The organism is Algoriphagus confluentis (genome assembly GCF_036245625.1).
Classification (GTDB): domain Bacteria; phylum Bacteroidota; class Bacteroidia; order Cytophagales; family Cyclobacteriaceae; genus Algoriphagus; species Algoriphagus confluentis.
This window is the reverse complement of record NZ_BTPD01000011.1, coordinates 1-115,343: the sequence shown is the minus strand read 5'-3', so window position 1 is coordinate 115,343 and position 115,343 is coordinate 1. Positions and strand designations below refer to the sequence as shown.

The 115,343-nt window shown below is 40.0% G+C and carries 105 protein-coding genes and 5 pseudogenes (1 of these 110 running past the window's edge); 94 read left to right on the top strand and 16 right to left on the bottom strand.

Features of this window, described 5'->3' with window-relative positions; translation table 11 throughout:
* Positions 1-67: pseudogene (locus AAA943_RS16740) on the bottom strand (ABC transporter ATP-binding protein) (it extends 604 nt beyond the left edge of the window).
* A 263-nt stretch (positions 68-330) separates the two neighbouring features.
* Between AAA943_RS16740 and AAA943_RS16735 the strand changes: the two are divergent.
* The 4 genes from AAA943_RS16735 (at position 331) to mobC (ending at position 4,532) form a co-directional block, all read left to right on the top strand.
* A complete protein-coding gene (locus tag AAA943_RS16735; protein ID WP_338225425.1) occupies positions 331-546 on the top strand; it encodes a hypothetical protein in 216 nt (71 codons plus the stop codon).
* Positions 547-931: 385 nt separating this feature from the next.
* Positions 932-1,339, top strand: a complete 408-nt coding sequence (locus AAA943_RS16730) for a plasmid mobilization protein (RefSeq protein WP_338225424.1) — start codon at positions 932-934, stop codon at positions 1,337-1,339.
* Positions 1,324-2,565, top strand: coding sequence for a relaxase/mobilization nuclease domain-containing protein (locus AAA943_RS16725; RefSeq protein WP_338225423.1), 1,242 nt, complete (start codon positions 1,324-1,326; stop codon positions 2,563-2,565). Before AAA943_RS16730 ends, AAA943_RS16725 begins: the two co-directional genes overlap by 16 nt.
* Positions 2,562-4,532 carry a conjugal transfer protein MobC gene (gene mobC / locus AAA943_RS16720; protein ID WP_479374283.1) on the top strand — a complete coding sequence of 657 codons (1,971 nt, stop codon included), beginning with the start codon at positions 2,562-2,564 and terminating at the stop codon, positions 4,530-4,532. The genes AAA943_RS16725 and mobC overlap by 4 nt, the downstream gene beginning before the upstream one ends.
* Before the next feature lie 212 nt (positions 4,533-4,744).
* Here mobC and AAA943_RS16715 read toward each other — a convergent pair whose 3' ends face one another.
* On the bottom strand, positions 4,745-5,959 hold the full coding sequence (locus AAA943_RS16715) for a hypothetical protein (RefSeq protein WP_338225422.1): 1,215 nt from the start codon (positions 5,957-5,959) through the stop codon (positions 4,745-4,747).
* 464 nt (positions 5,960-6,423) lie between these two features.
* Between AAA943_RS16715 and AAA943_RS16710 the strand changes: the two genes are divergently transcribed.
* From AAA943_RS16710 to AAA943_RS16700, 3 genes are all read left to right on the top strand, one after another.
* Positions 6,424-7,395, top strand: a complete 972-nt coding sequence (locus AAA943_RS16710; protein ID WP_338225421.1) for an ArdC family protein — start codon at positions 6,424-6,426, stop codon at positions 7,393-7,395.
* A gap of 510 nt (positions 7,396-7,905) precedes the next feature.
* Positions 7,906-8,865: an ABC transporter permease gene (locus AAA943_RS16705; protein WP_338225420.1), complete on the top strand. Its 960-nt coding sequence runs from the start codon at positions 7,906-7,908 to the stop codon at positions 8,863-8,865.
* Complete coding sequence (locus AAA943_RS16700; protein WP_338225453.1) at positions 8,760-10,301, top strand: FtsX-like permease family protein; 1,542 nt, start codon at positions 8,760-8,762, stop codon at positions 10,299-10,301. Before AAA943_RS16705 ends, AAA943_RS16700 begins: the two co-directional genes overlap by 106 nt.
* A gap of 78 nt (positions 10,302-10,379) precedes the next feature.
* Here AAA943_RS16700 and AAA943_RS16695 read toward each other — a convergent pair whose 3' ends face one another.
* On the bottom strand, positions 10,380-10,664 hold the full coding sequence (locus AAA943_RS16695; RefSeq protein ID WP_338225419.1) for a hypothetical protein: 285 nt from the start codon (positions 10,662-10,664) through the stop codon (positions 10,380-10,382).
* Between the two features lie 253 nt (positions 10,665-10,917).
* On the opposite strand from AAA943_RS16695, the gene AAA943_RS16690 reads away from it, so the two are divergent.
* The 19 genes from AAA943_RS16690 (at position 10,918) to AAA943_RS16600 (ending at position 30,171) form a co-directional block, all read left to right on the top strand.
* Positions 10,918-11,199 (top strand): hypothetical protein, encoded by a 282-nt coding sequence (locus tag AAA943_RS16690; RefSeq protein WP_338225418.1) that lies wholly within the window; start codon positions 10,918-10,920, stop codon positions 11,197-11,199.
* A gap of 446 nt (positions 11,200-11,645) precedes the next feature.
* Positions 11,646-12,161, top strand: a complete 516-nt coding sequence (locus AAA943_RS16685) for a hypothetical protein (RefSeq protein WP_338225417.1) — start codon at positions 11,646-11,648, stop codon at positions 12,159-12,161.
* Positions 12,162-12,163: 2 nt separating this feature from the next.
* Positions 12,164-12,367 (top strand): helix-turn-helix domain-containing protein, encoded by a 204-nt coding sequence (locus tag AAA943_RS16680; RefSeq protein ID WP_338225416.1) that lies wholly within the window; start codon positions 12,164-12,166, stop codon positions 12,365-12,367.
* A gap of 72 nt (positions 12,368-12,439) precedes the next feature.
* The gene (locus tag AAA943_RS16675) at positions 12,440-13,312 is read left to right on the top strand and encodes an ATP-binding cassette domain-containing protein (protein WP_338225415.1); all 873 of its coding nucleotides are present in this window, start codon (positions 12,440-12,442) and stop codon (positions 13,310-13,312) included.
* 2 nt (positions 13,313-13,314) lie between these two features.
* A complete protein-coding gene (locus AAA943_RS16670) occupies positions 13,315-14,946 on the top strand; it encodes a hypothetical protein (protein ID WP_338225414.1) in 1,632 nt (543 codons plus the stop codon).
* A 27-nt stretch (positions 14,947-14,973) separates the two neighbouring features.
* On the top strand, positions 14,974-16,482 hold the full coding sequence (locus AAA943_RS16665; RefSeq protein ID WP_338225413.1) for a M1 family aminopeptidase: 1,509 nt from the start codon (positions 14,974-14,976) through the stop codon (positions 16,480-16,482).
* A gap of 227 nt (positions 16,483-16,709) precedes the next feature.
* Positions 16,710-17,150: a hypothetical protein gene (locus AAA943_RS16660; RefSeq protein WP_338225412.1), complete on the top strand. Its 441-nt coding sequence runs from the start codon at positions 16,710-16,712 to the stop codon at positions 17,148-17,150.
* A gap of 167 nt (positions 17,151-17,317) precedes the next feature.
* A complete protein-coding gene (locus AAA943_RS16655) occupies positions 17,318-17,596 on the top strand; it encodes an NAD(P)-binding protein (RefSeq protein WP_338225411.1) in 279 nt (92 codons plus the stop codon).
* Between the two features lie 502 nt (positions 17,597-18,098).
* Positions 18,099-18,737 (top strand): phytoene desaturase family protein, encoded by a 639-nt coding sequence (locus AAA943_RS16650; RefSeq protein ID WP_338225410.1) that lies wholly within the window; start codon positions 18,099-18,101, stop codon positions 18,735-18,737.
* A 705-nt stretch (positions 18,738-19,442) separates the two neighbouring features.
* Positions 19,443-20,063, top strand: coding sequence for a CPBP family intramembrane glutamic endopeptidase (locus AAA943_RS16645; RefSeq protein WP_338225409.1), 621 nt, complete (start codon positions 19,443-19,445; stop codon positions 20,061-20,063).
* A gap of 292 nt (positions 20,064-20,355) precedes the next feature.
* Positions 20,356-20,874, top strand: a complete 519-nt coding sequence (locus AAA943_RS16640; protein ID WP_338225408.1) for a hypothetical protein — start codon at positions 20,356-20,358, stop codon at positions 20,872-20,874.
* 978 nt (positions 20,875-21,852) lie between these two features.
* Positions 21,853-22,428: a Crp/Fnr family transcriptional regulator gene (locus AAA943_RS16635; protein WP_338225407.1), complete on the top strand. Its 576-nt coding sequence runs from the start codon at positions 21,853-21,855 to the stop codon at positions 22,426-22,428.
* Positions 22,429-22,519: 91 nt separating this feature from the next.
* The gene (locus AAA943_RS16630) at positions 22,520-23,182 is read left to right on the top strand and encodes a hypothetical protein (RefSeq protein WP_338225406.1); all 663 of its coding nucleotides are present in this window, start codon (positions 22,520-22,522) and stop codon (positions 23,180-23,182) included.
* A gap of 6 nt (positions 23,183-23,188) precedes the next feature.
* A complete protein-coding gene (locus tag AAA943_RS16625; protein WP_338225405.1) occupies positions 23,189-24,103 on the top strand; it encodes an NAD(P)-dependent alcohol dehydrogenase in 915 nt (304 codons plus the stop codon).
* A 228-nt stretch (positions 24,104-24,331) separates the two neighbouring features.
* Complete coding sequence (locus tag AAA943_RS16620; protein WP_338225404.1) at positions 24,332-24,955, top strand: hypothetical protein; 624 nt, start codon at positions 24,332-24,334, stop codon at positions 24,953-24,955.
* 33 nt (positions 24,956-24,988) lie between these two features.
* Positions 24,989-25,387, top strand: a complete 399-nt coding sequence (locus AAA943_RS16615; RefSeq protein WP_338225403.1) for a DUF6326 family protein — start codon at positions 24,989-24,991, stop codon at positions 25,385-25,387.
* A 419-nt stretch (positions 25,388-25,806) separates the two neighbouring features.
* The gene (locus AAA943_RS16610) at positions 25,807-28,200 is read left to right on the top strand and encodes a TonB-dependent receptor (RefSeq protein WP_338225402.1); all 2,394 of its coding nucleotides are present in this window, start codon (positions 25,807-25,809) and stop codon (positions 28,198-28,200) included.
* 5 nt (positions 28,201-28,205) lie between these two features.
* Positions 28,206-29,207 carry a DUF4249 domain-containing protein gene (locus AAA943_RS16605; RefSeq protein ID WP_338225401.1) on the top strand — a complete coding sequence of 334 codons (1,002 nt, stop codon included), beginning with the start codon at positions 28,206-28,208 and terminating at the stop codon, positions 29,205-29,207.
* A 394-nt stretch (positions 29,208-29,601) separates the two neighbouring features.
* Positions 29,602-30,171 (top strand): DUF1572 family protein, encoded by a 570-nt coding sequence (locus AAA943_RS16600; protein WP_338225400.1) that lies wholly within the window; start codon positions 29,602-29,604, stop codon positions 30,169-30,171.
* Between the two features lie 121 nt (positions 30,172-30,292).
* On the opposite strand, the gene AAA943_RS16595 is transcribed toward AAA943_RS16600, so the two are convergent.
* Positions 30,293-31,171, bottom strand: coding sequence for an extracellular catalytic domain type 1 short-chain-length polyhydroxyalkanoate depolymerase (locus AAA943_RS16595; RefSeq protein ID WP_338225399.1), 879 nt, complete (start codon positions 31,169-31,171; stop codon positions 30,293-30,295).
* Positions 31,172-31,979: 808 nt separating this feature from the next.
* Here AAA943_RS16595 and AAA943_RS16590 point away from each other — a divergent pair.
* The 13 genes from AAA943_RS16590 (at position 31,980) to AAA943_RS16530 (ending at position 44,733) form a co-directional block, all read left to right on the top strand.
* Entirely contained in the window at positions 31,980-32,753 is a 774-nt protein-coding gene (locus tag AAA943_RS16590; protein ID WP_338225398.1) for a hypothetical protein, read from the top strand.
* A gap of 328 nt (positions 32,754-33,081) precedes the next feature.
* Positions 33,082-33,573, top strand: a complete 492-nt coding sequence (locus tag AAA943_RS16585; protein ID WP_338225397.1) for a GNAT family N-acetyltransferase — start codon at positions 33,082-33,084, stop codon at positions 33,571-33,573.
* A gap of 164 nt (positions 33,574-33,737) precedes the next feature.
* Entirely contained in the window at positions 33,738-34,133 is a 396-nt protein-coding gene (locus AAA943_RS16580) for a hypothetical protein (protein WP_338225396.1), read from the top strand.
* 147 nt (positions 34,134-34,280) lie between these two features.
* Positions 34,281-34,910, top strand: coding sequence for a hypothetical protein (locus tag AAA943_RS16575; RefSeq protein WP_338225395.1), 630 nt, complete (start codon positions 34,281-34,283; stop codon positions 34,908-34,910).
* Between the two features lie 344 nt (positions 34,911-35,254).
* Positions 35,255-35,626 carry a nuclear transport factor 2 family protein gene (locus tag AAA943_RS16570; protein WP_338225394.1) on the top strand — a complete coding sequence of 124 codons (372 nt, stop codon included), beginning with the start codon at positions 35,255-35,257 and terminating at the stop codon, positions 35,624-35,626.
* Positions 35,627-35,875: 249 nt separating this feature from the next.
* Positions 35,876-36,349: a TlpA family protein disulfide reductase gene (locus AAA943_RS16565; RefSeq protein WP_338225393.1), complete on the top strand. Its 474-nt coding sequence runs from the start codon at positions 35,876-35,878 to the stop codon at positions 36,347-36,349.
* Between the two features lie 336 nt (positions 36,350-36,685).
* Positions 36,686-37,819: a BamA/TamA family outer membrane protein gene (locus tag AAA943_RS16560; protein WP_338225392.1), complete on the top strand. Its 1,134-nt coding sequence runs from the start codon at positions 36,686-36,688 to the stop codon at positions 37,817-37,819.
* Between the two features lie 567 nt (positions 37,820-38,386).
* Positions 38,387-39,271 carry an alpha/beta hydrolase gene (locus AAA943_RS16555; RefSeq protein WP_338225391.1) on the top strand — a complete coding sequence of 295 codons (885 nt, stop codon included), beginning with the start codon at positions 38,387-38,389 and terminating at the stop codon, positions 39,269-39,271.
* Between the two features lie 204 nt (positions 39,272-39,475).
* Entirely contained in the window at positions 39,476-39,676 is a 201-nt protein-coding gene (locus AAA943_RS16550; protein ID WP_338225390.1) for a hypothetical protein, read from the top strand.
* A 1,776-nt stretch (positions 39,677-41,452) separates the two neighbouring features.
* Positions 41,453-42,064 carry a hypothetical protein gene (locus AAA943_RS16545; protein WP_338225389.1) on the top strand — a complete coding sequence of 204 codons (612 nt, stop codon included), beginning with the start codon at positions 41,453-41,455 and terminating at the stop codon, positions 42,062-42,064.
* Positions 42,065-42,673: 609 nt separating this feature from the next.
* A complete protein-coding gene (locus tag AAA943_RS16540) occupies positions 42,674-42,877 on the top strand; it encodes a hypothetical protein (RefSeq protein ID WP_338225388.1) in 204 nt (67 codons plus the stop codon).
* A 576-nt stretch (positions 42,878-43,453) separates the two neighbouring features.
* Positions 43,454-44,407 carry a hypothetical protein gene (locus AAA943_RS16535; RefSeq protein ID WP_338225387.1) on the top strand — a complete coding sequence of 318 codons (954 nt, stop codon included), beginning with the start codon at positions 43,454-43,456 and terminating at the stop codon, positions 44,405-44,407.
* 26 nt (positions 44,408-44,433) lie between these two features.
* A complete protein-coding gene (locus AAA943_RS16530) occupies positions 44,434-44,733 on the top strand; it encodes an STAS-like domain-containing protein (RefSeq protein WP_338225386.1) in 300 nt (99 codons plus the stop codon).
* 607 nt (positions 44,734-45,340) lie between these two features.
* Here AAA943_RS16530 and AAA943_RS16525 read toward each other — a convergent pair.
* Positions 45,341-45,616 carry a hypothetical protein gene (locus tag AAA943_RS16525; RefSeq protein WP_338225385.1) on the bottom strand — a complete coding sequence of 92 codons (276 nt, stop codon included), beginning with the start codon at positions 45,614-45,616 and terminating at the stop codon, positions 45,341-45,343.
* Here AAA943_RS16525 and AAA943_RS16520 point away from each other — a divergent pair, their 5' ends adjacent.
* From AAA943_RS16520 to AAA943_RS16500, 5 genes are all read left to right on the top strand, one after another.
* Entirely contained in the window at positions 45,617-45,973 is a 357-nt protein-coding gene (locus AAA943_RS16520) for an SRPBCC family protein (protein WP_338225452.1), read from the top strand.
* Between the two features lie 182 nt (positions 45,974-46,155).
* Positions 46,156-46,818 (top strand): DUF6266 family protein, encoded by a 663-nt coding sequence (locus AAA943_RS16515; RefSeq protein ID WP_338225384.1) that lies wholly within the window; start codon positions 46,156-46,158, stop codon positions 46,816-46,818.
* Between the two features lie 351 nt (positions 46,819-47,169).
* Positions 47,170-47,511: a helix-turn-helix domain-containing protein gene (locus AAA943_RS16510; protein WP_338225382.1), complete on the top strand. Its 342-nt coding sequence runs from the start codon at positions 47,170-47,172 to the stop codon at positions 47,509-47,511.
* Positions 47,508-50,540, top strand: coding sequence for an Eco57I restriction-modification methylase domain-containing protein (locus AAA943_RS16505; RefSeq protein ID WP_338225381.1), 3,033 nt, complete (start codon positions 47,508-47,510; stop codon positions 50,538-50,540). Before AAA943_RS16510 ends, AAA943_RS16505 begins: the two co-directional genes overlap by 4 nt.
* Entirely contained in the window at positions 50,540-52,186 is a 1,647-nt protein-coding gene (locus AAA943_RS16500; RefSeq protein WP_338225380.1) for an Eco57I restriction-modification methylase domain-containing protein, read from the top strand. Before AAA943_RS16505 ends, AAA943_RS16500 begins: the two co-directional genes overlap by 1 nt.
* 172 nt (positions 52,187-52,358) lie before the next feature.
* Here the strand turns inward: AAA943_RS16500 and AAA943_RS16495 are convergent, their stop codons facing one another.
* On the bottom strand, positions 52,359-52,541 hold the full coding sequence (locus AAA943_RS16495) for a hypothetical protein (protein ID WP_338225379.1): 183 nt from the start codon (positions 52,539-52,541) through the stop codon (positions 52,359-52,361).
* Between the two features lie 372 nt (positions 52,542-52,913).
* Positions 52,914-57,056, bottom strand: coding sequence for an NACHT domain-containing protein (locus AAA943_RS16490; protein WP_338225378.1), 4,143 nt, complete (start codon positions 57,054-57,056; stop codon positions 52,914-52,916).
* A gap of 1,394 nt (positions 57,057-58,450) precedes the next feature.
* On the opposite strand from AAA943_RS16490, the gene AAA943_RS16485 reads away from it, so the two are divergent.
* The 3 genes from AAA943_RS16485 to AAA943_RS16475 all read left to right on the top strand — a co-directional run bounded on the left by AAA943_RS16485 (position 58,451) and on the right by AAA943_RS16475 (position 62,076).
* Positions 58,451-59,581 (top strand): GmrSD restriction endonuclease domain-containing protein, encoded by a 1,131-nt coding sequence (locus AAA943_RS16485; RefSeq protein WP_338225377.1) that lies wholly within the window; start codon positions 58,451-58,453, stop codon positions 59,579-59,581.
* On the top strand, positions 59,574-60,065 hold the full coding sequence (locus AAA943_RS16480) for a HEPN domain-containing protein (protein ID WP_338225376.1): 492 nt from the start codon (positions 59,574-59,576) through the stop codon (positions 60,063-60,065). The genes AAA943_RS16485 and AAA943_RS16480 overlap by 8 nt, the downstream gene beginning before the upstream one ends.
* A gap of 154 nt (positions 60,066-60,219) precedes the next feature.
* Complete coding sequence (locus tag AAA943_RS16475; protein WP_338225375.1) at positions 60,220-62,076, top strand: hypothetical protein; 1,857 nt, start codon at positions 60,220-60,222, stop codon at positions 62,074-62,076.
* A gap of 623 nt (positions 62,077-62,699) precedes the next feature.
* On the opposite strand, the gene AAA943_RS16470 is transcribed toward AAA943_RS16475, so the two are convergent.
* A complete protein-coding gene (locus tag AAA943_RS16470; protein ID WP_338225374.1) occupies positions 62,700-62,927 on the bottom strand; it encodes a helix-turn-helix domain-containing protein in 228 nt (75 codons plus the stop codon).
* Between the two features lie 690 nt (positions 62,928-63,617).
* A complete protein-coding gene (locus AAA943_RS16465; protein WP_338225373.1) occupies positions 63,618-63,752 on the bottom strand; it encodes a hypothetical protein in 135 nt (44 codons plus the stop codon).
* Positions 63,753-64,173: 421 nt separating this feature from the next.
* On the opposite strand from AAA943_RS16465, the gene AAA943_RS16460 reads away from it, so the two are divergent.
* From AAA943_RS16460 to AAA943_RS16450, 3 genes are all read left to right on the top strand, one after another.
* Positions 64,174-66,684 (top strand): TlpA family protein disulfide reductase, encoded by a 2,511-nt coding sequence (locus tag AAA943_RS16460; RefSeq protein WP_338225372.1) that lies wholly within the window; start codon positions 64,174-64,176, stop codon positions 66,682-66,684.
* Positions 66,681-69,902, top strand: a complete 3,222-nt coding sequence (locus AAA943_RS16455; RefSeq protein ID WP_338225371.1) for a SusC/RagA family TonB-linked outer membrane protein — start codon at positions 66,681-66,683, stop codon at positions 69,900-69,902. The genes AAA943_RS16460 and AAA943_RS16455 overlap by 4 nt, the downstream gene beginning before the upstream one ends.
* Positions 69,903-69,975: 73 nt before the next feature.
* The gene (locus tag AAA943_RS16450) at positions 69,976-71,304 is read left to right on the top strand and encodes a RagB/SusD family nutrient uptake outer membrane protein (RefSeq protein ID WP_338225370.1); all 1,329 of its coding nucleotides are present in this window, start codon (positions 69,976-69,978) and stop codon (positions 71,302-71,304) included.
* A gap of 117 nt (positions 71,305-71,421) precedes the next feature.
* Here the strand turns inward: AAA943_RS16450 and AAA943_RS16445 are convergent, their stop codons facing one another.
* The 3 genes from AAA943_RS16445 to AAA943_RS16435 all read right to left on the bottom strand — a co-directional run bounded on the left by AAA943_RS16445 (position 71,422) and on the right by AAA943_RS16435 (position 72,428).
* Positions 71,422-71,673, bottom strand: a complete 252-nt coding sequence (locus AAA943_RS16445; RefSeq protein WP_338225369.1) for a hypothetical protein — start codon at positions 71,671-71,673, stop codon at positions 71,422-71,424.
* Between the two features lie 16 nt (positions 71,674-71,689).
* The gene (locus tag AAA943_RS16440) at positions 71,690-71,911 is read right to left on the bottom strand and encodes a hypothetical protein (protein ID WP_338225368.1); all 222 of its coding nucleotides are present in this window, start codon (positions 71,909-71,911) and stop codon (positions 71,690-71,692) included.
* Positions 71,912-71,999: 88 nt separating this feature from the next.
* On the bottom strand, positions 72,000-72,428 hold the full coding sequence (locus AAA943_RS16435) for a MauE/DoxX family redox-associated membrane protein (protein WP_338225367.1): 429 nt from the start codon (positions 72,426-72,428) through the stop codon (positions 72,000-72,002).
* Positions 72,429-72,704: 276 nt separating this feature from the next.
* On the opposite strand from AAA943_RS16435, the gene AAA943_RS16430 reads away from it, so the two are divergent.
* The 30 genes and pseudogenes from AAA943_RS16430 to AAA943_RS16290 all read left to right on the top strand — a co-directional run bounded on the left by AAA943_RS16430 (position 72,705) and on the right by AAA943_RS16290 (position 104,117).
* A complete protein-coding gene (locus AAA943_RS16430) occupies positions 72,705-74,261 on the top strand; it encodes a terpene synthase family protein (RefSeq protein ID WP_338225366.1) in 1,557 nt (518 codons plus the stop codon).
* 29 nt (positions 74,262-74,290) lie between these two features.
* Positions 74,291-75,133 carry an RteC domain-containing protein gene (locus AAA943_RS16425; RefSeq protein ID WP_338225365.1) on the top strand — a complete coding sequence of 281 codons (843 nt, stop codon included), beginning with the start codon at positions 74,291-74,293 and terminating at the stop codon, positions 75,131-75,133.
* Between the two features lie 31 nt (positions 75,134-75,164).
* Complete coding sequence (locus tag AAA943_RS16420) at positions 75,165-76,409, top strand: WG repeat-containing protein (protein WP_338225364.1); 1,245 nt, start codon at positions 75,165-75,167, stop codon at positions 76,407-76,409.
* A gap of 106 nt (positions 76,410-76,515) precedes the next feature.
* Positions 76,516-76,818, top strand: coding sequence for a hypothetical protein (locus AAA943_RS16415; RefSeq protein ID WP_338225363.1), 303 nt, complete (start codon positions 76,516-76,518; stop codon positions 76,816-76,818).
* A 74-nt stretch (positions 76,819-76,892) separates the two neighbouring features.
* A complete protein-coding gene (locus AAA943_RS16410; RefSeq protein WP_338225451.1) occupies positions 76,893-77,183 on the top strand; it encodes a DUF4134 domain-containing protein in 291 nt (96 codons plus the stop codon).
* A gap of 12 nt (positions 77,184-77,195) precedes the next feature.
* A complete protein-coding gene (locus tag AAA943_RS16405; protein WP_338225362.1) occupies positions 77,196-77,528 on the top strand; it encodes a DUF4133 domain-containing protein in 333 nt (110 codons plus the stop codon).
* Between the two features lie 104 nt (positions 77,529-77,632).
* Positions 77,633-80,176: a TraG family conjugative transposon ATPase gene (locus AAA943_RS16400; RefSeq protein ID WP_338225361.1), complete on the top strand. Its 2,544-nt coding sequence runs from the start codon at positions 77,633-77,635 to the stop codon at positions 80,174-80,176.
* Between the two features lie 70 nt (positions 80,177-80,246).
* Complete coding sequence (locus AAA943_RS16395; protein WP_338225360.1) at positions 80,247-80,927, top strand: conjugal transfer protein TraI; 681 nt, start codon at positions 80,247-80,249, stop codon at positions 80,925-80,927.
* Positions 80,924-81,568 carry a hypothetical protein gene (locus AAA943_RS16390; protein WP_338225359.1) on the top strand — a complete coding sequence of 215 codons (645 nt, stop codon included), beginning with the start codon at positions 80,924-80,926 and terminating at the stop codon, positions 81,566-81,568. The genes AAA943_RS16395 and AAA943_RS16390 overlap by 4 nt, the downstream gene beginning before the upstream one ends.
* Before the next feature lies 1 nt (position 81,569).
* The gene (locus AAA943_RS16385; protein ID WP_338225358.1) at positions 81,570-82,208 is read left to right on the top strand and encodes a TerB family tellurite resistance protein; all 639 of its coding nucleotides are present in this window, start codon (positions 81,570-81,572) and stop codon (positions 82,206-82,208) included.
* Positions 82,198-83,286 carry a TraJ family protein gene (locus AAA943_RS16380; RefSeq protein WP_338225357.1) on the top strand — a complete coding sequence of 363 codons (1,089 nt, stop codon included), beginning with the start codon at positions 82,198-82,200 and terminating at the stop codon, positions 83,284-83,286. The genes AAA943_RS16385 and AAA943_RS16380 overlap by 11 nt, the downstream gene beginning before the upstream one ends.
* A gap of 14 nt (positions 83,287-83,300) precedes the next feature.
* On the top strand, positions 83,301-83,918 hold the full coding sequence (gene traK, locus AAA943_RS16375) for a conjugative transposon protein TraK (protein WP_338225356.1): 618 nt from the start codon (positions 83,301-83,303) through the stop codon (positions 83,916-83,918).
* A 3-nt stretch (positions 83,919-83,921) separates the two neighbouring features.
* The gene (locus tag AAA943_RS16370) at positions 83,922-84,296 is read left to right on the top strand and encodes a hypothetical protein (RefSeq protein ID WP_338225355.1); all 375 of its coding nucleotides are present in this window, start codon (positions 83,922-83,924) and stop codon (positions 84,294-84,296) included.
* Positions 84,286-85,623: a conjugative transposon protein TraM gene (traM, locus tag AAA943_RS16365; RefSeq protein WP_338225354.1), complete on the top strand. Its 1,338-nt coding sequence runs from the start codon at positions 84,286-84,288 to the stop codon at positions 85,621-85,623. The genes AAA943_RS16370 and traM overlap by 11 nt, the downstream gene beginning before the upstream one ends.
* Positions 85,620-86,456: a DUF4138 domain-containing protein gene (locus AAA943_RS16360; protein WP_338225353.1), complete on the top strand. Its 837-nt coding sequence runs from the start codon at positions 85,620-85,622 to the stop codon at positions 86,454-86,456. Before traM ends, AAA943_RS16360 begins: the two co-directional genes overlap by 4 nt.
* A complete protein-coding gene (locus AAA943_RS16355; protein ID WP_338225352.1) occupies positions 86,437-87,246 on the top strand; it encodes a hypothetical protein in 810 nt (269 codons plus the stop codon). The genes AAA943_RS16360 and AAA943_RS16355 overlap by 20 nt, the downstream gene beginning before the upstream one ends.
* Positions 87,247-87,768: 522 nt before the next feature.
* Positions 87,769-90,987, top strand: a complete 3,219-nt coding sequence (locus tag AAA943_RS16350; RefSeq protein ID WP_338225351.1) for a hypothetical protein — start codon at positions 87,769-87,771, stop codon at positions 90,985-90,987.
* Between the two features lie 5 nt (positions 90,988-90,992).
* Positions 90,993-91,472: a hypothetical protein gene (locus AAA943_RS16345; protein WP_338225350.1), complete on the top strand. Its 480-nt coding sequence runs from the start codon at positions 90,993-90,995 to the stop codon at positions 91,470-91,472.
* The gene (locus AAA943_RS16340) at positions 91,472-95,812 is read left to right on the top strand and encodes a DUF6443 domain-containing protein (protein WP_338225349.1); all 4,341 of its coding nucleotides are present in this window, start codon (positions 91,472-91,474) and stop codon (positions 95,810-95,812) included. Before AAA943_RS16345 ends, AAA943_RS16340 begins: the two co-directional genes overlap by 1 nt.
* A gap of 1 nt (position 95,813) precedes the next feature.
* Complete coding sequence (locus AAA943_RS16335) at positions 95,814-96,503, top strand: hypothetical protein (RefSeq protein ID WP_338225348.1); 690 nt, start codon at positions 95,814-95,816, stop codon at positions 96,501-96,503.
* Between the two features lie 55 nt (positions 96,504-96,558).
* Positions 96,559-98,064: an RHS repeat domain-containing protein gene (locus tag AAA943_RS16330; protein WP_338225347.1), complete on the top strand. Its 1,506-nt coding sequence runs from the start codon at positions 96,559-96,561 to the stop codon at positions 98,062-98,064.
* Between the two features lie 4 nt (positions 98,065-98,068).
* Positions 98,069-98,407 (top strand): hypothetical protein, encoded by a 339-nt coding sequence (locus AAA943_RS16325; protein WP_338225346.1) that lies wholly within the window; start codon positions 98,069-98,071, stop codon positions 98,405-98,407.
* Between the two features lie 85 nt (positions 98,408-98,492).
* Positions 98,493-100,385, top strand: a complete 1,893-nt coding sequence (locus AAA943_RS16320; RefSeq protein WP_338225345.1) for an RHS repeat domain-containing protein — start codon at positions 98,493-98,495, stop codon at positions 100,383-100,385.
* Between the two features lie 9 nt (positions 100,386-100,394).
* Positions 100,395-100,799 carry a hypothetical protein gene (locus tag AAA943_RS16315; protein ID WP_338225344.1) on the top strand — a complete coding sequence of 135 codons (405 nt, stop codon included), beginning with the start codon at positions 100,395-100,397 and terminating at the stop codon, positions 100,797-100,799.
* Positions 100,800-100,958: 159 nt separating this feature from the next.
* Positions 100,959-101,888: an RHS repeat-associated core domain-containing protein gene (locus tag AAA943_RS16310; RefSeq protein ID WP_338225343.1), complete on the top strand. Its 930-nt coding sequence runs from the start codon at positions 100,959-100,961 to the stop codon at positions 101,886-101,888.
* Positions 101,869-102,408, top strand: coding sequence for a PH domain-containing protein (locus tag AAA943_RS16305; protein ID WP_338225342.1), 540 nt, complete (start codon positions 101,869-101,871; stop codon positions 102,406-102,408). The genes AAA943_RS16310 and AAA943_RS16305 overlap by 20 nt, the downstream gene beginning before the upstream one ends.
* Positions 102,409-102,580: 172 nt before the next feature.
* Complete coding sequence (locus AAA943_RS16300; RefSeq protein ID WP_338225341.1) at positions 102,581-102,799, top strand: hypothetical protein; 219 nt, start codon at positions 102,581-102,583, stop codon at positions 102,797-102,799.
* Between the two features lie 49 nt (positions 102,800-102,848).
* Positions 102,849-103,013 (top strand): annotated as a pseudogene (locus AAA943_RS21920) (RHS repeat-associated core domain-containing protein); the annotation flags it as partial.
* A gap of 9 nt (positions 103,014-103,022) precedes the next feature.
* Positions 103,023-103,679, top strand: coding sequence for a hypothetical protein (locus tag AAA943_RS16295; protein ID WP_338225340.1), 657 nt, complete (start codon positions 103,023-103,025; stop codon positions 103,677-103,679).
* Positions 103,680-103,682: 3 nt separating this feature from the next.
* Positions 103,683-104,117 (top strand): hypothetical protein, encoded by a 435-nt coding sequence (locus AAA943_RS16290; RefSeq protein WP_338225339.1) that lies wholly within the window; start codon positions 103,683-103,685, stop codon positions 104,115-104,117.
* On the opposite strand, the gene AAA943_RS16285 is transcribed toward AAA943_RS16290, so the two are convergent.
* A complete protein-coding gene (locus tag AAA943_RS16285) occupies positions 104,118-104,285 on the bottom strand; it encodes a hypothetical protein (protein WP_338225338.1) in 168 nt (55 codons plus the stop codon). It abuts the gene before it with no gap.
* A 27-nt stretch (positions 104,286-104,312) separates the two neighbouring features.
* Here AAA943_RS16285 and AAA943_RS16280 point away from each other — a divergent pair, with 27 nt between their 5' ends.
* The 12 genes and pseudogenes from AAA943_RS16280 to AAA943_RS16230 all read left to right on the top strand — a co-directional run bounded on the left by AAA943_RS16280 (position 104,313) and on the right by AAA943_RS16230 (position 110,650).
* Complete coding sequence (locus AAA943_RS16280; RefSeq protein WP_338225337.1) at positions 104,313-104,462, top strand: hypothetical protein; 150 nt, start codon at positions 104,313-104,315, stop codon at positions 104,460-104,462.
* Between the two features lie 109 nt (positions 104,463-104,571).
* Positions 104,572-105,465: pseudogene (locus AAA943_RS16275) on the top strand (RHS repeat-associated core domain-containing protein); the annotation flags it as partial.
* An 11-nt stretch (positions 105,466-105,476) separates the two neighbouring features.
* Entirely contained in the window at positions 105,477-105,878 is a 402-nt protein-coding gene (gene bfi1 / locus AAA943_RS16270; RefSeq protein WP_338225336.1) for a Bfi1 family immunity protein, read from the top strand.
* A gap of 20 nt (positions 105,879-105,898) precedes the next feature.
* Positions 105,899-106,024: a hypothetical protein gene (locus AAA943_RS16265; RefSeq protein ID WP_338225335.1), complete on the top strand. Its 126-nt coding sequence runs from the start codon at positions 105,899-105,901 to the stop codon at positions 106,022-106,024.
* A 207-nt stretch (positions 106,025-106,231) separates the two neighbouring features.
* Positions 106,232-106,744 (top strand): hypothetical protein, encoded by a 513-nt coding sequence (locus tag AAA943_RS16260; protein ID WP_338225334.1) that lies wholly within the window; start codon positions 106,232-106,234, stop codon positions 106,742-106,744.
* 158 nt (positions 106,745-106,902) lie between these two features.
* On the top strand, positions 106,903-107,427 hold the full coding sequence (locus AAA943_RS16255; protein WP_338225333.1) for a hypothetical protein: 525 nt from the start codon (positions 106,903-106,905) through the stop codon (positions 107,425-107,427).
* Between the two features lie 49 nt (positions 107,428-107,476).
* Positions 107,477-108,343, top strand: a pseudogene (locus AAA943_RS16250) (RHS repeat domain-containing protein); the annotation flags it as partial.
* Positions 108,340-108,723: a hypothetical protein gene (locus AAA943_RS16245; protein WP_338225332.1), complete on the top strand. Its 384-nt coding sequence runs from the start codon at positions 108,340-108,342 to the stop codon at positions 108,721-108,723. The pseudogene AAA943_RS16250 and the gene AAA943_RS16245, both read left to right, overlap by 4 nt.
* Before the next feature lie 157 nt (positions 108,724-108,880).
* Positions 108,881-109,363, top strand: a complete 483-nt coding sequence (locus tag AAA943_RS16240) for a hypothetical protein (protein WP_338225331.1) — start codon at positions 108,881-108,883, stop codon at positions 109,361-109,363.
* Positions 109,364-109,409: 46 nt separating this feature from the next.
* A pseudogene (locus tag AAA943_RS21915) lies at positions 109,410-109,577 on the top strand (RHS repeat-associated core domain-containing protein); the annotation flags it as partial.
* 9 nt (positions 109,578-109,586) lie between these two features.
* A complete protein-coding gene (locus tag AAA943_RS16235; RefSeq protein ID WP_338225330.1) occupies positions 109,587-110,276 on the top strand; it encodes a hypothetical protein in 690 nt (229 codons plus the stop codon).
* The gene (locus AAA943_RS16230) at positions 110,276-110,650 is read left to right on the top strand and encodes a hypothetical protein (protein WP_338225329.1); all 375 of its coding nucleotides are present in this window, start codon (positions 110,276-110,278) and stop codon (positions 110,648-110,650) included. The genes AAA943_RS16235 and AAA943_RS16230 overlap by 1 nt, the downstream gene beginning before the upstream one ends.
* 406 nt (positions 110,651-111,056) lie before the next feature.
* Here AAA943_RS16230 and AAA943_RS16225 read toward each other — a convergent pair whose 3' ends face one another.
* The gene (locus AAA943_RS16225; RefSeq protein ID WP_338225328.1) at positions 111,057-111,269 is read right to left on the bottom strand and encodes a hypothetical protein; all 213 of its coding nucleotides are present in this window, start codon (positions 111,267-111,269) and stop codon (positions 111,057-111,059) included.
* Between the two features lie 351 nt (positions 111,270-111,620).
* On the opposite strand from AAA943_RS16225, the gene AAA943_RS16220 reads away from it, so the two are divergent.
* Entirely contained in the window at positions 111,621-112,205 is a 585-nt protein-coding gene (locus AAA943_RS16220; protein WP_338225327.1) for a Crp/Fnr family transcriptional regulator, read from the top strand.
* Positions 112,206-112,212: 7 nt separating this feature from the next.
* On the top strand, positions 112,213-112,974 hold the full coding sequence (locus AAA943_RS16215; RefSeq protein WP_338225326.1) for a CPBP family intramembrane glutamic endopeptidase: 762 nt from the start codon (positions 112,213-112,215) through the stop codon (positions 112,972-112,974).
* A gap of 357 nt (positions 112,975-113,331) precedes the next feature.
* Here AAA943_RS16215 and AAA943_RS16210 read toward each other — a convergent pair whose 3' ends face one another.
* Entirely contained in the window at positions 113,332-114,105 is a 774-nt protein-coding gene (locus AAA943_RS16210; RefSeq protein ID WP_338225325.1) for a LytR/AlgR family response regulator transcription factor, read from the bottom strand.
* Between the two features lies 1 nt (position 114,106).
* Positions 114,107-114,835, bottom strand: a complete 729-nt coding sequence (locus AAA943_RS16205) for a sensor histidine kinase (RefSeq protein ID WP_338225324.1) — start codon at positions 114,833-114,835, stop codon at positions 114,107-114,109.
* Positions 114,836-115,343 lie beyond the last annotated feature (508 nt).

Sequence of the window (115,343 nt, the reverse complement as noted above, 5' to 3'; positions counted from 1 at the left end):
TGAAGAGTGCGGGGTACTGGGAACCAATTCCCTGATAGGACTTGGAGACATTGCAAAGCTGAATCATGAATAAACAGAATTTTGTACAGGGCAAAACTCGGTTTTGAATCCAATATGGACTTTGCAAATCTTGCTATGTTTTTCAGAATTCTTGAGTTCCAAGATTGGTTTGATGGATTCTAGTAAATAGGCTGAATTGCTCTGATTATTAGAAAAATTCATAATTAAATAGGTTATTTTTTTCTCTTCTTTTCCCCCGATGGTGTTCTGCTACTGAATATTTAATTTTCCTTTTTTTCAGTTTCATGGTCCAACTAAACCACGATAATCATGATTCTTGAACAAGTCGAACATTTACGGCCTGCCTTGGGTGAGCCCAGTTTGGAGGAGGTGCAGAACTATTTTTCCGCACAGAATTTTCCCCGGGAAGAGGGAGAGGTTTTTTATTTCTACTACCAGGGATTGGGCTGGAGATCTGAAACAGGGAGTCCACTGAGGGATTGGAAATTGGCTGCTTCCCGATGGCTATGGAACCTGGAACACTGAGTTTGGAAGACTGACGCCGATCATTTCACTTTCAAATGGTTGATTGGACAGAGACTTCAAGAAAGGGGTTTGCTTTTCTTTTAAATGTCTTTTGTTGGCCATTTGTGATGCTTCCTGAAATGATTTTGAGGGCTTGCTCAAATAATTCTGAAGGCTTTTGACATTACTTCCTAAAGGTTTGGCCTCTTGTTGATGAAGTGTTAGCCCATCTTTCCAATAGCCTTTCGGTACTCCTTCCAACATACTTTCTTGGATCTTGGCAAAGCCCCTGAAAGGGGAAGTACTGCGCCGCGGTGCAGTAAGCAAGATGTAGGATTGTCTACACCAATCCGGCTTGGGCCTGCTCCGGAGTCGCATTCTTTAGATTTTCAAACTTTCTATTTAGATGAAAAACAAAGCAACTAGACCTATGTCGAAAGGATTTCCCAGAAGAGTAGAGGGAAGGATTTCCGAATCCCGATATCAGGAGTTAGTCGGGATTTTGGAAAAGGATTCTACCCTGACCATGAGTGAGCTGATCCGAAGGATTTTGCAGAATCAACCGGTCCGGATACAGGTGAGAGAACGAGGAGTCTGGGACCTGATGGAGGTGCTGATTTCCATTGACATTCAGCTGAAGAAAATCGGAACCAACCTGAATCAGGTGATCCAAGCTTTTCATGGAAATTCAAGTTCCCTTGAGAAATTCCTCTTGGGGAAAAAGCTTCTTGCTTTTCAAAAGGAACTGAGCAAGGGACAAGGAATCCTGGAAGAAGTATTGGCAAAAATACAGGATCGATGGTTGTCCGAATAAGTACCGGAAAATCGATTCAGGGAGTGGTTCGGTACAACGATACCAAGCGAAAGCAATCCGTGGCCCAATTAATCGGATCCCGGGGTTTCGCCAAAGGGGTGGAAAATTTGACAGCTAACCAACTGGTCAGGAGATTCGAATTGCTAACCTCCCTAAATCGTAGGACTCACACCAATGCGATACATGTCTCCCTCAACTTTGCTCCCGGTGAAAGGCTCTCCGATGAAAAGCTGAATGCAATCAGTCATTCATACCTGGACAAAATAGGCTTTGGGAATCAACCATGCCTCATTTATCAGCATCAAGATGCAGGTCATCCACACGTACATTTGGTCACGGTCAATATTGACCGAGAAGGAAAACGAATTGAAACCCATAATCTGGGGAAGAATCAGTCCGAGCAGGCACGAAAGGAAATTGAGCGGGAATATGGACTGGTACCCGCTGAAAAGCAACAGCGAATAGGTCCCGGTCTTCAGGAATTGGGAAAGCTGATCTACGGTAAGGAAACTTCCAAATCAAGCATCAATACGGTACTGAATCAGGTCTGGGCTAATTATGTCTTCACCTCTTTGGGGGAATACAATGCGATCCTTTCGGGCTTTGGAGTGGCAGCCTATAGGGGGGAGAAAGATTCCCAGCGGTATAAAAGAAGGGGCTTGGTTTACCATGTTTTGGATGAAAAGGGGAGCAGAAAAGGAGTTCCGGTCAAAGCCAGTTGCTTTTACCTCCAACCCACCCTAAAGAAACTTGAGGGTAGGTTTTTAAGGGATCAGGTAAAGAAAAAGGAAGTTTTGGGTGCCGTTAAATCCAAGGTTTTGGAAATCCTCCAAAAGAGTAAATCCATGGATCAATTCCTGGCCGACTTGAAAAAGAATGGAGTTCAATTGGTACTAAACCATACCCAAGAGGGGAAGATTTTTGGAACTACTTACGTGGATCATTTTAACCGGATTGGGATTAAGGGTTCGGATTTGGGAAAGGAATTTGGTGCCCATGGATTAAGCGAACGCTTTGGGCTGATGGCTGCCAGTGCAAGGGCTCCAAGAACATTGCTTCCAAGTAATGAGGGAGAAAAGGGGAGATTGGTCCTTTTTGAAAATCCCGTTTCTGTGGAGACGGGTGGGACAGATCTTTCCCTTCGTTTTTCCGATTCCCCCTACCAAGGTCCCTCTCCCGGAAAGCGAAAGAAGAAAAGGAAGAAAAAGGACAACCCATCCGAATGATGAACACAGGAGAGAATCAGGAGGGTTTAAAAAAGATCTTGGATTTTACTCGGTTGGGATCCTTGGTAGGGTTGGGTATTCATACCTATCTGGTAGTCTATGCCCAGTTGAATGCTTGGGGATGGATCCACGAATGGATTGACTTTTTATTGGCTCAAATCGGAAAAACTGGCCTCTTTGAGGGAACCGAACGGATACGGATTCTGAGCCTTGGGCTGCTCTGGATTTCATTATTGGGTGCGAAAGGTAGAAAAGATCCCAACCTAAACTGGAAGAGGTTGATGCTTTGGTTTCTGTTTTGGAATATGGTTTTTGTGTTGGCTGAGTCAGGAGTTCGGATGATGGAGTGGGGAAAGAATGTTTACCTCTCAGGTATTTGGTTGGCATGGATAGGCGTACTGACAGTAGGGGTGAAGCTGAGCAGAGTGATCCTCGAAGGTTTTTCACCAGAGGTATTCAATCACTTGAATGAGACCTTTCCCCAAGAACAACGGCTTTTGGAAAATGAATATTCGGTCAATCTTCCCACCCGGTTTAGAGTGCAGAAGAAGGTGTTCTCAGGCTGGCTGAATATTATCAATCCCTTTCGGGCTACCCTGGTTGTGGGGACGCCAGGAGCCGGTAAATCCTATTTTGTCATCCGTCACATCATCACCCAGCACCTCAGCAAGGGCTTCTCGATGTTTGTCTATGACTTCAAATACGATGACTTGTCCAGAATCACCTATAATCACCTGATCAAGAATCGCGAGTCCTATTCCATTTTTCCCAAGTTCTACACGATCAATTTCGACAACTTGGAAACCAGCCATCGCTGCAATCCCTTGGAGCCAAGTACGATGACGGATATTACTGATGCTTCGGAATCCTCCCGAACGATTATGCTTGGACTGAACAGAGAGTGGATCAAAAAGCAGGGGGACTTCTTTGTGGAGTCTCCGATCAATTTTGTGACGGCGGTGATTTGGTTTTTGAAGAAATACCGGAATGGGAAATTTTGTACGTTGCCCCATGTGATCGAACTGATGCAGGTGGAGTATCCCAAACTGTTTTCGGTCTTACGAACTGAACCGGAAATCGAAGTTTTGATCAACCCCTTTGTGTCGGCTTTCCTTCACGGTGCTGCCGAACAGCTAGAGGGTCAGATTGCCAGTGCCAAGATCACCATGGCCCGATTGGCCTCCCCCCAACTTTACTATGTGCTCAGCCAAAGTGAGTTTACCTTAGACCTAAATAATCCTACCGAACCCAAAGTGATTTGCATGGGAAACAATCCCCAAAAACAGCAGGTCTATGGGGCAGTGCTTTCCTTGTATATTTCCAGAATCACCAAGCTGGTTAATCGGAAAAACTGCCTAAAGTCCAGTCTTATTTTTGATGAGTTTCCAACCATCTATTTCAATGGGATTGATTCTCTGATTGCCACTGCGCGATCCAATAAGGTGGCAACAACTCTGGGAGTTCAGGATTATAGCCAACTGAAAAAGGATTATGGGAGAGAGCAGGCGGAAGTGATTATGAACACGGTAGGAAATATTATTTCAGGCCAGGTATTGGGGGATACAGCCAAGCAGATTTCTGATCGAATCGGGAAAATCAACCAGGCGAGGAAAAGTCTGTCCATCAATTCAGGGGATACGTCCGTCAGCCATTCTACCCAACTGGAACTGGCAGTTCCTCCTTCGACCATTTCCCAGCTTTCCTCAGGTCAGTTTGTGGGAATTGTAGCGGATGACCCTACCCAAAAGATTGAACTCAAAGCCTTTCATTGTGAAATCCAGAATGACCACAAAGCTTTGTCATTGGAGGAGAAAGGATATAGTCCAATTCCTCAGGTGAGGAAATTAAGCGGGGAGGAGGTGATTGAAAATTACCGCAGAATCAAAGCTGAAATCCGTCAATTGATCGATGAGGAACTGGAACGGATGCTGGATACACCGGCTTTGACCGGGTTGATGATAGATTAATTGAAAGAGAAAATTGAATGATTTAAGTTCTTTCTAAATCCATTAAATAGCTTGAAAATCCTGATAAATCTGTTAATGGTTTAAAGGGTTATTTTTCTTTTGGTTTTTAAAGTTTCTATTGGAAAGGTGAATAATCAGTATAATGAGTAGCCTTCCAGATTGGCGGTGAGTTTTCGAATTGAGAATAGAATAATAAGATTCCTAAACTCTACCTAGTTCGAATTGAATTTTCTCAAAACTGCTTTTTTTAAATATTTCTGTTCCTTGTTTACCATCCCAGCATCCAAAATATACAAGGTGTCATTTTTTACTCCGGCAAGTTCCCCAAAATGAATAAATTCCTTTGGATCAATACTTTCAGACCAAGATTCTGATTTTGAATTGTATTTTACGATATGACTTTTCAAACTCCAATTTTCCAGATTTTGATTGTCCTTCATATAAGATTGAAGATAGTAATTGTCTCCATCGGTCTTTATGTCTCCAAAAAAGTGTAGTTGAGGATTTTTGGTTTCAGTATTAATTGAGAACTCTTTTTCTAAAAGGGGTAAATTGTAATCAAAATACTTACTTTTAGGAATAGGTACATAAAATGTCTCAGGAGAATCAGGCAATTGCGAGATAGTCATCAAGATCTTCTCACTCGGAAAAGAAAATATGGATGTATTTTTATTCTTGAATCCGGAACTGTACACTTGACTGGGTTCTAGGAAGCCCTCAAACTCGGTCAAGGACTGAGGATAAGAAATCATCCTTTTTTCAAATGATCCATCATTGTTGAACACCCCAATGAAATCACCAGACTTTGTATAAAATTCTTTGGAGGTTTTTGGGGTGTTTTCAGGGGATAGCTCTAAATAAAAGTACTGATCATCCACCCAAAATGATTTTGAGGTTGGTAATACGCGCGTACCTTCAGGCAAATCAAGAATAATTTTTTGTATCTGAAGTCCGTATTCACTTTGTAGGGTGCCAAGTTCCAATTTTAGGATATTTTGGGATAGCCCATCCAATATGAAAAGGGTGGGGTAATCATTCCAAAAAACTTTGGTTGGATAAAATGAAATGTCTTGATAGGTTCCATTTATAAAACTTAATTCTTCTAATCCGTTTACTTTATTAAAAATCCAAATCCCTTTACTGAATATGCTTGAAACACCTAGTAAAGTGTCATTTATTAATTGGGTTTCGTTTGGTCGGAGTAGGAACCCATTTGCTTCTATAACTTCAACAGAATCAATGTAAGTTAATATCATTGGCTCCATCCCTTCTTCTTGGATTTCTTTAAAGTCCGAGCACCCCGTTAGAATGAATAGCCCCAAAAAAGCTATTAGTATTATATTTTTTGCCTTCATGGAATTATTGGTCTTGAGCTCCACAGGATCGAGTACTATTACCCCCGGGGCAAGTTGTGTAAACACATCCATCTGAGCAAAGTGAGTTTAAGCAACCCCATTGGTCTCGCTCTGACCATGAACAAGCCAGTTGGGCTTTTGTGGGATTAGGCATTATCAGATTAATGATAAGTAAAGTTGCAGTTAATAATAATTTTGAGATCTTCATATAAATAAACATTAGGCTTAATTACTTAATTTTGATATACAAACTTATTTTTTTAAAAAACTCTAAACTCGATTGTTAATGGTTTTTTTAGTTTTTTAGACTAATGTCCATTTTTTACGTCGGGTTGTTAAATATTAACAAACCCGTTAGTCTTCTCTACTCCTGCTTCAGCCAATTTAGCGGAGCGTGTGCACACGGGACAAGAGACTACGGCATAAAGCCACCGCCGTTCCCTCGCCTTTTTATTCCGTTTCCTCTTGCCCTAAGTGCCCCCTTTCCGCAAGGGCACTGCTGTATCAGTTTACGTCAACTTAAACCAATAGAAACGATGAAAACAACAGCAAAAAACTCACGGAAGTCAGCAAATGGAAAAGCTGCTAGAGCGCGAAAAGGAGAGGTAGATACTCAATGGACACCAACGGATGTTTATGAGAGTTTCACCCAATTAATCCTGGATAAATTGGAACAAGGAGTGGTGCCTTGGTATCAGCCTTGGAATTGCAATGGCTTGCCTTCCAACTATCTAACCAAAAAGCCTTATCGTGGAATCAATCTATGGCTTTTACTATCCCTAAATCATGAGCTGCCGTTTTACCTCACTTTCAAGCAAGCAAAAGAACTTGGGGGGATGGTAAAAAAGGGATCCAAAGCGATTCCTGTTTGCTATTGGAACTTTGTCTACAAGCACAAGGAAACCGGGAGGACGATTCCCGATGGACTGCTTGGAGATTATCCCATTGATACCCTTACCAAAGTCTGCTTCCTGAAAGAATACAAAGTGTTTCCCATCGAACAGATTGATGGGATTGATTGGGAGCTTTCTGAAAAAGGAGAAAATCAAAGTTTGCCGGTATTGGAACGATGCGAGTCGGTTTTCGCTGAAATGCATGAGCCTCCAAAATTGACCCACGAAAGGGAGGAAGCTTATTATCACCCAAGCTTGGATTTGATCAATCTTCCTCCTAAACCCAGATTTAAAACAGCTGAGGATTATTATTCGGTATTGTTCCATGAATTGGTTCACTCGACTGGGCACAAGAATCGGTTGAACCGACCCGGAGTGGAGGAAATCGATTATTTTGGATCGGAAAACTACAGCACTGAGGAACTCATCGCTGAAATGGGTGCTGGGTTTCTATGCGGATTTACCGGAATCCAAGAGGCCAGACTGATCGATAATCAGGCAGCTTATATCAAAAATTGGATTTCCAGACTGAAAAATGACAAGAATCTGCTTATCGATGCGGCATCTAAAGCCCAAAAAGCAGTGGATTACCTACTCAATGTCTGTCCATTCTAAAGAAAGGGGGGAACCCCTTTTTTGGTCTTATTTAATTCAATAGCTGGTTATGGGAAATTTAAGTAACCCTTCAAATGTTCTTCTATTTCTGCATTTTCCATACAGGAGATATTGGATGATCTTTGATTGCTATCAGTAAGGCTCAAAATTTTTTTCATTGTTTATTGGTCTTTTTGAAAAGTAGGATAGCGTAGTATATAAGAAAAATCCACAATCAAAAAGAGTTTTTTGATTATTTTATTTGTTACCAGGATGTTTAATTAGACATATGTCTAATAAATAAAATAATTTGCTTCATTAATGTTTTTTTTACTCTTTTCTATATAAAAGCTCAAGATTGTTGTCTATCTTAAAAATGTTCGTTTATGGGCGTTTTTGATCGATTTTTTCGTTCAAATTAAACTCAATTTTCTTGTAAATAATTGATATTCATGTTTTTGATTTTGGCATTGATTTAGTATTACTAGATTTTATTGATTATTCATTTAATTTATTTTTAATGCCCAACTTATGATCAGAAATCATATTAAAGTTTCTTGGAGAAATCTTACAAAAAGGAAGTTGCAATTCACTATTAATCTTATCGGGTTAACGGTTTCTATTGTGAGTGCAGTGGTTATCGCCTTGTTTTTATCCCACGAGTATTCCTTTAATACCGGTTTTAGAAATCACGAAAGTATTTATAGAGTTGATCAGGATTATTCTGCAGGTGATCAGAACCTTTATTGGGCAACAACCCCTTCAGCCTTGCTGCCAGCCCTCCATTCTCAGCTCCCAGATTTGGAAAAGGGAACCATAGTGTTTGATATAAGTACATTCACCACATTTTTGGTGGATGGGGGAGATGGAAACCGAGAAGAAAAGTCCATTGCTTTTGCAGATACCAGTTTTTTTGAGGTTTTCGACATCGAATTCCTTGTCGGTTCACGCCAGAAAGTGCTTCATGAACCTTATAATGTCGTCCTTTCGGAATCTATGGCTAAACGCTATTTTAAAGATTCTCAACATGCAATTGGAAAGGTATTGAAAGTAAATAACAGGACGGAATTTACCGTTGCAGGTGTCATACCCGATTTTCCATCCAATTCAACCCTGAATTATGATTTTATAGGCTCTTTTCTTTCCCAGCCTCATGGAAAGGATCCATCCTGGTCCAACAACAATTACCACACGTATTTGAAATTGAATCCGGGTTCCAATCCGGATCAAACCTCATCCTTAATCAATGAATGGATTGAAAATGAATTTGGAGAGGACCTTAAGCAAAACAATGTAACTACCCATTTTTCCCTAGCTCCCCTAAGTACCATTCATTTTGATACCCAAAGAGAAATGTATGGATCTGTTGCAGCAATGGATGAAAGATATCTCAAATTATTGGGAGCAATAGGTCTTTTATTGATTTTGGAGTTGCAGCCAATTTTATCAATCTTTCCACTGCAGAATCTGTTGAACATGCCAAAGAAATAGGGATTAGAAAAATAATTGGAGCCAGCAGAACTTCCTTATTTTGGAAATTCTTTATGGAATCTTCCCTGCTAACAGGAATCAGTATATTATCCGGAGTATTAATTCTTCAGTTGATATTTTCTCCCCTTAGTCAGTATTTGAATTTTAAACTGGATATGGCTCCGGTTTTCTCCCTAAAAGGAGTGCTTTTCCTGGTGGGTTTGTTTTTGTCCATCAGTATTCTGGCAGGTGTATATCCTGCGCTTTTACTTTCCAAAATCAAGCCTCTCAAAACGATTTCCCATACCAATTCACGTTCTGGGGTTTTATTTCGAAGAGTTTTGGTGGTATTTCAGTTTTTTGTTTCTATTTCTTTGGTCCTATCCACTTTTATAATACAAAAGCAGTTTTCTTTTATGAAGCAGGCTGACCTCGGTTTCCAAAAAGAGGAACTTTTGGTGCTTCCCATTAATGCCAGGATCACCGAACAGGTGGATAGTTATGTTTCGGAGCTGTTTCGAAAAAATTTGATTCGGGAAGCATCCCGTGCCGGAGATTCCCCTGTATTGGTAAAAGCACAATACTCGATGAGCAAAAATGCAGATTCCGAGAATCAAATTGCCGTAACAGGGTATTCCGGAGATGCAGACCTTATTCCCACCTTGGGTTTGAGTCTTTTGAATGGCAATGACTTTTCTGATAGGGATCCTTTTATGAGTCAAGTTGAAGAAAACGGAGAGTTTCCCGTTTTGATCAATAAAAGTGGAGCTGAAGCACTTGGCTGGGAACCTGGTGAGGCTATCAATAAGAAGATTTCTTTTGATGGATTAAATGCCTACATCAAAGGAGTTATTGAAGATTTTCATTTTAACTCACTTCATAAAGAAATTGGACCCTTGGTGATTTTCTTGGAACCCAATTATTCTTCAAAACTGCTCCTGAGAATTACAGGTTCAAATGTCAGCCTGACTTTGCAGGAGCTAAAATCCAGCTGGAATCAGCTAATTCCTGATAGGCCATTTTCCTTTGAATTCGTAGATCAACAATACCAGCTGATGTATGATTCAGAACAGAGACTTGGGAGGATTTTCACTTTGTTTTCCACCGTTTCTATAGTCCTATCTGCCCTCGGATTATTAGGCCTGATTTCTTTCCTAGCCCATCAAAAAACCAAGGAAATTAGTATAAGAAGAGTGTTGGGAGCGGAGTTTGCCGAAATTCTAAAATTTCTTGCCTATGACTTCTTGGTTTTATTGGGCTTTTCTTCACTGGGGGCTGTTCTTTTTGGTATTTGGTTTTCTTCTTCCTGGCTTAAAGGGTTTGCGTATAAAACCAGTATTCCTCCGCTTATTTTTGCTCTGGCAATTCTGACGGTTTTTCTCGTCTCTTTATCGGTGGTTTCTTTAAGAATATGGAGGATATTCCACCAAAAACCCATTGAAACATTGAATAAATAAGTAATTCCCGCCTGACCTGGAAAATCAGGCGGTTTTTTTTAAACAGGCTTTGTCTGCTTTTGTCCCTAGTTAGACTGGTTATTTTCGTTCAGGGCAATCTGGAAGCTCCTGAAACAAATTCCTTCCTGCTGACTTGGTGGTAAGTCTTGGTGGATCATGGTCTTGATCCAGTTCAACCTCAAAGGATTTACCCTGAAAATTGATGAAAAAATCCCATTTCCCGGTTTTCATGCCTTCAATAGCTTGGGGAATAGGTAAGCTCCATAACTCGCCCTGATTGTTTTTTCCTCCTATCCAGCTGGGTATTTCCTGCTGGTCTGAATTATTCGAAGATTTGCAAAGAATCTGTAATCTTGATTTCATGGCTGCGAATCTATCCAATTTTTCTTCAACATATTGCCCCCCCTTTACGGGATTTTTAGCCAGACTCGCATGGTTTTTTCTTTTGAAAGATTTCAGCTTACAATTTTTTGTTTTGGGATTAGTTCTTTATTTCTCCTATCCGAAAAGAACTAGATCTAAGCATGTCAAATTTGTTTCAGTAAAGATTTTTTCCCGGTTTTTCTCATATTTGAGCGGCATGTCAACAATTATAAAGTTCATTTAAGATCTGAATATGGAAAATAAACCGAATTGGAATCAGGTAATAGATAAATCATTGGAAGTGCTTCGACAGTCCGATAAGGGGTATGTGTTGATGGATATGTACAATAATATACTTTCTCCGGAAGAAGCTGCATTCAGGAAGATTCAGGTTGTCCCATACAATGCTCTTTTGTTTATTAAAACACAGTTTGCTGCACTCGGACTGGATATTGCCGATTCGAATGTTCGAATTAAGCTGATTGCTTTATTGGAAGAATACGATCGGATCTCCAAAAAGAGAAGATCCGAGTAGTTCCGGTTCTCAAATCCCAATCTACTATCTTAAGTAATCAATTTTTTTCCTTTAAAACTTTCTTTCTGAATTTTAAAATGGCAATAGTCAATTGAATGGGATATCCATTTTTATGATGTTCTCTTTTCAAAACAAGAAGAGAATTAAAATGTCAGATTCCATTGATTCAAGTAAGAACCCTTAGAAAAAAAATAGTATTTTTTTAATTAATTATTGTTTTACGATAATTAATTTATAAATTTGATTAATTAATTATTGTATTTTCCTTTTCAAGATCCTCTTGTTTTTTCGTTTGGCTTCGTCTTTTGATTCCAAGTGGAACAACCGAGGAGGAGGAAAGAAGACGGGGCTTGACCAGTTGGTATTCTTTGAAACCAGTGGTTTAATTCAGTTTAAATTAATAAAGGTTTCAGGTCAGTCAATTTCAATCTAATGCCATAGTTTCCATGAAAGCTTCTAAAATTCTAGCCAAGTTTCTCTTTTGGGTCTTTAGAATCCTGTTTTTTGTCTATCTCCTGGTTTTGACCTATGCCTTGTTTGCTATGATTTCAGGGTACAAAACCCAGGTTTCAACAGATAGTGCCGATTTGGTAATCCTTTCCCCTTTCGGAACTTCTTCACTTCTAAATCTGGAAAACTCCTTTGCCTACGTCCTGTTTGCGTTCCTTTTGCCCATGGTGCTTTATGTCCTGTTCTTCTTCTTTACAGCAGATGTTTTCAGGATGTTTTCCCGGGAAAGACTATTTTTGGATAGGAATGTCAGGTATATGAAGACCTATTTCCGGCTCAATCTTTTTCTTCCCTTACCCACAGCGGTTTTGGCCGGCCTGTTTACCGAAGTGAATATGCTGGTTTGGAATTTGGTTTTTATACATTTCATCCTTGGAATTTTCACTTTTTTTATTGCTGAACTTTTTTACCGGGGAAGCCTTCTTCAAAATGACCAGGATTTATACATATAGCCATGCCCATTATTGTAAACTTAGATGTGATGCTTGCCAAAAGGAAAATGCAAAGCAAGGAGCTGGCTGAGAAACTGGGAATCACTCCTGTTAACCTTTCCATTCTTAAAACAGGAAAGGCAAAAGGGATACGGTTTGAGACCCTCGAATCCATCTGCGAAATTTTGGATTGCCAGCCGGGAGATATTCTCGAATACATGCCCTAATCTGAATTATACCCTGTGTTTTGACAGCCTTTTTCAAGGCTGACTGGAATTATCTAATCTAAATCAATGAAAATGAATCAAATGATTATTGATGGCTTAAGCCTGATTTACCCCAATGGGGTGAAAGCTATTGACAAGATGTCACTAAACATATCCCAGGGGATATTCGGTTTGCTCGGCCCCAATGGAGCAGGAAAAAGCTCCTTAATGAAAACTCTGGTAGGCTTGCAAAAGCCTAGTTCGGGTCAGGTACTTTTTAACAACGTGGATATTATACGGGATCCTGACCATATCAAAAGAACATTGGGGTATCTACCCCAGGAATTTGGGGTTTTGCCCAAAGCAAATGCGTTTCAGCTTTTGGAGCATCTGGCAATTCTAAAAGGAATAAAAGACAAGTCATTCAGGAAATTGCACATCAACTACCTCTTGAGGGAGGTAAACTTGGATCAGCATGCTTCTCGGGAGGTTTATACCTTTTCCGGAGGTATGAGGCAAAGATTTGGATTGGCTCAGGCTTTATTGGGAAATCCACAATTTATCGTAGTAGATGAACCCACAGCTGGATTGGATCCTGAGGAGAGAAACAGAATAAACGGGATTTTAAGCAAGATTGGACAGCAAAGGATAGTCCTCTTGTCCACCCATCTGGTGGAGGATGTTTATCAGCTTTGCGCTGAAATGGCAATACTCCATTCTGGAAAACTTAAAATAACAGGTTCGCCCAAAGAGTTGATCAAGGCCCTGGAAGGAAAAATCTGGGCTAGGCCTGCAGCGTCTGATGAGGCGGAAATTCCCGATTTCTCCTCAGTGATGATCCGAAAAAATTTTATAGGGGGAGAGTCCTGGATTACTGTTTTTTCCGAAAACAGACCGGATGGTTTCCAGCTACAGAAACCTACCTTGGAAGATTTTTATTTCTGTTCCATTAAAAATCTGATCTGAGTATGAAACAGATTATCAAATTTGACCTGAAGTTATATTTCGACTCTTGGTTCTCCTTGCTTGCGGGTGCACTCCTCTTTGGAGCAGGGTTATTTTCCGGATTGAACTTTAATTTTACAGTCAGTGAAGGAGTATTCCTGAATTCTCCCTATACAATAGGGGTAATGACAGGATTTCTTTCTCTATCCCTACTTTTCTTAGCACTTGTTTTGGGTGGGAAACTGTTGATTAGAGAATGGGATTTTAGTTTTGCTCCTTTGGTTTTTTCTACTCCCTTAAGTTTGAAGAAATTCCTGTGGGGTAGATTTTTATCATTTTTAATTCTAGTCCTATCCTCCTTTTTTGTTTTATATCTGGGTTTTGGGCTGGGACAGTACTTTAGAAAAGGAAATGAAATCCAAGAAGGAATTTTTTTGCTTAGATATGCCTATCCCTTCCTTGTTTTAGGTGCCTTCAATGGGGTTTTGGTATGTTCATTCCTGTTTTTATTAGCACTGTCAACCAAAAATAAACTGCACCTGGTTTTAGGAGGGCTTTTGCTATATATAGGCTACCTGATTGTTTTGATTTTTTCAAATTCTCCATTTATGAACAGTGCTTCACCACAGGCAGAATCCACACAACTCATTGCTGCTTTGATTGATCCTTTTGGCCTTTCCTCATACTTTTATCAATCAAGGGATTATACAGTCGGGGAGAGGAATGAGGTGTTGGTTGGGTTTCAGGGTGTTTTTTTAATCAATAGACTCTTGGTATTAGTGCTTTCTTTTGGGTTTATACAAACCTCTTTTTTACTATTTACTCCCGGAGGAAGACTAAAATTTAGCTCACGGGCTCAAAATAAGTTCAAGCTTTTGAAAGAGGATTATCATTCTTCCCTTCAAACCATACCCAGGCCCGATTTTTCTTTGCAAGGGGAATTCAGATCGGTTTATTCCTATATGAAACAAGATTTGGTATATGCGGGAAAAAGCATTTTTTTACCAGTTTCAGTCCTTTTGCTTCTATTTTATCACGGAATGGAGATATATGGGCAGATATCAGGTGGATTGCGGATTCCGGAAAGATATGCTTCCTCCGGTTTGGTGTCCCAGATTATCCTCGAGAATTTTTATCTGATTGGAATTTTCCTGTTCGGATTCTTGGCCAATGATATGTATTGGAGAAGTAGAACTTCAGGTTTTTGGGTTTTGGAGGATACCACAATTCTATCTTTTACCAAACATGCAGGCCATTTGTTGGCTGTAGTTATTTTGATTCTTTTCTATTCGGGATTGCTTATGCTGGAAGGGGTGTTTTTTCAACTGGCCTATGGATACCCTAATTTTGACTGGGGTGCTTATGGGGGCATTCTGCTATTCAATACCTTACCCCTTTTGCTTTTTTCGGTAATCCTGATCTTGATAAACCGTGTGTTTCCATCCAAATATTCCGCTTTGGGTGTCAGTTTGGTCACTGGTATTGTTCTGGGAACCCCATTGACTGATCGGTGGATGGACAATCCAACAATTAGGTTTCTGAAGAAATTTGGGGGATATTGGAGTGACTGGAATGGATTTGATGTTTTTGCTCCTTTCTTCTTTTTTCGGTTGATTTTTGGGGGATTGCTGGTTATGTCCTTTTGGATTGCATGAGATTTGATCAGGAATCCCAAGCAGAAAATGCTACTTGGAATTTCCTTGTGCTGTGTTGTCATTACCTTGGGGATAGTGGGAAACCAAATTTCCAAGGGGTATAAAGCTCCTAATAAATCTGCCCAAATCTCTTGGATGGCAGACTATGAGGCCAAATTCCGGCACTATGAGCATATTCCTCAGCCAACCATACTCGCAGTGGATATATCTTTAGCCCTCTTTCCTGAAGAAAACGCATACAGTCTAAAGGGAACCTATTCCCTACAGAATTTATCCTCTCAACCCCTTGATAGGCTCTTACTTAATTTTCATCCAGAGCTTAATCTTGAAGGGGCTGTTTTCAAGTTCAAAAACGAGATGATAGCTATTGACCAAATTACTTCTGAGATTTTTTTGAATGAACCTATGACTCCTGGGGGAGAAGCTTACTTAGAATTTGATCTTTCCTATCAGCTCCATCCCTATGGGGGATTTTCATCAGACAATGCCATGCTAAAAAATGGGAGCTTTCTTAGGCTAAGCAGGTATTTGCCTGAATTTGGCTACCTGAGATCTTTTGAACTGGAGGACCCTGAATTAAGAAAGTCATTTGGTTTGGGAGAAAAAACGCTTCCCAAAACTTTGGAAGATCCCAAAGAAAATCCTTTGGACATGATTTCTCTTTCCATAAGAATTTCTACCTCTGCCAATCAAATGGCCTTCGGAACTGGTGAATTAGTCCGAGCCGAAAAGGTAAATGACAGAAATTTTTACACTTACCGCGCAGATTCTGTTCCGTTTAGGTTTGCTGTTTCTTCTGGATCTTACCAACAAAGTTCAATTGAACATAAAGGAATACCCATAAAAGTTTATTTTCATCCCCAACATGATGAGAATGTGGATTTGTTGCTAGCGCATGCTGCTTATGCGCTGGATTATTGTATCAAGAATTTTGGAGATTTCCCTTTTGAGTCCCTTTCCTTTGTCGAAGTTTCTTCCATGGCTTCGGGATTTAATGCAACTGCATACCCTGCCGTGATTTTTATCAATGAAGGCCAGGCATTTCATTCTAGGCTAAAAGATCAAGCTGAAAACGATGTTATTCTTGAGTTGGCAGCCCATGAGATCGCCCACTTTTGGTGGGGAGGGAACAGGATTTTACCTGATCAGAGAGAAGGAGCAGCATTTTTAACCGAAACCCTTGCCATGTATACAGAAATGATGGTATATAAGCACAGGTACGGAGTTGAAAAAATGAAAGAAAAACTGGATTTACACAGGCAGATTTATCAAATGGAAAAGGGGTATTTTGTCCCTCAATCCTTATCCAGAGTTAATCCTTCATTTACTCATCTGTCCTATTCCAAAGGGGCTTTGGTCATGGTAGAACTTTCTGAACTGCTGGGTGAGGAAAGACTTAATGGAATGTTAAAGGAATTTTTAACCACCTATACTTACCCGAAAAGACCTATTTCTCTGGATTTGATTAATATCCTTTGCAAGGGGGCTACGGACTTGGAATGTACCAAAATCAGGGAGCTCCTAGAAGGAAATTAAGACCCAAAAGGAAAGAGCTTTCCAACGATGAAATACCCCAGAATAGGTGAGTGATCTTTATGATAGAAGAATTAATATTGTTTTGTAGTAAGAGGAATCATTAGAAAAAATGTGTTCAAATGGTTTATCTAACCCTTTAAGGAAAAAATCTGTCTAAGATATCGCAAGGTTTGATTGGGATCTAATTGAATCCTTCCATCAAAAACCCCATATTTTAATTCTACACGATGAACATCAAGCCCAAACAAAGTCTGCCAATAAACCTTGCTGTTTCTTTCAGTGTCATTTTATTTGCAGTGGTCGTTCCGATATTGGAACTTAATGAAACTCATGTATGGAATCCCGACTGGACACCTCATGCCAAAATTCATGAAGTCTGGCAATTGATAACCAATTGTGGGATTGGAGTATTGTGTTTATACCTGGCATGGTTAAAAGGAGAATCAAGATTAAGCTCCATCCTTTGTTTATTGGTGATGGGAGGATTTCTCCTGGCTTTTATACTTAAAGAGGGATACGGAGGATCCATGAGGTATCTGGATGGAAGCGAAAAAACTGTTTTTGGTATAAATATCGGGGTATTTGGATATGGATTGGCAACGCTGGGTATTCTCATTTCTATTGGATGGGATGAGCTAAGTAAAAGACAGAAAACAACTAGTCTTTAATACTTCTTTTTTAGCTTGGAAGAGTGCTTCCACCAGTAAAGATTAAATAAAGGTAGAGTGAATTAGCTGTAGAAATTGGGGTTCAAAAAATCTTTTTTTTAATTCATAGGTTGAATTTTAAACTCAGCTGGTCTTTGGATTAAATATTCTTCCATAAAGCTAGTTTTATGAAATCGGTATACGTTGTTATTGTAATCGGTTCCGGTCCAAATAGATTGGGAGCGGCTATTCAATTACAAGTCCTGGGCCTTCATGTGCTTGTTGTTGAGGCTCTGCCCAGGGTCGGTGTAGGTAGCCGAACAAAGGACCTAACCTTACCCGGATTTAGCCATGATCTTTGTTCAGCTTTTTATCCGATGGGAATTAGTTCTCCTTTTCCAAGCCAAATCCCCTTGGAAAAGTTTGGATTAGGTCTATCCGGAGGTGGCTGCCGTACATCCATTTGAGGATGACGCTGCTTTGGGTTTGTTCTCAAGCTTGGAATAAACCGCGCTTAATTTGGGTAAAGATCAATCCACTTACCTTAATGTCATCAGCCCATTGGTAGAGCATTGAGATCAACTTATTGTGGATATCCTTTCACCACCTGGAATTCCAGCCCATCCCGATACGTTTTTGATATGTGTTTTGAATGCGATCCTCCTGGCAAAATTTTTCGGCAATTATATTTTTAAGGAAAATAGAACCTGCGGGTTTTGGGAAGGGATGGCAACACATTCTGTCCAGCCTTTGTCAAATTTTGGAGCCTCAGCTATTGCACCTACGCTATAAGCAGCTGGACATACCAGAGGTTGGCCAATACCCAAAAGTGGTGCCCAGGCTTAGGCAAACGCTATGTTGGGCTATTTTCTCTCCATGGGAGGGGAGGTTCAAACTTCCTAGCAGGTAAAGGATATTCGGGAATTGCCTCAACATAAGGTTCTGGTTTTTGATACTTCAGTCCCTGCCTTGGCTAAGATTGCAGGGGCTAAACTGCCTAATTCCTATCTGAAAAAACTTAAGAAATTCCGCTATGGAATGGGGGTTTTTAAAGTAGATTGGGCTTTGAGTGGCCCTATTCCATTTAAATCCCCTATCGCAAGAAAGGCGGGTACGATCCACCTTGGTTCAGGCATGAAAGAAATTTGCCATTCGGAATTGCAGGCAGCAAACGGGCGAATTTCTCTAAGCCCATTTGTACTTCTGGGTCAACAGAGTCTTTTTGATTCAACCCGGGCTCCTAAGGAAATGCATACAGCCTGGGGGTATTGTCACGTCCCCAATGGATCAAATGTCGATAGAACAGAGCTCATTGAAAATCAAATTGAACGTTTTGCCCCTGGTTTTAAAGAGCCTATACTGGCCCGTCATTCCATTAATTCGGCCCAAATGGAAGCCTATAATCACAATTATTTAGGAGGAGATGTCAATGGGGGTTCAATGGATATTGCTCAGCTTTTTATGAAACCAACTTTTCAGCTTAAACCTTACAGAACTCCTGCAAAGGGGATCTACCTCTGCTCTTCCTCAACCCCTCCCGGTGGAAGGGTTCATGGGATGTGTGGGTATAATGCTGCAAAACAAAATTGTCAAAGATTTTTTTCCTGATTTGGAAGCTTGTTAAAGGAATAATTCCCTTTTCTGCATTGTTTTGGTAGAGTAGATTTTTCTAATTCCTCCGCAATAGGTATTGAAAAGGGTGATCTAGGTTAATCTCCTAATTAGACAACTAGGTAAAATCTGATGAAGTATTCAATCAGATTAATACATCCATTTATTTTCGATTCCTTTAGTGTAATGCAGAATTAAAGATATAGGAAGAGAAGTCTGTTAATTCAGTTAGGGGTTTGATCAACTATTGGGATTACAATTTTTCAGTTTAAACTTTAGACTCCTTAATATGGAAAAGGAGCAATTTGGTCCCTTTTTGCTGCCAAAATGATTTTTTTTCTCTCTCGGATAGAAAAAAATTATACTGAAATTTTGGGTAAAAATATTGTATTAAGATACCCTATTATGGGTGATGTTTATTAAGTATTTTTTTTTATGAAATGATTGTTTTTAGATAGGATTAGAGATAGTATAGATCAAAGTGTTTAAATACGGTTTGCAACTTTATTCAGGGTTAATGCATCCTCCTTGAAGTAAACTTAATTTAAACTGCATATGAAAAAAAATGATTACTCAAATGTGGAGCGAATACTGATTGCTTCTTTGATTCTTGGGATTTTTTTCCTTGTGGATCAATTTTCCAATGATGCCATGTCCTTTTTATTTCCTGGATTGGAAGGGTATTTCAGATGGGGGATTAGAATGTTTTTGGAAGTTACCGTAGTGCTCTTAGCCGTTTGTTTAATTTTCAGGGAAAATATGCTAGGGGGCCTTGAAAGGCTTAGTCTTAGTAAGTCCTTAGTAGGAGCGATCCTTTTTGGAATAATTGTTACCTTGCCTACAGCTTTAACCTATGCTATTGGAAGCGGATTCCAATTTAATTGGAAAACAGATGTCCTATTGTTTTATACTATCTTTTCACCCTTTGCAGAAGAAGTCCTATATCGAGGTTTTGCCTTTTGGTTGATATATAGGTATCTAAATGTAGGGTTTTGGTGGGCGGCCTTACTGCCTTCCCTGGTTTTCGGTTTTGCTCACTTTCTTCAAGATTGGGATTTATCCGAACAGGTTGGCGTGGTTGCCTTGACAACATTGGGGGGATTCTGGTTCAGTTGGATTTTTTCCAAATGGGAAAATATTTGGTTTCCTATAGTTTTACATGTCCTATTAAATTTTTGGTTTGAATTGTTTGAAGTAGGAGTCAATGCACTGGGCGATACTGCTTCAATCCTAGCCAGGCTTTTCACCCTTGGTTTTTCAATTTGGTTAACCGTGAAGAAAGATAAGTTTAAATTTCTGCAGTTTTTTGGAAACCAGGCCTGAGGATTAGCCGGGTATAATCTACTTTTAGTTCTCCCGGCAATCCAAAATCTGGGTTAATAGATATTTAAGATTATTAGGAGATGTCAGGCTGAATTTTGAATAAAAGGGAATGCTAATTTTCAAGAGACTTATGCTTCAAAACTATTTCCGGAAAACAGGGATTAATGTAGATCCCTGTTTTTTTGTTAGGATCAAAGTTTGGTCGTTACCAAAGATTTAAATCCCTCAATTTGGGGTATATCGAAACCAATAATAGTCACTTCCTTTGCTAGTGAATTAAACCAACTTAGACGTGAGTAAAAATATGTTGGCCATTTTTGGCCTATTCTTAATCTTGGGATTTTTTTCCTGCCAGTCAGAGGATAATGATCTTATTCCAATTGAAGATGAGTTGTTAACGGGTGAATACCACGTAAATGCAAAAATTGATGGAATCCAAAAAGATTTCCCGTTTACTTTCTGCGGTAAATTTGAGGATGAAGGTAATTTTAGTCTTTTGGTGGGAGGGACAAGTGGACAAGGGGATTCACCGGAACCTGCACTAACCATAGTTCTGGAAAAAGGAGGGGATATTTTGGTAGGTAATTATACGGTAAATTCCAATGAACTTTCCGCTGAATATGTCAGTGCTGTAGGCGAGGATAGTTTTTATGCCAGTAGTGTAGTTTTGCCCAAAGACTTTTCTCTTAAAATTACCGCGATCAATGAGAAAAAAATCAGAGGCACATTCCAAGGTACTTTCAAGAATGGTAATGGCCAAACCTTAACCCTTACAGAAGGATCGTTTTTTCTTCCGATCACTATTAGATAAATGGTGTTTAAAAAATGCTTTTAGGAAAGCCTAGGGAATAGTTTCAAATAAATAAGTTATCTTTTTATTGGGGGTAAAGTTTCATTTGGTCAGGAGCCTAAAACTTTGAGGATTGAATACAAAATTAGAATCAGAGAAACCATCCGAATAACTGAACCATTCGGATAAAAAATTTAGGAAGATTTTGAAAAAATTCAATTTGTGGTGCTAGAGGTAACCGTTAGTACTGAATTTTAATTCATCAATCCTATCCCTTTGATGATTCTAAGCTTTCTGAGAATGAACTGATTCTTGGTACTTGGATTCTATATAGGCCTAGGATGTATTTTGCAAACCTTTACTGATTCGATTTTTCCATTACTAGTGGAGGACAATAACAAATGAACCTTCTTGGTTTGAATTCATTCCGCTATCAGGAATTTTCAAAAGGATATAAAAAAATTGAGATTAAAATTATTTCTGATGGAGGTCAAGAAAGTTGGATTGATAACAAGCGATTCATGGAATTCCTTATTTATGACCTCAAGAAATGATTTTATGTCATAGATATTCATTATAAAATCTGATCTTATCTTGACCTAATATTTTTGATCAATCCATGTGAAGCAAACTAATCTTCAAATTTGACATTGGGACAATTGGAATTAAGGTAAATTTGGTCCAAGATATAGCCTAGAATTTTTTGATATTTTACCTTATGTGTAACAAATCCTTGCATCAACTTCAGCTGAAAACTGAACAAAAAAGAGGATCGAAAATTTCAAAAACCTTATTTTCAGGTCAATCATGAATTAAAAGCATTAACTTGTTCCATTATTTATCCAAGGAAAAAAGTAATTTCTGAATTTTGTATCAATTAAGATATTTACACGTATCCCTTTGAGAGAAATGAAAACTACAAGGCTTTAAATCCTCTTTGGAGCAATTTTCAAGCCTCTGAAAAAATTGATTTAACTACTGAAACGAAAGTTACTTAAAATGGAAAATACATTATTCGACTTCATGTCAAAATATATTTCTCTGACTGAGGAAGAGAAGAATGTTTTGCTTTCACTAGACCTTTTCCGATCTGTTAAGAAGGGTACTATCTTGCTCAAAGAGGGTCAAAGATCAAAAGACAGCTATTTTGTATTAAAAGGTTGTATTCGGACCTATTATATGATTGAGGGCGAGGAAAAAACGACTGCTTTTTTTACAGAATTGGAGCCATTAACCCCCCATTGTGTAATCACTAAAGCGCCCTCAGAATATTTTGTTAGTTGTTTAGAAGACAGTATTCTGGTAGTTGCTGACTCTGATACAGGAGCTGAAATGAATAGTAAATTTCCGAAATTTGATCTGATGTGTAGGATTTTGTCAGAAGAATTGCTGGCCAAACAACAATTGGATTTTGATGAGTTTAAGACCTCATCCCCTGAACAACGATACCTAAACCTCCTTCAGAAAAGACCGGATCTAATCCAGCGGGTTCCCCAACACCAATTAGCTAGTTTTTTAGGTATACAGCCCCAGTCACTTAGTAGGTTGAGAGCAAGGATTTCAGAAAAAAAATAAAGGCTTATTTCATTTCTTACCTTTAGTGAACGAGTTGGGTCACCTTGGTGAACCAGTTTTGCATTATCGTTTCACAATAAAAAGAAAAGAAATGCAAAGAAGAATTTTATTCATCAGTATTGTCATACTGATGATCAGTAATACACTGCAACTTAAGGCACAGGAGTCGGAGAGTCCAAAAGGAATCAACACATTTAATAAGAAAACAACTTACAATAAATGGTTTGTTGGGAGTTCATTTTTGATGTTGGGAAACTTTATTCCAGAGGATCCAAATCCACTTAAGTATTTTCAATTAAATTTTGGTTATCGGATAACCCTACGGGACGTAGTGCAATTCCGATTTAAAAAGTCTCAGTATGCCTGGCCCTTGGGAATTCCATTCGGTCCTGATTTTGACATGCCTGGATTAAACTACCTAGGATATGAACGAAAATTAGCTCCTCAAATCGGGTATAAGCGATTTTGGAGGAAAGGAGATTATTCCTCAGTCTACATCTTGAATGCTTTTGAAAAATACGTGGATGAGAATAAAAAGAAGATTGGAAATAGATTCAATTTATATACTGACTTTTATTTAGGTTTCCATTCTAAGCTTTTTAAAGATATGTTCTTTTTTGAACCAGCAATCGACATTAGTTATTGGCCAATAAGAACCGGTATTCCTAAATTTTTTAATGGCGTGGAAAGTCAGTGGTCTAACTACTCTATCCAGTCCACAAAAGACTTAGGATTTAAGTTTTTATGCTCATAAGATTAGATGAAAGTTGTTTATTGCACCCAATATGGTTCTCCCGAGGTTTTACAACTTCGGGAGATTCCAAAACCTTCACCCAAAGCCAATCAGATTCTGGTCAAACTCGTGGCTACCACAGTAAACTCCGGAGATGTCAGAATAAGGAAATTTGATGTCCAGGGATGGATGAAGTTAGTAATGCGCTTGGTATTGGGTGTTTCAAAACCAAGAAAACCCATACTCGGGACAGTATATTCGGGAGTGGTTGAGGCAGTTGGAAACAAAGTTTCTAAGTTCAAGGCAGGGGATAAGGTCTTCGGTATGACCGGATTTAATTTCGGTACCAATGCAGAATATATTGCTGTAAATCAAAATAGCATCGTGCTTGAATTGCCCATTAACGCTTCTTTTGAAGAAGCCGCCGCAATTGTGTTCGGAGGGCATACGGCAATTTACTTTTTGGAAAAAGCAAGAATAAGGGAAGCTTCTGGAAAGAAAGTTATGATTATCGGAGCCACAGGTGCTGTAGGAACAGCTGCAATTCAATTGGCCAACTATTATAAAGCCGATATAACCACGGTTTGCAGTTCAATGGGGAAACAATTGGTTGAAGACCTAGGGGTGAAAAAAACTATTTATTACGACAAAGAGGATTTTTCTAAAAGAGCAGATAAGTATGATATCATTTTTGATGCATTTGGCGCAACAACTAAAAAGCAGTGTGAAAATCTTCTTCAAAAAAATGGTATATACAAGAATGTGAATAGTTTTGCTTCAGAGTCTATTCATCAACTTCAACTTTTGAAAGAACTCTTTGAAAAAGGAGCAATTAAGGCCGTAATCGATAGAAGTTTCCAACTAGATCAAATTAAGGAAGCACATGCCTATGTGGAGTCGGGACGAAAAAAAGGAAATGTAATTCTAAAAATTTCAATGTGATTAGATTTAAACCTCTTGGTATTATGGTAAATCCTTTTTTGAAAGGTTTCATTTACTCTTTTAGTAAACCAATTGTTGGCAAATAGTTCGAGTAACTGTCAATGTTTTTTGAGAATATGAAAGTGAGATATTAAAAAAAACTTTACAATTCTATTTTTTTAACTTAAGTGAAGGAGTTGTCCTTTCGGCTCAATTTAATTTTGAATCATAAATTCAAACTTCAAAAAAATGAAAAAGAAAATTTCTTTATCCTTATTTTCCTTGATGTTAATCTTTACACTTAAGGTTAATGCTCAGTATTCCAAACAGGATACTACGTATAAAAAGAATTTTGTGGGTAGTACTCTGTTTTTATTGGGCAATTTTGCTTCTACCAATCCTCCTGGCTTTGTTCAACTTAATTTGGGACATCGGATTACAGGTAGAGATGTTATTTCGTTAGAGTTTATAACATGGAAATATTCCTGGCCTTTAGGAATTAACCCGTTTTTCAATGATAAATACGGTGAGCCTGATGAACAATTTCCAGGTACAATTCGAGAATATGGTCTTGGACTTGCCTATCAACGATACTTTTGGAAAGGACTCTACGCTGCGGTTCACCTTACTCCCATGGTTCAAAAATTTATGGATGAGGATGGAAAGAAGATAGACAATGGTTTTCACTTGTTTAACACCTACAGAATAGGATATCATGTTAAACTCTTTAAGGATAAATTTTTCCTTGAACCTTCTGTTGGGATAGCTGGTCGTCCTTATCATACGGAAATGCCTGATGGATTTAAACAAAAAGATGACAAGTGGTCAAAATGGACCCCTGAGCCTGGTTTACATTTCGGTTACAACTTTTAATTAAACAATCCATAGTATACACCTTGATAAAAAATGTTGTCTGATAAGAGTGTCAATGTCAAACTTAAACTAGCTAGCCTTTGGGCTAGCTTGATGTTTCTTATTATTTACCTGGATTATTTTCACTTATATATGCCGGGAAAAATAGAAGATATTCTGGCTGGAAAGGTCTTTGAATTTGAAATTTCCCAAGGTTTTTTGCTGATAGCGCTGGTTTTAGTGTCACTTCCTGCACTGATGATTTTCCTTTCAATTAGTCTTTCAGCAAAGTTGAATCGCTGGTTAAATATAATTGTTGGAGCGATAAATATACCTTTTATTTTGTTTAATCTGGCTGGTGAAGCTTGGATTCACATGGTTGTTGGGGCAATTATTCAAGTGGGTCTTCTTTGCCTTATTATCCATTATGCTTGGCGCTGGCCTCGAATTTAAACCTGAAAATTTTTAAATTAAGTCATTTATAGTGTTGAATTTTGGTTTTGTTCTCTGGCTTTTTTCATGAGAATTAAAAAAACGTTTGAGAGTAAAGATGGGGAAGATTTTCCCCATTTTTCATTATATAATCCTGATATTTAATTTAAACAGTAAAGTTTATTTAGATTGTTTCAATTTAATTATCATAATTGTTTTGTTGATTTTATATTCTTTAAAATTTAAAGATAGATCTGGATTTATACTTCTCAGATAAAATTTTTTTTTGGGTCTATTTTCTTTCTTAACTATAGTTAACTCTTTTTGGAATTCCCTTTTTGAGCTTTGCAACATTCTTTTGGGAAGGAGGTGCAATTGGAATTTTGCCGATAATCTCTTTTTCAGTAGAACCTATAAACCAACTATAAACTACATTTATTTTGAAAACATGGTTATTGGGAAGTTTTTGCTTCCTGTTGATATTGCAGACTTTTGCCCAGGAGAAATATACGCTCAGTGGCTATTTGACCCATTCTGAAAATGGGGAAGCGTTAATCGGAGCTACGGTGCTCATTTTGGATTTGGGTACTGGTTCAGTTACCAATTCTTACGGATTTTATTCCATTACACTTCCAAAGGGGGATTATCGTTTGGAATTCCGCTACGTAGGATTTAAGTCAGAGGAAAAAAACATCAATTTGACACAGGATCTTCGTATGGATGTTGCCTTAACCTCAACTGAGGAGTTGTTGGAGGAAGTTGTTGTAAAGGGAAATACTCCCCAACAGCAAATAATGACCTCCCAGATGAGTGTTTCCACCCTTGAAATTAAAACATTGGAAAGATTACCTGCATTTGCAGGAGAGGTGGATATCCTCAAGGGGATTCAGTTTCTGCCCGGAGTGAGTACTGTGGGAGAAGGTGCAGCCGGTTTCAATGTCAGAGGAGGAAGCGTTGGCCAAAACCTTGTTCTTTTGGATGAGGCCCCAGTTTACCAATCTTCACACCTATTTGGGTTCTTCTCTGTCTTCAATCCTGATGCGGTTAAGGATATCAAACTTTATAAAGGAGGCATTCCTTCGAGATATGGGGGAAGACTCTCCTCGGTTTTGGATATTTACATGAAAGAGGGTAACTCAAAAAAATACCAGGTAAAAGGGGGCTTGGGAACCATCTTTAGCAGATTGGCCATTGAGGGCCCAATCCAAAAGGATAAATCCTCTTTCCTGATAGCGGGGAGAAGATCCTATGCGGATATTCTTGCCAAGCCATTTACCGACCAGATTGATGAAAATACGAATCTGTACTTTTACGATTTAACGGCCAAGACCAACTTCATTTTGAACGAGAATAACCGGATCTTTTTTTCGGGATATTTCGGAAAGGATATTTTCAAATTTGATGAATTCCAGGGTTTTGACTGGGGGAATCAAACAGCGACGATACGATGGAATCACCTCTACGGGAAAAGACTTTTTTCCAATGTTTCGGCCATTTACAGTAACTATGGATACGGTTTCCAATTCGGTTCAAGCGAACTGGATAATTTTGATTGGTCCTCCCAGATTCAGACTGCAAACCTGAAGGCTGATTTTGCCTATTCTACAGGAGATGAGGGTGAGCTGAATTTTGGATTGGATTTGATTCTGTATGACTTTCTTCCTGCGAAAGCAAAAATTCTTACCAAAGGGATTCCAACCGATGTCAGCCTTGACCAAAGGAAGGGACTTGAAACTTCTCTTTATGCGGCTCATGATTTTCCGGTTTCAGAAAAATTCCTGATCCAGTATGGGGCAAGATTGAGTAGATTTCAATACATGGGAGGAACTGAGTATACCTATGCAGATACCGTTCCGGGGATTAGAAAACGCCTGGTCTCCACCCGGGAGCTGGATACCTGGGAATCTATTTCAGAATATACCAATCTTGAACCCAGGTTTTCTTTTAGATATCAACTGGATGCTTCCAGTTCCTTAAAAGGTAGCTATAACCGGATGAATCAATACATCCATCTGATCTCAAACACTACTGTTTCTACTCCAATTGATATTTGGCAGCCTTCTACCAATCTGATCAAGCCTCAGCAGGGAGATCAGGTGGCCTTGGGCTATTTTAAGAATTTAATGGAGAACAGGTACGAGTTGTCGGTGGAAGGGTATTACAAATGGTCCAGAAATCTGGTGGATTACATTGACGGAGCAGACCTTTTTATCAATGAATACCTTGAATCAGTACTCCTATTCGGGAAGGGGAGATCCTATGGAATGGAGATTTATGCCAAGAAAAATTCAGGCAAAATTACCGGTTGGGTCAGCTACACTTTAGGGAAATCCGAAATGATTGTCGATGGAATAAACTATGGCACTGATAAGGTGAACCGAAAAGGCCAGTGGTATCCTACCCGCTTTGATCAGAGGCATAACCTTAAGCTTGCCGCATTCTACGAGTTGAAGAAAAACCTCAGCTTGTCCGCCAACTTCAGTTTTCTTTCCGGCACTCCATCCACTTTTCCTACCGATAGGATTTATGTGGGAGGATATGTTATTCCTTATATAGCAAGAAACCAAAGGAACAATTTTAGGATTCCAGATTACCATAGGCTTGATCTTGCAGCAACATTTGAAAATGTGTGGAGAGGGAAAAAAGGAAGGAGCGGAACCGACAGTATGGTGGTGTCCATATACAATGTATACGGAAGACAAAATCCTTTCAGTGTTTATTTCTCCCAGGGTACGGAACGCCCAGCTCCGGACACCTTGCCTGAAACAACGGCAACCAAACTGTCCATAATCGGAACCTTCCTGCCTGCATTTTCCTACAACTTTAACTTTTAACAGCCATGAAAATACCTAATCTGATATTCGAAAGCTTTATGGCTTTACAGAATAGAATAACATCAACTGCCCTTTTATTAGCGTTTATTTTTGGTTTTTCAGGATGCGAAACTGATTTTCAACCCGACCTGGAGCAGGCCGAGAAAATTCTTGTCATCGATGCATGGGTAACCCAAGAAATGAAAAAACAGGAAATCCGGGTTTATTATTCCAAACCTTATTTTGATAATTCCCCAATCGAGCTCATTCAGGGTGCCCAGGTTAAAATTGAGGATATGCAATCCGGTCAGGTTTATTCCTTCCTTCCGGATCAAAATGCCTATTCCTGGACACCCCAGAATGAAGCTTTGGGAAAAGTTGGAAACTCCTATAAGCTTTCAGTGACTATTCAAGGAGAGACATTTGAGGCTATAGCTAAAATGGGAAGAGTTCCGGCCATAGATACCATCACCTTTGAATACAAGGAGAAGGATCTTCTTATCAAATCAGATTATTATTCTGCCGAGTTTTTAGCAACTGATCCCCAAGGAAAAGGGGATACCTATTGGATCAAGGCTTTTAAAAACGGCCAGTTTTTATCCAAGGGAGTAGAGTTGAATATGGCTTATGATGCAGGATTTTCCTCAGGGCAATCAGTTGACGGGAAGCCTTTTATTTCCACTATCAGAAAGGATTTTATCAATCCCCTGGATAACGTGGAGGGTAAAAACGGAGAGTTTAAACCTCCGTATCTTCCGGGAGATAAAATAAGAGTTGAAATCCATTCCATAGATCAGCCCGGCTACGAATTTTTGTACCAGCTTTACTATCAAATCAATAGACCGGGTGGTTTTGGAGAATTGTTTTCAATTCCTTTGGCCAATGTGCCAACGAACTTGGAGAGTACAAAAAATGGATCTCAAACATTGGTGGCCGGATTTTTTAATGTCAGTGCCGTCAGCTCGTTTGAGCAGGTCTTGACCGAAGAGATAGCTGCTAAAGCCAAAAACTTGGCTAATGGGTCCTGATCAAAACAGCCATGGTCCATTTTTTTTGGACCATGGCAGATTTTGATCCTAATTCAGGATTAGTTCATAGGACATGATTAGATCCACCTTTAAATTAGCTTGAAAAGGGGACTGGTATTTATATTAATTTGGGTCGACTAGTCCAAGGATATAGTTTCAGTTTTTGGTCCTGATGTCTGCTCTTCTTATAGCAAAATCCTTTTAGATTTTATTTTTGATAGAAATCTTTAAGCAAGTTGTCAATTGTTCTCATACCGAATGGAAATTACCTTTCGTGAGTTAATTTGAAATGTTGAAGATATAAGCCCCATATTTTAAATTATTGATCCTCCAAGGGAGCAAAAGATGTAAAGGCTAAACAAAAGATGTAAAGACTAAATTAAAAACAGCATGTATGGAAAATGATTATTTAAAAAGCGTCAAAGAACAGTTTGTGTATTATAAAATACTTGCCGAGAAAGCCATGGCTCAGGTGGAGGAGGATGATTTTTTTTGGCAATACAACGAAGACAGCAATAGCTTGGCGACTCTTGTGAAACATCTTTATGGAAACATGCTTTCTCGCTGGACAGACTTTTTGACTTCAGACGGGGAAAAGGAATTTCGAAATAGGGATGCTGAATTTGAAAACAACAAAGAGAGCAGAACCGATATAATGGAGAAATGGGAGGAAGGTTGGAATTGTCTGTTCAATGCCATTAACTCATTAAAACCTGAGGATCTCGATAAGATCATTTACATTCGAAACCAGGGATATACAGTCACCGAAGCCATCAACAGACAACTTGCCCATTACCCTTACCACATTGGACAAATTGTATTTTTGGGGAAAATGAGCTCAAAAAAGGGTTGGACATCCTTATCAATTCCTAAGGGGAGCTCTAAACAGTATAATCGAAAAAGGTTCTCTAAACCAAAACAAAGGGGGCATTTTACCCATGAACTTTTAAGGGATGAGGAATGAAAAATTGGGGAATCCTCAAGGATTTTGACACTCTCCATCAGTGCAAGGATTTTTTTAACGTGAGACATATGAGCTTTTTAAGTTCTCATAGGGCTTCTCTTACAAAGCCTCTATAAAATCATTACGGCTTTCTGTTTTTACGGAAAAAATCCCAGAGCACTTCATTCATATCCATTTCCTTGGTGGTTTTTCCTAGTGGAAAACCAATGTTAAAAGGGTCGGCACCGGGCCATGTATGTCCACCCCCTGTGATGGAAAGCAAATGTACCGATACGCCATTTTCTTGTACTTGAATCCACTCTAGAGATGTTGAATCTTCCTGATTTTTATCAAAAACCCGCGAAATTGCTTCTTTTGGATTTAAGCCATTATTCCTCAGCCAAAAATGAAATGTTTCATATGCTGAGGCATAGGCAATGGGCTTCCCTTCCCAGTTGACGATCTTATCTTCCGTTCCTTGAACCTGCATGACACTGATAGGATTTGCCTGTTGATGAAAAAATTGAACTGAATCCGGTAAAGGTCCTGAGATGGAAGCTATTGCTGAAAAGGTGTCAGGTAATTCGGAGGCTAGCCTATGAGTGAAAAAGCCTCCTCTCGACAAACCGCAGGCAAAAATAGCCTTCTCGTCTATGGAATATTCTTTCTTCAGGGATGTCAGCATCTCTTGTACAAATTCAACATCCCTATGCCCATGTTGATAGGACATATCAAAACCAACATTCCAATCTTTGTTGATTCCGGTAGGATATACGACGATAAACCCATATTTATCGGCGGTTTTATTCATCCCAGTATAGAACATCTGCTCGGCCGCAGTCATCCCCCCACCGTGGAAATTGAACACTAATGGGAAAGATTGTTCGGGGTTTTCATGATAAGACTTTGGAAGGTAAACCAGATACCTTCTTTGTTGGTCTTCAACTGTGATACCTTTTATCTGTGCTTTGACAGTTCCCATTGCGCATAGAGTCAAAAAGAAAAAGAATAGGGTTTTCATTTGCCTTTTTTTTCTGCAAATCACTGAGGTTTAATAACCAAAAGCTGTCAAAATGGTCATTCTGCCATACTGAATGATCATTCAATTGAAATAAAAAATAAAGCTCGAAATTTAATCTTGAAGTTTTCTGAATTCTGATGGAGTAATTCCAGTTTCTTTTTTAAATGCCTGATTAAAGACATTGATCCTGTTGAATCCAGCTTTCATATCGAAAGCTGCAACCCTACAGGTCAATGGTTTGAACTCTTTAAGAGTATTTTTGAATGTTTAACCCTGGATCTATTGATAAACGGATTGAATTTTTCCCTGATTGAGGATTAAATACCATTGAAACTTTTTGCCGACTTGCCTCATCCCCCAAAAAATCCCCCAAGGCTTTTCGGCTTCTCGACCTTCATGTTACGTCTTAAAAGTGCTCAGTTTGTGGATTTCATTTAAAGAAGGCAATAGTCAAGGTTTCCTGAAAAAAAAATTCAGGTATCAACCCTTTTCACCGACAAGGGATTCCAATTCTATATCTTGGAGATCGGATGTTAAAATGAAATGTTCTCTGGCAATTGAGTACCCCCCTCTGTGGTTATGGATAATTTAAAATTAGTTCCCTGATAACCTAGTATGTACAACCCCATGTTTATTCCCTTTCTCAATGCAGGTCTGTTTTTGCTGCCCAGTGACCAAAAAGACTATATGACTTCACATTCTTTGGTTTGTTGATGATTTACCTATGATAAAAATGAAATTAATATCTAAAAACACTTGTTTGACGGCTTTAGGGTTTTTATTGTTTTCCTGCTCTACAAGCAACAACATGACCCTTGATTTTCCTGACTACCCGATAAGCAAGGAAAATACAATTCAAGTAAGAAAGGCCAAAGGAAAGGGATTGGTGGGTACAAGCAGAAATCTGCAATTCGATAAATTTTACAGGGGAAAGCTTAAAGAGGGATGGACAATTTCTTCTGATATCATCGACAAAACCCCGGGTGGCTTTTTTTCCAAAGAAAGTATGGAGAGATCCTTGTATTATAACCTTGGAGTGAAAATTGATGACATTTCCTCAAAGACCTCCGATCGTTTTCAGTTTACTTTGGAGGATTCCTCTCAAGCGTGGATGGGTTTTTGTCATCAATTGTATCAGGGAAAGAGTACCAATTATGATATTTTTAATAAGTTGGATTTTTCAAAGGGGAAATTTCAAAGGTCTGATTTTAAGACTACCCTTATTTCCTTAAAGGACACGGTCTCCCTTCCCTGGAATCTAGAACTTACCTACGAAAGAGAAACTCCTAAGGGTATTATTCAGACCTTCCTCAGCGAAGGAATGGCCATTGAATCAGGTCAGCTTTCCAATGGAATTGAGACCATTTTGATTTCTCCCCTTTTTGTAAAAGGAAAACAAATAGATGAAAATCAATATGCTGACATCATTAAAATAGTTGGAGGGTACAAATTTGTCCTCAATGACAAAACGCTGGGCATTGTTGATCTTTACAATCAATCCATAAGTTTAAAAGATCCCTTGGATAAGAATAACACCCTTGTGGCCGCAGCTGCCACTGCACTTCTACTTAGAAACAGATAGACTTGACTTTATGGAGAATAGCTTAGGTGTCAAAGTAGTTATCGTGATTTTGTATTTCCTCACCCAAAAAATCACCCAAGCCTAAGTTATTATTTCATCAAACTTGGTGTTTCTTTCCACATGGAAATTTATAGGCTCTTCTGAACTAATTAGCCAAATGTTCCTAGGCAACAAAGGATAGCTTGCCTATTCCCATTTGGGGATAATTTCTCCATCCGGGATTTGAAATTGGTCATTCAATTAGTGAAAGACTCCAATAAGTAAGGTTAAAGCAAGACCAAATAACATCTCAATTGATTTTGGGTCTAGTCGTTTTTTGGAAGTATCCATGGAAACATCACTTAGAAAGTATACGAAGTTTGACTACTGTTCCTGTCTTTTTATTTTCAGAAGCAATGTCCCCAAATATTTTACAGTTGAGGAGTTTGCAGAATTTGAAGCATTTTTGAAAAGGTTAGAAAATGGGAGAGAGACAGTCGGATTCTATGTAATTGTTTACAACAAAAGAGTGGTAGCCTGTGGAGGATTCGGAGATAAAGACAATAATGGAGTGTATTCTTTTGCCTGGGGAATGGTCCACAGAAATTTTCATAAAATGGGTTTTGGGACTTTATTGTTTAAGCACAGGATCTCCGAACTTAGGAAAATTAATCCATCCCATGCCATTGTATTGGACACTACCCAGCATTCATACAAATTTTATGAGAAGATGGGATTTCGCTTAACGGGCATAACCGAAAATTATTATACCAAAGGAATGCATCGATATGATATGGTCTATGAGTTGGAAAAAGAGGAATTATCCGCCTTTGAGACATAGAAATAATTTTTTCCAAGTCAGGTAAAATATTCGAAATTCAACAGGTATTTCCACTATGCAGGTTTAGCATGAGTATTATTTCATTGGAAAATATTGTATAAAAGAAATATTTGGAAAAATAGATTTGCCAGAAATTAAGAGGATAGATTTAAACAAACCTTATCATGATTTTAGCCTATAGCCTTGAGCATATTTCAGCACTTATATTCTGTATTCTTACAGGAATTGTAATTTCCTTTCAGGCAGGGTTGGCTTTGGGATTCCCTTGGGGAGTTGCGGCCATGGGAGGGAAATTTCCGGGGAAATGGCCCCCAAAGATGAGGCTGGTAGCAGTTATTAATATGCTTTTGTTGGGCTGTTTTATACCCTTGGTCCTTTCCCGGGCCGGATTGTTATTTTCCGCGCTATATCCAATTGCCTCTCCGGGCATTTGGTTTTTGGTTGTTTTTTTTGCTTTGGGAACAGTTATGAACAGTATCACGCCCAGTAAAGCAGAAAGGATTTGGGCTCCTGTGGCTTTTTTTCAATTTCTGACCACCCTGGTGATTGCCCTGTCCTAAAGAGTCCTTGCAGTTTTTCTTTTTAAACATCAAGTACCCCTAAAAATCACGTAATCTTTCCGAGGGTTTTTAATTAATTCTCCAAAAATTGCATCTCATTTGAGATTGTGGATTTTCCTAACTTCAAGGGATTTTATAGATAATTTTATGGATACATTTAAGCGCTACCATTTTATTTCCGGCAGCTTGATCGCAATCTTTGTTTTTGCCCACATGATCAATCACTTGATAAGTCTTTGGGGACCAAGTCAACACTTGGAGATGATGGAGGTTCTTAGAAAAGGATATAGGGTACCTGTTCTGGAATCTCTATTGATTATTTTAATTCTGATTCAGGTGATAACCGGAATTAGATTTCTCAGGGTAAAAAGAAATTGGAATCTTAGAGAATTTCAGGGAATTCAATCTTGGTCAGGTTTGTATTTACTTTTCTTTCTGTCTATACACATCTGCGCTGTTTTTGCCGGAAGGTTTATCTTGGAGCTAGATACAAATTTCTATTTCGGAGTAGCTGGTCTGAACAGTTTTCCTGTCAATATTTTCTTTATTCCCTACTACGGATTGGCAATCATTGCCTTCTTTGCCCACCTGAGTTCAATTCACAACAAGAAAATGAAGGTTAAGATTTTGGCTATTTCCCCTCTTGGTCAGGCAAGGCTAATTCTAGCCATGGGCATACTTTTTTCACTGCTGATAATTTTTGGTTTGACCAATCACTTTAGAGGTTTTGAAATTCCCAAGGAATACAGGATTCTAACCGGTGAATTTGACTCCTAGGTTCTCAAAGCATTATAAGACCTGAATTCTAATCAAAGATTTAGCCATTATTTAGTCAAACTATGGAATTTTAGGGCCCATATGATCCCTTTTTTGGTTTAAGTCCCAATTTTTTATTTCTAAGCGATGGAAATCCCCCTAAAAATCCCCCAGTAACCAGGTGTGATTCCTAATTGGATTTCGTTGCTTTACTTGCTCAAACTTCATTCTCAGGTGAATTCTAAAATAAGGTTATGGTAAGCAAAAGAGACGGATTTTGTCCCTGTTTCTTAAGATGGAATTTAACCGAAATTGAGTGGATTCATTTTTTTATTTAACTGCAACCCAATAACTCCAATTTCAATATGACTGAAAAGGAACAAGTTCTAATCTGCGAAGCCAAGCTTACACTGGCAATGAAAAATGGAGATGTGGCTATGTTGGATTTTCTTTTGGACGAGCGTCTTATTTTTCATATTCCTTCAGGCCAGATAATCACAAAAGAAATGGATCTTGAAAATTATCGCTCAGGGCGGATGGTTGTGCATCAAATCTTTGCCGAGGACCCTATGGTCTCAATTTTCGGTGACGTTTCTATAGTTTCGGTAGTGATCCATCTTCAAGCGGAATATTCAGGCTTACCTGTTGGGGGAGAATTTCGCTACCTCAGGTTTTGGAAAAAATCAAAGGGTAATAGCTGGAAGGTGATTGGGGGTTCAGGAATTAAGATTCAGTAATTGGAACTTCCATGAACACCTTTCTTCAGGCTTCATTCTAAAGAGTAATGTATGATCTTATCTGCGAATTAAAACCTGGAATAGTCAATAGAAATTTGGAGACTGGCAAGTAATTCTATCATGAGAATAAATTCATTTATAAAGCCTGATTGCATTTTTCTGCTACTGGTAATTCTTATGTCATGTTCCCGGAAAATGGATTATGGAGGGGGAAACTCAGTTGGAAATGAGGCTTCTCAATTAATTTTTTTGGATGAGAACGGAATGTTGGAGTCAAACGAACCGGAAATTGGTGATAGATTCCGGGATATTGAGGGCATGGATAGGACTGATAAACCAATTGCACTTTCTTCACTGGAAGGCAAATTCATTTTACTGGATTTTTGGGCTTCTTGGTGTGGTCCCTGTAGAAAAGAGAATCCCAACCTGGTAAAGCTTTACAACCGTTACAACTCTCAAGGATTTGAGATTTTCAGCTACTCCATTGATCAAAATTCCTATGCCTGGAAAAATGCAGTTTTAACCGATTCTCTGGTTTGGACCAATGTGATTGAAAAACCTACAGGGAATTATTATCCGAGTGAAGCCATTTACAAGGTCAAGTTTTTGCCTACATCTTATTTGATTGGGCCTGAAGGGATTATTTTGGCTAAAAATCTTCGAGGAATTGAACTGGAAGAGAAGCTGAGAGAAGTTTTGGAAACAACTTCTTTGGATAATTAAGAGGGCATTTACAGCCTGTTTGGTAAAATAAATGGTATTACTCGACCCTCTCTATTCATTAAGATATGCTTCTTTTCCACCAATACCCCTGGAATATACCTCTATTTGGGGCATTAAATTCGGGAAAGTGTTTTGTTGTTTTGTTTTCCAATTCACTTTAAAAAGAGTGTTTTTCAAGTAGTGGTGACACTGTTTTGGGATTCATGTGGAATTAATGCTTCTCGCACTAAGGTGAATGTTTGGGTTATAGCCAGCAAATTCCTGTATAACTCACCTATTTAAACCTAACCTCCTGAATTTATTTCAGTCCTTTTGGGATTGTGGCAATTCATTTCCATGAAGCTTATTTTATCCTTTCTTGTTTTAATGGTATTATTTTCGGGCAATGCTAAGGCTCAGGGTAATTTTGTTAAGCGGTATTTTGACACTTTTATCCACGATACCGCAGATGTCGCCAAACCCCAATTCCTAGCTTACCCAATAATAGCCTATTCTCCGGAAACCAATTGGGAGTTTGGTGCAAGTGGACTTTATCTTTTTTATGCAAAACAAGATACAGGCAACAGACTCAGTGAAATTGTTGCTCAGGGATTTTACACAGTAGAAAATCAATACGGTGGTTTTTTGGAACATGCGCTCTATTCTGATAAAAACCAATGGTTTTTCTTAGGGAATCTCAAATACCAAAGTTTTCCGGTTTCTTTTTATGGGACAGGTATTGATTCCCGGCTCTCGGATGAGCAAAAAGTGGAGGCTATTCAATTGGTAGTCAAAGAGAGAGTGCTTAAAAGGGCATCTCAAAATTTATATGCCGGATTTGAACTGGAATTCAACCGATCGGTGGATGTCAGTTTCTCTGGACAAACCCCTGTGCTCCATGAAGACCAACTATTTGGAACAGCTGGTTCAACTAATCTGGGTCTGGGTACAGGGATCATACTGGATACAAGACACAATGTTTTAAATGTGAGGAATGGGTATTTTTCAGAAATAGCGGTTCTCAATTTTTCAAAATCACTGGGAAGTGATTTCAACTTCACTTACCTGGTTAGCGATTCCCGTTATTTCAGAACTGTCCGTAAGAATCAAATTGTGGCTCTGCAGCTCTTAGGTCAGTTCAGCTGGGGAAGTGTTCCCTTCAACCAACTACCTCAACTGGGAGGTCCAAACTTAATGAGGGGATATTACCAGGGTAGGTTCAGGGATAATAACTATATCGTGACTCAAATTGAATATAGATTTTTGCCACTTCCATTAGGATTTTCAAGACGAATTGGTGCTGCCTTGTTTGCCTCAACGGGAACCGTATTTTCTGCTTTTGCGGATCTTGAAAAAAAGGATTTTAGAGGTGCAATTGGCGCTGGACTTCGCTTTCTTCTGTTTCCAAAGAAGGATGTATATGTAAGGGCAGACTATGCTCTTACCCGTGAAGGTGGTGGATTCTACCTGTTTATTGGAGAGGCATTTTAAATTTGGATTCTGGGTTAGCCTGAATGTTTGATTTAAAATACCCCAAAAAATACCCGATTTGATGAGTGCCTATTCAACTTGACTATGACCTCTTTCTGGTTTGGATTGGCTTTTTTTGGTAGATGGAATATAAGGGGCAGATTTTAATATTAAACAGGTAAATCCTTAAGAAAAAGGTTTCATTACAAGGCAATTGATATAATGAAATTAAGTGGAATTTGACGATGAGGATTTGGAAAAGCAGGAAAGGGTAAAAATGATTTTGAAAATAGAAATGAATATTTATTGGGATCATTTTTCAGAACCTACCGAATTGGATGAGAATTTTTTCAAATGGCTAAATGAGAAGGTTTTTTTCTGTTAATAATAATTAAACCAATAGAATTAAAAGGGAGGAGATTTAAGGACTGGTTCGAGTACCACTATGTTTCTTGATTGAAGAATTAAACCCTTGTTTGGATTTCTAATATTTGAAATCCCAAGTAGCAAATATCATTTGTGTAGTAATGACACTAAGTTTATATGAGTTTTAGGTTGAGGAATAGGGGAGATTTTAAAAGGATGAAAATGAATAAGAGCTTTACTTACTATTTGGCTTTGCTGGTTATCCGGCTAAAAGGGATAAAAGGATTATTCAGTGAAGATCCTGTAGACTATTTGGCCTTGAGAAAGGATGATGTTCTTCATCCGACCAAAAAGCTAATTAAGTCTTGCAGGATCAGTCAGTTTACACTCTCCCAAACCCGAGTAACTGAATTGCAAGGAAAAGGTCCGTCCAATAAGTTGCTTTTATTTCTTCATGGGGGTGCATTCATTTCAGGGCCCGCTCGACATCATTGGGATTCCATAGAAAAAATCTCCAAGTATACTGATTACACGATCTGGTTATGTGATTATCCTAAAGCTCCTGAGCATACTATTTTATCAATCAATGAAAATATCGATTTGGTCTATAAGGCAGCCTTGGAAAATTTTAAGCAGGATAATATAGTAGTAATGGGAGATTCTGCAGGAGGGACTCTCGCCATAACCTTGGTTCAAAGATCGATTCTCTCCAATCAGCGTCTGCCTTCGAAAATCATTCTTATTTCTCCGGTTATGGATGCTTCTTTGGAGAATCCCGAGATCGAAAGAGTGGATAAAATAGATCCCATGCTTTCCAAAAAGGGTGTCCTGAGTGCCAAAAAGATGTGCAGTGGAGGATTGGATCTGAAATGTAAAGAGTTGTCTCCTCTATACGGAGGGTTTAACGGTTTCCCCTCTACTTATCTTTTCCTTGCTGAAAATGATATTACTTATCCGGACCAACTTCTTTTTTGCAGGAAATTAAGAAATCAGGGAGTTGAAAATCACCTTAACATAGGTAGGGGTATGCCCCATATTTGGCCTCTTTTACCTGTCATGAAAGAAGCAGGGGAGGCTTTTAAGGATATTTTGAGAATTTTAGATTAAGAATTTGATTGGGGGTTGAATAATTGTTGAAGATTTGGTGCTTTTTGGCCTAATCTTAAGAAAGATAAGTCCTAAAGGCTTTGGGATTCCTTCCTTCATCTGGTAAAGCCTTAAAGCCTTTAGTTTTTATAGAAATTTTTGAAATAAAATATTTATTTTTAATTGCATAAGTAGTAAACAGATTCACTCTTTAAACTCGAAAACATGAATAACCAAAAACATGGAATGCCAGCTTTGATTTCACTATTTATACCTGGATTAGGCCAAATGATCAAAGGGGATTTTTTTAAGGGGATTATGATCTGGGTATTTGGTGGACTAACAGCAGTCTTTTTGATGTGGACTATAATTGTTCCATTGATCATCTATGTCTGGAATGTCTATGATGCGTATAATTCAAATTGATTGAATCGGAAGTTCCTAATACGAGAAGTTGAACTGAACCGATTTGGGCTATTTCAAGGTGTTTTTTGTTCTTTCCTTTAAAATTTTGGAGTAAACTCTTAAAATCTACCTCTCTGATAGATATGAAATTTTTAATTATATCAAAATCTCCTGTCTCTATCCATCTTGAGTGTTCTATACAATGGGACAAATGGTTCAGATGGATGTAGGCTCAATAAATGACTTGAACAGGTTTGGATTTTCAAATCATTGTTCAATAAATCTGTTTGCTGGAGTTGTGGCACTTTTGCCTTGCTGCTGATCTTTACCTTGGTATTTGCTGAATTACAATAAAAAAATTATTCCATATTCTGCCTCAAATACCTTATTGACAAAATGAATACGTTTTCTCTTTTTCCCTGGTCATAATCTTTGCTTTTCCAAAAGTCCTGTAATTTCTCTTCTAAATACCCTATCGGAAGGGAAGAATGGTGAAGGTTCTTTAATTTACAATAAACCGATTTTGCTTTTTTGAAACTTAATTCTGCCTCATGACTTTGAATGGGGCTGCTATTTCGCTGGTTGGAAAATTCGAGATTGAAAGTCTTTTCTATCCTGAATTCAAATTCGCCTTTTGGACCTTTTCAACTTTGTTGAGTAAATTCTCTTGAGGTATGAAGCTGAAAATATTCAAAACCTTTCTGTGATTCCTATCATCCATTTCCAGGATATCTCCAATTTTGATTTGAGAAAGGGATTAGTTCAGAAAGGTATTCTGGCCCTTCAGGATTATGTAAGCTTTTTTTGGAGTTCATATTGAAATGATTTTAATAGGCTGATTTAAGGAGGAATAATAATTGATTATCCCGTAGATCATTTAAAGACCCCGGTCCTGGATGACATGCTGTTATTTCAGGGTTTAATTTTTCACTCTTAATTAATTGGCCGAATTCAAAAATATTCTTCCCTAGACTCGATAATTTTTTGGCCAGAATTTTAGGACTTTGGTAATAAAATTTTTCTTTAAGGCTAAGGCAATGAACTTAATTTAGGATGGCTTTTCGTTTTTTTGAACTAGAGTTTTATTATTTAAGTCATGTGGATTTGTGCTAGAGAAGATCCCAATGCCTTTATGTTCAACTGCTAATGTTCGCCCTTCAAATGAGGCAGATAATGGAATCTTTCAAATGAAAAAGATTGAACTACCAGCCCTATTTATATTCATCCAGTTGATAATTCATACTAGAAAATACCTAATAAGTTTAAAATATCCTCTTGTGGGTATTTTTTGACCTTAGGGTGTGGATTAAGTCGTGTGGCAAGCCGGGCTGCAAAAATTGCATCCGTTGCTTTTTGGATAGATTTTCCTTACTGAAATTGCGGCTGTGACACATTCCATATGTCAGTCTTAATCCTGGTGATTTCTGGGGAAATAAATATTTTTCTTTGTGGACCTCATGGCCACCATTTGCCTGAGGGATGTTGTTGACAACGTAGTAAGGTATGCTCAGTAGGGTTACGAATTCTGGTTTTGAATTAAATATTAAGCTAATCATTTTAAGACTTTTTGATTTTTGGAAAAGTATTTGGGGAAAAAATCCCCCAAAAAATCCCCCAATCATAAACCGCTTTCACAGTCCATAAAACGTCTTACAGAAAAGAAATTTTATAACCTTCGTTCGGAAGTAAATAGTAACATGATAAGGAGCATAGGGAAAGAAAATTTAATGAGGGGAAATAGAATATTGTTTCGGCTATTTCCTGAATTGTAAAAATCTAAATCTTAAAAATAATTCAATGATTAAATTCAAATTTTTACTGGTACTACTGGGATTGTCTTTTGCTTTGACTTCCTGCGATACTGAAGATCAGAAACCCAAAATTGATGAAAATGGATTAACTCCTGAAATCAATCGTCTTGTTTCTCAAGAGAATTTGGATGCGCTTATGGACTTGGGCTTAGATATAAATGGAGGAGGGAATCCTCCTCAATTGAATGGAGAATTTCTAATCAGTCCATGCTATATTGCTAAAAGTACAGCAGGTGATGTAGAAGGTGCCGCTACAAGAGATATCGAAATGTCTTTATTGAATCAAAAGGGTTTCTCAATTACCGTAGATTTAAAACAGCAAACCCAAGTAGCAAATTCTGTCGGCAGCTTCATAGTCGGAAATGAGGATAGGTTTACAATTTTCGTGGTGGTCGAAGAACTCAATACCAGTAGTGGTTCCAAAGCCAAACTGCTTTACACCATTTCCGGGCAAAAGGTAAGCGGAGGAATTGCAAATATTAAAATTGCCAATCTGATGTTGGATAATTATGGAAATCCCGGGAATATTTGGATCGGGAATGGAAAAGGGAGATTGTTTAGGGACCGGGATAATTTATCTGGTTTGGTCAATTTCTAGAAAGAAGATTCAGAGCCCAGGTTGAATTTCCTTTTGGATTCTTGCCTTTTTGTTGATGCTTTATTTTTTATGAAGTAGTGGTAAGAAAATGTAGTAGCTTAAAATTAGTTCTGTTGAATTTGATTTCATCGGTTAGCACCGGGAACGCTTAAGCCTTCTCGGTGCTTACCGAATGATATGGTATAAGGACATTATCCCGAACTAAGTTTCGGGATATGTACTTATTTGGGGAATAGTTCCCTGTAGGAGGCTTTGTTTTCAAATCGAGTATTAAAATGTCCAGTTTTTTAACTAAAAAACTGGACATTTTTGTATTCTTGAAAGTCTTTTGAAACCATGAGAATTACTCATTAAATGACATATAGTTTTAATAGACTTCCAAGAGGATATGTCTTTACCTATCCCGATTTTATGGGAGAGGTGGAAAAGAAGGAGGCGGTTATCAAATCTTTAAATAGAATGATGTCACCAGGAAAGATCAACAAGCTTTTCAATGGCAAATAATATTAGCCGAAAAAACAACTATTGGGGAATTGGAAGATATTCCTTTACATTTTTAGAATTTTGAATTTTGCACCAATAACCTTGAAGGTTTTTAACTAATTATAAATGAATCAAGATTTTAATTCCGCTAAGGATTACCTTGGAAAGATGGGTAGAGAAGATAGGATCAAACTAACCCACGATTCACCTACCTCAGAAGCAAAGCTTATTGAAATGAATGCTGAGCTTGAAAAAATGCGACAGGATTTCCTGATTAAGGAAAGTAGATCAATGAACGAAGCAAAGTCCGTTTTGATTAACGCCACATAAGAATTTTGATCAATGTGAAACGGAGTCTGTGGATCCATTTTTTTAACAGAAGTGATTTTAATAAGGAAGGATAAGCCTTTGGAGAGAGAAATACCAAACTCAAAAAAAGTCTCTTTCCTAAATTATCCCCCAAAAAATCCCCCAATTGATGATAAAAAATACCCACTACTGGGTATTTTTTATCCAAAAATTCCCTTTATTAGTCAAAATAGTCTATTGATAATCAGAAAGATAAAGATGAATAAATCCAATAGGTTACTAGTCTTGAGTTTTTACTGCATGATCGCCCTCTCTAAAAGAGCCTGTCTCGAATAGTGTAGCGTATCAGGAACAGGGAAAGTATGGTGAAAAAAGTAATCGAAAACTAGTTAAGAAAGGAGGGTAGAATTGCAAATCTCACCCAGAACTGAATTCAACCTAAGCGAAGCTGGGGAAAGAGTGGAGGTGGTCAAATCCTACCCTGTCCATCTGATATTTTGATTTCTCCTAGATGGTTGAATTAGATTCATCCAAACCTAAGTTTTAAAAATCTAATAGTAATTTAGCAAGTGCATTCAGTCCACCTAGTCCAAAAAAATGCTACGGGAAATTGCCACACTTATAGACTTTAACTGCATTTCATCGCATGATGATTTATTGGCATCCATGATTTCATTGATCGATTTAAAGGTAGGTGATCGTGTTAATCTGGATATTGATCTCAGCGGGTCAGGGTTAATTTACCCTGATTTACTTCTACTAATTGTTGCAAGAGTTGAATGTCTGAAAAAGAATGGCGTTAAGGTCAACTGTTCCTTGATTAATTTTGATGCCACTTCAAACAGAGTGAATTATGCGAGTCGGATTAATTTTTTTGAATTTTTGGGAATTAAACTTGAGGAAGGATTTAAAAGAAGGGATAGGCAGGGGAGGTTTATTGAGATTTCAGAGTTCAACGAAACTAACATCTATCAGGTGTTCCAAGAAATCATGCGTATTTTAATTGTGAATGGGGTGAATGAAGATATGCTAACCGTTCTTCACTTCTGCTTGAATGAAATTCTTGACAACACACTCAACCATGCGAGCCCGGATTTTAGGTATGGTGCTGGGACAGGATTTATTATCGCACAATTTTTCCCAACAGCAAGAGAAATCCGAATTATAATTGCTGATACTGGTCAGGGAATACACGCTGCACTAACCCGGCATCCTAAATCAAGATTTAAAGATCTTTCTGAACAAGAAGCCGTTTCCAGATGTATAGAAAGAGGGGTTACCAATAGCCTCGGATTAGGATTTGGCTTGTGGGCCACTTCCCAAATGATGGTCAAAAATCAAGGCGATTTCAAAATTTACTCAGGAAGTTCAAGTCTGCAAAATGGTAAATTAGTCAAAACTCCAAGTTGGAATGGAACTATAAATTACTTGAGAATTAATACGGATATACCGGTAAATCATATAGAGATATTTGGAGAAAAATCTAATCAACTCGATATGTTTCAAGAGTTTAAAGAATCTCAATTTGGCAATATTGAAAACCTTTGGTAGCTTCGCCCATGTTTTCAAAACAGAAAATGACCCAGATAATCGCATTCAATAGTTTTTCCAACAATCTAGGAACAAGAGTTCTTGGGCAGGAAATCCGTATGCAAATTGAATCAATTCTTGATTCAAAAGATTTTGTGATTTTTGACTTTGAAGGAGTGGAGTTTGTCTCGCACAGCTTTTCTGATGAGTGTTTTGGAAAATTACTTTTAAAACTTCCTTTCGAAGAATTGAAGTCTAAATCCACCTTCATCAATGCCAGTGACTTAGTTAAAAAGACTATTGCTTTGGCTATCAATGATCGATTGAAGGCAAGTTTAGCTTACTAAAGGCTGCATCTCAGTCGGGTTAAATTTCCTGCTAAATTAGGTTAATTGATATTCAGTCATCTTTGTACTTGAGGTAAATAGTTCAGAGATTGATAATTGAAAACTATCTGCTGACTTATACTTCTATCATTTTCCATACTGATTCTTTTTTTAGACGGGTATTGGACTGAATTTCAGTGATGAGAAACCAATTGCTGATTGTTGAGGATATCAGGGTAGGACATCCAATAGCTGTATCAAGTCAATATGAGCTCGAGTGAGGTTTTCAGAAATGTAGATGCTTCTAGCGATTATAATTCGGTTCGGCATAAACCCCAAAAATTGGGGTTTATCCGGTATTGGATTATCAGTTTAGAATAGCAGGGTTTTGATTGGCTTCAAATCTTTGGAGGGATGGATTTTTTCGTTACGAGCAATTTTTCAGAAAATTTGTATGAATTGAATATCATAAAACCCAAAAATCCTCCCTTCGCCCTCACATTTTTCATTTTTACCCCAAAAAATACCCACTACCCGGTATTTTTTCTTCCCCAAAATTCCCCTTCTTAGCAAAACGAAGATTTTGATAATCAGCCAAATCGATTGTGGGATAAGCCCCTTTGGATTACTAGTCTTGGATTCTCCACTGCATGATCGCCCTCTCCAGAAGAGCCTGGCCCGCAGGATCTCGGAAAGGTATGGGGTGAGGTAGAGAAGCGATCTTTCCCTGTTCCTGAAAAGCATCGGAAGTAGGTAGATATTGCAGGAGCTTGCGGGAAAGGATAAGAGGCCAATTGCTCCCGATCACTGTATGGGATGGTAAGGATACTAGGGTGGAATTGCTAATCCCACCCAGCACTGAATTGAACTTCAGGGATGCTGAGGAAAGAATAGAGGTGGTCAAATCCTACCCAATCCAAATGATATTTTTATTTCTCCAAGACGGGGTGGAAGCCGGCTGTATGCAATGGTTGGTCCGAATCAGGAAGAGCATTGGTGCGTTACGTCCAATCATTCGATCAAGGATCATCAGTCCTTTACCGGAGAGGATGCATTCTCAGACAAGGAGGGAAATGTGAATAAGGATTTTCCTGTGGCAAAATTTACAAATACGTTTGAATGGGATGGAACTGATACCAAGGTGGTGATCACCACAGCCTATGCGTCAGAGGAGGCCCTGAAGCAAATCCTCGAAATGGGAATGGAGCAAGGACTCAGTATGGCTTTCGAAAATCTGGATGAGGTGTTATCTGAAGCATAATTGGATGAGCTCCTGATCTGACTATCTGGCCTTGATGGATTGATAAAGAATTATAGGACCAATTTAAAACCACTTTAAAATCAGTTTAGGATCACTAGAAGACCAATCCAATATTGGTTATTGAGTTGTTTTAATGTATTTTTAGTTTTTGCTATATTTACTGATTACCAATTGATTGTGCTATGGGAAAAGCAAATGATCCTTCTCTGAAAGGCCTGAGTGGGAAAATAGGCAATTTGGTTTACTATCAGCGAAATGGAGAGACGTATGTCAGAGCTGCTCCTGGGAAACAGTCCAAAGCCACCAAAGCCAAAACCTCTGAACCCAAACGGATAAGTCAGGATGTAGTACGGCAGACGCATGCCTTTCTGAAGAATTATAAGCATTTGGTTCGGTTTGGGTATCAGGAACATGCAGTGGGAGCCAAGACAGCCTACCATAGGGCGGCCTCCTATACCATCAAAAACTCATTTGACTATCGACCAGAAAGTGCCTGGAAAGTGCTGGATATCTCAAAAGTGAGAATAAGTCTCGGGGATCTTACCGGACCGGAAGAGGCCACTGCATCCCGAGAGGGCACTGGAGTACGCTTTACTTGGAGGGATAACTCCTGGGAGGGATCTGCCAAGCCCAGCGATGAGGCTTTTGTGGTCTTGATTCATGAAAGCAGGGCAGGATCTCGATTTGTCTATCAGGGAAGCCGAAGATCTGAGCGGAGTCATTTCCTGAACCTAGACGGGGCAGATCCAAATGCAAAATGGCATGCTTTTCTGGCCTTCAGTCAGGAAAATGAGTATTCCAAAAAGCGATTCCTCTCCAATTCGGTGTATTTAGGGGAGGTGTAGGAAAGTGATTGAATGCCCCAAGGCTGTACCTAATTTTGGGTAATTCAAACTTTTACTCTTCAACGGAAAGGTGAAGGAAACCTGAAAGGCCAATTACAAACTTCAATGGATTCCAGAGTGCGATAGGTTGTCAAAAATCTTTTTGGTGATGATTTTAGCCTAGGGATGTAATAAAAAGCATGCACATCTCCACTAGCTTCGATTAGGACTTGATTTGACCAAAAAAGTGTCAATAATTGTTACGCTTACATTTTTTGACATAAACTGACAGATCAGGTGTCTCATTGGTTTTTTTAATTTGATAATTTGACAAAATTTGTCCAAATTAATTTTTCCAGAAATTTATTGAAAATGAGGTCAAAAGAATCCTTTGGGGAACATATCAGGAATTTAAGGGAATCCTTGGGACTTCCATTGAGAAAAGTAGCTGCAGCACTTGATCTTGACCCTTCGACCTTGAGCAAAATTGAACGAGGTGAAAGAACTGCCAATAAAGATATGATTCCGGTTTTCGCTGAGCTTTTTAATGAATCGGAAGATCAGCTCGTCTTGATTTTACTGAGTGACAAGGTTGCTTACGATTTGGTGAGGGAAGATAATCCCGAAGAAATCCTAATGGTCGCGGAGGAGAAAATCAAATATTTGAAAATCAAAAAACTGGAACAAGGCAAATTAGACTTTGATAAGCCATGAATATCCACGAGTTAGTCGACAGATATAGGGCAGAAAGATCAAGTTGCCTTCGTGCGGGATATAACGAAACTCAGGTCAGAAATGACTACATAAATCCCTTCTTAAAATGTCTCGGATGGGATGTTGACAATGAACAGGGTAAAAATCATTTTTTAAGGGATGTGCTTCAGGAAGAATATATTGATGTAGAGGATGAAAATTCAAAAAAGAACCCGGATTATACCCTCAGAGTCCATGGAAGTAGAAAGCTTTTTGTAGAAGTAAAAAAACCTTCTGTCAGGATTACCGCTTCGGCGAGAGCTGCTTTCCAAACAAGACGCTATGGCTGGAATGCAAATTTAGGTCTATCCATCCTCACCAATTTTGAGCACCTGATTCTTTACGATTGTAGATTTAAACCTGACGTGTCTGAAAATGAGCAAGTAGCCCGTTATCGTATTTTTAGTTTTGAAGAATACGTTGATTCATGGAATGAAATTCAAGAATTGATCTCTTTTCAGTCGGCTATCTCAGGTCGTTTGGATGAATTATTTTCCTTATTGGACCGACGTGGCCAAACCTTTGATGAATATTTCCTTCGACAAATAGTCAAATGGAGAGAAAAACTAGCCATCACCGCTTTAGAAAAAAATGAGGGATTGAATGAAGATGACCTCAATTTTCTGATTCAACGACTACTCAACCGAATTATCTTCCTTCGAATCTGTGAGGACCGGACCATTGAGAAATTTGAAACTTTAAAAAATATAGAGAACTATAACGAGCTGAAGTCACTGTTTCAGCAGTCGGATAAGAAATTCAACTCAGGATTATTTGATTTCATTGAGGACAACCTTTCATTAACCATTGATATTGATTCACAAGTTCTAATTGAGATATTCAATGAGCTGTATTATCCATTGAGTCCCTATGATTTTTCTGTAGTTGATCCAAGTATTTTGAGTCAAATCTATGAGCGCTTTCTTGGTAGCCGTATTGGAATGGATGAGGATAGGCAGTTGATGATGTTTGAAGAACCTGAAGTTTCAGCATCCAATGGGGTCGTTCCTACCCCGAAGATTATTGTTGAGCAAATAATTAAAGACACTTTAGGCCCTCTTTTAGAGGGGAAATCAGTTTCCGAATTGAGTGAAATGAAGGTTGCGGATATTTGTTGTGGCTCCGGTACTTTCTTGATTTCGACTTTTGATTTCATGCAGCGTACTTATCTCGAAAGATTAGTCAGTGAGAAAGCTGATTATCCGGAAAGTATCCATCAAATAAATGAATCTTCATGGTCCTTGACTCTTAAAGCAAAGCGAGAGATTCTTGAAAAAAATATTTACGGTGTTGATGTCAATCCCTATGCCGCTGAGGTATCTGAGTTTAGTCTGCTTCTTAAGCTTCTGGAAGGTGAAAGTAAAGCCACGGTTGACAGTTTTATTGATCAACATTCTCAGAAAGTGCTTCCCAATTTGAAAGGGAATGTAAAATGCGGGAATTCACTTGTAGATTCCAATTTTTTCAAGATATATCCAAAGGCACTATCAGATGACACTCTGCTTCATAAGGTAAACCCCTTTGATTGGGGTAGAGAGTTCGGTTTTTTAGCTAATTCTACCGGATTTGATGCCATTGTTGGTAACCCGCCTTATGTTCGAATCCAAAACATGGTAAAGTTTGCGAAAGAGGAGGTTGAGTTTTATCAATCTTCTGTTTCTGGCTATTCGGTCTCTAAAAGTGATACCATTGATAAATATTATGTCTTCATTGAAAGAGCTCTGTCTCTTCTCAATAAACAAGGTAGATTAGGTTATATTATCCCTCATAAGTTCTTTTTGATCAAGGGGGGGAAGTCACTTAGGAATTTGATTTCAACCCATGCCCAAATTGCTAAAATCACGCATTTTGGAGTTGCTCAGGTATTTCCGGGCCGGTCAACCTATACAGCAATACTGATACTCCAAAAAGATAAAAGTGAATCTTTTGAATTTAAGAAGGTTAGAAAAATTTCAGTTGAATCCTTAGAGAATATTAGAGATATCATTTTGTATGATTCTGCTGAATTTAAATCTGAACCCTGGATTTTTCTTTCTCCTGGAACAAAATCGATTTTCAACAAGCTGATATCTCATAGGACCCGTCCCTTAAAAATCTTTGCAGAAATCTGTGTCGGATTACAAACTAGTGCCGATAAGATTTACATCTTTGTGCCCGAGGGGGAAACTTCCAATACCTATAAGTTTTCAAAAGGAGGAGTTACTTGGGAAGTAGAAAAAGGAATTTGTCAACCGGCAATTTATGATTTGACTTTCGGGGTGTTCGATACCATTGATGGCAATGCTCAAATGATATTTCCTTATACTGTAGCAGGTGATTCGGCAAACTTATTTGAGGAAGATTTCTTTCAGGATAATTTTCCCCTAGCCTATGCATACCTCAATTCCCAAAAGGAGAAGCTAAAGAAAAGGAATTTGCAGGGTAAGGAACCTAAGTGGTATCAATTTGGTCGATCTCAAAGTTTGGTCAAATTCATAGGAAAACCCAAATTGATCTGGTCTGTGCTAGCAACTTCCGCACCTTACACTTTGGATTCGAATAGTCTCTTGTTCACAGGAGGAGGTAATGGACCGTATTATGGGTTGATTAACAACTCTATGTTTGAGCTGGAATATTTCCTCGGGATTTTGGCACATCCTCTTTTCGAAGCAATGGTTAAATCCGGGGCAAGTGAGTTTCGGGGATCTTATTATTCTCATGGAAAGCAATTCCTGGAAAACCTTCCAATTTGGGAGGTGGATATCAGCGATCCATCGGAACTCGAGAAGTACCAGGAAATCATCAGCCTTGTCAGAGAGCTAATTTTAACCCAAGCTAATCTGAAGGCTTCTGCTTATGGGTCAAAAAGAAATGTGTATGAAAGAAAAAAACAATTGTTAATCAACCAATTAATCCATTCCGTTAATCATCTATATGGGATTTCGGAGCAGGATTATGAAGCGGTATTAGATGATGAAATGTTTACGACTGATTTAGCACTCGAAGATTGATGGGACAGATTATTGGTAGTTTAAGTGCACAAAAGTTAAGGGGAGGATATTATACCCCAAAAGCGATTGCGGACTTTTTGTGTTCTTGGGGAATTCAACCGGATACTTCGAAAGTCTTGGAGCCAAGCTGTGGTGATGGCAATTTTATAGAATCGGCGATTCTACGATTTCAATCTTTAGGAATCACGGGTGATAGCTTAAAGGGCAGAATTAAGGGTGTGGAATTACTCGAAGAGGAATCCCTAAAAGCGAAAGCAAGAGCGGCTTACTTAGGATTAAATTCCAATACCATTGTGAATAGTGACTTCTTCGAATTTTTGAATGAGAATGGGCAAACCCGATTTGATTTGGTGATCGGTAATCCTCCATTTATCAGATATCAAAATTTTCCTGAGGAGCATCGGAAATTGGCTATCCAAAGAATGCAGGAACTTGGACTGAATCCCAATAAACTTACCAATATTTGGGTGCCTTTTTTGGTGATATCGGCATCTTTACTGAACGAGAAGGGTAAGTTGGGTATGGTGATTCCGGCAGAGCTGTTCCAAGTAAAGTATGCGGCTGAAACCAGGGTGTTTCTTTCCAATTTTTTTGAACGTATCACCATCGTAACTTTCAAAAAACTGGTTTTTGACAACATCCAACAAGAGGTTGTGCTGTTACTTTGTGAGAAGCATGTTCAAGGTGGCAAGGGTATCCGGGTAATTGAATGTGAAAACTTGGATGAGTTAGATCAGCTTGACTTTTATGCTATCCATGAATCCACCGTCAAACCCATAGACCATACCACGGAAAAATGGACCAAGTACTTTTTGAGTGAGGAAGAGATCAATCTTCTGAGGAGATTAAGGCAAGATCACCGGGTGATCACCTGTGGAGATATCATGGAAGTTGACGTGGGATTAGTGACCGGGCGAAATGAGTTTTTTATGCTCAAGGAAGAACAGGTGAAAAACTGGAATTTGGAGGATTATACTATTCCAGTAGTGAGTAAATCAAATCAATTGAAAGGCATTACCTTTTCTGAAACAGATTTTGCAGGTAATTCCACGGCGCAAAATTCAATTCACCTCTTTATTCCTCCCAATCAAGATTTCGATGGTCTTCCGGAGGTCTGTCAAAAATACATTAGGTACGGAGAAGAACAGGGTTTTAATCTTGGGTATAAAACCAAGATTCGAAAGCGCTGGTACATTACCCCTTCTCTTTGGGTGCCGGATGCGTTTGCTTTGAGGCAGGTTGGAGATTATCCCAAACTGGTTTTAAATGAAACAGGAGCCTCTTCCACGGACACTATTCATCGAGTTAGGTTTATAGGAGAGGTGAATAGGTCGATGGTTGCCTGCTCATTTATCAATTCGCTTTCCTTCGCTTTTTCTGAAATTACCGGTCGAAGTTACGGTGGGGGAGTAATGACATTTGAACCTACAGAAATCGAGGAAATTCAAATTCCGCTTTTGGCTGATTTAGATCTGGATTTCAATAGGATAGATGAACTGATCAGACAGCGTGAAATTGAAAAGGTCTTGGATATGGTAGATCAGGAATTACTGATCAAACATCATGGATTTACACAAGTGGAAGTGGATGCCTTAAGAGGGATTTGGAGGAAATTATCCCAAAGAAGGATAAATAGAAGGAAATAGGTTTTATTCCTTAAATAGTTCGGAAAAATCAAAAGTAAAATAGATGAACCTTGAACTCAATAAGATTGCGCCTTTAAATTGGGTTAGATTTTCGGAAATATAGGCCCCTTTGTCGATTATATTTTGGTTCGATATAAACCCCAAAAAATGGGGTTTATCCGGTATTGGAATATCAGTTTAGAATAGCAGGGTGTTGATTGGCATCAAATCCTTGGGGGATCTGTTTTTTCGTTTCGGCCAGTTTTCCAAAAAATTTAATGAATTGAATATCATCAAGCCAAAAAATACTCCCTTCCCCCTCACTTTTTTCCACTTTACCCCAAAAAATACCCAGTTGTGGGTATTTTTTCTTCACCCAAATTCCCTTTCTTAGCAAAACGAAGCTTTTGATAACCAGCTAAATCGATTGTGGGATAAGCCCCTTTGGATTACTAGTCGTGGATTCTACACTGGATGATCGCCCTCTCCTCGAGGAAGCCTGTCCCGTAGGATTTCGGAAAGGTATGGGGTGAGGTAGAGAAGCGAGCGTTCCCTGGTCCTGAAAAGCATCGTTAGTAGGTAGTTATGGCAGGAGCGTGTGGGGTAGGATAAGAGGCCAATTGAAAATTGGTTTGGATATTCGAGTGAAGTTACAAACTTCACTCAGCCCGAACGATGATTTGACTACACTCAGCCGGGACCCCATATGATGTTTTCTTTTGATCCTCCCATCTGTTAAATGGTTCGGTTAAAACAAATTGTTATATATTTTGATGCATTTTTTTATAGTTAAAGACTGAGGCTTAAGTTTTTCTTGGAGTACGTCATCTTTAATGTCCTCTATTATTTCATAGTTATGTCCAATATCTTCAATATTTACTGGATTTTCTTGTATTAACTTTTCCATATCCATTATGATATTTTCAGCAAAATTCGGTGATTTTTTGGCTAGCTCAATCAATGCAATTCTCACTTTACCCCAAATAGTATCTATTCTGACATTATTTGAAATTTCTTTGTCGTAAGAGAGAACAAGCAACTCTAGAAGGTAAGGAAGTGCTTCTAAAGTGGTGAAATTCACTAATTCAAAGTTTTTATAATTAAAGGGATTTATTTTATTTTTTTTAATCCAGTCAATTGAATTAACGAGCCCTTCTACCTTTCCTTGACGGAGTAGCAGACTGTTTATTGCCCTTTCTATTTCAATTGAATTATCATTTAAAGTCAGGTTTTCAAGAAATGAATCCAAATCAGCATTTAGATAATCATTTTGGATTTTTTCAAGAATAAAAAGCTGGTCATTTTCAGAGAATTTTTGAAAATATGGATATAAATACTTTGGGTCATTATTTGCAACAAAGAATTCATTTAAATCAGATAAACGGGTTTTATCTGTAATATTCTCATTTGTGATATTGTCAAATATTGAATTGAATAAGTGCTCCATTTTATTCTTAAAGGCGTAATTAAAATGACTTCTCAATGCCATAGAATTTTGAATTGCCTTGGTAAGAATATTTCTTTCAATCTGATCTTCAACTTCTTTTTTGCCGATTCTGCGTATTATTGTGGATATAGTTACAGTTTCATAACTTCCATGGGTATTGTTGCAGAAGGCTAGCATTTCTAAAGCTTTATCTTTTGAGCATGGAAAGAAGAGCTTTTCATATAAAAATGATATGTACTTTGCCCTGTGCAAATTATACATGTTCACTTCTTCACCGAATATTCGGACTAATCTAAAATCAATTGTTTCTATATTTTTTTGAAACCAATCCAACAGATAAGATAGTTGATTGTCATCTAAAAGCTCAAAAGGATCTTGTCTATGTATTAGGTCATGAATGCGGCCAATTAGGAAAGTTTCAAACTCCTCATCATTATTTACCCATTTCCAGATCTCCAGTTTTGAAGTGAGTCCACTTGATAGAACTTGCCGTATTACTTTTTTGGCAGTATGGTGGAGGTTAAGTTGTTGGCTATTCGCTAGATTTCCTTCAAAAATCGATTTACTTAAATTTTTAAGGGTTAGTTCTTCTTCTCTCCCTATAATTTCATTAATTTCATTTTTTAAGCCATCCTTATTAAACCATACTTCCAAATCCTTCTTTTTCCTATTAACATGAAGCTGTTTCGAATCAGTTGGCTTGGGGATTACGATTTTTCTGCCGGATTTGATCTCTAAATTCCTTTTAAACTCCTCATGAAACTTATTCCCTAGATTTCTTAACTTGAAAAAAATTACTTCTGAATCTTCAAATGATATTTTTCCTAAATCAAAATATTTATTGAAATCAATCATTGATGAATTGTCAATAAAATTTGATAATTCTTCTTTACTTTGATAATCAAGATTACTTCCACATTTTTTCATTACCTCATTAAATCCTTTTTGAAATGAGTTTGTTCTTCTGAAATATTCTTGAAAAACTTGATAATATTCATGTCTCCAAGTGGAAACAAGTTTTGAATTTAAAGTGATAACAAGTTTAAATAGTTTCGGAAATTCATTGTAAAAGTCAATGGCTTTAATAAGGGTGATTTCCAGGATTTTATCAAAACGGAAATTATGTTCGTATTTTTCGTTATTTGTAAATTCTTCTAATATCCTATTTAGAGTAGAAGGTAAACGAATGGATTTAAATGCAGATTCCAAGCTGATGCTTTCGGACCCGTTTCCAACGTCACTCCGGTCAGGATCACTATTCCTCTCAATTAAAAGACCCTCTAGCAAGTAATCAATCCAATCATCGGGAGATTCTAGAGAGGCGATAAATTCATACATTCCTCCTCTGATAAATTGATTGTTTCTGACTCTATATAATCTTTTTACGAACGTAATGCTTTCAAAGTCTATTATTTGTAGCCGTGCTAAAGATTCAATAAAATATTGCGACAGATGCTCGTCTTTTTGGTTCTTTTCCATTATTGGAAAGAATACTGACTTGATTCTCTCCTTTTCCCGTGAGTTTAGGTTTTTAAATTCTTTTAGGATGAAAAGGCAGCTTAATCTATGTCTTCTATGCCCGGAGCTGTTATTTATTTCAGAGACTAAATACTCAAAACTTTCATCAGATTGGGAAAAGTAGGCAATGCGGCTTTCGCTAACTCCATTTAATTTAATCCATATTGTTCTGATTTTATAATACTCAACTAGCTGTTTCAATACTTGAAATCTTAACTTTGGGGAAAATTTACCTCGTTCTATATTAAAAATGGCTATTGTATTATTTTCTAATATTAGCCTAGAAATAGGTTGAAAAATTGGGTTGGAGTTGGGTATAATATTTAGCAATAAAATTAATGTATCGAACCAGTTTGGTGCAATTAAATTGGTCCCAGGGACGCATACTAATTTTTTAATAGATGTATATTCTTGTTTTGACAAACTTTTAGCACTTAAGAAGTCTCTTATTTTATTATGTTCAAAAAGCCATTGACCGGATGATTCGTTACTACTTGGTTTAAAGATTAGTAATTGTTTTAAAAGTTCTAATTGATCATTAGGGACTATTTTCTTAATTTCCTTATGCGGTATATTGGAATAGCCTCCAATAGTCATAATGCAACTTATTTTTTCAAGTATATCCTGAATATCTTCTTTTGCAACTTTATCAGGTATACTAGAGCTGAAATGTTCGTTAAGGTCATATTCAATTCTTCTCTCGAATAAACTTTTTAGAATCTCGGATGAACTTCCATGCAATCCATTCTCAGCCAAATATTCTATAGCTAGAAGATTCAAATAATAAGGGTTTTCTGCCAATTCCAAAAGTGAATGACTATAGCAGCTGCTTATAAAATCTTCACGGTCAATTCCGTAAAAGGTGAAAACATAATTTCCAATGTCTTCCCAATCAAAACTGTTTAGTGAAGCTTCACAAAATCCAGGAAGTTTGCCTTCAAGGATACTTGAATAGAAATTTGCCCTTACAGAGATCAATATCATGATTTCTGGTTTTGATTTCAAAAAAGTGTTTAGATTTTGAATAATTGAATCCTTCTCTTTGATTGAAATCTCATCAAATCCATCAAGAATTAGTACTAACTTTTTTTCTGGAATGAATTGATGGTTTTCAGGTAGATAGTTTTCAAACTCTTTCTTAGAAACACAGTCTTTTAACTCTAAAAAAATCGGATAGGCTTTTTTATTTGTGGCTATTTTTTTTGCGACATCAATAAGTTCGTAAGTTTTTCCTAGTCCTGGTTCGCCAGTTAGAACAACTTTTCTTTCTTTGAGCAATAGATCATACAGATCTGTCTTTTCTAATTCGAGAGTGTCTTTTCTTGGCTCTTTTTTCGTGACTTTTCTTGGTAAGTATTTGTCACTTTGATTTAGGGTTTTTATGAAAGATTCAAATTCTATCAACTCTATATTTTCCAAGGTTAAATGTGCTTTCGCAAGATTTGGAAAAAAGACATTTGATATTTTTTGAATTTCGGCTTGTGAATCTCTTCCTTTTTCCCATATTTCTTTTTCAATCTCATTAAAAGACCACTCAAGAAATTCCCCTCCTTTTAAACCGTAGCTTTGTCTTCGCTTGGGTTTTTGATTTGTCGGATAGACCAAAATCAATTTCTGGATGTTAGGCCAATATTTTTTAATATCCTGAAGTGTTGATCTTATTTTTTCTACTGAAGTATCGACAGTCACTTGAATGCCAAAACTTTCATTTTCGCTTATAATATCTATTTTGGCAGCGTTCGGTCTATCGCTTTCCAAGAGTCTAAATTTTTGATCTGGGAATAAAACCTGAAATATTGAGGTTAAATATCTCTCGATGAAATGATTAATATTTGAATTTTCCTTACGGTTGGATTTATAAATATAGGAGCTTATGCCAGCAAAACTCTCCAATAATTTTGCTCTCAGTTTTTCAGAAGAGTCCATTTTTTCAGGTATTTACTTCAAGTCGATTTTTTTGCATTAGACCTCAATCTAATAAAAGTTTAATAACCAGAAACCCAGAAGAGAAATCAAGCTGTTTTTTTTGCTTTAGCTATTTTTGGATATTCTGAAGCCTGCTGACCCCCATAGAAGGATTTCAAGCTTGATTCTGGAGCATATTTCTTCGATTGTCTTTCTGATTCCTTATCATGTTGCCCTCTCTTTTCAATGCTTTTGATGTCTCATCTTTTTGCTGGTTTCTATTCGGAAATAAACGACCTTAAAATAAATACCCTTGTGTCACATCAAAATATTTCTATCTACAATTCGAATAATCCTCCCTTACCCCTCACTTTTCACCCTTTCGCCCCAATAATACCCAGTACCAAAACAAGCCGTTAAGAAACAACCTAAGTGGCTGCTTTAAGATTCGTCCAGCTTGGAGGATGGCCTATGAGAGCTGATATTGTGGATAACTTTCTCACTTTAACCCCAAAAAATACCCACAACCCGGTATTTTTTCTTCTCCAAAATTCCCTTTCTTAGCAAAACGAAGATTTTGATAATCAGCGATAGTAAGCAGGAGAAGTGCCAAGGGAATACTATTCTAGGATTCTCCACTGCATGATCACCCTCTCTTTAGGGAGAGGGGATGGCCGGAAAGCTAAAAGCCTTGGGAAGAATCTAAAAGCCCACCATTTCCACCCAAAAATCCTCCCTCCGTACTCACTTTTTTCAATTTTACCCCAAAAAATACCCACTACCCGGTATTTTATCTTCCCCAAAATTCCCTTTCTTAGTAAAACGAAGATTTTGATAATCAGCCAAATCGATTGTGGGATAAGCCCCTTTGGATTACTAGCCTTACGTTTTTGTTCTGCTCGGTCGCCCACTCTTCAAGTAAGATTGTCCCAAAGGATTTCGGAAAGGAATGGGGTGAGGTAGTGAAGCGAGCGTTCCCTAGTCCTGAAAAGCATTGGAAGTAGGTAGTTATTGCAGGAGTGTGCGGTGTAGGATAAGAGGCCAATTGAAAATTGGTTTGGATATTCGAGTGAGGTTATAAACTTCACTCAGACCGAACGATGATTTGACTACGCTCAGCCGGGTGAAGAAAGGAAGCCAATTGAAAATTGGATTTGATATAAAGGTAGAATTGCTTCCGACAGCTGTACGGAACCCACCCAGCTCCAAACCATAATTTGACTATACCCAGCGGGGGATCCTGTCGATCTGGAAATGGAAGAAGGAATCCTGATTGAAAAAATTGCGGATTAGGTATTTAAAGAACTAAACGAACTCAAAAGGTGAATATACACAAACAAATTTGACCGATTAAGTTAAGCGAAGGTGTAAAGGTAAACAAGTTAGGTACAACTTAAACCTGAAAACAAATAAATATGAAAGAAGATAATATAGTCGAGATTGAAGCTGAGGTCAATGACTCGTATTCGAATGATGATTTGTACAACATTAATTCCTGGGGAGCTGATTTATCTTTTCGGGAATTAATTACAATGTATGATGAGGAAGAACTACTCAAACCTGAGCTACAACGCTATTATGTGTGGGAAAAACCAGAAGCGAGTCGATTTATAGAATCGATTTTATTGGGATTACCAGTTCCTAGCATTTTTTTGGCGAATACAAAAAATGACAAAAAGCTGATAATTGATGGCTATCAAAGAATAATGACTGTTTACGATTTCGTAAAAAAAGGAATTTGGAGAAAAGATGGTAAAACCTTCAAGCTTTCAAACACGGATAAAATCAATGAAAGATATAGAGGTAAAGCTTTCAACGAACTAAGTGACCAAGATCAAAGGAGAATCAGGAGTACAACAATACATGCTATTGTTTTTGAGCAAAAAGCTCCTAAGGACAATGATACAAGTTTGTATCAAGTATTTGAAAGAATTAATACCGGAGGCAGGGCATTATTGCCCCAAGAAATAAGAAATTGCGTTAATCAAGGAGAATTCAATGATTTACTTTTTGAACTAAATGAAAATCTAAACTGGAGACAATTATTCGGTAAATCTGAAAAGGATTCCAGAATGAGAGACATGGAATTTATCCTTAGGTTTCTAGCATTAGATACTGATTTTATCAAAAAAAATGAGGCTTCAACAATATCCTTGAAAAAATACTTAAATGAGTTTATGGGTTCAACTAGCTCACAGACTCCCCAGATTATTGAAGAGAGAAGAGAAAAGTTTAACAATGTAATGGATTTTGTATTTCATAACATTGGTGAGAATGCATTCTTTAACATAACAGCCGGAGATGAAACAAAAATCAGGAAGCGGTTCTATCCAACAATATTTGATTCAATTTGCCCGGCAGTAGCGATAGCCCTCAGACAATTCGGAGATCAAATCCCAATACATAACCTTGAAGAAAAGCGATTAGCACTGTTAAAGGACGAGGATTACAAAAAGTATATTTCTGAAGGAACAATGCAAATTAGCCATATTCATGGACGAATAAACCTTGCTTTAAACTATCTGTTTAATATTAGCTATGAATAATCTTAATGCACAACAAAGTATTGATGTGTGCAGAGGTGAGCTTCAAAGGATTTTTCATTTGATAGAAGGTCACGGTCACATGTCTCCCATTGTGCCATTCCTGACAAATTATTCAATAGTTAGAGCTTGTGGTACAGTAGAATTTTGCTTTAAAACAATAATTTCTGATTTGCATGCGGGTCATTCATCCCAGATTCAAAATTATGTAGATAACACTATTAGAAATAGTTCCATGAACCCTAGTCGGGACAATATTTGCAAGACTTTAAGACGATTTGATGAAGAATGGAATCGGAAGTTCAAAGAAAAACTGAATTCTCATCCTAATTCCGAAAGATTGAAATCATCTATAGACTCACTGAACAATGCCAGGAACAGTTTTGCACATGGGGATAATCCTCCATCATCTTTCGAGAATATACAGAACTACTTCAATGATTGCGTTTCGATTTTGGAAATGTTAGATGAAGTTGTAAATGAATGACAAGTGCCAAACAGCACCTAAGAAAACATGGGGCGGACAGTGGTAATTGAATGTTTGATTCCCAAACAAACTTTTGTTTTAACAGACAGGTAATCGAACCCAAATGCCCCACGATTCTTAGCTGCCGACCGTTAAATCAAATTAATCAAACCATATGTGGATAGCGAAAAATACAGAATGGCATGAAAGTCACACAGAATTGACTAAATACTTTATTGAGCGAATAAAACAAAAGGTTGATCCCACAGAAGTAATTTCCAATAAACATCGGACAACAAATGGCTATACTATGATCATTGAGATTGTCACAGTAGCTGAACTAGTAAAAAGGAGGCCGAAGTTCATTAGAAGACTAAAGAGCTTATTTGATGAAGCTAAATGTAAAAAACTTAGTAGTAATGTCATAAACGATACAATCATCAAAAAATACTTTCCGGATATACAGGAATACTTTGCCAAAACTGATTTTGAAATCACAATTTCTGATAAATCATTAACAAATTTTATTCTAAAACAGAAGGTTTTTTCGGATAGACTAGCAAATTATTACCATCAGTATTTAGAAAAGGAGTTTAACTCAATTGATTTTAAAGATGGTGAATTTAGAAGGAATGCTGACAAAATAGACAAGCTAATTGATCTTTTAATTCCACTAATCCTGTACCATGGATATTCAACAACAAGCATAAGTAATATCTCGTACAGGTTCGTGGCAAAAGATAAAGGTCTCAGAAGTCCTCTAAGAATCAGAACACACTTTGATGGAAATCCGAGTGATCTCAAATTTCTATTACACGTTCCAAAAGAATCTGAAGAGTTTAAGTACATTAAGGGAAATCTCAATAAAGATCTTTTTGATCTTAAAGTTGTTCAATATGATGAAATAAAAGATGAGCTCGTACCAAGGTTGAAAGTTCAAAAAGACTATGAGTTAATTCAACTATCTCATCCTCATATTGACCCCCATAACTTTTTACGAAGTATTTATGACCAAGGTATCAAGAGATATGTTGCAAGTGGGAAGAGACTTTCTCTTCGACACTTTAACGAGTTTTTTGACAACTCATTTTGGAAATTCAGTAAAGCGAAAAACCATAAATTTGATAAAAGTAAGGTCAGCTATGATCCTATAAATGTTATTGAAAGGGTTAGCACCCTACAAGTTACTCTTAACAAAATATCGAAAGATTATGGCCTTGAATTTGATAATGATAAAGAGCTTCCAATTATTTATGATTTACACCAACCTGTCTATTATTACAATCTTGCATTAGGTTCAAAATCAATTGAAAACTCTCTTTCACTATTATGGACTTCTTTAGAATCACTTGTTCCTTATAGGACTCAAGAATCTGACATTGATAATATCAAATATTTTGTTGGGAAATCCTTATCATTTGGAGCTTTATCAAGAGACTTAATGGGATTCATCACCAGATGCGTAGAATTGAATAACTTGGACAAGAATTGTCTAGCTCATCTAGAGATCTCTTCGAGTTTCGTAAAATACACTCCAAATGGAATTTCACATTGGGCCAATTGGCTCACTACAGAGTTTGAGGTTGAAAAAGATCCATATGATACCTTTAAAGTTTATTCAAACTTGCTCTGTAAATCTTTTTGTGATCTGAATGATGCTTACTCCGGTAAAGATTCTACCAAATCAAAGGTTAAGTATTGGATTGAAAGAATAGAGTCTTCGAGAATGGCTATAGAGTATCAGCTAGATAGGATTTACTTACATAGGAATCAAATAGTTCATTCTGGAAAATTCATTAATGAATATTCAAACCTTTGGTCAAATCTTGAATGGTATGTCGGAAAATTATTGTCTTATGCATTCATTAAACTCATGCAGTCAAAATATGAAACATTGGAATCAGCCTTTATTGAACTCGAATCTGATCATGATCAATTGGCTAACATTCTAGAGGTCAACAAGGACAAACAGCTGAATGAAATTAAAGATTCATTTAACATTTTATTCAAACATCCATGGCAGGCATTTTAAATGGCTCTAACATCACCAAAGAGCAAGCGGGCAGAAAATGCTAAATTAAAAGTGATTACTTTCAAAAACCTTGGTCGTGGTGGAGAGTGAATCTGGTTATTGAAGGCTTCCCATTTTTGTACAATTCTAAAAAATAGACAAAATCAGGTTTTGATTGTGACTATCACTACTATTAAGAGTGTTAACTGTGGGTAACTTAAGAGAAGTGAATAAGTGAAGAAGGCTCGATATCGCAAATTATGATGTGGAAAATAGGTAGTTACGTTTGTGTCTATCGGGAGTGTGGTGGACGTCTGTAAGATATTAGATACCCCACATCCTTGGTTAAGCTGGCAGAGCCTGTCCCGAGTATTGATAAACATCGTACAGGCAATTTCAAAGCCTGCCCTGATTATTTCGGCGGAACAAGTAAACTCTATGCTGCCTGGATTGAATCTGAATTTCAGTTGGATTTGTAGGCTCGGATAGCTAAAAAAGTCTTGTTAGAGTTGTTCGGTAACTTCCAATAGCCACTCAATTAAAAGATTTGCAGCCCTTCCAAACCCGTTTTGGAAGGGCTTTTTGGTCGATCGATTATAACAAAACTCTGATTCTTAATAAGTCAGAATTAGTTTCAGCATTTTTTAAGAGAAATCAAAAATTTCCTTTGGTTCGACTCCCAGGCCTCTTGCAATGAGCGCTATCATGCTAATGCTAGTATTAACTTCTGCTCTTTCAATTCTGCCAACTTGACTTAATGTCAGACCAGTTCGATCCATCAACTCCTCTTGCGTAATTTTCTTTTCATTTCTTATCCTTACGATGTTTTTTCCAACTTTTGAAATGAATTCTTGATCCCTGAATTGTGCCATGAAGGAAAAGTCAGGACTATCTTAAAAAATTATTAACGCAAATTTGCGCTATTTAAATTTTTCCCCTATACTTACCAAGCCTTTTATAAGGTATTGTAAAGCTTTCGAAATCGACTGCATTTGCACTTATTCGCCTCGGCTTAGAAAACTGCCAACTTTCAAAAGGGCGCGAGAAGATAAGTGAAATGCTCACGCCATTTGGCGTGGGCTCTTCTCTTCTGTTGCCCTTGGTATGGCAGTACCTCTAAGACAGGGGGTAGAGTTACCACGCCAAACTTTTTTGGCTGGTTCTTGATCCTGGCGGTGAGAATAAAACGCAAGTATCATGGAACAGACCTTGATTTTTTCTGGATTAAGCCACTTCCCGGGAGGAATTCTCCGGAAAGGATCGCTGCCTGTGCCTTGCGTCTCTTGGGTAACCTGTTTCTTGTTTTTCAAACCTATTCGATCCAAGCTTGGATTTTCGTATTCCGGGATCATTGCCTCTGATTGGCTCTATCCCCTGAAGCCGAAAAATCCGATTTGAAGATTCAGTACCGAATCCACTTTTTCTCCCGGATTGCCCGACCAAGACCTTGTACCCTCCGGTTGGCCTACCACTCAGAATCCGGGAGTGACGTTTCCCGTCATTGCGAGATGGTCTCTTTCTGGCCAAAAGATCTAATAAGGACTAAGACCGACGAAGCAATCTCACAGATGGGAGTACTGCATAGAGTGAGACTGCTTCGCTCCGTGCCTCCGCTCGCACCTGTCCCGAAGAATTTCGGGAGTGACGACCAGATAAGCCTTTTCCACTGCAGGGGTATTTTCGCTTATCACATTCATTTATTTCTTAACCCATTGATTGCTTGGCTTATATGGAGTCAGGATGGATAGCGATTTCCTTATTTGAAATACTATGGAAATACAGTTGAAATATAACCGACTTCGGCGTCTGAAATACTGGGTATTACCAGAGTCTCCAGTATCTCACCGACCGCAGGGAGGTGTATTTCGCGCTAGCATATCTCGGTGTAGCGTTATCTCGCACAGCGTATCTCAGCGCAGCGATATCTCGCGACCGTAGGGAGCTTATTTCGCAAAGCGTATTTCAGCATAGCGGTATCTCGCGCAGCATATCTCAGCTTAGCGGTATCTCTCCCTAATCCAATCCAGCAATCAAACAACCATTTAAAGCATGAAAAATTTTCTACTCACATGCTTCCTGGCATTGCCATGCCTTTTCCAGAAAGCCAGAATTAAGTTAATGGCGATAAAAGAACGCCTTGGATTTCCCAGTCCGCCTTCCGCTTTGCGGTTTGTAGAGTCCTTGACCTATCTCGCCGCAGGCGTATTTCACGCAGCGCAGCGAAGTATATCTCGTGGAGCTTATCTCAGCGCAGCTATATTTCACCGAACGCAGGGAGGTATATTTCGCGAAGCGTATTTCAAGTCCTTAGTACCCCGTACCATTCCAATTTACTTAACGCTAATCGGCATTTGTTGTACATCACCCAGTCAGAGTCAAGTTGCTGATTCACCCGGGGCAGATTTTCCTCATAGGTCTGTCCCCAATCGGGGCGGGAATTCCCGCTCCGATACTTTCAATCACAAGGAGAATCAAGTTAAGGCCTCTAAACAGAGCGTTTACACTAGCGATGTGTCAGCAATCGACGGCGGACCCATACTTCGGTCTCCTGTCTCCGCCTGCCCGCCGTGGCGGGGTCTTCCATCTTCCAAAAACGAGACTGCTTCGCTTCGTGCCTTCGCTCGCAGTGACGACCCTTTACATTGGGAATCTGTGCAGAGCAAAGTCGAAGCATCCGACATCCGACATCGGACATCCGAAATCAAGTTAAATTTTGGTTTAGTTGATAACGACCAAGATATGGGTGCAGGGGAGGGGATCGCTGATTCCCAACCCGCCCCATTCCCAGTCTTATCAAACCAAATTTATTCAGGACGAGAAGCTTATAGCCGGAGTGCCGAAGCCCAAAGTCTTGCTTCTTGTGTCTTGAGTCTTGAGTCTAAAAAATCTGCCCCATTCCCTGTCTTGGCTTCGATTGACCAGACTGTTTCGTCGCTCCTAGGAGCTTCTCGCAGTGACGCCTCTCAATATCGGGCACTTGTCCGCCGAGGTGGATCGGTCTCCGGACACCCGACAACCCTTCCGTCTTCAATAATAGAGACTGCTTCGCTTCGTTCCTCCACTCGCAGTGACGACCCTCAACACCCGACAACCCCTCCGTCTCCCGATGCAGTTATCTGGGGAAGAGTTACCGAATATGGAAGTCGGGATCAACTCAGGCTTTTGGTCTATCCGGAGTATTTCTTTGATTCTCCTAAAGCTCCGGGTGCCAACTTGCTTTTTCTGCCCTTGAAACTGGGTAATCTGATGGAGGGGGCTTATCCTAAGTCCCGGTCCTTTCAATACAATTTATCCACTTCCCATGAACCTCAATGGATCTCTCTTTCCTTGGGCGAATCGGTTCCATTTATCAACCGCTATCGGATCGATCCCGGAGATACCGTTCAGGTTTTTCTAAATCTGGAATCCAATTCCTTGGTGTTTGCAGGACCTGCAGCGGTAAAGTTTAAGCTTCAACAGGACTTGAGCAGATTGGAAGAGGAATTTCAGGTTCGAATTCCTCCTGTTCTTTGGACAGAAAATCCGGATCAGGTTCTTATAGATTCTACCTATGCTGCCCAGTACCAAGAAGCCCAATCCACTGCGGGTCCTCTCTTGAGCTTCAAGGCCCGAAACCAAGAAGCCTTAAATGAACTGGGAAATAGGGATTTGTATGAATCTGATGGATTGTTGTATCAGTCTTGGGCATTGATCGATTCTTATAAAGAAGAGCTGCCTCAGCAGTTTCTGGATTTCTTTAAAAGGGAAGTGGAGCTGAGGGAATGGAGAAAATACCTTCTTGCCATCAACAGTCATCTTTTGTACGCCAAGCGGGAAAAAGAGAATTCAGCATTCTTTTCGGCTGTAGTCAGCTTGGCCGAAATCCAAATCGGGAATCTACAGTCGGTCCTAGCTCAGGAGGTCAGTCCTTTCTCAGCTGAAATGATGGATCTTCTGGATGTCCAATCCAGAATCAAGGCAGGCATTGCCAATATTAGCCGTTACCTCCATGACCCTGTTTCGGATCCTTATTGGAACAGAAAAATGCTGGTTCGTCTCTTCTACAAAAGCTATGATCTCATCCCTGAAGCTCCTCAATACCTTAATCAGCAACTGTCACAATTGGAGGAGTCCAGTCATAAGGATTGGTTGCAGGTACTGCTAGACCTAAAGGGAACTGGGAAAAAGGTCTCCGGATTTGAGTTTTTTGATAGGAGTGGGGCATTGATAAGCTTTGAAGATGTGGCTGAGGGCGAACTCATCCTGCTTGAGTTCTGGATTACCGGATGTAAAGCTTGCCTGGCATTTAATGAAAATACCCTGACCAAAGTCAAGGAGGAATTTGGAAAGAATTCCCCAATCCAGGTGATCACAGTTTCTGCTGACTTTACAGAAGAGCTCTGGAAGTCCAGTCTGGAATCAGGCAAATACACGCAAGAAGAGTTTGTCAATCTCTATACAGGATCTCTCAACCGCAAACATCCTTTCCTACTTCAATACGGCATCAGTTCTTTTCCCAATCGCATCCTCTTGGATGGGGAAGGGAGAATCATACAGGCTTCTCAGGTTCCTTTTCTGGCTGAGGAGCTTATTCCTCTATTGAAAACCTACCTAACTAATCCGCAATCCAAATCCCAATCTATCTTATGAAAAAGTACTTATTTATTTGGCTGGCAGGGGTGTTTTTTAGCCTCCATGGACCGGCATTTGCCCAGGAAAAGATCCGGGGCACTGTCATTGATCAATCTTCCGATGATCCCCTTCCGGGAGCCACCATCCGAGTGGAGGGAAGGCAGATTTTGGAAATTACCGATGAAAAAGGGCAGTTTTCAATTGCTCTTGAGGAAGGCAAGTACACCTTATTCATAAGCTTTATTGGTTTTGAAACCCAATCCATTGAACTGTCGGTTCCTACACAGGAGGACATCCGCATTATCCTGGCTCCATCTGATATGCAGCTGCAAGGGGTGGATGTGGTGGCAACAGGCTATCAGGAACTTCCAAAGGAACGAGTCACTGGCTCTTTTGTGACAATAGATGAGGATTTGATCAATAGAAGTGTGAGTTCGGACATCCTTTCCCGTCTGGAAAATGTAACCTCCGGCCTATTGGTAAATCCCAGAGCAGGAGCGGAGGACCGAATATCCATTCGAGGGAAGAGTACATTTTTCGCCAATTCTCAACCTCTTATTGTAGTGGATAATTTTCCCTACGATGGACCCTTGGAAAATATCAACCCAAATGATGTGGAGCAGGTGACTGTACTAAGGGATGCAGCAGCTGCATCGATCTGGGGGGCCAGGGCTGGAAATGGAGTGATTGTCATCACCACCAAAAACGGAAAGTACAATCAGCCACTACGGGTCACATTCAATGCCAACACCCGGCTATTTGAAAAACCCGATGCTTTCTATGCCCAGAACATGAGTCCGTCTGACTTTTTGGAAGTTGAAGAATTGCTCTATTCGAGAAACTTTTACAACACGGCACTCAATTCCAGAAATCAGGATGCCATCACTCCCGGAGTAGAGCTATTTCATGCCTTGAAAAACGGTGAAATTTCTCAAGAAGAGGCCGACAGACAATTGGCTATTCTTCGCACTCAGGATTTGAGGCATGATATCAACCGATACATCTATCAGCCTCAACTGGATCAGCAATATGCCTTTCAGATCTCAGGGGGTGATCAAAAACAGCGATATGGAATTTCTTTGGGCTATGACCACAGCAGAGAAAATATTCAGGGTAACGACCGGAGCCGAATTTCATTTAAAGGGAACCACGAGTTTAAATTTTGGAAAGAACGGATTACTTTTTCCAATCAGATTGCGCTTATCAGGAATAATTCGACAGTCCGGAATCAGGGGTTGAATGGATTGATCTTCAGTGGGCTGACGGAGACCTATCCCTATGCCCGCCTCGCTGATGAGCAGGGCAATCCATTGGCAGTAGTCAGAAACTTCAGACAAAGTTTTGTCCAGGAAGCTCAGGAACAGGGCTTGTTGAATTGGGAGTATTTTCCATTGAAGGATATTGGAGAGACACTCAATTCCAATTCGTCCAATGAGATTCGTTGGACCAGTGCCCTGATCGTCCAGCCTGCCAAAGGACTCACAGCAGAACTCAGTTATCAATATTGGGCAAACAATCAGGTAGGGGAGAATTTCAACAGTCAGGAAAGTTATTTTACCCGAAACCTGATCAATACCTATACCCAGATTCGTGAGGATGGATCCCTTGTATATCCGGTTCCAGTAGGGGCTATTTTAAACCGCAACACCAATGAAGGGGAAAGTCATCAATTCAGAAGTTTGCTGAGATATACCAGACAAACAGGTAAACACCAGATTAACGTTTTGGCCGGGTTTGAAGCAAAAGATTATCAGCTGAATTCCTATTCTACCCGCTTCTATGGCTATAATCCTCAATTGGCCAGTACCATTCCGGTGGATTACATTAACCCATATCCATTTTTCTACAATCCTTCCATTTCCCAGGTGATACCCTTTGCCTCAGGGCTGGGGGATCTGACCGACCGTTTCTTGTCCTTTTATGGAAATGCCGGATATACCTATGCGAATAAAGTGGATATCACGGCCAGTTTCAGAAAGGATCAGTCTAACCTTTTTGGAGTAAGGGCCAATCAACGCGGAGTTCCTCTCTATTCCCTTGGCTTGGGCTGGACCCTCAGTGAAATGGATTTCTTTGATTGGGATCATCTCCCTTTTCTAAAAATCAGATCTTCCTATGGATACAATGGAAATATAGACAAGACGCTGACCGGTGAGACTACGGCATTGTTTTTAACCAGCTCTATTTTCGGGTTTAATCCTGGGCTCCCTTATGCACGGATACTCAATCCTCCCTATCCGGATTTAAGTTGGGAACGGATAGAGATTGTTAACCTCGGACTGGACTTTGAAACCAAAAATTCCAGGCTTTCAGGATCGATAGAATACTATCTTAAAAATGGCCTGGATTTGATTGCAGATACCCAATTGCCTCCTTCCAGCGGTTTGGGATCCTTCCGGGGGAATTCAGCCAATACCAGAGGAACAGGTTGGGATATAATCCTGAATTCAAAGAATATTAAAAAGACTTGGACTTGGGATTCTCAGTTGCTATTTAGTACGAATAGGGAGACTGTCACCCAGTACCTCTTGGAAGAGCCGATCTCAAGTGTTCTTTCCAACGGAGGATTGGGTTTTGGAAGGGTATATCCTGTGGAAGGATTTCCTTTGTATTCGATGTTTAGTTACCCTTGGGCAGGACTTAATCCTGATAACGGAAATCCTCAGGGATTTCTGGATGGAAGTCCTTCTGAAGATTTTACCTCGATCATTCGGGAGTCCGGGATTGAAGATCTGGTATTTCATGGTTCCGCAAGACCAACAGTTTTTGGGGCCTTCCGAAACACATTTGCTTGGAAAGGGCTTTCCCTTTCCTTCAACATCTCCTATAAGCTAGGCTATTACTACAGGAGAAATTCTGTGCTTTACAACTCCTTGCTTCGAGGAAATCCCGGGCATTCGGATTATGCACTTCGTTGGCAAAATCCGGGAGATGAATTGGTGACCAACGTCCCTTCCGTCCCCGGCAATACCAACGTGAACAGGGACAATCTCTACAGGTTTTCCGAGGTATTGGTAGAAAAAGGGGATCATATCCGATTTCAGGATATCACTTTAAACTATCGGTTTCCTGATTTCTCAAGAGGAAACAAACCGGTCTTTTCAAACCTGGAGATCTACTCTTATATAAACAATCTGGGAATACTTTGGAAGGCATCTGATGATCCCTTGGATCCCGAATTCAGAAATCTGAATCCATTGCGCTCTTTTTCATTGGGACTTCGTGGGACCTTCTAAGCTATTCGATAGAATCAATCATTAATAAATGACACATGTTATGAAAAATCATATTTTAATTAAACTGGGGATCATGTCCATCATATTGCTGTGGGGTTGTTCAGGGTTTTTGGATGAAAGGCCCAATAAAGGCATTCTGATTCCAACGACTGAGCAGGATATCCGGGCTTTGCTGGATAATGACAGCGAACTCAATTTAGTGCCGGGATTTGGGCTTCTTTCTTCCGATGATCTGGTCATCACAGATGGCGGATGGGCCTCCTTAAGGACCGAAGAGGAACAGAATGCCTATCTGTGGAGGGAGGAAATCTGGCCGATCACAGGTGGTGCAGATTGGTCTAGAATTTACCGGGTTATATTCATTGCTAATGTGGTCCTGGACCAGATAGAGAAGTTACAGGAAACTCCGGAACTCAGGAAAATGAGGGCGGAAGCGCTGTTTCACAGGGCTCATGCGCATTATATGCTGGCGCAGCTTTTCTCTCCTGCGTATTTTCAGGGCATCAATGATCAGGAACCAGGTATTCCTTTGAGGCTGAATTCTGAAATTTTGGAACGATCGCCCAGGGTTCCGCTTAGTTCCTATTACGAGTCCATATTTTCTGATTTGGAACAAGCATTTAATTCACTTCCTGTCCTAGATCCTATAAAAACCAGACCCTCTCAATTGGCAGTAAAAGCACTCGAAGCCAGGGTTTACCTGACTATCGGTAATTATGGGTTGGCAGAAGCGGCTGCTGATTGGGTTCTTAGTCGTCCCGAGGTTAGTTTACTTTCTTACAGTGACCTAAACCCGAATGCGGCTTATCCTTTTGAGAAATACAATGAGGAAGTGATCTTTCATACTGTGCTGATATCTGCTGGATTTTCCGGGGTATCCAATATCCAAGTCTGGGTTAACCCCGAATTGATGGAGAAATACGAAGAGGGGGATTTGCGAAGAACATTGTACACCCAGCTTAGACCCAATGGAGGATATACCTTCAAGGGACAGTATTCAGGAAATTTTTCCCGGTTCGGAGGACTGGCCTTGGATGAAATTTATCTGATCAAAGCAGAATGTCTGGCCAGAAGGAACCAATTACCAGAAGCGGAATCGATCATGAATCAATTGCTGGCAACAAGGTATTCTCCCGATGAATATGTTCCCATACAGAATAATTCCTCTCAAGATGCACTCCAATGGATACTGGAAGAAAAGAGGAAAAGTTTGGTCTATAGGGGTATCAATTGGATCGACCTGAGAAGGTTAAATGCTGAACCTGAATTTCAAAGGACCCTTACCCGGCAAATCAATGGAGAATCAGTCACCTTAAGACCGCTTTCCAAAAAATATGTGCTGCCTATTCCAGATAATGAATTAGCGCTAAATCCAATAGCTCAAACGGATCGAAGGGATTAATAAATCGTGGAATTACTGCTATTGCCGGATGATTTATCTTTCTCATGGTTGGGTAGGAAGCAGTTGTTTTTAAAAATATCCAACAAAAAAATAGGGGAGGCTAGCCTCCCCATCCTTTCATCTCAAATCAATGAAAGTACCTTGCTGCACTACATTGCCATTGGGGGCATCATAAAGACAGTCCCCGGTTTGATCACAGATGTAATCGACTCCCGGCTGCCAGCTGGTGACCTCGATAAACTCTCCCGGGTTTTCAGGATCTTCTGCAAATACCTGAGAGGGCATCGGATTGGCAAAATTCATTGCCATGGCCAAGGTTGCTCCCATCACCAATGCCATTGCGGGGAGCAATTTTACTAGTTTGTTCATAATCATTAACCCTTTTTTAACCGATCAAAAAGGGCCAAACCGTTTGTGGTTGTTTGCCTACTCTAGAAAGGGTTTTCGGCATCTCCCTTAGGGGTTCGTTGGTATTGGCCTGCTTCTCACCCAAGCCATCGAGAAGAGCGAACCCTTTGATTTTATTGAAATTTTTTGCAGCCTGATTTCCCGTTTTTCGGGCTGCGGAGCGGTGACTACACCCCACCGCTCCAAATTTTTCTTTCAATAGGGAAGCTTTTTGGAAGAAGTCTTTATACTACTTTTCCTTACTCACTTTCCGCCAATCTCTCAATTTTTCAATTCCTGAACTGAGCTTATCGAAGGGTTCCATTCGTTGAATTTTCCGATCTTAATCCCCCTATAGAAATCCCAATCATTATGAGGTTCAAGAAGAAATGCTCTCCCCATCCCAGGCTTTCTATGATTCCGGCACAGTTGCAGGGAACTCGCGGGAATGCTCCTACCCAAATCAAGCCCACATAGGTGATAAATACAGTGAAAAGAAGCAGGCTTCCCAAATAGCCCCACCATCGAGTGGCAGGGTAGGCTAGGAGTAAAGCAAGAATTATTTCCAAAGGGGGGACGGAATAGCTTAATAGTTCTGCTAGCTCTGGAGGAAAAGTCTGATTGTGGAATGCTTTTCTAGAGGCTTCAAATCGGATAATTTTTTCAAGGCCGGTATAGGTCCAAGTCAGGATCAATGGGTAGACCAATATTTCCTGAAATCGTAATTTTCCCTTCATTTTGTTTCATTTTCTGAAATCTCGAGGGAAAGGATTTCTTGGATTCAGTACTGGGTAGGAGGTAAGAAAAAATTAGCCAATGGCGCAAATTTCACCTGAATTCTTAAAAATGATTCCTGAATCTTTGATTTTTAATTAGTTATACTTTAAAATTCTTTTGTGATCAGGGCTTTTTCATCGATCAAGTCGGATAAAAGTCCCTAGCTGTACGGTCCAATTTTCATTGGTTGTCTTTCGGACGTAATTGATTTTGTTTTTCAACTAAATAGGGTGTTTATGAATACTGCTCAGTGGAATCCTCTGAAGGTTAAATCTTTATTGGGACTTCAGGGGATGGCAGAGGATTCTGCCTTCGTCAAACTGGGAAATTACATTTCCATCCGGGAAGTCTCTTCCCAAACTATAATCAGACATGCCGGAACTGTAGAAACCGAGTCTCATGTCTTGGAGAAAGGGCTCATTGGCATGTTTCGCAATGGGAAGTTAATCCGTCTCTTTTTTGAGGGAGACATGTTTTTGGACTTCGATTCTTATCGGGAGCAGATTCCAAGCCGTTTTGAATTTCGGGCCCTTATGAATTCCTGCTTTACGGTACTAACTTATGAGGATGAAAAGTTGGTCTTGCAAGATCTTCCTGAATTCAGAGTGGTGTCTGAATACCTTATCTCAAAAGTCAGAAATTCCAATGAGCAATGGGTTGCCTTTTCTCAATTGCCTTATGAGGACCGATTAAGAGAGTTGGAGCTTAAAGTGCCTAATTTAAGATTTGTACTGAAAATTAAGGAATTGGCTAGCCTTCTTGGGATCAGCAATCGTTCGGTTACCCGGCTTAGATCCAAAGAATCCCATCAGGGGGGAGGAGAAAACTGGAAAGATTCCATCACTCAAGAAATCGGGTATCCATTCAAGCATTCAAGACACGACCAGGCCGATCAACTTGAAGCCCTTGCCATTTCCTGGGCCTGTGATTTTCATTCTTTTTTATGTGAACCTGAAGAAGTAAAACGGTTTCAAAAAGCAAAATTGGGATTGCTTTCCACTTACCTCTATCCGGAGATTGATTTTCACAAAGGACTATGGATTACCAAACTGTATGTTTGGCTCTTTTTCCTGGATGATAAAACAGATCAACTCATACCGGGCTCCAAGGAGCGGTTTTGGAAGCTGATTTTGGATTGGGTATTGGTTTTTTGGGGGAAAGAGAGGGGGAATCCCCCTTTTTTACCCTCCAAGATCGCCTCTATTGCCAATGCTTTTCAGGACCTATGGATGGAATTGGAGCAAATGGAGCAGGTTTCGAAAGTTCAGGTTGAACTCATTCAAACTGAAGTACAGGCTCATTTACACTACAGTTGGATTGAGGCTGGATTTCGGGATCGAGGAGTTTATCCATCTCTAGAGGATTATTTGGAGTATAAACCTTATTTCTCCGGGGCCAAATTGGCAGTTAGTTTAACCTGTCTGGAGTTTGAAGATCAAGTCTTTGAATCGGATAGTCTTTGGAAGGAAACAGCCTCATTGCGGGATTTGGGAGCTAAACTCATCTTTTTGGATAACGATCTGATTTCTTACAAGAAGGAGCAGGCTATTGGGGATCACATGAATTATCTGGCTTTATTGGTTATGCATAATTCCTTAAGTCCCCTTGAAGCTAAAGAAAAAGTGCTTGCTATCCGTACATCGGTACTGCAGGACTTCATGGCAGAAAACAAGCGATGGATGGAGGATTTCAATCCCGAGAACCATCTGATTCTACAAAAACTCAAATACATCAAATTCAAAATTGCAGCGTCTGCATTTTGGTCGCTTAAGATTTCCAACAGATATGACTAAACCACTCTATAAACTAAACCAACTATTTTATGACTATTCAGGAATATTCGAGACAGATCAGCTCAAAATTGGAGCATGATCTCAGCATCGTGACCTTGGATGCAGAAAACCGATTGATTCAGGTGGAATCGGCCTTTTATCTGGTCGATCACGCACTGGATGAGCTTAAACGATTTCTGGCTACCTATGAATTTGAATCTGAGGAAGAGGAAATCGAGTTCTTCAAAAATCAGATGTCTGAGTTTTTGAAAGAATCGGTGTTTTACTCCGAACTATTTATGATTGAATCCTCCAAGACTCCGGGATCAAGCAAGGAACTGAAACGCTTCTATGAAACTGAGCGGGCTGCCATGAGGAAATTCCTCAAGGAAAATCAGAACCTCTACAACTACCTGTTGCTGAAAAAGGAGAACCAGGATAAGGTTTTTTTCCTTCGCAGTGCACAAGCTCCCATTTACAAGCCCAATCTGTTTTGGCATACTTTGGATACGCGCTATTGTACGGTATATACCCTCTATTTTGCCAGGATAAAGGGGACCATCGCTTTGATGGACTATATCCATGAGCAGTTGAGGGAACTAAACGGAGCAGGTGATCCGGACTGGAAAAAGTCTAATCCCCTCAACTGGACCGGTAAAAAAGTAGATCTGGTAGAGTTGATTTATGCTTTGAAGGTCTCCGGGGTGTTGAACCATGGACGGGCTGACCTGACTCAGATTGCCGGATTTTTTGAGAAATTTTTTGGGGTAAGCCTTTCTGACCTCTATCGCACCTTTTCAGAGATCACCGTGCGGAAAAACAGGACAGCCTTTGTGGAATTTCTTCGGGATCGCCTGGAATACTACATCGAAAAAGGGGAAGCCCTAAACTGAATTTAATCCTAAACTTTAACCCTTACTAATTATGAAAAAGCTCATTTGGATGCTTTTAATGGCATCGCTATGTTCAAATTTATCCGCTCAGATTCAATTGGAAGGCCGGTTTGATTTGGACAATCCCCAAAATCAACTCTGGGATGGTCGCTATTTGGTGTATAACTTTTACAAAGATGTAATCATTTACGATACGCAAACGGAAACTCAATACAAGGAAATCGGTCAGTCTCTTCCGGATATGTCCTTCAAGGAAGGCTTGTATTTCAGGAGAGTGGATGGAAAATATGAAATGCGAAGGGTAGGGGATCCCAATCCTGTTCTTCCTCAACGGTTTTTGCGGATTACCAATTGGTTTGGAAATACGGTGTTGGCTTGGGAGCAAACAGCTCCGAATCTGGAAGGAATGAGGGCCTATTGGTATGAGTTGGACAAGGGAGTGATTGCCACCTATTCTTTGGCTCAGTTGTATCAGGCAGTGGACTATGATGGGACCTATACCCATGATGCGATGAGTATTTTCCAAAGCAAACCCTGGGAAAGCTTCATTTATTTTTTTCATGATGGGCTCATTACCCTGAAACATCCGACTAAGGGTACCTTCTCCTATTTTGATTTGAAGTTGAATCCTGCATTTCCGGGAAAATTCAGGAAAGCGGATCCTTTTTTTGAGAATTTGGCTGCAGTACAAAACGCTAATGGGCTTTGGGGATTTATCGATAAATCAGGCAAAGAAGTCATTCCTTTTATTTATGTCAAAAGGCCCTGGCCCTTTCATTCGGGTCTGGCCCGTGTGGAAAGTAAGGAGGGGTATGTAGGGTTCATAAATACCCAGGGAGAATTGGTGATTCCTGCGAAATATGCCTTTGCATCTAATTTTCATCAAGGATTTTCAATAGCAAGAAAATTTGGGTACCCAACTTCTTTTGTGGTCATAGATACTTTGGGAAATGAAATTCCATTTCCGTGTTCTTGTGAAATGGATTTTAGGCAATATCTAAAGCAGAACTATGGAGATTATTATTCTCTTAATCCAGTTTTTGATTATGTCGAAAGTGGATATTTAGTGGTTACAAGAAAAAGCCAAAGCGCAGTTTTTGGGAAAGAAGGAAATCAAATTCTTCCTTTTAAGTATGCATTCATTACAGATGCAAGGAAGGGAAAGGCCATTGCCATTGAATGGGGAGAACTTGGAAGCTACAAGAATCTACGGTTTTTTCTTATGGATTTGGAGACCCAAAGCCCAGCGATTGAATTGAGCTATACCGAATTCTGAGACCAAATTCTAACACCAATTTTTCCCCTCTTGGGAATGCCTACTGAATATCCGCAATATATTTTTCGGAGGTTTGAAGCCCTTATTTCAAAAAAATCAAGCGCATATGCTCAATGAAGTAATTCAATCCGATTGGTTTTGGCCAACAGTAGGTGTCTCCCTGATGGGATACTATGCATGGGTTTTCCTTACCTATTTCAGGTCGGGAGTTTTCCAGGGTATTTCTTCCTCATTGGGAGAAAGGCAAAATAAAGCGGGGAAGCTTCAGCTTTCCTGGGATGAATTGGCCTTGGGTTTTGCCATCCACCGGAGGATGCTGGCTGACCCGCTTTGTGCCTTGGATACAGAGGAAAGAGCCCTGCTGGGGAGATCTCCATTTAAAGAGTTGATTCAGCAGACCACAATTTAATACCAACTAAACCAACTAACATGATGAAGAAACGCTTTATTTATCTCCGGCAGGGATTTCTTTCCCTAAGTCTAATGATGTTTTCGGTTCCAGTTTGCTTTGCCTTTCAAACTATAGGAGATGGAGGAGGGGTGGCTGGTATTGAAGCTGCTACTCAACAGGTTTCCGGCTTTTTCACCAGCGGAGTCCGCCTGATGTATGCCATTGGGGCTATTGTGGGATTGGTAGGGGCTGTCAAGGTTTTTAACAAATGGAACTCCGGTGATCCGGATACAGGAAAGGTGGCAGCAGCCTGGTTCGGATCCTGTGTGTTCTTAGTGGTTGTGGCCTTGGTGTTGCAGAGCTTCTTTGGTTCCAATCCTTAATCGCATAATCATATGGGAAAGCCGCTTTCCATACACAAAGGCATTGATCATGAATTGGAATTCAAAGGATTGACTCCTCCTTTTCTCTACTACATGATCGGCTTGTTATTGGGGTCTTTGCTCCTGTTTTTGGTGCTCAAAGGGATCGGAGTTCCGGTTTTGGTAGGCCTTGGGCTTACCCTAGGCCTGCTTGCTTGGCTGGGAAACCGGATTTATACTCTCAATCGGGAATTGGGGAAAAACGGTCTGGTCAAAAAATCTGCCTTTGCCAAAATTCCATTGGGTATTCGTTTCAAAGACAGAAGTCCCATTTTGGGATTGCGGAGCCCTTCCCGATCGAAATAGGAAGGAAAAAGGGAGGATTGCTTCCTCCCTCCATTTTCTTATTTCTTTAGTTCTTTACTATTCTCCCTTCTTCTCCTCACTATTCGTCTTAGCCCTCATTCCCTATGTCCAACTATCGGGAACTTGAATCTGTATTGCCTTTATTCTCCTATGAAAATGATTTTCTGGTTTCTAAGCAGGGGGACCTGACGGCTTGCTATAGCCTTACTTTACCTCCCCTGTTTACCCTGTCTCAGGCGGAAGCGGAAAATCTTCATGGGGCCTTGGTCAAGGCTTTTCGACTCCTACCTTCCAAGTCTCTGGTTTGGAAGCAGGACTGGTTTGTCCAATCTGCTTATTCAGATTTTCAGGGGAGAGCGAAGTTCGGTTCGGAGTTTGGTTCGAAGTTGGGTTATGGGTTTGGTGCAGATTTAGGATCCGATTTGGGATCGGAGCCCAGTTTTCTTTCTAGGGCCAATTCCCGCTTTTTTGAGGGGAAGCCGGTTTTGGATCATACTTGCTATCTCTGGATAACTTTTCCAAATCCGGAAAAGAAATTGGGGGATTCGAGTTTGTCCAATCTGTTTCGTAGCCATTGGGTGGGGGAGCCTTTTTTCCGCAAGGGCTTGATGGAAAGCTATCAGGCTGTTTTGGCTCAAATTGAACATCTGCTGAATGCAGATGGAATGGGTATGCATCGGCTTTCCGAGGATGTATTACTGGGTACACCGGGTGCAAAAGGGGTAATCGAATCCTATCTCCTGATGCCCTCCAACCGGTCTTTCCCTGAAATCCATGACATGGAATTCAAACCGGATTGGAAGATCGGAGATCAATTCCTGGGTATGGTTTCGCTTTCTTCCTTGGGTCAACTGCCCTTGGAATTGGAGACTTCCAAAGTTTTTGAGCCTTATTCCACGGATTTGAGCAAGTATTACCTGGGCTTCGCTTCTCCCTTGGGACAGGCTTTGGACTGCAATCACATCTATTCTCAGGTCTTTCAGCTGGAGGAGAGCGAAAAGTATTATTCTTCTTTGGAATCCAAGCGACTTCGCCTGCATGCCTTATCCCGGTATTCCCGGGCCAATGAACTGGCATCGGATTCCATTGCTGCGTATTTGGATGAGGCGATTCGGGAAGGGAAAACTCCGGTAAAAGGCCATGCCAATATCCTGATTTGGGCGGATTCTTCTTTGGAGCTGAAAAAGGCCATCCGTGAGGCCTCTGCTTCCCTTTCCAAACTGGGTTTGGTTCCCAAAACGGAAACTTGGGGAGCACCCCAATTGTACTGGGCGGGGATTCCGGGGAATGCGGCGGCTTTGCCGACCAATGAGTGTTTCCATTGCAACCTGGATCAGCTGATCTGTTTGTTCAATTTGGAAGGTGCTTCAGCTTCCGGAGTTTTACCTAAAGGCTTGCGCTTGGGAGAACGTCGTTACGGACAGCCTGTCTGGGTGGATCTTTCGGATGAGCCCATGCAAAAGGGATGGATTACCAACCGGAATAAGTTTATTCTGGGTCCTTCGGGTTCAGGGAAGTCCTTTTTCACCAATCACATGGTCCGAAGCTACTTTGAGCAAGGCACTCATGTGGTATTGGTGGATGTGGGGCATTCCTATCAGGGACTTTGTGAATTGGTAGAAGGGTACTACTTCACTTACTCCGAGGAATCACCCATTTGTTTCAATCCTTTCTTTTTGGATGGGGAGGTGCTGGATACCGAAAAGAAGGAAAGCCTGAAAACTTTATTGCTTGCGCTATGGAAGAAAGAGGATGAAGTATTCCGTCGTTCGGAATATGTGGCCATTTCCAATGCACTGAAAGCCTATTATGAGTTTTTGGGCGATTCCCCGGGTATTTTTCCCTGTTTTGACAGTTTTTATGAGTTTCTGCAGACCGGTTTTTCCTCCATGATTTCTGCGGAAAAAGTGAATAGCCGGGACTTTGATCTGGGAAACTTCCTCTATGTGCTTAGGCCTTTTTATCGGGGTGGTGAATTTGATTACCTGCTCAACGCCAGGGAGAACCTCAATCTCTTAGACCAACGGTTTATCGTTTTTGAGCTCGATAAAATCAAAGACCACCCCATACTTTTTCCTGTAGTCACCCTGATCATTATGGAGATTTTTATCTCCAAGATGAGGAAACTCAAGGGACAAAGGAAAATGATCCTGATTGAGGAGGCATGGAAGGCCATTGCCAAAGAGGGAATGGCAGAGTATATCAAGTACCTCTTCAAAACGGTTCGGAAGTTTTTCGGGGAGGCTATTGTCGTTACCCAAGAGGTGGATGATATCATCCAAAGCCCGGTCATCAAGGATGCGATCATCAATAATTCAGATTGTAAAATCCTCTTGGACCAAAGCAAATACCAAAACAAGTTTGAACTCATCCAGAAGCTTTTGGGCCTGACTGAGAAAGAAAAATCCATGGTTCTTTCTATCAATCGGGCCAATGATCCTTCCCGGAAATACAAGGAAGTTTTCATTGGTCTGGGAAGCCACAGCCAGGTGTTTCGGACGGAAGTCAGTCTGGAGGAATACCTCACCTATACCACAGAGGAAAAGGAAAAACTCCGTATCGAGGAGCTTTGCAGACTGCATGGAGGCAACAGGGAAAAAGCGATTGCCCAGTTGGCTGAAGAGTTAAGGCAGAGTTCTTCAGGTTAAAGCATTCCTTTCGAATTAATCATTTCCATCTCATTTCCATCTCATTTCTAATTCTTTAAATCCTTATCCCATGAAAAAACTGTACCTGTCTGTGCTTCGGAGATTGGCCTTGTTGCTGGTCTTTTTCGGCCTATGTGTTCCTACCTATGCGGCCATTCCTGTCGCTGAAATCATCCGACAGGGCGTCAAGAAAGTCATTGTGGCGGTGGATCTGAAAATCCAGCGTCTTCAGAATGAAACAATTTGGCTTCAGCAGGTTCAGCAGAAAATGGAGAATATCCTTTCTGAGAATCAGCTTGCTGAAATTGCTTCCTGGGGCCAACGCCAAAAGGAATTGTATGGGGACTACTTTGAGGGTCTCTGGAAAGTGAAAGAAGCCATTGCCCAAGTCCAGCGCATCAAATCCATTGCCCGCACCCAATCAGAATTGCTGAGTGCCTATCAACAGTCCTGGCAAATGCTTCAGGCGGACGGGCGATTTACACTAGCCGAATTGGAATTGATCCATAATCGTTACGGTGAAATCCTTCGATCCAGTGCCAGCAACTTGGGAGAATTGACCGCATTGCTGAAGGAATTTTCTTTTCAGGTTTCTGATGGGGAAAGACTGGAACGAATCCATACGCTAGACCAACAGATGACCAAGAACTTTCGGAATCTGGTCAGCCTCAATCTTCAATTGGAAACGATCAATACTCAGAGGAAAATCTGGGAAAGGGAAGGCAAGGTATTGGAGGGCCTGTTTCAGTGAAAACTCGCTTAGTCATTTTAGGCCATTGGATGATTTTGGGGTTTTGGTGGCCATGCCTAGAATTGTCGGCTCAGACATGGGATGAGCTGTTCAAGCAGAAAGAGACCCAAAAGGAATATTTACTGCTTCAGGTGGGGGCGCTGAGAATCCAATCCGGATTGCTAAAGGAAGCAGGAGAGATTGCCTCCCTGGGATTGACTTCAATCAGTGCCTGGAGGAATTGGGAGAGGGAGCTTCATGCTGATTTTTTTGCTTCTTTTTCCCATTTGGGGCCTCTGGCTCAAGCGGCTTTGGAACGGATGGAGGATTCAGGACTTACTCCTCAAGTTCTTTTGGGGAGAATTCGGACCAGTGAATCCTTTTGGAATAGGCAAAGCGGGGATGTCCTGTTTCTCCGCTGGTCTGAACGGGTTCATCAGGGTATGCAGGATCGATGCAATGGCTTTCTGGCTGATCTGGAATTGATGAGGAATAATGGGCTTCAGGTTAAAGATGCAGAAAGGGCCGGGCTTATCGATCAATTGGCAGAGCATATCCTGGTCTTGAGTCAGGACCTGTCCCGGTTTCAAGAAGTAGCCCGATTCCGAACGATGCATCATCGATTCAGAGAAAATGAACTCCAACTCCTCAACCGGTTCTAGAATGACTCGAATTGGCTATTTACTTCTTCTAAGCTTGGGATTAGGATTATTTCCTCCCAAAGCCCAGGCGCAAACGGATGAGGTGCAACAACTTTTGCTTAATGTGGAAAAGCTGGAGCAGCTCCGTGAGATGTTGGATCACATGAGGGAAAAGTATCAAATCCTCAGCCAAGGGTACCAACAGATAAAAGGAATTGCGGAAGGGAATTTTACCCTTCATCAGTCCTTTTTGAACCGATTGGTCCAGGTCAATCCTCAGGTTCGAGCTTACTACAAGGTAGGTGAAATTCTGGATATTCAGGTAGGCTTGATTCGGGGTTTGGCTAAAGTAAGAAAGGAAATGGAATGGGCTGATTTTCTTCAGGAAGGGGAATTCGTTCAAATTGATCGCCTTTTTGGGATTTGGTCCCGATCCAGCCTCAATCTTTTGGAAGAGCTTTTTTTGGTGCTTTCGGACAATACGCTTCAAATGGATGACTGGGAGCGGATTGAGGCTATAGATCGGGTACATCGCTCGGTAGTGGAGTTGAGTCAGGGAGTGGCTATGTTTTCCAATTCCCTATCCCAACTGGGCCACTTGAGATCCAAGAAATCCGCTGAAATCCAAACCGTACAATCTCTCCTTGGTAATGAAAACTAGATCCGGAATTAGGGGGGCATGGAATAGGCATCCGATCACCAAGTTTCTTGTTTTGCTTCTGATTCTGTCATTTTCTCCCCATTTGCTTTGGGCGGGGGATTTTGCTGAATTTATCTCAGATTTTAACCGGATCATTGCCGAAGTCGGAGGGACCATCAGTCAGGATACCGTATCCCTACAGGTACCTGCCCAGGTGATTGCCAGCTTGGGAGCTGTTTTCTTTATCGGCTATCGGGTGTGGAAGCATATCGCCAATGCCGAGGCTGTGGATTTTTTTCCGCTTTTTCGGCCCTTTGTTTTGGCAATTCTCATTGCCAATTTTCATTGGGTGACGGGATTGATAGCGGGGATCTGTCATCCTGTAGTTACGGCAACGGACCATTTGCGGGAAGCTTCCCAAAACAGCATTAACCAGCTGATTGAGGCCAAGAAAAAGGCCATGAAGGAGGGGGATTTCTGGAATATGTATGTGGGGGATACCGGCTCGGGAGACCGGGATCTCTGGTATGAGTATGCCAATCCGGGGGCAGGAGAGGAGAACTGGCTGGAAAGCATAGGAAATGGGGTGCAGTTTGCCATGGAAAAGGCATCCTTTCAGCTTCAGCTCAACATCAAAAGCTGGATGTCGGAGGTGCTGCAAGTGCTATACCAAGCGGCTGGATTGGCCATCAATGTCATCCGCATGTTCTATCTGGTAGTATTGGGGATTTTGGGTCCGATCAGCTTTGGACTGGCCGTATTTGACGGATTTCAGCACACCTTGGTTCAGTGGGTAGCCCGCTATGTGAATGTGTATTTCTGGCTTCCTGTGGCCAATGTATTCGGCTATATCATCAATGTGATCCAGACAAAAATGCTGGAATTGGATCTCTCGCAGATAGCCTCTGAGGGAAGAACCTTCTTCTCTTCCACAGACACGGCTTTTTTGATATTTCTGGTGATAGCCATTGTCGGTTATACCACCGTTCCCTCGGTGGCCAACTACATCATCTATGCGGGAGGGAAGGATTCTCTGCTGCATAAGACCAGCAATATCCTATCTCAATACCCCAATCAATTTCAAAAAATGCTCCGCTAAACCTCATTAGAATTATGCTTGTAAAACTCAAACAATTGGATTCCGCCTTTGTCCATCTCAAGTTTTGGACCTTGGTCTTGCTGGCATTTTGTCTGAGCTCCTCCGTGGTCGTGGTTTGGCTAAGCTTCAAGGCGGTGAATCAGGCCAAACAGGAGGTATATCTGATCTCTCAGGATCAGGTGCTGAAGGCTTTTGCCAATCCCAGAGATGCTTTGGTGAATGTGGAAGCGAAAAGTCATCTCAGGCAATTTCATCAGTTGCTGTTTACTCTTTCCCCGGATGAGCGCTTGATAGAAAGCCAATTGGCCGAGTCTCTTTATCTGGGTGATCAAAGCGTCAAATTTCATCTGGATAATCTTCGTGAGACGGGATATTTCAAAAAGCTATTGGCTGCCAATGTTTCCCAGCGGGTATACCTGGACAGCATTCAGCTGGATGAAACCAAGGGGGATTATCCCTTTCGGGTATTTGCCCGGCAGGAAATCATCCGCTCCTCTTCGATCCTCTATCGATCCTTGATCACAACAGGCAATCTCCGGCCTATTCAGCGTACCCCAGCCAATCCCCACGGATTCCTGATTGAAAACTGGGAAATACTGGAAAATAAGGATCTCTACCAAAAAACACGCTAAGCCATGACTTCCTTCACTTACACTCAGTTTTTGAATCAAATCCAGTCTTTTCCGGAATTGGAAAATAAAGGGAAAGCCCAGGTGGGTTTTGCTCCTCGATTGGCTTTTGGCTTTCTCTGGATAGCCTTTCAATGGAGCCAATTGCTTGGGACTTGGGATAGGTGCTTAAAGGGGAAAAAACGATCCTTGGTCTATTCGGGCCTCGTTTTGCTGTTGTTGCTTATTGTCCTTTTGCCCCGGTTGAATTCATCCCAATCTCCCGGGAAAGCTGCTGCTTCCTTGGTGCTGAGTCTGCCTTTGGTTCCTATTGAGCCCACACTCATTCCTGATACACTTCTAATATCTTCTTCACTAAACCAACACTACCATGAAAAGTAATCTACCTGAAGCAGCCCGCAAACGACAGGGACTGTTTCTCCTTTGTCTTCCTGTACTCCTGGTTCCTATCCTTTGGCTGTTGATAGGAAATGCCCAGCCTGCTTCAGCCCATGAGGAAGGGGAAACCAAAGGGATGAACCTGGAACTGCCCAGTCCGAATTTGGAAAGAAAACAGGCTTCCAAATCGGATGCTTACCAGGCCCTTCAAAAAGAGGAAAAAAAGCAGGATAACTGGAATTTGCCCGATTTTTTGGTTCAAAGTCGGACTGAAACCAAGCATGATCGGGAAAGGAATGGTCTCAGTTCAAGCCTAGCAGGCTTTTCTTCCTATACACCAACTTCAAGTCCCTCTACTTCTTTACCGGCCATGGAAGTGGATCAGCGGATCAAAGAACTCAAAACGCTGATTGAAGGACAGGGGAATAGGGAAAATTCGGGGATTTCGGGGACCTCTAGTAATTCCATGATTTTAGAGAAGGCAGAAAATCCTGCGGAAATCTTGCCTCAAACAGTAGAAGGAATTCGAAGGGAGGAAGACTCGGAGTTAATCCAACTTCAGGGGATGATGGATCGGCTCCAGGCTGGGAAAGGACAGCCTGACCCAGAACTTGTCCAGTTGGAAGGTCTGATGGACAAAATCCTTCAGCTTCAATATCCGGATCGATTTCCGGTTGAGAATACTTCTCTTGATTCCGAACTCATACCCCTTCCTGTAGGAGATCCCTCCATTCCTGATTCGGAAAATTGGAACCAAGGAGAACTTGGGATGACTTTGGAGGCCTCCAATGGATTTTTTGGGTTGGAAGAGTCTCTCAATGGAGAACACCCCCAATTGTCAGGGTATAAAAAGACTTATTTGTCGGCAGTGTCCAAAACTCAGGAAATTGTTCCCGGGGATGCCTTGGAATTGGTTTTGGAGGAGGAATTGATCATTGGAGGAAATATCCTGGCTGCCGGTACCCCGCTTTTTGCCAAAACCAGCCTAGAAGGCAGTCGTCTTCAGGTTCAGGTCTTGGGAATCCTGCAGGATGGGGTTTTGCTTCCGGTATCACTCAAGGGATACAGTCAGGACGGTGTTCCGGGTATTTCACTTTCTGCCATGAAGGGGGCCTCCCAATGGTTCCAAAATGCCGGTCAATCTCTCCAATCCATGAACATAAACAGCATGGGGATGGACTGGCAGAGTCAAGTGGCCAACTCCGGAATTCAGGCTACCCGTAGCCTGCTCCGAAATCCATCCAAAATGCGAAAAATGGAAATCAAAGCCGGACATCCCGTGCTTTTGATAGATTCTTCCTCCTCCACCTCTAAAACGCAAATCCTATGAAATCCATAATCCTATCATTTATCTTACTGGTTGGTACTGCTTCTTTTAGCGATGCCCAAACCATTCCTGTTACCTGGGACAAGACTACGGTCCTGATTTTTGATCAACCCATCCAATCCGTAGATCGGGGAAATCGATACCTGCTCAGTGCTCAGGATGATCATGCCCGGAATGTCCTGAAACTGAAAGCAGGAAGTAAAGAGCTACCGGAAACCAATTTGCATGTCTTGACCAGTGATGGAAATATTCATGCATTTGATATTATTTATCAAGAGCAGCCTGAGTTGACCACTTGGGATTTAAGAAAGAGTGCCAGCGCGAAAATGACCATTCCTTCCTATGGATTGGATCGAAGTGACTTTGAAGAATTGGCCGTATTTCTGGGGAATGAATTCTCCCGGATCATCAAAAAGCAGTATCGTTACGAGGTTTACTTTTGGCTCAGAGGAATCTACTATCAGAAGGGTTTGCTGTTTTTTGATTTAGGAGCCAAGAATACCTCAACTCTTCCTTTTGAAGTGATCGGGCCGGAAACCAAAGTGCTCGATGCCAAATCCAAAAAGCAGGCTTCTTCCCGGGAGCAGGTGCTTAAGCCCTGGATGGATTTCAGTGAGGATCAACCTGTGTTGGTGCAGGACCAAAGCCAATCCCTGTTGATGGCTTTCCCTGCTTTCACCATATCCAACCGAAAGCGTCTGGTTTTTTATCTCCGAGAGAAAAACGGGGACCGGGAACTACAACTCAGCCTGAAAGGCAAAAAACTACTAGAAGCAATTCCTTTACCTATGTTTCACGCTAAACCAACTATTGCACATGGATCAGGAGAATTATGAGTTTTTGACTGAAAAACTCAAGTACACCGGCTTTGAGGACAAGTTAAATGTTCCGCTTAAAGAAGCGATCAAAGCCAAAAAAGAGAGTTTCACCTTAGGGACCACCTTGGAAATCGAGGGGAAGAAAATGGATGTGGATCTGTATTTCAAGCAGTCTGCGATTTCGGATAGGTACTTCTTCAACAAGTTTGATGCAAGTCTACGGAATGAAAACCCGGAACTGGAACCGAAGAAGCATACCTTCTATCAGAATCAGGGAGTAACAGCCAAGGAGGCCTTCAATCTTTTGGAAGGTAGAGCCGTATTCAAGTCTCTGATGGATTCAGAAAAGGAGCCCTACAAGGCTTGGTTGCAGTTGGATTTGACCAAGAAGGAGGACAACAACAACTTCCAGGTCAATCAATACCATGAAAAATACGGGTTTAACCTTGAAAAGGCAGTCAAAAAGCTTCCGATCAAAGAACTCAAGGATGATACCCGGACGGATTGGATGATTCGTGCGCTGCAGAAGGGGAACACCTATCCGGTGGTGATGGAACGCAAAGGGAAGGATGAAGTGATGTTTATTGAAGCCAATCCAAGGTTTAAATCCATCAATGTTTACGATTCAAATATGAATTCTGTAAAGACTTCCGAGTTGCAGAAAAAGGATCAAAAGCAGGCTGGAGAGGATGTTTCAGATGAGCTGTCGGGTAAAAAAAAAGACCTGAAGAAGGGGGAGAAGGCGGAGATTCCTGAACCTACCCTCAGCCAATCGGTGGGTAGGGGTCGAAAAGGGCCCAGAATTTGATTAACTTGATGGACTATTTGACCTATTTGTTTTTGGTGAAAGGCCCGGTTCGCATGAGCCGGGTTTTTTTGATTGAATGTTAGATTTTTTGGGTTGGGGGAAATTTATCCCATGTCTGGATCACTCCAGTCAAATCAATACTTCTTTAGTACCCTATTTCCTAAAAATCTTTTCCATTTTTTTTTTGATCGGAAAAAAATTGAAAAAAATGTAAAAATATTTTTTAGTCTAATTCCGATTACCGATAAGATAAATTCAAGAAAAGCGTGAGCTATGTTTAAAGTTTTCAGGGTTTTTGCATTTTGTTAAGATTGTAGATTTTTCGGAGTTTTTTTCCTTTGTTCTTAGGTGGTTAATTCATAATAAATCAAAAAATTATACTTATAAATATTGTTTTTTGTATTTCAATTCAAAATAAAATTTGGTATAATTGTATTAATTCAAAATATAAATACCCACTACTGGGTATTTTGTTTTGTTTTCTATTTTTCTAACTATGCATAGTTCTCAACCCGCTGAACTATGAATAGAAAGAAAAAGCTTTTTTTAAAGACATCTTTTTTTGTGTTTTCCTTGGTTTTGGCAGTGCAAAAAGCCAAAGCCCAACTCCCCTCTGAGGTAAGTGCCCAGCTATCCAAATTGACACCCATGCCGGCCTTGAAATCACCCAATGTAGCAGGAGTGGAGAAATATGGAGACTACAACGTCAACCTTTACACCGGACTTCCTGAGATTTCCATTCCCTTGTTTGAGATTACTTCTGGTTCTCTACGTCTTCCCATTACTTTGAGCTACCATGCATCCGGATTCAAATACAAGGATCAGGCTAGCTGGGTGGGACTGGGTTGGTCTATTCAGGCGGGTGGGCAAATCTCCCGTAATTTTCAAGGCAAGCCTGATGAGTCAAGTTTTTTAAATTTAACTAACGATTATTCTGTGCCAGGAGCTGGGGACTGTAATTATTGGTTTTATAAAGAGCAGGCCGTCATTTATGGCAATGATCATGAACCTGACCTTTTCAACTATTCCATGCCTGGCTTGAGTGGAAAGTTTTATCTGCAACAGGGAAGTGCTCCACCTTTTTTGGTTCCCTATCAACCCATAAAAATCCAGCGCTATAACACCCTAGATTATTTCGACATTACCAATGATAAAGGGGTTATCCACCGATTCGGTGCCAATTGGTCTGGGGCATTGCCGGCAAGGGAAGGAATGTATTCTCAAAGCGGAGGCAATACCACTAACGGGGTAGTCGCTTGGCACCTTCAGGAGATCCGTTCTCCAAATACGGATGATTTTATTTCGCTTACCTATCAAACCGTGGGTACCATCCAAAATTCAGATTTTGAATACAATCTGGCAGTATTGGACCAATGCAATACCACTAATCCTACTGCTCTTCCATGTCCTAGCAGTGTTGGAATTGAGCAACAGGTTATGACATCATCCACAACTACCCAACTGGGAATCAATGAAATTCTCTTCAAGAATGGAATGGTTCGCTTCGTAATGGGCTCAAATCGGACAGATATTGTGAGTTCAAACGGAGCTAAGAAACTGGATAGGATAGAGGTCTATAGAAAAGAAGGGGCTGAATATTTTCTGGTAAAAAGCTTTCATTTTGTTACTTCCTACTTTAGGAATTATAACAATTCGGCAAACTCACACCTTAAGCTGGAGCATATTGAAGTGCGGGATGGTGCAGGTACTTTTATCAACCGGCATTCCTTTTCCTATCATACCAATACTATTGCATGGGCAAGACCTAATTCCGATAAGGCCCGGGATTATTTTGGGTTTTACAATGGAAAATTATCCAATACTACCCTGATCCCTGCTACTACAATTCAATACCAGCCCAATACGGGTACAATGCCCAGTAATATTGTCATTGGATCTGCAAACCGGTCCACAGATACGACATTTTTGAAAAATGGGGTTCTTAAAAGAATCACTTTTCCCACGATGGGCTATACGGAGTTTGACTTTGAGCCCCATCGATACAGTGAAGGGGGTGTGACCACCTATGTGCCGGGGTTGAGAGTGAAAAAGATCACCACCTATGATGGTGCAAAACTGATTTCCAAGGATTATAAATACGGAACAGCTGAGAATGGTCTGGGACATAAAAATTTTGATTTACGCGGGTTTTATTTCAATTCACAGCAGTTTATAAGAAGTGCTTGCGGCCTTACTCCTTGCGACAGGGAATATCGTAGCCGAATGTACTTTTCCAACTCAGTATTGGGTCCTGGCTATGAAGATGCCCCTGTAGTTTACTCTTTGGTTACAGAATATCAAAACGGGTCTGCTGCCAATGGACGCACGGTCTACGAGTTTGATAACAATACGCTGATCGGAGATCCCCTCTTTACGGTGCCTCACAGCAATAAAACCTTCCGAAACTCCATGAGCTGGGCGAGGGGAAAATTGACCAAAAAAACAGTCTTCAATTCAGCGGGAACCCAAGTGGCACAAACCACGGTCAGCTACACCAATTATGGGGGGCTCAATGCCAATATTGGGCAGGCTGGGTACCAATGGATTGTGGGAAGGTGGAATGGGTTTCTTCATGTGAATTGCGGCAATTCTGTGGATGGAAAGGAAATCAACCTGATGAATTTGCAAAAGACAACAGGAAACTATAAAGAGACTGGAAGAACCGAAACTTTGAATTTTGGGAGTCTGGCACAGACAACGACTACCAACAAATCATTCAATTCTACCTACCTGCAACCCCTCTTTGAAGAACAAACAGTCTCATCCAATCCGGAGATCGTCAGGACTACCTACAGGTATCCTTTTGATATTGTCAATACCACGACCAACTATTCCGGACCTCCCAATGCATTGAAGCAAATGCTGATCAAAAATATGCTTGCCTTTCCCGTAGAGCAATATACTTGGGTAAAACCTACAGCTGGAAGTACCCAGCAGATTGTCGGCGGACAAGTGACAGAATATGACCTGGTCTCAGGTACCACTTATTACCAACCCAAAACCTTATATCTGATGGAGGTTTCCACCTTGGGTTCGGCATATTCGCCCGTTCAACTATCAGGTACCAGCGCACTTACCCGGGATTCAAGGTACAAGTCAAGAATGACCATGGATTCCTACGATACCCGCGGCAATTTGCTTCAATATTCCTTGTCTGATGGTCAAACGAAATCTTTCCTTTATGCCTATGAGGGCCAATACGTGATTGCAGAGGCAACAAATTCTCCCGGTACTTCCTTGGCCTATACTTCTTTTGAAACCAATGAAAAAGGGGGATGGACCTACAGCGGTGGAGAGTCGAGAGTCATGCCAGGTCAAGCCAAAACAGGGAACTACGTATACCTCCTTAACAACGGAAATATTACCAAAGTCTATAAAGGTGCCTACAAGCTAAGCCTCTGGGTGAGGAAAAACACGTCTTCTTCTGCCACCCTTACTATTAATGGAGCTTCTTACAGTACCAGTGTGGGAAATGCATGGACACTCCTGGAGGTTTCTGGCTCTGGTGGGACAATTACTATTGCAGGGTCCAACACTCTGGTGGATGAATTGAGGGTACATGCTGCTGCCGGACTGGTGAGTACCTACACAATTTTTCCCATACTGGGTATCCATTCCCAAATGGATTTCAGAAACCGCGGCACATACTATGGATATGATCCTTTTGGAAGACTGGAAACGGTGAGAAATGAGGATGGACATCTGCTCAACCTTTACGATTACCTCTACATCAAACCCTAATCCCTATGAAGTATTTAATTGATTGTCCGAAATTTTACCTGATTCTGGTGATCGGTGTTTTGGTTACGCTTTCCTCTCTGGCCCAGGAAACCAACGAGAGCCCCAAAGAGAAAATCGGGGAGAAGCTCTTTGGGATTTGGAGAATAGATTTCGCTGAACAGCAAAAGAATCTCGATGAAGAAAGTAGAAGTAAGCTTTCCCAAATGGAGGAAAAGGAAAGGGAGGACTTCTGGATGACTGCCGATTCCAGGATTTATCTTTTTGAACGGGATGGATCCTACCTCACCACTTATGTGGAAGAGGGGGTATATACAGAGCAGAAAGGGACTTGGTCATTTGAAGAGAATCAGATGATTCTTACTCTGGAAGAAAAAGAAGGTAACCGCCAATACCGAATTAACTTTACCGGCAGAGGCATGATGTGGAATCCGATTGTCAAAGACAAAGATTTTTTTGAAGTAATTTTTCTTAATCCCCTTAACTGATGAAAACACTTTTATTTAGCCTTTTTCTTTTTGGCATGATCCAATGGTTCGCATTGGGTCAAGTGGTGACCTCTTCCCCCTGTCTGACCGCCTATCCATCCGCACCGTCCCAAGTCATTACAGGGAGTAGTTCGGTCAACCTCTTAGCCAAACCAGCCCCTTCTGGATTCGGATATCGATGGTACGATTCAGACGCAGTCACGCAAATGGGGACAAGTCAAAGCTTGAATACGCCGATTTTGACCGCTACCAAAGTTTTTTATCTGGCCTACATCCATACTTCCACCGGTTGCCTGACTGCCAAGGTACCGGTTCGGGTGATTTATAATTCCGAAGAAAAAACCTCGGTGAAGACTTATTCCTCCAGGGATTCTTTGACCACGGAAGCACAAATCCGATCGGGGAATTCAAGTGCTGTCTCCCGTCTTTCCCAATATTACGACAGCCTGGGAAGGGAAAATCAAACCGTGGCTGTAGCCGCATCTTCAGGAGGCCAGGATGTGATTTCTTTCCAAACTTATGATCATTATGGTCGGGAGTCGAGAGAATATCTTCCTTTTGCCAACAGTTCAAGTAGTCCGGGGCTTTACCGGTCCAATGCCGCTTCATTGCACAGCAGCTATTATACGGCCAATTACAATGATTCAAGAGGCTTTGCAGAAAAGACCTATGAAGCTTCTCCGCTTAACCGACTCACCAAGCAAGGCGTGCCGGGTACCCCGTGGATAGGAAAAGAGATCAATCGGAATGAGAATACCAACGGAACTGGCGATGCAGTAAGAATATGGACAGTCGATGGGGCGGGATTACCCGTGACCTCCGCCAATTATCCTGCAGGAGCCTTGGCCAAACTGGAAACAATCAATGAAAACGGACAAAGGACCATTGAGTACAAAGACAAACTGGGGAGGCTGATCCTGAAAAAGGTACAGGAATCTGCCACTCCCGGAGTAGATCATTCTGGCTGGCTATGTACCTACTATGTCTATGATTCCTTTGGACGCTTACGGGTAGTAATGCCTCCCAAGGCCACTGCTTCGGTGCTGGCAGGTACAAGTTCTACCAATACCGATATCAGCAATGGGCTGTATTACCGCTACACCTATGATGAGCGGGGGAGAATGATTGCCAAAAAGCTTCCGGATAAGGGAACTGAAGAAATGGTCTATGACCTTCAGGATCGTTTGGTGGCTTATAGAGATGCCAATCTTACCAGCCAAAACAAATGGCTTTATACCAAATATGATGCCTTGGGAAGAGTGGTGATGACTGGTCTTACCCCTAACACCACTACTACTTCTACATGGCAGGGTCTGCAAAATCTCCTAAATACATCATACGGCTCAAATAATGCGGTGATCAACGCCACTTCCGGAAAAACCGGAACCACCAATGCAGGTGGGTTTCCCCGTGCCGTCGATGGAGGAGAAGGCGACGTACTGACGGTAAACTACTACGATCATTACAATTTTCGGAAATCAACCCTCACCTATGTCAAACCCAATGCTACCTATCACGATCAGAGCAATCAGGTCCATGGATTACTGACAGGAAAATTGGTCAGGAATCTGGAGAATACCACCCGATATGAAACCGCCATCTACTATGATCGGCAGGGAAGACTGATTCAGACTTTTGAGGACCACCATCTGGGCGGGACCATGCGGGCCTCTACCAAATTTGACTTCGAAAACAAGCCGGTGGAGACCATCACCTCATTTTCTACCCCCGGTACCCAGACCATCACCAAAAACTACCATTACAACAATGCCGGACTGATCCGAAAAATTACCCATAAAATCAACTCAGGACCTACTGTGACTCTGGCAGACTTTGGCTACGATGAGTTGGGGCAGTTGACTGCGAAGAATTTTCCGGTGGTGGGAGATTCAGTCCTGAGTTTCAAATACAATATCCGGGGTTGGCTAAAGAGGATTAATAATCCTCAAGAGAGCAATGCATCCGACAAGGTGTTTGCCCAGGAATTGTTTTATGAAAGTGGAAATCAGTTTAACGGAAACATTGCAAAAGAAGAATGGAAAGGGAGAGATGATATCAAGCGAGTCTACTCCTATACCTATGATGTAGCCAACAGACTGAAAACGGCAAATTATACAGTACCGACAGTATCTGCTCACAATGGGAGATATAATCTAGGATATATCAACTATGACCCCAACGGGAACATCACCACCTTGCAGCGGGTCAATCAACAAACGGCAAGTATCTGGGCCCTGGTGGATAATCTGGCCTATTCGTATGCTTCCCATAGCAATAGGCTTACCAATGTTCATGACCACCAAGGGACCACTACCTATCTTTCCAAGGATTTTAAGAATCTGGGGACATCCAGCTATACCTACGATGCCAACGGCAACCTGACAGTGAACTCAGACAAAAACATCACCTCCATCACCTACAACCATCTGAACCTTCCCCGGACGATTACCTTCTCCGGTACCAATAAGAAGATCGAATATTGGTACAATGCTGAGGGAGTGAAAGTCCGACAGGTGAATACCGACGGGGCCACAGTGAAAACGATCGATTACATCGGTGAATTCGTGTTTGAGAACAGCTCGATTTCCTATATCCTGCACGAGGAAGGGCGGGCAGCCTTTGAGAGTGGAGCCTTTCAGTACGAGTTCTTTATCAAGGATCATTTGGGTAATGTAAGGCAAGTGGTACGAGCACCGGTATCGGCATTCCGGATAGCGACCATGGAGCCGGAGAAGGCAGCCGAAGAAGAAGAACTGTTCCAAAACATCAAAGAAACCCGACAGGGGGCCGGAGAACACAATAAGACTCCGGGAGGCTACGCCACCGCTTGGCTGAATGCGGATAGAGGAAGGATCTTAGGCCCATCCCGATCTCAGGAAGTCCAGGAAGGGGACAGTATTGAGCTGAATGTGTTTGGAAAATACGTGGATCCTCGGAAGACCCGACTCCATCCGGTATCCTTTATCCGAACCGGGGCGAATACCCAAATGGTCCAGCAGCTGACTGAGTTTGGTCAAAACCTGCGGGCTACAGGTCCCAATGAATTGGCCATTGCCAATGTGATCGCACTAGTAATTACTGAACTTCAGCAAAAGCCAGCTCCTGAGGCGTACATGGGCTATGCCTTGTATGATGCAGATAGCAACTTGTATGAGCAGGGAAAAGTCGTGCTGAGCAAGAAGGCAAGGAATAAGCATGAAGAATTGATAAAGAAAATTGCAATTCCCAAAGACGGATACATCGAAACCTTCCTCGTAAATGAGACAAGTGAAAACGTCTGGTTTGACCAATTCCGCATTCAAAGCACCGGTCCGCTTATTGTCCAAGAAACGCACTATGATCCTTGGGGAGTGGAGCTTTCTGGACTTGGTTACCAATATGGAGGAATTAAAGTAAACCCCTATCTTTATAACGGCAAGGAGGCAAACGGCCACTTGGGAGTGAACTGGTATGATTACGGGGCGAGGCTTTACGATCCGGCGATTGGGAGGTGGTTTGTGGTGGATCCGCTGGCGGAGCAGATGCGAAGGCATTCCCCATACAATTATGCCTTTAATAATCCTTTAAAATTTATCGATCCGGATGGGATGGCACCCATCGAACCAAATGGGGGGATGACTTATGATGGGTATGTGGATCCCGAAAGTGCTAATAAGGGCTTGCCAAGTGGTGGAGGGGTATCAAGTAATAGCAATACGAATTGTGAAATTTGTGATAAGATTATCTCAAAATTTCAAAGGTTGTTTAAGAAGCTATTCTTAAGTCCATCAAATGAGGATGAGGCAATTCAACAACAGGAGGCATGGCAGGGTGTAGAAAGGGTTTCAAATACTGTTGAAGACCTTAGAGATGCTCAGAGAACCGCAATTGATTTTATAATTCCTATAGGAGGAGGAACAGTAAATGCCATTATTGACAATTCCACCGGTCAGGCTTCAGGAACAGATATTGCCCTTGCAGCAGCGGCGGATGTTGGATTTGCGTTTATTCCTGGAGGGAGAGGTGCCGCTAAGACGGGACTTACAAATCCACAGTTAGTTCAGAAGTCTGCAACATTAGCAGAAAGAGCTATTGGACGAACAGGAGGTGTTGCAGGAACAGCAAAACATCAATATGCTAATGCACTCTTAAATCGTTATCAAAGTATATATGGAAGTCGAGGTTTATCAACCAACGTTTATTTTAACAATGGTGTGGGTAATCGTGGCTTTCTTGATGTTCTTGATAGAACCAATGGAATTATTTATGATTTTAAATTTGGTAATGCTGTTATGAGTCCTGCCCAGTTTGGCAAGTATTCAAGAAACTTTGGATTACCTATACAAGTAATTAGACCTTAATATGTCAGAAGATATTAAAGAGATAAAAAAAAGAGTTACTGAGGAATGGTTAAGTTCCGTTCCTCAGCTTTCAGCATTTGCACAGAATAAGCTTTACAGAGTAGTTGGATGTTCCATCATTGGAGTAGAATTAGTAAAGCTACCCAAAGTAGAAGATTACAGACCCCATTTTGTGTTATACCCATTATGGAAAGGTGATTTAAAAAACTGCTTAGATAGTCCTACAATCCTTTTGGAAATAAGTAATAAAAAAGGGTTGCAGTTTTCTATACCTTACTTGAAACATAGTGCCTATTTTAATGAAGCTCTTGAGTGCTTAAAAAAACAAGTGTCAATTTTATATAACGAAAATGTGCCTTTGAAATCCTTGTTTGATTTAGTAGATAGTCGTTTTAATGATATTTTAGTTAAATCAAATTCTGCACAACAAGCGAAACTATTTGAGCTAAAATTTTATTCAGCCCTGTATGTAGGAAGTCAAAGCCAAGTACAAAATGTATTAAATCAAATTGAGCAGTCAAGCAAAAGTTGGAATATGAATATGTTTGAAATGTGGTATGGTAAATTTGATGTATGGTTGCAAGGGTTACGAGAAAAAGTAAGTAACCGAGAAGATTTTTTAAAACAGATAGAAGCGAATAAGCAGGATAAAAAAATATCACAGTTGAAAAGTTCAGAACTTACAGCATAAAACAAAGCTCCGTCAGGTAGTTCGTGCTCCGGTATCTGCTTTCCGGATAGCTACGATGGAGCCGGAGAAAGCAGAAGAGGAAGAAGAACTGTTCCAAAACATCAAAGAAACCCGACAGGGCGCTGGGGAACATAACAAGACTCCGGGAGGCTATGCAACTGCTTGGCTAAATGCTGATCGTGGAAGAATCTTAGGCCCTTCCCGATCTCAGGAAGTCCAGGAAGGGGACAGTATTGAGCTGAATGTGTTCGGGAAATACGTCGATCCAAAGAAAGTGAGACTTAGGCCCGCTGCGTTTGTGAGAACGGGATTGGATCAGAAAATCATCCGCACCCTTGGCGAATACGGTCAAAACCTGGCTGCTGCTCCCAATGAAATAGCTATCGCAAACGTAATTGCTTTAGTGATTACCGAACTTCAGCAAAAACCCGCCCCTGAGGCCTATATGGGTTATGCTTTGTATGACTCGGATTCCATTTTATATGAACAAGGAAAGGTTGTTCTTTCCAAGAAGGCAAGAAATAAACACGAGGAACTGATCCAAAAGCTGTCCATCAAAAAGGATGGATACATTGAGACTTTCCTAGTAAACGAAACCTCCGAGAACGTCTGGTTCGATCAGTTCCGGATCATGAGCACCGGTCCGCTCATCGTGCAGGAGACGCACTATGATCCTTGGGGAGTGGAGTTAAGCGGCCTTGGATATCAGTATGGAGGAATCAAAGTGAATCCTTATCTTTATAACAGCAAGGAGGCAAACGGCCACTTGGGAGTGAACTGGTATGATTACGGGGCGAGGATGTATGATCCAGCGATCGGTAGGTGGTTTGTGGTGGATCCGATGGCAGAAGTTGATCGAATGAGGTCGCCATTCACCTATGCACTGAATAATCCATTACGCTACATCGATCCGGATGGGATGGTAGCTACAGATTACCTAGCATACCTTGATAGAGCCAATGGTAATGTCAATGAAAATAGTGAGCAGAAGTCTGCTGAAGAATGTGAGCGGTGTACGGAATTGCCGGAAGTGGTGGTCACTGAAACACGGATAATTGATTTTTCAAGTGTTCGTTCACAGAACTATTTGTCACAAATAGGATGGAATAATTTCCCTCAGGGACAAAATAACTTGGGTATTGATGTTTTGATCCAACCCAGAGTGATTGGAGGAACCGTACCTTTTCTTCCCGGGGGGATTGGTGGCTGGGGGAATATTAGAAACCTACTTTCCGCTTTTAAGAATTTTAGGAGCATACTTAGGTTTGGAAAATCAGCGATTCCTTCAAATCGTTTACATCATATTTTTGGTAAATCTGAACATGCTTTAGAAGGTTTAGTTGAGAAATTTGGAACCGAAGCTAAAGCGTTTGAAGCAGTACAAAAAGCAGCAAACCTTGCTTTAAAATCAGGTAAATTGACACCAAATTCAATAGGTATTCTTCCATCTGGTAATTCAGGCAATGTAATTAATGTTGGGGGACTAAATGTTCGCCTTATTGGTGGTCGAGTTGAAAATGGGAAAGTAGTTATTTCATCTTTTAGCAGAAAAGGATTTTGATAATATGGAATTAAATAAACTCGAAATATCGATTCTTAAGAGACTTACAGTTCTATGCCCAAATATAGTTTTTCATATACCTTATCTTGAAGTTGTAAATAGAGATATAACTGGTGTTGGAATGTTTGTTTACCTTGAATACTCAAAGCGAATCGAAAAAAGTTTAAATCTGGGCAAAAAAAACACATCAATTAGTACGAATGAAATTATTCAGATTAAAGATTTAAAATATGGATTATGTTATGAAGTAAGTATTTCTGATGATAAAATAAAGTATATTGAACTTGTAACAAACGGGGAAGATTGGACAGGAAATATTCCAGATAATTTTTCTTTTAAATAATCATTAGCTCATTGATATCTTGGTAGAATTTGCAATTCGACCAAGATATCAATGAGGATTTCTAATCCCAAAATCCAAACCAACTTTGGTTATTGAGTTCCAATTGGGTTTTCTACCTGTTTATTCCGACAAAAACATCAACTCCATTACCTACAACCATTTGAACCTTCCTCGGACGATTACCTTCTCCGGTACCAATAAGAAGATCGATTATTGGTACACTGCTGAGGGAGTGAAAGTCCGACAGGTGAATACCGACGGGGCCACAGTGAAAACGATCGATTACATCGGTGAATTCGTGTTTGAGAACAGCTCGATTTCCTATATCCTGCACGAGGAAGGGCGGGCAGCCTTTGAGAGTGGAGCTTTCCAATACGAATTCTTTATCAAGGATCATTTGGGTAATGTAAGGCAAGTGGTACGGGCTCCGGTATCGGCATTCCGGATAGCTACGATGGAGCCGGAGAAGGCGGAGGAGGAAGAAGAACTGTTCCAAAACATCAAAGAAACCCGACAGGGGGCCGGAGAACACAATAAGACTCCGGGAGGCTACGCCACCGCTTGGCTGAATGCGGATAGAGGAAGGATCTTAGGCCCTTCCCGATCTCAGGAAGTCCAAGAAGGGGACAGTATTGAGCTGAATGTGTTCGGGAAATACGTCGATCCAAAGAAGATCCGACTCAGTCCCGCGACTTTTGCACGAACAGGACTGGATCAGAAAATCATCCGTACACTTGGTGAATACGGACAAAATCTGGCTGCTTCCCCCAATGAATTTGCCATCGCCAATGTCATCGCTCTCGTGATCTCCGAACTAGAAACCAAGCCAGCTCCTGAGGCGTATATGGGTTATGCTTTGTATGACTCGGATTCCGTTTTATATGAACAAGGTAAGGTTGTTCTTTCCAAGAAGGCAAGAAATAAACACGAGGAACTGATCCAAAAGCTGGCCATCAAAAAGGATGGATACATTGAGACTTTCCTAGTAAACGAAACCTCCGAGAACGTCTGGTTTGACCAGTTCCGGATCATGAGTACCGGTCCGTTGATCGTGCAGGAGACGCACTATGATCCTTGGGGAGTGGAGTTAAGCGGCCTTGGATATCAGTATGGAGGAATCAAAGTGAATCCTTATCTTTATAACAGCAAGGAGGCAAACGGCCACTTGGGAGTGAACTGGTATGATTACGGGGCGAGGATGTATGATCCTGCGATTGGGAGGTGGTTTGTTGTCGATCCGTTGGCTAATCATGAACTTCAAATTGACAAATCACCGTATGCGTATGGATGGAATAATCCGATAAGATATATCGATCCGGATGGAAGATGTCCAAATGGATGTAGCGATGGAGAAAAGACTAAGGATATCTATGCAGAGGGGGCAGTTGTTCAAAATAGATTTGGGGCCTCTCAATACAAAGATGGAAAATGGCACATCATCTCAAGGACTCCGATGACAGAAAATAGCTCCGAAGGAATTAGGATTACAGGTTTCTTTGGAGGTGGGAGTAATGGTTTTGGCAATCAAACACAATCAGGGATTCAACAGGCAGGAATTGGAACAGATGTGACCCTGGCAATGATGTCAACATTTGCTTATGGAGCCGGAGTTTATGAAGACGCGAGAGCTGGCCAAATCGCTAAGCATACCAAAGAATATCTCAAAGAATATAAATCGATTAGAGACTTTAGTAAAAGCTATAAGACCGGTCGTCAGGCTGTATTAGCGAGTAATATCATAAGGAATGTAAATATGCTTGATGCAATTGAATTGGGTTCTAAGAGAATGATTGGAGTGGGGCTAGTCTTGGGGATTGCCGATATGGCCAACAACGATTTCTCAAATGAGTCCGTTGGATGGTTTGCAGCAGATACAATTATGACTGGTGTTGGACTAACTGGTTGGGGGGCTCCTGTAGCTGGTGTATATTTTTTGGGTAGGTTTGCCTACGGTATTTATGACATGTCAAAAAAGTAGTTAATTGGAATGAGATTTTATTTTCATTTGTTCTTTTGTGCATATTGGGTCTCAGTACATGATATAAAAGAAAAGTCATCTCCTCAAGAGTATGCGTTTCTATATGTTTTTATTATTGATGTACTACTTTTTGTAACCATCATGGGGCTGGTAAACATTGTAGTGGGTTATAATGTTTTAAATGGTTTCATAGTTTTAATTTCCTGTTCGTTGATAGCATTATTTAATTATTTGATTTTTATAAGAAATAAGAAATATATTCATCAAATTGAGAGTTTTAGAGATTTAAGTTTTCCGGAAAAAAAGAAGAAGAGGATAAGGATAATAGTGGTAACCTTTTTAGTTGTTGGATTACTTGCAATTGGAGTTTCAACACTCAATAATCAGGAATTTAGAGCATGGATAAATCTTTAACTGAAAATCATTTGAAAATTGGTTCTTCCTCTCTGTTGTATGTAGTTTGAGCTTTTAAAACGAAGTAATTCAGACCTAATTTGTAACTACCTGGCTATGATAGGAAGTAGATGTAGGAGACTAGTATATCAATTTGGACGGATTTAGCAAAGATAAAGCATGTTGGACAAAGAGGCAAACGGCCACTTGGGAGTGAATATCTATGACCACGGGGCCAGACTTTACGATCCAGCTACCGGTCGGTGGTTTGTCATTGATCCATTATCGGATCAAATGCGAAGACATTCTCCATACAATTATGCCTTTGATAATCCGATCAGGTTTATTGATCCGGATGGGATGATGTCTGCTGATATGCATTCCAGAAACGGATTGATTGATGATAGTTTTCACTTTAATACCTGGGAAGATAAATTATATGTTTCTAATGACTTACCTAATTTTGAAGGGAAGAACCCATTTGATAATTTATTATCCAATGAAATTGGAAATTCATCTAATTGTGAAAAATGTCCCACATTACCAACTTTTACCATTACTGCTTCTAGGATTGGGAATGGGGACGATTATAGTTTAGGGGATTATGCTACAGTGATGGGTGTTTTTGGGGAAGGAATGTGGCTAATGGGAGAAAACAGAGCTCTTAGTCTTTATAATCAAGGGTTTAGGAGAGGTTTGAGCGAAAATTATCAATTAACTGGAAGGAACTTTTCTTTATTTGGAAATCAGCCAATGACATCAGCGACAAGACCGTTCACTGGATGGAATTCTTTTGGAACTATTGGGAAAGGTTTATCAAATACAGGAACATATTTATCTGGTGCATCAGCTATTGTTGACACCTATAGTTACAGTCAGGGGGACTTAAATGGAGCAAGATACAGCTATCGTATGATTGGGACAGGTTCTTCCCTTACAGCATCATATTACCTAGGTGGGCCATCTGGAGCAGCGCTTGGAGGCTTGTTTTTTTTGGGAGAAAAAGCTTGGGATATGACACGGCCAATAAGGAATGAAATCAGCAGTCAGTTCTGGAAATTTCATAATGACCTTAATAATGCGTTAAGAAATGGTTGGAGACCAAGGTAAATTGAAAGGAATGTATACATATAAAATAAGTTTTGAATATCATTTTCAAAATTCTTGGCCAATTTTAATCTATTTTATTGGATCTTTCATTTTACCTTTTTATATGATAAATAGATTTGGGTCTGGAGATACTTGGATATTTGTCCTACTATCTGCCGCATTGTTTTTATTTTTTTTTGTACCTCAATTAATCCTTCACATTAATTATTTCATGAAAAACAGATGTGATATTTTTTTTTATTATCCCGTAGGACAAAGAGTCACAATTAACCACAAAGGGGAGTCAACAAGCTTTTTGCTAAGTGATATTGAACGGATAAAGCGGTTTAAATCTTTCCCGTTGGCTGAAAACCGGATGCAGTGGTTTCCATGGGATAATTACAATTACTCTATTATCCAATTAAAAAATGGTGAGGAGTTTACCATTACCAGCTTACTTGTTCCTAATATGGAACTTCCTATTGATTCCGGTAGGGTTGAATTGAAAAAAAGGTTTTATCCGATTGTTCGAGACGCTTGAGCAAAAGCCAGCTCCTGAGGCGTACATGGGCTATGCGCTGTAAGATTCGGACAGCGTTCTTTATGAACAGGAGGACCGAGCGTCAAGAAACAGTCCAGTGGACTGTTTTAGCGAGGGGCCAGCTTGCAGGGGCGGTGTCGTAAACAAAAAAGCCCGAAACAAACACGAGGAATTGGTTCAAAAACTCGCCATCAAAAAAGACGGATATATTGAAACTTTCCTCGTAAATGAGACAAGTGAAAACGTCTGGTTTGACCAGTTCCGGATCATGAGTACAGGACCTTTGATTGTGAAGGAAACGCACTACGACCCTTGGGGAGTGGAGTTTTCTGGACTTGGTTACCAATATGGCGGAATCAAGGTGAATCCTTATCTTTATAATGAGGACTGAGCGTTAAGGATTAGCCCAGTGGGCTAATCTAGCGAAGGGCCGGCATGCAGGGCGGGAGGCAAACGGCCACTTGGGAGTGAACTTATTTGACTACGGGGCGAGATTATATGATCCTGCGATCGGTCGGTGGTTTGTGGTGGATCCGATGGCGGAGCAGATGCGAAGGCATTCGCCATACAATTATGCCTTTAATAATCCTTTGAGATTTATTGATCCGGATGGGATGGCACCCATCGAACCGAATGGGGGAATGACCTATGATGGGTATGTGGACGTAGATCAAAATGGGAATGTGCATGCATCAGGAAATGGTGGAGGAAAAGAAATTCAGCGTAAGAATGCCGAAAGAGCCAAACAACAACAAGAATCCAGAAATAAAGTAAATAATGAAATCCGGCAGAGGGCTGGGTTAAAAATTAATAGAAATTTAGCTACTTTCCAACATCAAACTAGGCCGGATTTACCTGGGTACGGTAATTTTTACAGGAATCAAATGGGCACTGAAGCGGGAAAGGATATGTTTGAGCGCTATTGGTTAGGAAAGGGTGATATGACCCTAACCCAATCCCAATTTGAGGAAATCGCAAGTCTTGCAAAAGCAATAGGTGCTGATAAAATAGAAGGTAAAAAAATAGAATTAAATGGGAAGGAGGTTAATGCTAAAGTAATATCCTTCTATGGAACTGTACATGCTAACTCTCTAGGAAGTTCAACGTTATATTATGATTTAAATAATAATCCTATTGGGTTCTATGACGTATTTGATTTTGATCCAAAACCATGGGGAGTTAGGCCATATGATGCGGAAATCAAAACAAGATTAGTCAATCTGGATGGCCAGATGGTTGGCGCTAAACCTTTTAAGATAAAATTTCCTTGATTTATGAAGAAAATAATTATTTTAATTTTTGGGATTCTCATAGTGATTCTTGCTGTGTATATTTTCTTTTATGATAGTTTACCTCCTAGAACTCCTCAAAAAATAGCTAGATTAATTAGTGGCTTGCATGTGCCTCGTGATGCTAGGGTTGAAAAGTATGAAGAACAATGGAATGCTTTTAATGGAAATGGATATTCATTAATTATTCTTAGTTTGGAAAAAGAAGCTTTCAATAAAATTTATAATAGAGCTAAATCCCTAAATTATCAAGAATTGCCAATTAAAGAAGTTCTTAATGGTCCTATAAATTCCTTTTTACCTAAAAAATCAAATGGTATTTACGAAGTTCAATTCTCCAATAAAGAAAATATGTCCTATTCTATTTCTCTTTTAAATAATGTAGATAATACATTATTAATATATGTAGCTTCTAATTAATTATTTTAATCTCTCTCCCGTAGCCAAGAGGTTCAACAAGGAAATAGTATAGAAACCGCAGTCTTTGGTAAATACGTCGATCCCCGGAAGACCCGACTCCATCCGGTATCCTTTATCCGAACCGGGGCGAATACCCAACTGGTCCAGCAACTGACTGAGTTTGGTCAAAACCTGCGGGCTACAAGTCCCAATGAATTGGCCCTTGCCAATGTGATCGCACTGGTGATTACTGAACTTCAGCAAAAGCCAGCTCCTGAGGCGTATATGGGTTATGCTTTATATGATGCAGATAGCAACTTGTATGAACAGGAGGACCGAGCGTCAAGAAACAGTCCAGTGGACTGATTTAGCGAGGGGCCAGTTTGAAGCGCGGGAATAAATCCGTATTTATACAATGAGGACTGAGCGTTAAGGATTAGCCCAGTGGGCTAATCTAGCGAAGGGCCGGCATGCAGGGCGGGAGGCAAACGGCCACTTGGGAGTGAACTTGTATGATTACGGGGCGAGGCTTTACGATCCAGCGATCGGTCGGTGGTTTGTGGTGGATCCGATGGCGGAGCAGATGCGAAGGCATTCGCCATACAATTATGCCTTCAACAATCCATTAAGATTTATCGATCCGGATGGGATGGCACCCATCGAACCGAATGGGGGAATGACCTATGATGGGTATGTGGATGTAGATCAAAATGGGAATGTGCATGCATCAGGAAATGGTGGAGGAAAAGACAAGCAAAAACAAAATCAGGAACGAGCCAGGCAACAACAAGAATGGAGAAATCAAGTAAATAATGATATTCGACGAAAGGCAGGATTGAAAGTAAATGAAAACTTAGCCACAGGTATGGAGGCAGTTGGTCTTTCCTTGCCATCACTTCAAGTCAATGCAAGTAGGATAGTTGAATCCAAAGAGAAATATGAATTTGGTTTGGCTGATAATGTCGGTTTAGCGGGAACTATAGGAGAACCGATTGGAGGAGGGGCAAAAGGCATTTTAGACAATCGTGGGGCATATATGCCGAGAGGACAAATTTATGGGATGAATAAAGAGATTACAGTAAGAACTCCTATTGCCAATATAAATACTACATCCAGAGTTTTAAACTATGTTCGTGTAGGAGGAAAGGTAATTGGGGTTGCAGGCGTAGTAGCTACAAGTTATCAAGTTTATGGTGATATAGATGGTGGTAGGTATTATAGTGCTGGTACACGTGCCGCGGTGTTTGGAGTAGCTGCGGGCGCAACTTTTGTTCCAGTTGTCGGTTGGGGTTTGGCGGCAGGAATAGGCGTTGCAGACTACATTTGGGGGAACCAGTTTTATAATTACATTGAGAATCGAATGCGATAAATAGATGGTTTATGGGTGTTTATAATTATTTATTTTACAAGGGTTATCAATTAGCTCTTAGGTCTAAAAATTTTGATGATTTGCCAGTATTAGGAGGAATTATCTTTGTGGTTGCATGTGTGATGTTTAATGTTTTCACAATTTCTTTTCTCTTGGAGGGTTTTGGTATCATTAGTATCTCCTTTAAAAAGGAATATAAATATCCTTTTGTATTGATATTGATAATTGTATTATTGCTTTATTATTTACTTAATTTTCGTTATAAAGCTATTGTACAGAAGTACGAGGAAAGGGAAAGAGATTCAAGTAAGGGTATTCATCCAGTATTTGTGATTGTTATATACTACGGGATTAGCTTTGGCCTGTTGTTATTGTCTGGATTATTTAAAAATAAAGACTGGATTTTTTCTTAATCCCCCCAGTTGTACAGAACATGCGAGCAAACAGCGAGCGGATTAAAAGCGAAGCGTTACCTTTTGCCCGGCACATGGTGAGGAGTGCAATTGATGGGGCGGGATATACCGGCGCAGGAGAAAGTGCCAGCTCGGGGAGGTATTAATCCTGCGTATCCATCAAGAGATCCAGGTTACCTAGATTGTGTTTTTATATACCGTGCCAATAATAGTGGATATGCAGGAGGAGGGGTGTCTAAAGGATGTCCTTTAATATGTCCTTCGCTTAATGATTCAGGAAATGGTTGGGATGAATTTAACCAACAATTGAATGGAGTATCCCAATTTAAAATGATCCTAAAACGAGATAAGAGATGAAAAATTCCTTGATTTTAATTAACGTGTTTTTTCTTTTAGTCAACTCTTGTGCTAGCCTGGGTGGACAAAATGAAAAAATAGGAGATGCATTTATACTCGGATTTGATAAAGTAAAGTTTTTTGATAAGGTTGATGGTTGCGAGATAGGACAAATTCAGAACAATGAACTTGAAGAGATTTATTATAGTCTAGAAGTTTACGATCAAAAAAATGATTGGTTTAAAGTCCAAGCTATAGCAATGAAAGAAACAATAACCGTTTGGATATTGAATAAATCTTATTTAGCGACTTATTCTCGAAATTATTCAGATACTTTAAGTGTTTATAAAGAACCTAATAAAAGAGAACTTATTTGTTCTGTTACTGATTATTTTACCTCTCCTATGCTGGTAATAGAGTTCAAAAAAGATTTGGTTAAAGTAAAAATCAATGATAGTATTATATCATGTAGTGGTGGCTGGGTTGCACAAAATATGACTTGCTCAAGTCCTTACACGACTTGCAACTAGGCAAATTTCACTTTATGCCAGCTCATTTAAGCTATTAAATCAAGCAGATTAAAAATATCTGCCTTCTCTCTCGATCCCAAGAGGTGTAACATTGAGATAGTCTAAAAATCGGAGTTTTTGGAAAATAAGTCGATCCCCGAAAGACCCGACTCCATCCGGTGTCCTTTATCCGAACCGGGGCGAATACCCAACTGGTCCAGCAGCTGACTGAGTTTGGTCAAAACCTGCGGGCTACAGGTCCCAATGAATTGGCCCTTGCCAATGTAATCGCACTGGTGATTACTGAACTTCAGCAAAAGCCAGCTCCTGAGGCGTACATGGGCTATGCCTTGTATGATGCAGATAGCAACTTGTATGAGCAGGAGGACCGAGCGTCAAGAAACAGTCCAGTGGACTGTTTTAGCGAGGGGCCAGCTTGCAGGGGCGGTGTCGTAAACAAAAAAGCCCGAAACAAGCACGAGGAACTGACCCAAAAGCTTGCCATCAAAAAAGATGGATATATAGAAACCTTCCTTGTCAACGAAACCAATGAGAACGTCTGGTTTGACCAGTTCCGGATTATGAGCACCGGACCTTTGATTGTCCAAGAAACGCACTATGATCCTTGGGGAGTGGAGCTTTCTGGACTTGGTTACCAATATGGAGGAATTAAAGTAAACCCCTATCTTTATAATGAGGACTGAGCGTTAAGGATTAGCCCAGTGGGCTAATCTAGCGAAGGGCCGGCATGCAGGGCGGGAGGCAAACGGCCACTTGGGAGTGAACTGGTATGATTACGGGGCGAGGCTTTACGATCCAGCGATCGGTCGGTGGTTTGTGGTGGATCCGATGGCGGAGCAGATGCGAAGGCATTCGCCATACAATTATGCCTTCAACAATCCTTTGAGATTTATCGATCCGGATGGGATGGCTCCTATCCAGCCGAATGGGGGGATGACCTATGATGGGTATGTGGATGTAGATGAAAATGGGAATGTGCATGCATCAGGAAATGGTGGAGGAAAAGACAAGCAAAAACAAAATCAGGAACGAGCCAGACAACAGCAAGAATGGAGAAATCAAGTAAATAATGATATTCGACGAAAGGCTGGATTGAGAATTAATGAGAATTTGGTTTCAGGTATGGAAGCAGCAGGTCTTTCTCTTCCAAAAGTGGTAGTTAATGGGAATATCGAAAGACCAAAAAATGGATATACTACTTCATTTTCATTTGGATTTGCTTTTGTTGCAGGAATGTCCATAGAATTTGGTACAGTTACTGATAGTTTTGGTGAATCAAGTAAGTATTATTCTGTTTCCGGAAACTTTGGTTTTGGTTTGGAATTGGGTGCTAATACTTCAGAAATAATACCCACTCAAAAAAATCTACCATTTCGACTTTCAGATTATCAAGGAGTTGGTAGTCAATTAGACATTGGAGCTTTTTTCACCTCAGAATCAAGAAGTGGAGGACATACCCGGGGTTATTTAAACTCTAGCATGGGCGAAATATATAAAGAAAGATCAATCGGGTTAGGTATTCCCTATATTCCAATAAGTTTCAAAATTGGAAATGCTGGATTAATCTATAAAATCAATAGGACAAATTTAATGAAATGAGAAAGTTTGAGATAAATTTAATATTAATGTTGTTCGTTATATCAATTGGATTTTTTATATTAATTTATAGTGTTATTATAGATCCTGTCAGATTAAGGCAGGGAGAATCTTTATGTCTAAAATATAGTTCATTTCATAGAAAAAAAATTGTGAATGCAAAAATCATTTCAATTATTGAAGTAGATTCTGATCATGGTGCATTGGAATTACAAATTAAAGAAGATGATTCAATTTATTTAATAAGGATATATGAAGAAATTTATGATGGTTTCAAGTTGGAAAATAAAGAATTTAATAAAAGTAGTAACTCATTTGATTTAAAATTTTCTTTTGGTGAAGTTTATAAATTGATTAGAACTTGCGATGAGTTTTTAGAATAATAAATTACTGTCGTCCGACAAAGATACGAACATAGAAATAAAGCCTTTCTATTTGATAAATAGGGGTTTTTTTAATGCTTATTGAAAAGTACCTCTAACCCGAGCCCCCCCCTCTGCGAGTAGAATCATGGTTAGGACTAGGCGTAGGTACTATCTTTTGAAACAAGAGAATTTTCAATGTTTATTTTCTTCAGGTTGTCACAAACTGGTCCAGCAGCTGACTGAGTTTGGTCAAAACCTGCGGGCTACCGGTCCAAATGAATTGGCCATTGCCAATGTGATCGCACTAGTGATTACTGAACTTCAGCAAAAGCCAGCTCCTGAGGCGTATATGGGTTATGCTTTGTATGACTCGGATTCCGTTTTATATGAACAAGGTAAGGTTGTTCTTTCCAAGAAGGCAAGAAATAAACACGAGGAACTGATCCAAAAGCTGGCCATCAAAAAGGATGGATACATTGAGACTTTCCTAGTAAACGAAACCTCCGAGAACGTCTGGTTCGATCAGTTCCGGATCATGAGCACCGGTCCGCTCATCGTGCAGGAGACGCACTATGATCCTTGGGGAGTGGAGCTTTCTGGACTTGGTTACCAATATGGAGGAATCAAGGTGAATCCTTATCTTTATAATGAGGACTGAGCGTTAAGGATTAGCCCAGTGGGCTAATCTAGCGAAGGGCCGGCATGCAGGGCGGGAGGCAAACGGCCACTTGGGAGTGAATATCTATGATTACGGGGCGAGGATGTATGATCCTGCAATCGGTCGGTGGTTTGTGGTGGATCCGATGGCGGAGCAGATGCGAAGGTATTCTCCATACAATTATGCCTTCAACAATCCATTAAGATTTATCGATCCGGATGGGATGGCACCCATCGAGCCGAATGGGGGGATGACCTATGATGGGTATGTGGATGTAGATGAAAATGGGAATGTGCATGCATCAGGAAATGGTGGAGGAAAAGACAAGCAAAAACAAAATCAGGAACGAGCCAGACAACAGCAAGAATGGAGAAATCAATTAAATAATGATATTCGACGAAAGGCTGGATTGAAAGTAAATGAAAACTTAGCCACAGGTATGGAGGCAGTAGGTCTTTCCTTGCCATCACTTCAAGTCAATGCAAGTAGGATAGTTGAATCCAAAGAAAAATATGAATTAAGTCTTGGTTCAAAAATTGGGATTTCAATTAATATTACTCCAATTAGTGGATATGCTTTAGAATTTGGCTGGGTTTGGGATAGAACTGATGATGGAACCTTTTATATTTCATTTGGAGAATCAGCTGGGTTTGATGCTTCAATAGGATTTGAGGCAGGTTCAATTAAATCGCACTCACCAGATGGTTTTAGGGTTGAGAATTATAGAGGGTATGGCTCATCTGACAACGTTAGTTATGGGATATATCATATAGGTTATGGAGGAGATAATTTTCTACAGAGGCATTCGATTGGGTATGGAAAGAGTTATTATGAAATGACGGGAGGAGGATCAATAGGTTCCCCAATTGGGTATTCAAGACAATTTACTTATACATATTTACCTTTTAGATAATGAAAAAATATTTTATAATTATTTTTGTGATTATGTTTGTAGTTTTTTTTATTATAAAAATTGCAAAAATTTATCCAATAAATATTGCTAACAATAGTTTGTGTAAATCTGAAGAATTGGCTAAAAAAGAGATGTTTTTTGGAGAGGTTGTCGATAAATTTCATGATAAAGAAAATCATAATTATAAAGCGATATTAATAGAGAATGGTCTAGGTGTTCATAAGAGCTATATTTTTGACTTAGATTGGAATAATGGATTTGAAAAGGTTTCAGTTGGGGATTCTATTGCAAAGGACTTGGATATACTAATAGTTTGTATATTTAAAAAAGACGGAACAAAAATTGTGGCTGAATTAGACTATAATTGCAGATAATACATTTTTTTTAGTTCTGGCTATTTAAATACATACAATTTTGGATATAGATAATTTGTTTGACTTCACCATCCCCGCCGAGTGTAGTTTGAGTTGGAATTTAAAAGTACCGTTGGCTAGAGGCTGTCTCAAAACTCAAATGGGAGGCCTGAGAACAGGATATTTGAGATTCTAATCGGATCCCTACCCGGTAATAGCGGAGGCTGTCCCTACTTTTGAGACAGCCTCTCCTATCCAAACAAATTTGTAATTTGCTAATGATACAGGGGTTAAAGAAATATAGCCAATTGCAAATTGGAAAGGATATTAGGGTAGGACAAGGTGTTAAGAAATCTTCCCTTTGGAAGATTTTAACCTTGGGCCAGCATGGAGGGCTGGAAAACTTCACCCAGCACCAAACTGGACTTCAAAGTGGCTGATGAGATACTACGCCTAGAGGGGCATAGACAGTGAACTTGAAGTAGGAATCCGAAGGGGTATTGTGTCCCCGCTTGAATAGATGCAGGTAATCATTGACCCGGTCAGGGTCGACCTCCGTGGGCAATTCATTGAAATGAAGAGCAAGTTTGGCCAGATGACGGCCATAGTTGGTAACCGTTCTTTGACTTTTGCCCGCCATGGTAACTTTTTGCTCAAACTTGGCTAGTAGTTCAGCAAATCCCGCTATCTTGGTGCAAGCGGTCTGGAGGAGGTTTTCTTTTTTTCATGATTGAAAACGGTTAAGAATGAATCAAAAAGTTACCTCTTTCCGGCTGCTTATCTGAGAAACTACCCCAGGATTAGTGCAACATCACCTACCCAAAAGTGTCGGTGCAGTGGTTAAATCAAGCTTTGTGCTTCTATCAAAGTTTCTGCTTGGTTGACAGTGAACTGCTCCGAAATCCCCCACTGCGGCAAGCGGCAAAACGTTAGTGGCAACCCTGAAAGACCACCGTGCAGACCTCAACTGACTGACTTATGACAAAAGAAAATGAGAATTGAAGAAAAAATAAAACAAGCGTTTGACCCATACTTCAATGTTCCTCTTGAAGCGTGGAAATCATTTTCTGACTTAGGAGAAGTTATTACAACGACAAAAGACCAAATCATAAAAAATGCAGACACGACAGAAAAATATTTGAGCTTTATACTAAAAGGGAGCGGCGGAATTTTACTATGGAATAATAATAACTTTGTGTGTATTGACTTGTGCTATGATGAAGAATTTTTTGGTGATTATATGTCGTTTCTTGACCAGCGACCCACACCACTTGAAGTGGTAACTTTTGAACCTTCGGAACTATTTAGAATAGCTAAAGCCAATTTTGACAAGTTGAGCAATAACACGGAGTTTGGAGATAAAATCTGCCGTTTTGCTTCCGAAGCACTTTTTATTCACAAACAAAAACAACAAATAGGCATACTTACAAAGACGGCTACAGAAAGATACATTGAGTTGCAAACGAGACAACCCGAAATAATACAGCGAACGCCTCAAAAATACATTGCTTCATATCTTGGTGTAACGCCCCAAAGTTTGAGCAGGATAAGAAAAGAACAAACAGCAAAGCATTAGTTATCGTATGGTAATTGAAAAAGTGTTTTTCAATCAGACCTTTGTTGAAAATAAATCTGATATGAAAATGTTTTACACGCTTTTAATCGTAGGAATTGCAACTACCTTGTTAGTAATTGCAGGAACTTTTACCAATCAAATCAATCTGCAAATTCATCCTGACAGTTTTATAAATGGTTTGGCAAAATATCAGGCTTTTGCCTTGATAGTCGGAATTTTGGCAACGATAACTATTCTGATTTTAAACCCCGAAAGCAAACAATTCATAAACATAGGACAACTTGACACCCTTGCCGAAAAAGAAAAATGGCTTGGAATAAACGGCATATCTTCTTGGAGAGTAAACGGACTTCAATTGCTGTTCTTTGTAAGTATAGCGACAGGTATATTTATGTTCTTGGCTGTAAAATATACCAATAGCATCCATAATTTTCAATGGGGCTTTATTCCATTGGTATTGTTGTTTTCTTTTACCAATTCATTGACCGAAGAATTGATTTTCCGCTTTGGTATTGTAGGAGGACTTTTCAATGAGTATCCCAAATTAACTATATTGATTATTTCAGGTGTATTATTCGGAATACCGCATTATTTCGGCTATCCAAACGGGTTTGTAGGAATATTAATGTCGGGAGTATTAGGTTACATTTTGTGTAAGGCGACAATAGAAACCAAAGGACTATCTATTGCGTTGGTAATCCATTTCATACAGGATATTATCATTTTTTCAGCTTTAATGATGATGAATGTTAAACAAAACACATTTTGACACGACAGGCAAAAGGTCAGCCACTAAAAGCGGTTTTGCGTCTGGCGGGTTTCAGTACCTCTTCTGACGCATTTTGCTGTATTTGAAATAGGGTGCCGCTGAAGGCTTATCATTTTTTGGACAATTCTAAAATAGACAAAATCAGGTTTTGATAGAGACTATTACTACTATTAAGGGTGTTAATTGTGGGTAACTTCAGAGAAGTTATCCACTGTTAACGCCCATTTCTTTGCAAACTCTATAGGTGAGCAATTATTTAGGCTTCCTTTTTTTAATGTAAATGATTAATGTTCTATTGTTTTAAAAAAGTGTATAGTCTTTACTTTTTATTATCATGGTGCGGAAAAGCTCAATGGCTTATTCTTCTATCCAATTTAAGAAAACGGGAATTTGGCGTTGGCTACAAATAAGCATCTCCTGAGTTCCTTCAAGTTTGATGTCCAAATTGTTTTTCGAATTTCGCTCAGTTCCTACAACAAATTTTTTGTGAATAATTTGACTTCGATTTATCCGAAAAAAAGCTGAAGGATCTAGAAAATCTTCAATCTCTTTCAGTGTTCCCTCTTTTAAAAGTAGTCTCTTTCCTGTCTGGTCTATGGCAAAAAGTATCCCATGCTCTGCTGAAAAATAGCGGACTTCATCGAGTTTTAGAATTATGCTTCCCTTTATCGTTGGAATGTTTAATCTAGACTTGTAAGCTTTTTGAGTTTGTTCATTTCTTGAAATTAAAAAGTTCAATTGTTGGATTACCGATTCATTCTTTTCAGGGTTTTGAGTGATTCGCATAAATTTTTCCCAAGCCTGATAAAATTTCTCCCTACTGAAAGGTTTGATCAAATATGCAATGCCGTTGCTCTCAAATGCATCCATCCAGAATTCATTATAGGCAGTAGTGAAAATGATCGGACAGGAAATCTGAGTTTTTTCAAAAACAGCAAATGCATTTCCGTCTCTAAGCTCTATGTCCGAAATAATAAGATCAAGAATCGGTTTACTTTTGAAAAATTCTATTCCTGACTCTACAGTTTCTAGCTCGGCAATCACGCTGATGGGTAGATCTAATTCCTGAATGTAGCGAAGTAATTTTTTTCTAGCAGGTAATTCATCCTCTATGAGTAGTGTTTTGATCATATTAATTCGGAATCAATGGAAGGGTGACTGAGAAATTTTCGTTGGTTTGTTGGATGACTATCGTTTCCACTGATAGCATTTGAATTTGTTCTTTAAGATTTTGAAGCCCTCGGCCCCCTTTATGTTTCGGATTTTTAAATGGGATTTGGTTATTGCTTACCCGAATGTTCTTTCCTATGTAAAGTTCTATGAATACAGGGTTTTCCTCAGTTCCAAAATTGTGCAGTACTGCATTTTCAATCAGTAACTGTAAGGTAAGTGGGGGTATTTTCCCTTTGGGATGCTCCAAACTCAGGTTTAATTGATAGGCACTTCCGTATTTTTCTTTAATTAACCTATGATAGTTTTTGGCAAACTCTAATTCTTCCTGCCAGTCTACTAGGTTTGTTGTTGATTTATCCAATGCATACCGATACAGTTCCGAAAAATTATGAAGAAAACTTGAAGCGGTTTTTGGGTTTTCTTCAATTAATTGATCGAGTATATTGAGGTTATTGAATAAAAAATGTGGATTTAGCTGTTGCTTAAGTTGAGCAAATCGCGATTCAGATACAGCTAATTTATAGCTGCTAATTTTTTGATTGTGTTTTTTATTTTCCTTAAATAAAAGGAAGGTGAGATAAAACCCCCCGTAAACAATGAATTCAAGAATTTTTGATACGGTATTTGGCAAAAGAATCTCAGGACTGAAATTCCTTTCCCAGGTATCAAAAATTAAAGAAACTCCCATGCTGATCAGGTTTACCACAATCAGAAAAATACCCATGCCAAGCAAAAAAGAGCGAAGGGCTTTAAACCAATGAATTGGAAATACGAATTCACCATATCCAGCGCGGAATGAATAGCGTAGGATTATAATCAGTAGGATGAATTCTAAAAAAGTGAAAATGGCAGCCTCGGGAGTTAACACATACCAGTTGATTACTTGCCCGGGTCCAACTCTACTTCGAATGGATTCCAAATAGGCAAATAGAAAAATTCCGGCTAGGAATTGGGGACTTACATCAAGCCGTGTTAAAAATTTCCGCATAGGTTAGGTATTGAGTAATTGGCAAAAACCACCTTTAACTTCTGAATAAGTCGAATTATTTCGGAAATCTATCCGCTAATCTAGCGACTTTTGGGAGCCAAGTTAGGGAAGGATCTTAGTGATTGTTAAAAAACCAGGAATTTGTTTCATGGGAACAGGTGCTTTATTTTAAAAGGGTTTCGGTCATAGCCTATTTCTGGTATTTCTA

Excerpts from the sequence above, each read along its gene's own strand:
- AAA943_RS16735 (WP_338225425.1), top strand. The coding sequence starts at position 331 with ATGATTCTTGAACAAGTCGAACATTTACGGCCTGCCTTGGGTGAGCCC.
- AAA943_RS16730 (WP_338225424.1), top strand. The coding sequence starts at position 932 with ATGAAAAACAAAGCAACTAGACCTATGTCGAAAGGATTTCCCAGAAGA.
- AAA943_RS16725 (WP_338225423.1), top strand. The coding sequence starts at position 1,324 with ATGGTTGTCCGAATAAGTACCGGAAAATCGATTCAGGGAGTGGTTCGG.
- mobC (WP_479374283.1), top strand. The coding sequence starts at position 2,562 with ATGATGAACACAGGAGAGAATCAGGAGGGTTTAAAAAAGATCTTGGAT.
- AAA943_RS16715 (WP_338225422.1), bottom strand. The coding sequence starts at position 5,959 with ATGGATGTGTTTACACAACTTGCCCCGGGGGTAATAGTACTCGATCCT.
- AAA943_RS16710 (WP_338225421.1), top strand. The coding sequence starts at position 6,424 with ATGAAAACAACAGCAAAAAACTCACGGAAGTCAGCAAATGGAAAAGCT.
- AAA943_RS16705 (WP_338225420.1), top strand. The coding sequence starts at position 7,906 with ATGATCAGAAATCATATTAAAGTTTCTTGGAGAAATCTTACAAAAAGG.
- AAA943_RS16695 (WP_338225419.1), bottom strand. The coding sequence starts at position 10,664 with ATGAAATCAAGATTACAGATTCTTTGCAAATCTTCGAATAATTCAGAC.
- AAA943_RS16690 (WP_338225418.1), top strand. The coding sequence starts at position 10,918 with ATGGAAAATAAACCGAATTGGAATCAGGTAATAGATAAATCATTGGAA.
- AAA943_RS16685 (WP_338225417.1), top strand. The coding sequence starts at position 11,646 with ATGAAAGCTTCTAAAATTCTAGCCAAGTTTCTCTTTTGGGTCTTTAGA.
- AAA943_RS16680 (WP_338225416.1), top strand. The coding sequence starts at position 12,164 with ATGCCCATTATTGTAAACTTAGATGTGATGCTTGCCAAAAGGAAAATG.
- AAA943_RS16675 (WP_338225415.1), top strand. The coding sequence starts at position 12,440 with ATGAATCAAATGATTATTGATGGCTTAAGCCTGATTTACCCCAATGGG.
- AAA943_RS16670 (WP_338225414.1), top strand. The coding sequence starts at position 13,315 with ATGAAACAGATTATCAAATTTGACCTGAAGTTATATTTCGACTCTTGG.
- AAA943_RS16665 (WP_338225413.1), top strand. The coding sequence starts at position 14,974 with ATGCTACTTGGAATTTCCTTGTGCTGTGTTGTCATTACCTTGGGGATA.
- AAA943_RS16660 (WP_338225412.1), top strand. The coding sequence starts at position 16,710 with ATGAACATCAAGCCCAAACAAAGTCTGCCAATAAACCTTGCTGTTTCT.
- AAA943_RS16655 (WP_338225411.1), top strand. The coding sequence starts at position 17,318 with ATGAAATCGGTATACGTTGTTATTGTAATCGGTTCCGGTCCAAATAGA.
- AAA943_RS16645 (WP_338225409.1), top strand. The coding sequence starts at position 19,443 with ATGTTTTTGGAAGTTACCGTAGTGCTCTTAGCCGTTTGTTTAATTTTC.
- AAA943_RS16635 (WP_338225407.1), top strand. The coding sequence starts at position 21,853 with ATGGAAAATACATTATTCGACTTCATGTCAAAATATATTTCTCTGACT.
- AAA943_RS16630 (WP_338225406.1), top strand. The coding sequence starts at position 22,520 with ATGCAAAGAAGAATTTTATTCATCAGTATTGTCATACTGATGATCAGT.
- AAA943_RS16625 (WP_338225405.1), top strand. The coding sequence starts at position 23,189 with ATGAAAGTTGTTTATTGCACCCAATATGGTTCTCCCGAGGTTTTACAA.
- AAA943_RS16620 (WP_338225404.1), top strand. The coding sequence starts at position 24,332 with ATGAAAAAGAAAATTTCTTTATCCTTATTTTCCTTGATGTTAATCTTT.
- AAA943_RS16615 (WP_338225403.1), top strand. The coding sequence starts at position 24,989 with ATGTTGTCTGATAAGAGTGTCAATGTCAAACTTAAACTAGCTAGCCTT.
- AAA943_RS16605 (WP_338225401.1), top strand. The coding sequence starts at position 28,206 with ATGAAAATACCTAATCTGATATTCGAAAGCTTTATGGCTTTACAGAAT.
- AAA943_RS16600 (WP_338225400.1), top strand. The coding sequence starts at position 29,602 with ATGGAAAATGATTATTTAAAAAGCGTCAAAGAACAGTTTGTGTATTAT.
- AAA943_RS16595 (WP_338225399.1), bottom strand. The coding sequence starts at position 31,171 with ATGAAAACCCTATTCTTTTTCTTTTTGACTCTATGCGCAATGGGAACT.
- AAA943_RS16590 (WP_338225398.1), top strand. The coding sequence starts at position 31,980 with ATGACCCTTGATTTTCCTGACTACCCGATAAGCAAGGAAAATACAATT.
- AAA943_RS16585 (WP_338225397.1), top strand. The coding sequence starts at position 33,082 with ATGGAAACATCACTTAGAAAGTATACGAAGTTTGACTACTGTTCCTGT.
- AAA943_RS16580 (WP_338225396.1), top strand. The coding sequence starts at position 33,738 with ATGATTTTAGCCTATAGCCTTGAGCATATTTCAGCACTTATATTCTGT.
- AAA943_RS16575 (WP_338225395.1), top strand. The coding sequence starts at position 34,281 with ATGGATACATTTAAGCGCTACCATTTTATTTCCGGCAGCTTGATCGCA.
- AAA943_RS16570 (WP_338225394.1), top strand. The coding sequence starts at position 35,255 with ATGACTGAAAAGGAACAAGTTCTAATCTGCGAAGCCAAGCTTACACTG.
- AAA943_RS16560 (WP_338225392.1), top strand. The coding sequence starts at position 36,686 with ATGAAGCTTATTTTATCCTTTCTTGTTTTAATGGTATTATTTTCGGGC.
- AAA943_RS16555 (WP_338225391.1), top strand. The coding sequence starts at position 38,387 with ATGAATAAGAGCTTTACTTACTATTTGGCTTTGCTGGTTATCCGGCTA.
- AAA943_RS16550 (WP_338225390.1), top strand. The coding sequence starts at position 39,476 with ATGAATAACCAAAAACATGGAATGCCAGCTTTGATTTCACTATTTATA.
- AAA943_RS16545 (WP_338225389.1), top strand. The coding sequence starts at position 41,453 with ATGATTAAATTCAAATTTTTACTGGTACTACTGGGATTGTCTTTTGCT.
- AAA943_RS16540 (WP_338225388.1), top strand. The coding sequence starts at position 42,674 with ATGAATCAAGATTTTAATTCCGCTAAGGATTACCTTGGAAAGATGGGT.
- AAA943_RS16535 (WP_338225387.1), top strand. The coding sequence starts at position 43,454 with ATGCTACGGGAAATTGCCACACTTATAGACTTTAACTGCATTTCATCG.
- AAA943_RS16530 (WP_338225386.1), top strand. The coding sequence starts at position 44,434 with ATGACCCAGATAATCGCATTCAATAGTTTTTCCAACAATCTAGGAACA.
- AAA943_RS16515 (WP_338225384.1), top strand. The coding sequence starts at position 46,156 with ATGGGAAAAGCAAATGATCCTTCTCTGAAAGGCCTGAGTGGGAAAATA.
- AAA943_RS16510 (WP_338225382.1), top strand. The coding sequence starts at position 47,170 with ATGAGGTCAAAAGAATCCTTTGGGGAACATATCAGGAATTTAAGGGAA.
- AAA943_RS16505 (WP_338225381.1), top strand. The coding sequence starts at position 47,508 with ATGAATATCCACGAGTTAGTCGACAGATATAGGGCAGAAAGATCAAGT.
- AAA943_RS16500 (WP_338225380.1), top strand. The coding sequence starts at position 50,540 with ATGGGACAGATTATTGGTAGTTTAAGTGCACAAAAGTTAAGGGGAGGA.
- AAA943_RS16490 (WP_338225378.1), bottom strand. The coding sequence starts at position 57,056 with ATGGACTCTTCTGAAAAACTGAGAGCAAAATTATTGGAGAGTTTTGCT.
- AAA943_RS16485 (WP_338225377.1), top strand. The coding sequence starts at position 58,451 with ATGAAAGAAGATAATATAGTCGAGATTGAAGCTGAGGTCAATGACTCG.
- AAA943_RS16480 (WP_338225376.1), top strand. The coding sequence starts at position 59,574 with ATGAATAATCTTAATGCACAACAAAGTATTGATGTGTGCAGAGGTGAG.
- AAA943_RS16475 (WP_338225375.1), top strand. The coding sequence starts at position 60,220 with ATGTGGATAGCGAAAAATACAGAATGGCATGAAAGTCACACAGAATTG.
- AAA943_RS16470 (WP_338225374.1), bottom strand. The coding sequence starts at position 62,927 with ATGGCACAATTCAGGGATCAAGAATTCATTTCAAAAGTTGGAAAAAAC.
- AAA943_RS16465 (WP_338225373.1), bottom strand. The coding sequence starts at position 63,752 with ATGAATGTGATAAGCGAAAATACCCCTGCAGTGGAAAAGGCTTATCTG.
- AAA943_RS16460 (WP_338225372.1), top strand. The coding sequence starts at position 64,174 with ATGGCGATAAAAGAACGCCTTGGATTTCCCAGTCCGCCTTCCGCTTTG.
- AAA943_RS16455 (WP_338225371.1), top strand. The coding sequence starts at position 66,681 with ATGAAAAAGTACTTATTTATTTGGCTGGCAGGGGTGTTTTTTAGCCTC.
- AAA943_RS16450 (WP_338225370.1), top strand. The coding sequence starts at position 69,976 with ATGTCCATCATATTGCTGTGGGGTTGTTCAGGGTTTTTGGATGAAAGG.
- AAA943_RS16445 (WP_338225369.1), bottom strand. The coding sequence starts at position 71,673 with ATGAACAAACTAGTAAAATTGCTCCCCGCAATGGCATTGGTGATGGGA.
- AAA943_RS16435 (WP_338225367.1), bottom strand. The coding sequence starts at position 72,428 with ATGAAGGGAAAATTACGATTTCAGGAAATATTGGTCTACCCATTGATC.
- AAA943_RS16430 (WP_338225366.1), top strand. The coding sequence starts at position 72,705 with ATGAATACTGCTCAGTGGAATCCTCTGAAGGTTAAATCTTTATTGGGA.
- AAA943_RS16425 (WP_338225365.1), top strand. The coding sequence starts at position 74,291 with ATGACTATTCAGGAATATTCGAGACAGATCAGCTCAAAATTGGAGCAT.
- AAA943_RS16420 (WP_338225364.1), top strand. The coding sequence starts at position 75,165 with ATGAAAAAGCTCATTTGGATGCTTTTAATGGCATCGCTATGTTCAAAT.
- AAA943_RS16415 (WP_338225363.1), top strand. The coding sequence starts at position 76,516 with ATGCTCAATGAAGTAATTCAATCCGATTGGTTTTGGCCAACAGTAGGT.
- AAA943_RS16410 (WP_338225451.1), top strand. The coding sequence starts at position 76,893 with ATGATGTTTTCGGTTCCAGTTTGCTTTGCCTTTCAAACTATAGGAGAT.
- AAA943_RS16405 (WP_338225362.1), top strand. The coding sequence starts at position 77,196 with ATGGGAAAGCCGCTTTCCATACACAAAGGCATTGATCATGAATTGGAA.
- AAA943_RS16400 (WP_338225361.1), top strand. The coding sequence starts at position 77,633 with ATGTCCAACTATCGGGAACTTGAATCTGTATTGCCTTTATTCTCCTAT.
- AAA943_RS16395 (WP_338225360.1), top strand. The coding sequence starts at position 80,247 with ATGAAAAAACTGTACCTGTCTGTGCTTCGGAGATTGGCCTTGTTGCTG.
- AAA943_RS16385 (WP_338225358.1), top strand. The coding sequence starts at position 81,570 with ATGACTCGAATTGGCTATTTACTTCTTCTAAGCTTGGGATTAGGATTA.
- AAA943_RS16380 (WP_338225357.1), top strand. The coding sequence starts at position 82,198 with ATGAAAACTAGATCCGGAATTAGGGGGGCATGGAATAGGCATCCGATC.
- traK (WP_338225356.1), top strand. The coding sequence starts at position 83,301 with ATGCTTGTAAAACTCAAACAATTGGATTCCGCCTTTGTCCATCTCAAG.
- AAA943_RS16370 (WP_338225355.1), top strand. The coding sequence starts at position 83,922 with ATGACTTCCTTCACTTACACTCAGTTTTTGAATCAAATCCAGTCTTTT.
- traM (WP_338225354.1), top strand. The coding sequence starts at position 84,286 with ATGAAAAGTAATCTACCTGAAGCAGCCCGCAAACGACAGGGACTGTTT.
- AAA943_RS16360 (WP_338225353.1), top strand. The coding sequence starts at position 85,620 with ATGAAATCCATAATCCTATCATTTATCTTACTGGTTGGTACTGCTTCT.
- AAA943_RS16355 (WP_338225352.1), top strand. The coding sequence starts at position 86,437 with ATGGATCAGGAGAATTATGAGTTTTTGACTGAAAAACTCAAGTACACC.
- AAA943_RS16350 (WP_338225351.1), top strand. The coding sequence starts at position 87,769 with ATGAATAGAAAGAAAAAGCTTTTTTTAAAGACATCTTTTTTTGTGTTT.
- AAA943_RS16345 (WP_338225350.1), top strand. The coding sequence starts at position 90,993 with ATGAAGTATTTAATTGATTGTCCGAAATTTTACCTGATTCTGGTGATC.
- AAA943_RS16340 (WP_338225349.1), top strand. The coding sequence starts at position 91,472 with ATGAAAACACTTTTATTTAGCCTTTTTCTTTTTGGCATGATCCAATGG.
- AAA943_RS16335 (WP_338225348.1), top strand. The coding sequence starts at position 95,814 with ATGTCAGAAGATATTAAAGAGATAAAAAAAAGAGTTACTGAGGAATGG.
- AAA943_RS16330 (WP_338225347.1), top strand. The coding sequence starts at position 96,559 with ATGGAGCCGGAGAAAGCAGAAGAGGAAGAAGAACTGTTCCAAAACATC.
- AAA943_RS16325 (WP_338225346.1), top strand. The coding sequence starts at position 98,069 with ATGGAATTAAATAAACTCGAAATATCGATTCTTAAGAGACTTACAGTT.
- AAA943_RS16315 (WP_338225344.1), top strand. The coding sequence starts at position 100,395 with ATGAGATTTTATTTTCATTTGTTCTTTTGTGCATATTGGGTCTCAGTA.
- AAA943_RS16310 (WP_338225343.1), top strand. The coding sequence starts at position 100,959 with ATGTTGGACAAAGAGGCAAACGGCCACTTGGGAGTGAATATCTATGAC.
- AAA943_RS16305 (WP_338225342.1), top strand. The coding sequence starts at position 101,869 with ATGGTTGGAGACCAAGGTAAATTGAAAGGAATGTATACATATAAAATA.
- AAA943_RS16295 (WP_338225340.1), top strand. The coding sequence starts at position 103,023 with ATGGCACCCATCGAACCGAATGGGGGAATGACCTATGATGGGTATGTG.
- AAA943_RS16290 (WP_338225339.1), top strand. The coding sequence starts at position 103,683 with ATGAAGAAAATAATTATTTTAATTTTTGGGATTCTCATAGTGATTCTT.
- bfi1 (WP_338225336.1), top strand. The coding sequence starts at position 105,477 with ATGGGTGTTTATAATTATTTATTTTACAAGGGTTATCAATTAGCTCTT.
- AAA943_RS16265 (WP_338225335.1), top strand. The coding sequence starts at position 105,899 with ATGCGAGCAAACAGCGAGCGGATTAAAAGCGAAGCGTTACCTTTTGCC.
- AAA943_RS16260 (WP_338225334.1), top strand. The coding sequence starts at position 106,232 with ATGAAAAATTCCTTGATTTTAATTAACGTGTTTTTTCTTTTAGTCAAC.
- AAA943_RS16245 (WP_338225332.1), top strand. The coding sequence starts at position 108,340 with ATGAGAAAGTTTGAGATAAATTTAATATTAATGTTGTTCGTTATATCA.
- AAA943_RS16235 (WP_338225330.1), top strand. The coding sequence starts at position 109,587 with ATGGCACCCATCGAGCCGAATGGGGGGATGACCTATGATGGGTATGTG.
- AAA943_RS16230 (WP_338225329.1), top strand. The coding sequence starts at position 110,276 with ATGAAAAAATATTTTATAATTATTTTTGTGATTATGTTTGTAGTTTTT.
- AAA943_RS16225 (WP_338225328.1), bottom strand. The coding sequence starts at position 111,269 with ATGGCGGGCAAAAGTCAAAGAACGGTTACCAACTATGGCCGTCATCTG.
- AAA943_RS16220 (WP_338225327.1), top strand. The coding sequence starts at position 111,621 with ATGAGAATTGAAGAAAAAATAAAACAAGCGTTTGACCCATACTTCAAT.
- AAA943_RS16215 (WP_338225326.1), top strand. The coding sequence starts at position 112,213 with ATGGTAATTGAAAAAGTGTTTTTCAATCAGACCTTTGTTGAAAATAAA.
- AAA943_RS16210 (WP_338225325.1), bottom strand. The coding sequence starts at position 114,105 with ATGATCAAAACACTACTCATAGAGGATGAATTACCTGCTAGAAAAAAA.
- AAA943_RS16205 (WP_338225324.1), bottom strand. The coding sequence starts at position 114,835 with ATGGGAGTTTCTTTAATTTTTGATACCTGGGAAAGGAATTTCAGTCCT.